Raw genomic sequence first — 112,936 nt, 5'->3', positions numbered from 1 at the left:
CCCACCCGGCTGGTTGCCGTAACCGGGCTGTTGCGGCGGGACGGACATCACGTACTCCTAGAACTTCCCAGGCCAGAGAGGGACACTCCGCGGAACGGACAACGATGACGAGGTACTGGACGCACGGTAGTGGGTAGGAGGTTCCACTAGACACCGAAATGGAGCATCGCGTCCCGCCGAGGTGGGTTCCCGTTCTTACACCTCCGTCTCGACGGCCACGCCGATGGCCTCTTTTGTCGGTGATCGCCGGTACCGTGGAGGTACGAAGCACGGGAGGAGGGTGCCGACATGCAGCACGACCGTCCCGGCAGCCAGCCCTCGGAGGGCGGCGAGCGGAACAGCGGTGCGAGTGCCGAGGAGTGGGCAGCTCACGTCCAGGCACTCGAAGACGAGATCACGTTGCTACGCCGGAAGCTGACGGATTCACCCCGGCACGTTCGTCTGCTGGAGCAGCGCCTTGCCGAGGCGTCCGAACGTGTCAACCAACTCAGCGAACGCAATGCCAAACTGATCGAGACCCTTCGCGAGGCGCGTAGCCAACTGCTCGCGCTGCGGGAAGAGGTGGACCGCCTGGCTCAGCCGCCAAGCGGATACGGCGTGTTCCTGGCACGCCACGAGGACAACACGGTCGACGTGTTCACCGCGGGGCGTCGGATGCGGGTCACCGTGTCTCCCGCCGTCGAGGTGGACGAGCTGCGTCTCGGCCAGTCGGTGCGGCTGAACGAGGCGCTCACCGTGGTGGAGGCCGGCGGTTTCGAGCAGACCGGCGAAGTGTGCACGCTGCGCGAACTGCTCGCCTCCGATGGTGACGGGAAGCCGACGCGTGCCCTCGTCGTCGGGCATGCGGACGAGGAGCGGGTGGTCTGGCTGGCCGACTCGCTCGACCCGTCGCCGCTGAAGCCGGGCGACTCCCTGCTTGTCGACAACAAGGCCGGGTACGCCTACGACCGGGTGCCCAAGGCCGAGGTCGAGGACTTGGTCCTGGAGGAGGTCCCGGACGTCGACTACTCCGACATCGGTGGCCTGTTCCGGCAGATCGAGCAGATCCGCGACGCCGTGGAGCTGCCGTTCCTGCACGCGGAGTTGTTCCGGGAGTACCAGCTTCGGCCGCCCAAGGGCGTGCTGCTGTACGGTCCACCCGGCTGCGGCAAGACCCTGATCGCCAAGGCGGTGGCCAACTCGCTGGCCAAGCAGGTCGCCGCGGCGCGCGGGGACGACGACGGTCAGGCCAAGTCGTACTTCCTCAACATCAAGGGTCCGGAGCTGCTCAACAAGTTCGTCGGTGAGACCGAGCGACACATCCGGCTGATCTTCCAACGGGCGCGGGAGAAGGCGTCCGAGGGCACCCCGGTGATCGTGTTCTTCGACGAGATGGACTCGATCTTCCGGACCCGAGGCAGCGGCGTGTCCTCCGACGTGGAGACCACGATCGTGCCGCAGCTCCTCAGCGAGATCGACGGCGTCGAGGGGCTGGAGAACGTGATCGTGATCGGCGCGTCCAACCGGGAGGACATGATCGACCCGGCCATCCTGCGGCCGGGCCGGCTGGACGTGAAGATCAAGATTGAGCGGCCGGACGCGGAGGCGGCCAAGGACATCTTCTCCAAGTACCTCACCGCGGATCTGCCCATCCACGCCGACGACCTCGCCGAGTTCGGCGGCGACCGGGCGCTCTGCGTGGAGGCGATGATCCAGCACACCGTCGAGCGGATGTACGCCGAGACGGAGGAGAACCGCTTCCTCGAGGTCACCTACGCCAACGGCGACAAGGAGGTCCTGTACTTCAAGGACTTCAACTCCGGCGCGATGATCCAGAACATCGTGGACCGGGCGAAGAAGGCCGCGATCAAGTCCGTGCTCGAGACCGGCCAGCCGGGGCTGCGGGTGCAGCACCTGCTGGATGCGATCGTGGACGAGTTCGCCGAGAACGAGGACCTGCCCAACACCACCAACCCGGACGACTGGGCACGCATCTCGGGCAAGAAGGGCGAGCGGATCGTCTACATCCGCACCCTGGTCACCGGGAAGAACCAGGAGTCCGGCCGGGCGATCGACACCGCCACCAACACGGGCCAGTACCTGTAGGCGGCGGTCGGCGACGCGACGAGTTCGGGGCTGTCATCCCTGCCGGGGTGGCGGCCCCGAACCATGCCCTGCCCAGGCGTGCCCTGATGGCGCGTCCAGCCGCGAGAGCGGCGGCGCGCCGTGGCTCGGATGCCCGGTGGCCGGGCCAGGCGGGGTGGCCGCGTAGGCGCCAGCGGCCGCCGCGGTTAGCGTGCGGTCATGCCACCGCCGACCGCCGCCCGCCTCGGGCTCGGCCTGGCCGCCCTGGGCCGGCCCGCGTACATCAACCTCGGCCGGCAGGACGCCTTGCCGGCAGACCGCAGCGTGGCCGCCATGCGCGAGGCCACCTGGCGGGTGCTCGACGCCGCCCACGAGGCCGGAATCCGGTGGGTGGACGCGGCCCGCTCCTACGGCCGCGCCGAGGAGTTCCTCGCCGGATGGCTGGCCGACCGCGGCCACCGCGACGTCACCGTGTCCAGCAAGTGGGGCTACGCCTACGTCGGCGGCTGGCGGCTGGACGCCCCGGTGCACGAGGTCAAGGAACACTCGCTGGCCCGGTTCCGCGCGCAGTGGGCGGAGACCCGGGCGCTGCTGGGCGACCGGGTGGCCGTCTACCAGGTGCACTCTCTCACCGCGGACAGCCCGCTGTTCACCGACCGTGCCCTGCTGGACGCCCTCGCCACGCTGGCCGACCGCGGCGTGCGGCTCGGCTTCTCCACCTCCGGCCCCCACCAGGCCGACACGGTGCGCAGGGCGCTGGAGGTGTCGGTGTCGGGCCGGCGACTGTTCGCCGCCGTCCAGTCCACCTGGAACGTGCTGGAGCCCTCGGTCGGCCCGGCCCTGGCCGAGGCGCACCGGGAAGGGCTGCACGTGCTGGTCAAGGAGGCCCTGGCCAACGGCCGCCTGGCGGTCGACCCGCCGGCCGAGGTGGTCGCGCTCGGCCGGCGGTGGGAGGCCGGGCCGGATGCGGTGGCGCTGGCCGCCGCGCTCGCCCAGCCGTGGGCGGACACCGTGCTGCTCGGCCCGGCCAGTGTGCCGCAGCTACGCGCCAACCTCGCCGCCGTGCGGGTGCCTCTCGCCGCGGACGAGTTGGCCGGCCTGGCCGTGTACCCGGCGCGGTACTGGGCCGACCGCGGGGCGCTGACCTGGGCCTGACCCGCGTCCGCAGGGTCGGCGCCGTCGGTGACGGGGACGCCCTTCGATCACCCGGACGGCCGTGCATTAGGTTGCGAGTGCTGCTCCCGCGCCTCGCGGAACCCATCACACCCGACACCGGAGGAAACGCGTTGCGTCGCGCGCACATCGTGGCCGCCCTCGGCGTCGCCGTGGTGATCACCGGCTGCTCCGGCAAGCCGAACGACCTGCGGCACTACGGTCAGCGCGCCGACCTCAGCCCCACCACCGGTCCGAGCCACCCGGTCGCGACGACGACCACCGGCACCGGGGCACCCGGCACCGTGGCGCCGGTACCGCTGACCGGCAGCCAGGCGCTGGCCACCACGCTGCAGCGCGGTCTGCTCAACCAGGCCGACCTGGCGGCCGAGGGGGTGCACCCGGCCGGCCCGCCGGCGCCCGCCGTGCTGCCCGCGCTGGCCACCTGCCACGCCCCGCTGGACCTCGCCGGGCGCCCCGCCGCGGCCGGCTACCAGGCGCGTTGGCTGTACGCCAGCGGGTCGTCGCTGCAGCAGTACCTGGCGGGCTATCCGGGCGCCAGGGCGGCCGGTGTGGTGGACGCGGTGCGCAGGGCGGTCAGCTGCCCCAGCTATCCCGCGCCGGACGGCGTGCACCGGCTCGCCGGGCCAGTGGAACTGCCGCCCCAGACCGGTGTCGACGCCCAGCTGGCCTGGTGCGAGCACGGCGCGGCGCAGTCCGGGAGCTGCACCCTGCTGCTGGCCCGCGGCCCGCTGCTGACCGTGGTCACCATCGACGCCACCGTGGAGGCCAGGGCCCGCGCCGCGATCATCCGGGTCGCTCCGGTCGCGGCCGCCGCGCTGCGACGCGGCTGAGCGGACCGGCCAGGTCAACGCGGCCGGCGGCGGAACCACTCCTCGATGCACCGCCGGCCGTCCGGCACGAACGGCCATGCGGGATTGGCCAACCGGTCCCGCAGCTCGTCCAGCGGCATCCACCCGCCGTCGGCGATCTCCTCGGGCTGGTGGACCACCGGGCCGTCCCAGCGCGCCTCGTAGGTGTGCACGTGGCAGCGCACCGGCGGCGCGTCGTAGCGCAGCGTGAACAGCGGCCGCAGCGGCACGCCGGCGATGCCGAGTTCCTCGCCCAGCTCCCGGGTGGCCGCGTCCACGGGGTCCTCGCCGGCTGCGACCACGCCACCGGCCCAGCAGTCGTGCATGCCGGCGAAGATGTCCTTGTCCGGGCTGCGCCGGTGCACGTACACCCGGTCGCCGGCGGTCGAGCGCACCAGCACGGCGGTGCTCGCATGCCACAGTCCCTCGGCGCGCATCACGGACCGCGGCGCACTGCCCCGCACGGCACCGTCCCGGTCGTAGACCGCGACCAGCTCATCGGCATCGCTCACCGGCTGATGCTCGCACGCCCGCCGAGGCGGCATCGGGCACCGCCGAGGCACTTTCTTCCCCCGAGGCGGAAACAGGGGACTCACACCATCGTGTGAGTTTGGCTGCGGATGGCGGCCGCGCAGGCGACGGAGGTGGCGAGAACGGCGCAGCCGCCGCACCGTCGTGCGGCGGACCGGTGAGCGAACCGGGACTCCAGTGGCCCGGGTCGCACACCTTCCCTAGGCAGAGGCCGTAGGCTGCCAGTATGCGGCGGATCATGGGAACCGAGGTCGAGTATGGGATCGCCGTGCCCGGCGACCCCACGGCCAACCCGGTGCTGACGTCCACCCAGGTCGTCCTCGCCTATGCCGCGGCGGCCGACATCCCGCGTGCCCGGCGGGCGCGCTGGGACTACGAGGTCGAGTCGCCGCTGCGGGACGCGCGCGGCTTCGACCTGGGCACCCCGGGCGCGCCCTCGTCCGACCCCGAGGTCGAGGATCTCGGCGCGGCCAACGTGATCCTCACCAACGGCGCCCGGCTCTACGTCGACCACGCCCATCCGGAGTACTCCGGCCCGGAGGTGACCAACGCCCGGGACGCGGTGATCTGGGACAAGGCCGGCGAGCGCGTGATGGAGGAGGCCGCGCTGAAGGCCGCCACCGTGCCCGGCCAGCCGCAACTGCAGCTCTACAAGAACAACGTGGACGGCAAGGGCGCCAGCTACGGAACGCACGAGAACTACCTGATGGCCCGCAGCACGCCGTTCACCGCGGTGATCGCCGGGTTGACCCCGTTCTTCGTCTCCCGCCAGGTGGTCTGCGGCTCCGGCCGGGTGGGGCTGGGCGCCACCGGGGAGGAGCCGGGCTTCCAGCTCTCCCAGCGCGCCGACTACATCGAGGTCGAGGTCGGCCTGGAGACCACGCTCAAGCGCGGCATCATCAACACCCGGGACGAGCCGCACGCCGACGCGGACAAATATCGCCGGCTGCACGTGATCATCGGCGACGCCAACCTCGCCGAGACGTCCACCTACCTCAAGCTGGGTAGCACCGCCCTGGTGCTGGACATGATCGAGGCCGGCCGCCGGTTCGACGACCTGCGGCTGGCTGACCCGGTCCGCGCGGTGCACACCATCAGCCACGACCCGAGTCTCAAGGCCACCGTGGAGCTGGCCAACGGGCGCAAGTTCACCGGGTTGGACCTGCAGTTCGCCTACCATGAGCGGGCCGCGGAGCACGCCGACCGGTACGGCACCGACCGGATGTCGCTGAACGTGCTGAACACCTGGGGTGAGGTGCTGGACGCGCTGGCCCGTGACCCGCTGGAGTGCGCCGACCGGTTGGACTGGCCGGCCAAGCTGCGGCTGCTGGAGGGGTACCGGTCCCGGGACGGGCTGTCCTGGGGCTCGCCTCGGCTGCACCTGGTCGATCTGCAGTACTCCGACGTCCGCCTGGGGAAGGGCCTGTACAACCGGCTGGTCGCCCGCGGCTCGATGAAACGCCTGGTCAGCGAGGAGGAGGTGCGCACGGCGATCATCTCCCCGCCGGAGGACACCCGAGCCTACTTCCGCGGTCGCTGCCTGGAGAAGTACCCGATGTCGGTGGCCGCCGCCTCGTGGGACTCGGTGATCTTCGACCTGGGGCGGGAGTCGCTGGTCCGGATCCCCACCCTGGAACCGCTGCGCGGCACCAAGGCGCACGTCGGGGCGCTGCTGGAGGCGGCGGACACGGCCGAGGAACTGGTCGATGCCCTCACCCGTGGCTGATCTCGGGTTGTGATCAATCGCGCCGCAACCGGCGACGGATGTCGGTCCCGCTGGGTAATGTTCGTATAGGCCTAACCACAGGGGAGGCGAGATGTCCCAGGAGCAGGTTCAGCGGCACGGTGGCGGCGACGGCGACGACGAGGTCGAGGCCACCGCCGCGGCCGGTCAGGAACGCCGGGAGAAGATGAACGAGGACGTGGACGCGATCCTCGACGAGATCGACGACGTGCTCGAGGAGAACGCCGAGGACTTCGTCCGCGCCTACGTGCAGAAGGGCGGCGAGTAGGGGGTCGGCGCGCCCGCGCCGCCGGTCCCCCGCTGCCGACCAGCCACCGCGACAGGAGACGATGCTGCGCATGGACCACATGTCGTCCCGGGGCATCCCGGGTGCGGCCCTGCCCCCTGCTTACCTGACGCCCGGGTCGTCGTCGTTCGTCGACTTCCTCCGCGACCACGCACCCGAGTTGCTGCCGGGCCACCGGCGGCTGCCCGAGGGTGTCGTGGAGGCCCCGCACGGCACCACGGTCGTGGCGGTGGCCTTCCGCGGCGGCGTGGCGATCGGCGGCGACCGCAGGGCCACGATGGGCAACCTCATCGCCCAGCGTGACATGGACAAGGTGTTCATCACCGATGACTACTCCGCGGTGGGGATCGCGGGTACCGCCGGCATCGCCATCGAACTGGTCCGGCTCTACACGGTGGAACTGCAGCACTACGAGAAGATCGAGGGCATGCCGTTGTCGCTGGACGGCAAGGCCAACCGGCTGGCGCAGATGATCCGCGGCAACCTCGACGTCGCCATGACCGGCCTGGCCGTGCTCCCGCTGTTCGTCGGATTCGACACGGAGGCGGCCGACCCGGACCGCGCCGGCCGGATCGTCTCCTACGACGTCACCGGTGGCCGCTACGACGAGAAGCTGGGCTACCACGCCGTCGGTTCGGGCTCTCTGTTCGCCAAGTCCTCCCTGAAGAAGCTCTACGACCCCGACGCGGACCAGGAGACCGCGGTGCGCGCGCTCGTGGAGGCCCTCTACGACGCGGCCGACGACGACTCGGCCACCGGAGGTCCCGACATGGTGCGCCGCATCTACCCGACGATCGCCACCGTGACCGCGGCCGAGGGCGCCGTGAAGCTGCCCGAGGAGCGGGCCGCCGAGGTGGCGCAGGCGGTCGTCACCGACCGCAGCCAACGCCCGGCGGGCTGACTCCCGCACGCCCCGCATCCACTCCCGACCTTCTCAGGAGCCCAGCCTTGACCATGCCGCTGTATGCGTCCGCCGAGCAGGTGATGCGCGACCGCTCGGAGTACGCGAGAAAGGGCATCGCCCGCGGTCGCAGCGTTGTCGTGCTGGCGTACGCGGGGGGCGTGCTGTTCGTGGCCGAGAACCCGTCGACCTCGCTGCACAAGGTCTCCGAGATCTACGACCGCATCGCCTTCGCCGCCGTCGGCCGCTACAGCGAGTTCGAGACGCTGCGGCGCGCCGGGATCCGGTTCGCCGACCTGCGCGGCTATTCCTTCGACCGGCGCGACGTCACCGGCCGCACCCTGGTCAATACCTACGCGCAGACTTTGGGCACGATCTTCACGGAGCAGCTTAAGCCGTTCGAGGTGGAGATCTGCGTGGCGGAGGTCGGCGACGCGCCCGGCCAGGACCAGATGTACCGGCTCACCTTCGACGGCTCCATCTTCGACGAGCCTCACTACGTGGTGATGGGCGGGCAGGTGGACTCCATCGCCACCGCGCTGAAGGACAGCTACCGCGAGGGCATGGAGTTGGCCGACGCGATCGGCGTCGCGGTGCACACGCTGAGCAGCGCCCCCGCGTCCGCAGGAGCGGGCAACGGCGGCGCGCGCACGCTGGGGGTCGACAACCTCGAGGTGGCGGTGCTGGAGCGGCACCGCCCACACCGGGCCTTCCGGCGGATCTCCGGGGCGGCGCTGCGGGCACTGCTGCCCTCGGACGGCTCCGGCGCCGCGGGCAAACCACCGGCCTCGGGCGGCGAGTCCTCCGGCGACGACGGCGAATCGGGGAACGGCAGCGGCTCCGGGGAGAGTTGAGGTTCCCGACGCCCGGTCGCGGGTGCCTGTTGCCGTTGTCACAGCGAGTGGTGGCCGGGCGCTCCGCCGTGGTCGGCGCCGGGACGTGTGCCGCCGGTGTGTCGGTTCGCCCGGCCCTCGCAACGCGGGCCGGATGTCACGAGACGTTAACGCCGGACCGGTGAACCCCCGAACGGGTCACCAGCGAAACTCGCCGCACGGCCTACTGTGGAGGAATGCAGCGGCGGATCTTCGGCATCGAGACCGAGTTCGGGGTGACATGCACCTTCCACGGGCAGCGTCGCCTGTCGCCCGATGAGGTGGCGCGGTACCTGTTTCGCCGTGTCGTCTCCTGGGGGCGGTCGTCCAACGTGTTCCTGCGCAACGGCTCGAGGCTGTACCTGGACGTCGGTTCGCACCCGGAGTACGCCACCGCGGAGTGCGACGACCTGACCCAACTGGTGACGCACGACAAGGCCGGCGAGCGCATCCTCGAGGACCTGCTCGTCGACGCCGAGCGTCGGCTGGCCGACGAGGGCATCGGCGGCGACATCTTCCTGTTCAAGAACAACACCGACTCGGCGGGCAACTCCTACGGCTGCCACGAGAACTACCTCGTCGCGCGGGCGGGGGAGTTCGCCCGCATCGCCGACGTGCTCCTGCCGTTCCTGGTGACCCGGCAACTCATCTGCGGCGCCGGCAAGGTGCTGCAGACCCCGCGCGGTGCCGTCTACTGCCTGTCCCAGCGCGCCGAGCACATCTGGGAGGGCGTGTCCAGCGCGACCACCCGGTCGCGGCCGATTATCAACACCCGGGACGAGCCGCACGCCGATGCCGAGCGGTACCGCCGGCTGCACGTCATCGTCGGCGACTCGAACATGTCCGAGGTGACCACGCTGCTCAAGGTGGGCAGCGCCAACCTGGTCCTGGAGATGATCGAGCAGGGCGTGCAGTTCCGCGACTTCAGCCTGGACAACCCGATCCGGGCGATCCGGGAGATCAGCCACGACCTGACCGGGCGGCGGCCGGTGCGGCTGGCCGGTGGCCGGGAGGCCTCCGCCCTGGACATCCAGCGCGAGTACTACGCGCGCGCCGTCGAGCACGTCGCGCGCCGCTCGCCGGACCCGCTCACCCAGCGAGTGGTCGAGTTGTGGGGCCGCACGCTGGAGGCCATCGAGCAGGAGGACCTGTCCAAGATCGACCGCGAGATCGACTGGGCGATCAAGTACCGGCTGGTCGAGCGGTACCGGGCCAAGGCCGGCCTGGAGCTGTCCAGCCCGCGCATCGCCCAGCTCGACCTCTCCTACCACGACATCCGACGCGGTCGGGGCGTCTTCGACCTGCTGCAGCGCAAGGGCATGGTGGAGCGGGTCACCGACGACGGCGAGATCGAGGCGGCCAAGGACACCCCGCCGCAGACCACCCGGGCCAAGCTGCGCGGCGACTTCATCGCCGCCGCCCAGGCCGCCGGGCGGGACTTCACCGTCGACTGGGTCCACCTCAAGCTGAACGACCAGGCGCAGCGCACGGTGCTGTGCAAGGACCCGTTCCGCGCGGTGGACGAGCGGGTGGAACGCCTCATCGCCTCGCTGTAGCCCGGGCCGCGCGGCAGCCGATCTCGGTAGCTCGACCCGGCCGAGCTACCGCCGCACCAGGGTGGGGCCGGCGGCGAGCAGCAGCAGCACGTCGACCCCGGCCGCGACCATGACCGCGCGGAACGCCGCCCGGGACCCCGGACCGCGACCGAGCACCTGCCCCACCGCCAGCGCCGCCACCGCCACCGGCAGGGCGGCCACCGCGAACGGCGTCGGGCCGCCGCCGGGTCCGAGCGCCAGCACCAGCGAGGCCGCGAGCAGCAGCCCGGACGCGGCGACCCGGCTGCCCGCCGGCCCCAGCCGGTGCGGCAGCCCGCGCACCCCGGCGGCCAGGTCGTCGCCGAGGTCGGGCAGCACGTTGGCGAAGTGGGCCGCACAGCCGAGCAGCGCGCCGCCGACCACCAGCCACCACGGCGGCGCCGGATGCCCGGGCAACCCGAGCACCACGAACGCCGGTAGCGCCCCGAACGCGACCGCGTACGGCAGCGCGGATGCCGCCGTGGCCTTCACACCCACGTCGTAGGCCAGTGCGGCCGCCACACCGACCAGATGCACCAGGCCGGCCGTCACCCCGGAGAGCAGCGATAGCGGCACGCAGGCGAGCCCGGCCAGCACCGCGGCATCCCGCACCACCCGGCGGGGCACCGTGCCCGCGGCCACCGGCTTGTCCGCCCGCCCCACCGCGATGTCCCGCTCGGCATCCAGGAAGTCGTTGAGCCAACCCACCGCGAGCTGCCCGGACAGCACCGCGGCGGAGACGGCGGCCACCCCGGCGGCGGGCCGACCGGTGGCCACCGCCAGTGCCGTGGCGACCAGCGTCACCGCGATCCCGGGTTCCGGGTGCCACGCCCGGGCCAGGCCCGCGACGGGGGCGAACCGCGACGGGGACACGCCGGGAAGTGTGCCAGCCCGACTGTCACCCCGGGCCGGCGCGCCGTGCCCGGCGGGCGAGCGAAAGGGACCATTCACCCCGGCAGCGCCACCGAATGTGCCGTTCGCTCCGTGTCATCCCGGGTTTCCCGAACGGGCGACGGGGCTGCGGAGTTAGGGTGCCCGCGTGTCCACCGCACGCGCCGAGCGCCTCGTCAACCTGGTGCTGTGCCTGCTGTCCACGCGCCAGTACCTGACCGCGGAGCGCATCCGGTCGATCGTGCCCGGCTACGCCGACGCGCCCAGCGATGACGCGTTCTTCCGGATGTTCGAGCGGGATAAGGCCGAACTGCGTGATCTGGGCATCCCGCTGGAAACCGGGCGGAACTCGGTGTTCGACCCGGTCGAGGGCTACCGGATCGCGCGCCGCGACTACGAGCTCGGCGAGATCGACCTGGAACCGGACGAGGCCGCCGCGGTCGCCCTCGCGGTGCGGCTGTGGGAGTCACCCGAACTGACCGGGGCGGCGCACGGTGCGCTGCTGAAGCTGCGCGCCGCCGGTGTGGACGTCGACCAGACCGCCCCGGCGGCCGTGGAGCCCAAGGTGCGCACCCCGGAGCCGGCGTTCGGCCCGCTGCTGGCCGCGGTGCAGCGTGGCCGGGTGGTGACCTTCGACTACCGCCGGCCCAGCCCGGCCGAGTTGCGCACCCGCACCGTGGAGCCGTGGGGCGTGGTGTCCTGGCAGGGCCGCTGGTACCTGGTCGGCCATGACCGGGACCGGCGCGGCACGCGGTGCTTCCGGCTGTCCCGGATCGTCGGCGAGGTCCGCGCCGCCAGCCAGGACGGGGCCGTGCAGCGGCCCAGGGACGTCGACCTGCTGGAGATCGTCACCCGCACCGGCGACGAGCCACCGCCGCCGGCCAGGGCACGGCTGTGGGTCGCGGACGGCCGCGCCCAGGGCCTGCGGCGGCGGGCCCGGGTGGTCAGCCGGCAGGCGATGGCCGGCGAGCCGGGGGACGTCGTGGAGATCGAACTGCGCTACCCGGACTCGGCGGCCAGCTGGATCGCCGGGTTCGGTCCGGACGTGCTGGTCCTGGAACCGGACGTGCTCGCCAAGATGGTGCGCGAGCGGCTGCTGGGCGCGGTCACCGCCGCCGAACGGCTCGGCCGGCCGGCACCCGCCGACGGCCCGGCGGACGATCGGGGCGGGGAGGCTCCCTGATGCGTGCGTCAAGCCGCGTGAGCCAACTCGACCACGGGGGCGCCCTGTTTCCGCAGGCGCCCGCGTCATGCGGCCAGCCCGTGCGGGACGTGACCCGGGCGCATCTGGTGCGGCCTGGCGACGCGATCGTGGTCGCGCGCGAACTCGCGGAAAGGGAGGCTCGGTGATCGTGGTCGCGCAGACTCGCGGACAGGGAGAGCGGCGATGAGCCGGCCCACGGACCGGTTGCCCCGGCTGCTGGCGCTGGTGCCGTACCTGCTGGCCCGCCCGGGCATCCCGATCGAGGAGGCGGCGGCCGACTTCGGTGTCAGCCCCGCGCAGCTGCGCAAGGACCTGGAACTGCTGTGGATGTGCGGCCTGCCGGGGTACGGGCCGGGCGACCTGATCGACCTTTCCTTCGAGGGCGACACGGTCACCGTCACCTTTGACGCCGGCATGCGCCGCCCGCTGCGGCTGACCGCCGCCGAGGCGACCGCCCTGCTGGTCGCGCTGCGCGCACTGGCGGACACCCCGGGCGTGACCGACACCGCCGCGGTGCAGCGGGCGCTGGCCAAGGTGGAGGCCGCCGTCGGGCAGGCTCAGCCCGCCGGCGTCGTGGTCGGCCTGTCCGTGCGGGACAGCGAGGCCACCGCGCGGGTCCGGGAGGCCGCACGGGACGCGCTGGCCCACGGCCGGGCGCTGCACATCCGCTACTACACCGCCTCCCGGGACGAGATCACCGACCGCACCGTCGACCCGATGCGGCTGCTGCTGGTCGAGGGCCGCAGCTACCTCGAGGCGTGGTGCCGCAGCGCCGAGGGTGTGCGGCTGTTCCGCCTGGACCGGGTGGACGACGTGCGGGTGCTCGACGAGCCCGCCGCGCCACCGCCGGGGGCGGAGCCCACCGACGTCTCCGAGGGCCTGTTCCGACCCGCGCCCGGCCAGCGGACCGCCCAACTGGTGCTCGCCCCGGACGTGCGGTGGGTCGCCGAGTACTACCCGGTCGAGGAGGCCACCGAGCTACCCGGCGGCCGGCTGCGGATCCGCATGCGCTACGCGGACAGCTCCTGGATGGTGCGGCTGCTGCTCGGCCTGGGCGGTGAGGTGGTCGTCGAGGAACCCGCCGAGCTGGCGGAGCAGGTGCACGCCCAGGCGGTGGAGGCGCTGCGCCGGGCGGATCATCTGGCCGCCCGGTGATCGGGTTACCGTGTCCGGCGTGCCGTACCTGCCGAGCCTGCTGCTGGCCGTTCTCGCGGTGGTCGTGTCGGGCCTGCTCGCCCTCCGGGTGTCCCGGGCGGCGCGGCGGTTCGCCGCGGCCAGGAAGCGGTTCCGCGGCCACCTCGATCACGGAGTGGGGTTGCTGCGGGCCCGCCGTGCCGCGCTGCGAGTGGCCGTCCGCGAGCGGTGGCCCGGCGGTGCCCACCGTGCCCTCCTCCCGCGTACCATCACGGAGCAGGACAGGGCGGAGGAGCGTCGTGGCCAGTAGCGCCGCAACCGGGCTGCCGGTTCCCGTCGTCCATTCCCCGGTGGGCGGGCTCGCCCACCAGGCCGAGCACTGAGAAGGGCGGTTCGCGCGGTGGCGGAAGAACAGTTCCGCGGCGAGGCGAACGGCCGTCGGGGCCGCCGTCGCCGCTGGCGCCGTTGGGACCGCCGGAACAATCCCGACGGCACCATGACGCTCATCGAGCACATCTACGAGCTGCGCCACCGGCTGGCCATGGCACTCGTCGCGCTCGGCGTCGGTGCGCTGCTCGGCTTCCTGTGGTTCGGCAGGGGCGTCGGTCCGATCCCGTCGCTCGGCGACATCGTCACCGGCCCGTACTGCCGGCTGCCGGCCAGTGTCAGGCTGGATACCGGGCACGGCTGCCGGTTGCTGCAGACCCAGCCGTTCGAGGCGTTCCTGACCCAGCTCAAGGTGGGCGCCGCGGTGGGAGCGGTGTTCACCAGTCCGGCATGGCTGTACCAGATCTGGGCGTTCATCACCCCCGGCCTGTACGCGAGGGAGCGCAAGTACGCGCTGTCCTTCGTCAGCTGCGCGGTGGTGCTGTTCGCCGCCGGCGCGGTGCTTGCGTTCTTCGTGGTGCCGGAGGGCCTGCGGGTGCTGGTCAGCTTCGGCGGCAACCAGTTCATCACCGCGCTGGCCGCGGACAAGTACATCTCCTTCGTGCTGGCCATGCTGATCATCTTCGGGGTGAGCTTCGAGCTGCCCCTGCTGGTGGTCATGCTCAACCTGGCCGGCGTGCTGTCCTACGACAAGCTGCGCCGGTGGCGCCGGGGCCTGATCTTCGGGCTGTTCGTGTTCGCCGCCATCGCCACTCCCGGCCAGGACCCGATCTCCATGCTGGCCCTGGCCGGCGCGTTGACCCTGCTGTTCGAGATCGCTGTCCAGATCACCCGGCTGCACGACCGCAGGGTGGCTCGGCGGCGGGTCGAGGAGGGCTGGGACGGCATCAGCGACGACGAGGCCTCCCCCCTTGATCTGCGTCCGGAACCGGTCGCGCCCGGTTCGCCGGACGAGCCGTCCCAGGTCCGTTACGACGACGCCACGTGACCACGTCCTGCGCACGCGCCGCGCTGCTGGTGTGCCCGGCCTCGGGGCTCGGCCGGGCCGCTCGTATGGCCGGCACCGCCGCCGAGGCGTTGCGTGGCGCGGTCGGCAAGCTCGATCCGCTGGTGGCGGACAGTGCGAAGGGCACCGCGGAACTGGCCGCGGCCGCGGTGCGGGACGGCGTGGACGTGCTGGTCGTGCTCGGCGGTGACGGCGGCGTGCACCACGCCCTGCAGGCGTGCGCGGGCAGCGACACCGCCCTCGCCGTGGTGCCCGCCGGCACCGGCAACGACTTCGCCGCCGCGCTCGGCCTGCCCGCCGACCCGATGGCCGCCCTGTCCAGCGTGGTCGGCGCGCTGCGCGACGGCCGGCGCCGCCGCGTGGACCTCGGCAGGATCTCCCGGGCGACCTGGTTCGGCACGGTGCTGTGCGCGGGCTTCGACTCGGCGGTCAACGAGCGGGCGAACGCGATGTCCTGGCCGCGCGGGCCGCGCCGCTACGACATCGCGATCGTGCGCGAGCTTGCCCGGCTGCGGCCGCAGCCGCTGGTGCTCGGCACCGACGAGGGGAAGGCAGAGCTGGAGGCCACCCTGGTCGCGGTGGGCAACACGACCAGCTACGGCGGGGGCATCCCAATCTGCCCGGACGCCGAGACCGCCGACGGGTACCTGGACGTGACCGTGGTGCGGGAGATGAGCCGCCGGGAGCTGGTGCGCATGCTGCCCACGCTGCGCACCGGCCGGCATGTGGAGCACCCCGCGGTGACCACGCTGCGCGCCCGGCGGGTGCTGCTGGGCGGCGACAACGACTGGATCGCCTACGCCGACGGGGAGCGGCAGACGGTGCTGCCGATCACCGTGGAGTGCGTGCCCGCCGCGTTGACCGTGGTCACCCCCGCCTAGTTCGAGCGCGCCACTCGCCGCGGCCCGCCGCCATCCTCCTTCCCGAAATTTTCTATAGTTTCAGTGTAAATTGAAAATTCCTCGACCCACGACCCACCTGGCACCACCGGGAAAGAAACCAGGGCCACGAAGATCACGCCGGTCTCCGCCACACGATCGCCGGTGATGTGAAAACCTGGACGCGTGGCTGCCAGCCCTTCGCGGTCCCCTGCCGAGGCGTACGCCGCTGCGCGCAGGCGCGCCTCGTGGCCGAAACTGGCCGGGTTCACCTCGATGCTCTCCTTCGAACTCGACCCGTTCCAGCGCACCGCGTGCGAGGCGGTGGAGGATGGTCACGGGGTGCTGGTGTGCGCGCCGACCGGGGCCGGCAAGACGGTGGTCGGGGAGTTCGCCGTGCACCTGGCCCTCGCCGAGGGGCAGAAGTGCTTCTACACGACGCCGATCAAGGCGCTGTCCAACCAGAAGTACGCGGATCTCGTCGCCCGCTACGACGAGGACACCGTCGGCCTGCTGACCGGGGACACCTCGGTGAACGGGGACGCACCCGTCGTGGTGATGACCACCGAGGTGCTGCGCAACATGCTGTACGCCGGATCGTCCACTCTGGACGGTCTCGGCTACGTGGTGATGGACGAGATCCACTACCTGGCCGACCGGTTCCGCGGGGCGGTGTGGGAGGAGGTGATCCTCCACCTGCCCGACGACGTCCGGTTGATCGGGCTGTCCGCGACGGTCAGCAACGCCGAGGAGTTCGGCGACTGGCTGGTCGAGGTGCGCGGGGACACCACGGTCGTCGTAGACGAGCACCGGCCAGTGCCGCTGTGGCAACACATGATGGTCGACCGCCGGCTGATGGACCTGTTCGCCGGTGAGGCGAAGGACGGGCAACTCCGCATCAACCCGCAGCTTCTGCGCCGCACCGAGGAGCTGAGCCGGCACCACGTGCCGTTCGGCCGGGCCCGCACCGGAGGCCGCAGGTCACCGGGCGTGCCGCGCGGCGTGCGGTTCCGGCCGCCGTCGCGGCCCGACGTGGTGGAGCGGCTGGACCGGTCCGGGCTGCTGCCCGGCATCGTGTTCGTGTTCAGCCGGGCAGGCTGTGACGCCGCGGTTGACCAGTGCATGCGGGCCGGGCTGCGGCTGAACGGCCCTGCGGAGATCGACGAGGCGCGGCGGATCATCGACCTGCGCACCGCCGACCTGCCCGAGGCGGACCTCGCCGTGCTCGGTTACTGGGAGTGGCGGGACGCCCTGGAGCGGGGCGTGGCCAGCCACCACGCCGGCCTGCTGCCGGCGTTCAAGGAGACCGTGGAGGAGTTGTTCGTGCGCGGCCTGGTGAAGGTGGTGTTCGCCACCGAGACCCTGGCCCTGGGCATCAACATGCCGGCCCGCACGGTGGTACTGGAGCGCCTGGTCAAGTTCAACGGCGAGGCCCACGTCGACCTGACGCCGGGGGAGTACACGCAGCTCACCGGGCGCGCCGGCCGGCGGGGCATCGATGTCGAGGGGCACGCGGTGGTGCTCTGGCAGCCGGGCGTCGACCCGAAGCAGGTCGCCGGCCTGGCGTCCACCCGCACCTACCCGCTGCGCTCCTCGTTCCGGCCCGGCTACAACATGGCCGTCAACCTCGTGCAGCGGCTCGGCGCGGCGGACGCCAGGGAACTGCTGGAACAGTCCTTCGCCCAGTTCCAGGCCGACCGCTCGGTGGTCGGCCTGGCCCGGCGGATCGAACGCAACCGGGAGGCCCTCGCCGGCTACGCCGAGTCGATGACCTGCCACCTCGGGAACTTCGCCGAGTACGCGGCCCTGCGCCGCAGGATCAACGACCGGGAGAAGGCGCTGGCCAGGCAGAACACCGCCGCGCGGCGGGCGCGGGCGGCGGCCTCTCTGGAGCGGCTGCGCCGCGGCGACGTGATCGCCGTGCCCGCCGGCCGCCGGTCCGGGCTGGCCGTGGTGCTCGACCCCGGGCTGGACTCGCTGGGGGAGCCCCGGCCGTTCGTGCTCACCGAGGACCGCTGGGCCGGGTCGCTGTCGGTGACCGACTTTCCCACGCCGGTGGAGACGCTGGGCCGGATGCGGCTGCCCAAGCACGTCGACCACCGCTCGCCCCGGGTGCGCCGTGACCTGGCGTCCAGCCTGCGCAACACCGGCATCAGCGCCCCGCCGCGCGGCCGGCGCCGGTCCGCCCCGGAGGAGGACACCGAACTGGCGTCGCTGCGCCGTGCGCTCCGTGCCCACCCCTGCCACGGCTGCTCCGACCGCGAGGTGCACGCCCGCTGGGCGGAGCGGTACTACCGGCTGGAGGCGGAGAACGAGCAGCTGGAGCGGCGGGTCGCGGGCACGACGCACTCGCTGGCCCGCGCCTTCGACCGGATCCGCTGGCTGCTGCGGGAACGCGGCTACCTGGAGGCGGACGCGGCGGGGGAGGAGCGGGTCACCGCGCACGGCCGCCGGCTGGCGCGGCTGTACAGCGAGTCCGACCTGCTGGCCGCGGAGTGCCTGCGCCGCGACGTGTGGCGCGGCCTCGGGCCGGCCGAGCTGGCCGCGGTGGTGTCCGCGCTGGTGTACGAGTCACGGCGGGACACGCCGGGGGACACCCGCATCCCGTCCGGCCCGATCAGCGAGGCGCTGATGACCATGGCCCAACTGTGGGCGGAGCTGGAGGACGACGAGCGGCGGCACCGCCTGGACCGCACCCGCGAGCCGGACCCCGGGTTCGCCTGGCCGGTGTATCGCTGGGCGCGGGGCGAGTCGCTGGAGCAGGTGCTCACCGCCGCTGAGGCGGCCGGCCAGGAGCTGTCCGCCGGCGACTTCGTCCGCTGGTGCCGCCAGGTGATCGACCTGCTCGACCAGTTGCACGACGTGGTCGGCGGCGCCGACCCGGTGGGGGAGACGGCACGGCGGGCCGCCCGGTCGCTGCGCCGCGGCGTGGTGGCGATGGGCACCGCATGACCGCCGAACCGCACATCGGCGCCGGAACACGTTCTGGCAAAGAGTTCCCGGCGGATTGGGTTTCCTGCGGCCGCCTGTGGTTTGATCGCGCCGGATGGTTGATGCGTGCGGGTGTCCACCGCGCGGAGTGGATCTCGACCGGCCCCGGAGGAAGACGATGACCAGCCCGTACGGAGGGAACGACCCGCAGCAGTGGGGTCAGCAGCCCTACGGCTCCGGGTATCCCGGTACTCCGTCCGGCGGTTTCCCGGCGCAGGATGGCACGGGGCAGCCCGGTTACGGGCAACCCGGCTACCCGCAGCCCGGCCAACCCGGCTACGGGCAGGGCTACGGCCAGCCGGACCCGTCCCAGGGTTACGGCGGCTATCCCGGCCAGCAGGTCCCATACGGGTATGGCCAGCAGCCGGGCTACCCGCCGGCCGGCCAGCCGTACCCCGGCTACGGCCAGCAGCCGGGTTATCCGGGGACGCCGCCGCAGGCCGACCGGAAGCGCTCGCCGCTGCCGTGGATCCTGCTGGGCGTGCTCGTCGTCGTGCTCGCGGTGGTCGGCGTGCTCGGCTTCGTGACCCCGGGTTTCTTCCTCAAGCGGGTGTTCGACAACGTGGCCGTGCAGGATGGTGTCAAGCGCATCCTGACCAGCGGGACGAACGGCTACGGGATCACCGGTGTCGGCGCGGTGACCTGCCCGTCCGACCAGGAGGTGAAGCAGGGCGCCACGTTCACCTGCACCGTGGAGGTCAACGGCAAGCCGCAGAAGGTCACCATCACGGTGAAAACCGACGCCGGCGAGTACGAGGTCGGCCGGCCACAGGGCTGATCCGCCGCCGTCACGTTCGCTCGGTCCCGCCGCGGTGGTGCTGCGGCGGCCGCTACGCCTGGGCCGGCCGCTCGGCGCTCGCCAGCGCGGCGAGCAGCCGGTCCACCGGCCCGCCGAGGGCCCACCGGTCGCGTAGCCCGGCGACCCGCTCCGGGTCGGTGGGCACGGCCGGCACCGCGTCGGCGCGGTCCACGCTGACCGGCGCGTCGGTGACCACGCGGACCACGGCCGGCGCCGCCGCCAGGTAGTCCGCTGCCGCGGTCAGCCGGGCACGAACCCGGGCGGGCAGCCGAGTGTCCTCCGGGTTGGTGGCCGCGGCGAGCAGCGCGGTCAGCGACCCGAACTCGGTGATCAGTTTCGCCGCGGTCTTCTCGCCGATGCCGGGCACGCCCGGCAGGCCGTCGGACGGGTCACCGCGCAGCACGGCCATGTCGGCGTAGGCGGGGCCGGCGCCCTCCGGCGGCAGCGCGTAGCGGGCGGCGACCTCGGCCGGCCCGACCACCTCGGCCTTGGCCCAGCCCCGCCCCACGTACACCACCCGTACCGGGGTGGGTTCGTCCCGGACCACCTGGAATAGGTCGCGGTCGCCGGTGACCACCTCCACTGGGTCGGTGCTCTCGCGGGCGACCAGCGCGCCGATCACGTCGTCGGCCTCGTAGCCCGGTGCCTCGGCGGTGGCCAGGCCGACCGCGTCCAGCAGGTCCAGGATGACCGGGAGCTGCGGGGTGAGCGTGTCGGGCACCTCCTCGGCGCCCTCGACCTCGTCGGCCACCCGGTGCGCCTTGTAGGAGGGCAGCGCGGCCACCCGGAAGGCCGGCCGCCAGTCGGCGTCCAGGCAGGCGACCAGCCGGCCGGGGCGTCGCTCGGTGAGCACCCGGGCCAACGTGTCGGCGAACCCGCGTACCGCGTTGACCGGCACGCCGTCCCGGGAGGTGAGCGATTCGGGCACGGCGTAGAAGGCGCGGAACCACAGGCTGGCCGCGTCGAGCAGGACGAGAGGCGCACGCACCGGCTCAGCCTGTCAGGAGGGCGCCCCGGGCGGCGAGCCGGGGCCGGCTCGGTGGGCCGGGCGGCGCGGCCGGCGCGGGCCGCCGACTAGGCTCGGCGGCATGTCGACGACCACCGCATGGGACGTGCCTGCCCTCCGTGCCCGGCTGGCGCGGGCCGCCTCCGCCGCCACGGCGGCCGAGGTGGACGCGTTGCTGGTCACGCCTGGCTCGGACCTGCGCTACCTGCTGGGCGTGCCCGGCGAGTCGTTCGAGCGGTTGACCTGCCTGGTGCTGCCCGCCGAAGGCACGCCGGTGCTGGTGGTACCCAAGCTGGAGCAGCCCGGCTACGCCGCCGTGCCCACCGCCGACCTCGGCGTGGAGGTGGCCGCGTGGGTCGACGGGGAGGACCCGTATCGGCTGGTCACCAACCTGCTGGGGAACGCACGCAGGCGGGTCGCGGTGGCGGACGTGATGCCCGCGTTGCACGCGCTGCGGCTGCGGGACGCGCGGCCGGAGGTGGAGCAGGTGCTCGCCGGGCCGGTGCTGCGCGAGCTGCGCATGCTCAAGGACGCCACCGAGATCGACGCGCTGGCCAGGGCGGGCGCGGCCATCGACCGCGTGCACGCGCGGATGGGGGAGTGGCTGCGGGTCGGCCGCACCGAGGCCGAGGTCGGCGCGGACATCGCGGCGGCCATCGTGGCGGAGGGCCACACCGAGGCGGCGTTCGTGATCGTCGGCTCGGGCCCGAACGGGGCGAGCCCGCACCACGCGCTGGGCGACCGGGTGATCGAGCCCGGCGACGTGGTGGTGGTGGACATCGGCGGCCCGGTCGCGGAGGGCTACAACTCCGACTGCACCCGCACCTACGTGCTGGGTCAGCCGGCGCAGCCGGACGTGGCCGACACATACGCGGTGCTGCAGGAGGCGCAGCGCGCCGCGGTGGAAGCGGTTCGCCCCGGGGTGACCGCGGGGGAGGTGGACGCGGCTGCCCGGGATCGGATCACCGCGGCCGGCTTCGGCGATTACTTCATCCACCGCACCGGGCACGGCATCGGCTTGGACGTGCACGAGGAGCCCTACATCGGCGGCGGCAGCGACCTCGAGCTGCGGCCGGGTATGGCGTTCAGCGTGGAGCCGGGGATCTACCTGCCGGGCCGGTGGGGGGCACGGATCGAGGACATCGTGGTGGTCACCGAGGACGGGGTGCGGCGGCTGAACAACCGCCCGCACGAGCTGGCGGTACTGCCGGCGTGAGACGCCGGACCTGGGGCGGGAACAAGGTGGCAGGGTGAGCGATCTGGAACCGATCGACCGCGCGATCGTGCGGGAGTTGGCCGGGGACGGCCGCCTGAGCTTCACCGATCTGGCCGAGCGGGTGGGGCTGAGCGTCTCCGCGGTGCACCAGCGGGTGCGGCGGCTGGAGCAGCGCGGCGTGGTCCGCGGGTACGCGGCACGCCTGGACGGCGACCAGATCGGGCTGCCGCTCACCGCGTTCATCTCGCTGACGCCGATCGACCCGGCCGCTCCGGACGACTACCCCCGGCGGTTGGAGCACATCCCGCAGATCGAGGCGTGTTACTCGGTGGCCGGCGACGAGTCGTACATCCTGCGGGTCCGGGTGGCGTCTCCGGCCGCGCTGGAGGAACTGTTGCGCCAGGTGCGCGAGGCGGCGAACGTGTCCACCCGGACCACGGTGGTGCTGTCCACGCCGTTCGAGGATCGCCCGCCCGCCGTGTGACGCCGCGCGGACGGCTGCGGGGCCGTTGAGCTTGCGCGGAAGGTCCGGCGGTAGGCGAGCGGTGCCACGCCCAGGGTGGCCCGCAGGTGCTGGCGCAGGGACGCGGCACTGCCCAGCCCGGCGCTCCGGGCGACCTGGTCGACCGGCAGGTCGGTGGTTTCCAGCAGGTGCCTGGCGTGGGTGAGCCGCTGCTGGATCAGCCAGGCGCCGGGGGTGAGCCCGGTCTCCGCTCGGACCCGCCGGCTGAAGGTCCGCACGCTCGCGAAGACTTCTTTATATTTTCGATTATTTCAGTTTAGACTGAAAACAAGCAAACCAAAGGCCAACTCGCCAACGCACAAGCAGCACACATACGCCACGAGAGGAGGCTCCGCTCAGGCAGGCGGGACGCGCGGCGTGATGGCGTCCAGGTCGACGCCGAGGCCGGCGAGGGCGTGGCCGCCGGCGTCGGTGAGTGCGAGGCCACCGCTGGTGTCGAACAGGCCGGTGGCGATCATGCCGTCACGGATGGCCACGCCGAGTGCTCCGGCGAGGTGGTCGTAGCAGGTTCGGGCGTAGGCGAGCCGGCGGGCGCGGATGGATGCGCGCAGCTGCGGGGCGTGCTCTTCTTCGCGTGCGCGGCGAGCCGCTCCACCAGTTCGGCGACGGTGTGGTCGGCGATGCGGGCGTAGTGGTGGCGTCCCTGCCGGACGAGTTCGACCAATCCGGCGTCGCGGAGTCGGGCGACGTGCTCGCTGGCGGTCGACGGTGCGATGCCGGCGGTGCGGGCGAGTTCGCCGACGGTCCAGGCGCGGCCGTCGATGAGGGCGAGGCACATCGTGGCGCGGCTCGGTTCGGCGACTACCGCGGCGACGTCGGCGAGTGGACGGTCTCCACGCGGTCGAGAGTAGGCGGCGGCCGTGTCGGTGGCGGGCTCAGGAGGCTGGGCTGACCAGGTGCAGGGTGCCGTCGGCACCGGGGAGGCAGGCTCCGACGGTGTCCCTGGCGGCGAGGAACTCGCTGAGGCAGTGGCCGATCTGGGCGTGGCCGCGGTCGTTGGGGTGGAAGGATTCCTGGGTGGAGTGGCCGTAGTTCTGGTTGTCCTGGAACAGCAACCAGTCGATGGTCAGCCGGGTGAACCATTCGGCGGCGAAGTTGTTGCCGCCGGAGCAGGCTTCGTGCCCGATGCCGGCGCGGGAGAGGTCCAGGAAGCGGGCGCCGGCCTGCTCGGCTGCCTGCCGCAGGCCGGCGTTGAGTTGCACGACGGCGGTGTTGCGCATCCAGACCAGGTCGGGGGTGCGGAACGGGCAGCCGGCCAGGCTCTGCAGTCCCGGGTACACGTCGGGCCCGACGGGGGTTGCGTAGCCCTGCAGGACCAGGGAGTAGCTGCCGTCCGGGTAGCCGGCCTTGTCCATGGTGGTGCGCACGTCGCGGAGGGCATGGACGACCTTGGGGATCATCCGGCTGACGCGCTGCGGCCAGTCGGCGACCAGTTGGGTGCTGCAGTCGGGGGCGTTGCTGTGCAGGGACGCCTGGAGGCACTGGTTCAGGGTGTCGGCGAAGCGCGGATCGTCGTTGGCGCCCACGGCCACCACCACGGCGCTGACGTGGTACTGCTTGGCGACGGCGGCGAGTTGGCGGGACTGGGATCCCTCGGTGTTGTGCAGCCTGCTGCCGAGGGCGACGTCCTCCGCGGTGGCCCCGGAGCAGGCGAGGTTGATGGTTCTGGTGATGCCGGGCAGCGCGGTCTCGTGGATCTCGGCCACCATGGACCGGTGGCACCAGTCCCCGTTCTCCCCGCGGGTGCCGGGTTCGTAGTTGCCGGCGCCCTCGCCGGACATCGTGCTGTCACCGAGCGCGACGATCACTCGCGGTGCCTCCGGTGCCGGTCCCGGTTGCGGCGGAAAGGGGTGGTCCGTCGTGACCAGGAACAGGATGAGCAGAGGCAGTGCCGCGAGGAGGATCAGGGTTCGTGGTCGGGGTGCCCGCATCGAGATCGAGTGTATGGCCGGTCCCGGGGCGTGGCTGGATGTCGGCCGGCCGGTGTGGTCCGGCCGACCCGAAGGTGGGGCGGGAGGTCAGCCGCGCCGCTCGGCCCACCAGCGTTGGCCGGATGCCGGGAGGGTGGCGATGGGGTCGTAGTAGGGGTAGCGGCGGGTGAGCGCGTCCGGGTCGTCCAGTTCGATGCCGGTGCGGTAGTTCTTGGTCCAGTAGGAGATTCCGCGTTCCTGGTCGTACTCGGCGACCTGGTGCACCCAGCGCTTGCCGACGTAGGGGACGTCGCAGACGATGCGCGGGGTGGCGTAGCCGGGCAGGTAGCCCATGATCGCGTGCTGCAGGTCCTGGGCTTCCCAGACGGCGACCCGCCAGTGCTCGGCGTTGGGGATCATGTCGCAGAGGTAGAAGTAGTAGGGCAGGATGTTCGCCTCGCCCTGCAGGGCGAAGCACAGGTCGAGCAGGTCGGTCGGGGTGGCGTTGACGCCGCGCAGCAGCACGCCCTGGTTGCGCACGTCGCGGACGCCGACCTCGAGTGCGGTGCGGGCGGCCTCGGCGACCAGCGGGGTGACTGAGCGGGCGTGGTTGATGTGGGTGTGGATGGCCAGGTTGACGCCGCGGCGTGCGGCGGTGCGGGCGACGCGTTCCAGGCCCTCGACGACGCGGGGTTGCAGCCAGTGCTGGGGGAGGCCGGCGAGCGCCTTGGTGGCCAGCCGCACGTCCCGCACGGTGTCGATGTCCAGTAGCCGCATGAGGAACGACTCGAGTTGGTGCCAGGGCACGTTGGCGACGTCGCCGCCGGAGACGACGACGTCCCGCACGGTGGGGGTACGCCGCAGGTAGTCGATCATTCGGTCCTGGCGGTCGACGGGTTTGAGGCCGAGCCGGAGCTTGTCGACCTGCGGGGTGGAGTTGCCGACCAGGTCCATGCGGGTGCAGTGGCCGCAGTACTGCGGGCAGGTGGACAGCAGTTCGGCGAGGACCTTGGTGGGGTAGCGGTGGGTGAGGCCCTCGACCACCCACATCTCCGCCTCGTGCAGCGAGTCCCGGGTGGCGTGCGGGTGGCTGGGCCATTCGGGATCGCGGTCGGAACGCACCGGGATCATGTAGCGGCGGACCGGGTTGGCGTAGAAGGCGTCGGTGAACGCCGCCGGGGGGACGCTGTCCTCCGCTGCCATGGTGTTCAGCATCTGGGGGGTGACCAGCATGGACATTGTGGCCAGGTGTTGCTGGTCGGCGTTGAGGTCGGCGTAGAACCGGTCGGTGAGCAGGTCGCCGAGCACGGCGCGGAGCTGGCCGGCGTTCTTCACGCAGTGCGCGCGCTGCCACTGGGCGTCGCGCCACTGGGCCTCGGTGACGTCGCGCCAGCCGGGAAGCCGGCGCCAGTCCGGTTCGACAAGCTCCCGCCGGCGGTAGGCGTACGGCTGGGGGGCCTGGTGGTCGGTGGTGTGGCGGCCGGATCCGGTGGGCTTGCTGGGGGCGGATTCGCCGATCACGGTCATCCCTACTCCTCGCCCTCGCGTTGGCGCAAAGATATGCTGTCAGAGCCATAGTATGACGTAAATATTCCGGAGGTTGGGTGTGACGTCGCGGTCGGAGTGTTCCCCGTACGGCCTCCACCGGGTGCTGGAGCCGCGCGGCGTGCTGCCCCAGCAGGCCGCGCGCCTGGACGCCACGCCCGTCTGCGGCCCGGACGAGGTGCTGGTGGACGTGGAGCGGCTCAACCTGGACGCCGCGTCGTTCCGCCAGCTCCGGCAGCAGCACCCGGGCGGCCCCGCCGTGCGTGACGCGGTGCTGGAGATCGTCCGGCGGCGCGGCAAGATGCAGAATCCGGTCACCGGGTCCGGCGGCATGCTGCTCGGCACCGTCCGCGAGGTCGGCCCGAAGTCGCCGCTCGGCCTGTGCCCCGGCGACCGGATCGCCACCCTGGTCTCCCTCACCCTGACCCCACTGGCCATCACCGACGGCTTGGCCGGCTGGGACGGCGCGAGCGAGCAGGTGCCGTGCCAGGGCACCGCGGTGCTGTTCGGCCGGTCGATCGCCGCGGTGCTTCCCGACGACCTGCCGGAACCGCTGGCGCTGTCCGCGCTCGACGTGTGCGGAGCGCCCGCGCTCACCCACCGCGTGGTGCGCCGCCACGCCCCGACACCGGCGGTGTGCGTGCTGGGTGGCGGGGGCAAGTCGGGGTCGCTGTCGCTGGCCGCCGCCCGCCGCGCCGGGGCCGGCCGGCTGGTCGCCCTGGTGCCCAGCCGCGCGGAGGCGGACGCGGTGCGCGTGGCCGGCCTGACCGACGAGGTGGTGGTCGCCGACGCCCGGGACCCGGTGGCGGTTGCGGAGGCCGTCGGCGACCCGGTGGACGTCACCGTGGTCTGCGTGGACGTGCCCGGCTGCGAGCACGGCGCGGTGCTGGCCACCGCGGACGGCGGCACGGTGGTCTTCTTCTCGATGGCCACCTCGTTCTCCGCCGCCGCGCTGGGTGCCGAGGGACTGGCCGCGGACGTGGACATGCTGATCGGCAACGGCTACGTGCCGGGGCATGCGGAGTTCGCGCTGGACCTGCTGCGCGCCGAGCCGGGGGTTCGTGCGCTGTTCGAGGCCAGGCACGGGCAGACTCCGCAACCGTGACGGACATGCCCACCACCACGCTGCTTGTGAACGGCCGGATCCACTCGCCGGCCGCCGCGGACGCGACGGCCATGGCGGTGACCGGCGACGTGGTGACCTGGATCGGCCAGGACACCCCGGCGCGCGCGCTGTACGGCGACGCGGACACCGTGATCGACCTGGACGGCGCCTTCGTCGCCCCAGCCTTCGTCGACGCACACGTGCACGCCACCGCCGCCGGGTTGCTGCTGGACGGTCTCGACCTCACCGGTTGCCGCTCGCTGACCGACTGCCTGGATGCCGTAGCCGGGTACGCGGCCCGCTACCCGGCGACGGTGCTGTGGGGGCACGGCTGGGACGAGACATGGTGGCCGGAGGGCCGGCCGCCGACGCTGGCGGAACTGGACGCCGCCGCGGGCGACGTACCCGTCTATCTTTCCCGCATCGACGTGCACTCGGCGCTGGCGTCCTCGGCGTTGCGGCAACGGACGCCGGGCCTTGCCGGTGCGGAAGGGTGGTCCGCCGAGGGGCCGCTCACCCGGGACGCCCACCACCGGGTGCGCGCGTCAGCGCGGGCGGCCGTCAGCCCGTCCCAGCGGCGCGCCGCCCAGCTCGCGTTCCTGCGGCACGCCGCCGCCGCCGGCGTGGCCTGCGTGCACGAATGCGGCGGCCCGGAGATCGCCGGCACCGACGACCTCGCCGACCTGCTCGCCCTGTCCACCGCCGGCGACCACCCCGAGGTGATCGCGTACTGGGGTGAGCTGGGCGGCGTCGACACCGCCCGCGAACTCGGCGCGCACGGCGTGGGCGGTGACCTGTTCGTTGACGGGGCGCTGGGCTCGCGCACCGCGGCGCTGCGCGAGCCATACGCCGACGACCCCGGTAACCACGGCGCGCTCTACCTGGACGCGGACACGATCGCCGAGCATCTCGTCGCCTGCACCCGGGCCCGGGTGCAGGCCGGTTTCCACGCGATCGGCGACGCCGCGCTGGCGGCCGTGCTGGACGGCCTGCGCCGGGCGGAGCGGCAGGTCGGCGGGTCCGCGCTGGCGTCCTGCCGGCACCGCGTCGAGCACGCCGAGATGGTGGACGCCGAGATGGTCGCCGAGCTGGGCCGGTTCGGCGTGGTGGCCTCGGTGCAGCCGCTGTTCGACGCGGCGTGGGGCGGCCGGGACGGCATGTACGCGCGGCGGTTGGGCGCCCAGCGCGGCGCGTCGCTGAACCCGTTCGCCGCGCTTGCCGCGGCAGGGGTGCCGCTGGCTTTCGGGTCGGACGCGCCGGTGACCCCGGTGGATCCGTGGGCCGCGGTCCGGGCCGCGGTGCACCACCGCACCGACGGTTTCGGCGTGTCGCCGCGGGCGGCGTTCACCGCGCACACCCGGGGCGGTTGGCGGGCCGGCGGGGTGGACGACGGGCTGACCGGCACGCTCGTCCCCGGCGCACCGGCCACCTACGCGGTGTGGGATGCGGCCGAACTGGTCACGGCGGCCCCGGACAGCAGGGCGCAGCGATGGTCCACCGATCCCCGCTCCCGGGTGCCTGGGCTGCCCCCGGTGGACCCGGGGATGGAACTGCCACGTTGCCGGCGCACCGTGCTGCGCGGCCGGGTGATCTTCGACGTCGCGGAGGAGTCGGCGTGAAGGTCTTCATCTCCTGGCCCGGCGCCGAGGCGCGGACCTTCGCGCTGTTCCTGCGAACCTGGCTGCGCCAGGTGGTCCAGGCGGTGAAGCCGTTCATGCCGGACGAGGACATCGCCAAGGGCACCCGCAACATGGTGGAGCTGGGACGGGAGCTGGAGCAGACCGAGTTCGGCATCGTCGTGCTCACCCGGCAGAACCTCGCGGCGGACCGCCTCGCCGACCGGCCGGCGCACGCAGTGCCCCGGCGGGGTTCGTTCGCCCCGGTGCCGCCGGCCGGGGTGGAGCACCCGCAGCCGCGGGTCCGTTGGCAGGACGAGCTGCGCGCGCTGGACGGTGAACGGACCGAGGGCCGCATTTCCGCCGATGACTATCGGCGGCGCCGGCACGACATCCTGTCCCGGGCGACTCGGGAAACGGACGACGAAAGGTAGATGCGGACATGAGCCTGCTGGGCCTGGACCCGGAGTTGGTGGCCAAGGCCAGGCGGTTGGCGGCGCGGGCGGCGGCGCCGGTGATCGACCTGGCCAGGGCGCACACCACGGTGTCGGTGGAGCGGGCCACGCTGCGGCTGGCCGGGATCACCGGCGCGGACACCGCACACCGCGCCGGGGACGTGCCGTGGGTGAACCGGGTGGTGGACACGGTGCGCGAGCACTGCGGCCTGGAGCACGGCGCGGCGCTGCCGGTGTTCCACGCGCTGGCCGAGCACAACCTCGGCTCGCTGACCGAGTTGGCCGAGGCCACCGCCGCCGGCCAAGTCCGCTACCGGCTGCCCACCGGAAGGGACCGGACCAGGGCTGCCCGCACCGCCCGCACCGCGATCGCGCGCGGCATCCGCACCCTGGACCGCAACCGGACCCAGCGCGACCGGTTGATCGCCAAGCTGGGTGATCCGCCGCAGCGGCCGTGGATCTACCTCATCGTGGCTACCGGCGACATCGACGAGGACGTGGTGCAGGCCGGCAACGCCGCCCGCGCCGGCGCCGACGTGATCGCGGTGATCCGCTCCACCGGCCAGTCCCTGCTGGACTACGTGCCGGAGGGCGCCACCCACCACGGTTTCGCCGGTACCTACGCCACCCAGGAGAACTTCCGGATCATGCGGGCGGCGCTGGACGAGGTGAGCCGGGAGGTCGGCCGGTACGTGCGGCTGACCAACTACGCGTCCGGGCTGTGCATGCCGGAGATCGCGGTGCTGGCCGGCCTGCAGCGGCTGGACATGATGCTCAACGACTCGATGTACGGGATCCTGTTCCGCGACATCAACCCGGTGCGCACGTTCGTCGACCAGCGGTTCTCCCGGCAGGTCCACGCCCGCGCCGGGATCATCATCAACACCGGTGAGGACAACTACCTCACCACCGCGGACGCGGTGGAGGCCGCGCACACGGTCACCGTGTCGCAACTGCTCAACGAGCATTTCGCCCACGAGGCCGGGCTGGCCGACTGGCAACTCGGGCTGGGCCATGCGTTCGAGATCAACCCGGACATCCCGGACTCGTTCCGGCTGGAGCTGGCGCACGCGCTGCTGGCCCGCGAGCTGTTCCCGGACGCGCCGCTGAAGTGGATGCCGCCGACGAAGCACATGACCGGCAATGTGTTCCGCGGCTACCTGCTGGACGGGTTCTTCAACCTGGCCGGCGCGCTGACCGGGCAGGGCATCCTGCTGGTCGGCATGATGACCGAGGCGGTGGTCACCCCGTTCCTGTCCGACCGCGACCTCGCCCTGGAGAACGTGCGCTACGTGCTCGGCGCGGCGGGCAACCTGCGCGAGGACTTCCGGCCGGCCCCGGACGGGTTGATCGTCAAGCGCGCCCACCAGGTACTCGGCGAGGCGGTGGACCTGCTGGAACGGATCGTCGACCGGGGGCTGCTGCGGGCGATCGCGGAGGGCACCTTCGGGTTGATGAGGCGGCCGGAGGACGGCGGCAAGGGCGCGGACGGTGTGGTGGCCAAGGCCGACGGCTACTGCAACCCGGCCATCGACCTGCTGGAGGCGGAATCATGACCGAGGCCGCGGCGCGGTACGTGCGCCCCTACGGTGACACCACCGGGGACGGCATGGTGCAGATGTCGTTCACCCTGCCGGTGCCGCACGGCCCCCGCGCCGACGGTGCCGCCCTGCGGTTGGCCGCGAAGATGGGCCTGGACCCGGCCATGGTGGTGCACTCCCATCCGATCGGCGGTGAGTTCACCTTCTTCGTGGTGTACGGGTCGGTGACGCACCTGGTCGACCTGGCCGAGGTCGAGGTGGTGGAGCGGGAGTTCCCGCTGCTCAGCCCCGCCGAGGTGAACGCCGAGGTGAAGCGGTTGCTGCGACGCAAGCTGGTGGTGGTGGGCGCGTGCATCGGCACCGACGCGCACACCGTCGGCATCGACGCGATCCTCAACATCAAGGGTTTTGCCGGGGAGAAGGGCCTGGAGTACTACCGCGAGCTGCGGGTGATCAACCTCGGCGCCCAGGTGACGGTGCCGGAGCTGGTCCGGCGGGCCCGGGCGGAGAAGGCGGACGCGGTGCTGGTGTCACAGGTGGTTACCCAGCGGGACGCGCACCTGTTGAACACTCGGGAGATGGCGGCGGCGTTCCGGGAGGCGATGGGGGAGCGGCGGCCGCTGCTGGTGGCCGGCGGGCCCCGGTTCGACCCGCGGATGGCCGAGGAACTGGGCGTGGACCGGGTCTTCGGCCGGGGCACCACCCCGGGCGAGGTGGCCAGCTACCTGGTGCACGCGCTCGCGCGACGCGGGGAGGTTTGCTGATGCGTGCGTCAAGCCGCGGCAGCCACCGTGGCCACGGCGCTGGGGAAACTCGCGGAAGGGGAGGGCTGGTGAGTTCCGCGCTGGTCGAGGGGTTCTCGGTGACCCACCGCCGGTACGTGCCGCACGCGCACGCCCACTACGGCGGCGGCCTGGTGGAGGGCGCCTACGGGCTGGGCCTGTTCGGGGACGTGGCCACGGAGCTGTGTATCCGCACAGACGGCGACGAGGGCCTGTTCGCCGGGTACTCGTCGGTGGATTTCCTGGCGCCGATCCGGGCCGGTGACGTGATCGAGGCGACCGCGACCCTGGTGCGCATCGGCAACCGGTCCCGGGAGATCGACTTCGAGGCGCGGGTGGTGTGCCGGGCGGCGGCCGAGCGGGGCCCGTCCGCGGCGGACGTGCTCGACCCGCCGCTGGTGGTCACCCGAGCCCGGGGCACGGTCGTGGTCCCCACCCGCCCCGACCCGATCGAGTGACCCTCCCTGCTGCCATGGAGTCCGTGCTGTCCCCGAGCACGTGGGGTGACGTGCCGGCCGGCACGGGAAGCTCGGCGCAGCCGTCCCGGCGGCGTTCGACCCGATCGAGCCGCTCGACCAGGAGTGATCCCGGGCCCGGTGCGCTGTTCGGCCGCCTGGCTGACCGGCGGCTGACTCCGCAGGCCGTACCCTAACCGGGTGGCTGCCCCCGTGGTGACGACGCCGGATGAGGCGTCGCCGGTCGAAACCCTCGGCACGCCGCGCCGCCGCTGGCGCGGCGTGCTCGCGCGCGTGGCGCTCGCGGCGGCGTCCGGCGCCGTGCTCTACCTGAGTTTCCCGCCGCGGCCGCTGTGGTGGCTGGCGCCGCTGGCGTTCACCGGGCTCGGGGTGGTGCTGCACGGCCGGCGGGCGCGTGCCGGATTCGGCTACGGGTTCGTCATGGGACTGGGGTTCTTCCTGCCCCTGCTGCACTGGACCGGCGAGTACGTGGGCGCGGTGGCGTGGTTGCCGCTGGCCGCGGCGGAGGCGGTGTTCGCCGGGGCGGCGGGCGCGGCGATCGCGGTGGTGTCCACGGTCGGGGGCGCGCCGCTGTGGGCGGCGCTGCTGTGGGTGGCCGGGGAGGCGTTGCGCGCGCGGCTGCCGTTCGGCGGGTTTCCGTGGGGCAAGGTGGCGTTCGGTCAGGCCGAGGGCGCTTACCTGCACCTGGCCGCGGTGGGTGGCACGCCGCTGGTGAGCTTCGCGGTGGCGTTGACCGGGTTCGGGGTGGCGGCGCTGGTGCTGCGGTGGCGCACCGGATGGCGGCCGCGGGCCGTGGTCGGCGCGGCGCTGGCGGTGCTGGTGCCGGTGCTGGCCGGGGTGGCGGCCGTCCCGGTGGTGGGCACCGACGCGAACGCGGGCATCGCGACGGTGGCGGTGATCCAGGGCAACGTGCCCCGGCTGGGCCTGGACTTCAACGCGCAGCGCCGCGCGGTGCTGGACAACCACGTGCGGCGCACCGAGCAGCTTGCCGCGGACATCCGCTCCGGCCGGGTACCCCGCCCGGATCTGGTGATCTGGCCGGAGAACTCCTCGGACATCGACCCGTACCGCAACCTCGACGCCTACACCGAGATCGACCGGGCCGTGGCGGACGTGGGGGCGCCGGTCTCGGTCGGCGCCGTGGTGTCCCCGCCGGACGGCACGCTGCGCAACGCCGCGGTGCTGTGGGATCCGCGGCGCGGCCCGGTCGACGAGTACGACAAGCGCAAGCTGCAGCCGTTCGGCGAGACCATGCCGCTGCGGTCGTTCGTCCGCGTGTTCAGCCCCGAGGTGGATCGGGTGACCTGGCAGTTCTCCCCGGGCACGGCGGCGAAGGTGTTCACCATGGGCCCGGCCCGGGTGGGCATCGCCACCTGTTACGAGGTGGCCTTCGACGGCGCCGTCCGTGACTCGGTTCGCTCGGGTGCCACGCTGCTGGCCATTCCCACCAACAACGCCACCTTCGGCCGTACCGAGATGACCTACCAGCAGCTGGCGATGTCCCGGGTGCGGGCGGTCGAGCACGGCCGTAGCGTGCTGGTGGCGGCCACCAGCGGGGTCAGCGCGATCGTCGCACCGGACGGCACCGTCACCCAGCAGACGGAGTTGTTCACCCCGGACGCACTGGTCGCGCGGGTGCCGCTGCGGGCGACGACTACGCTGGCCACTCGGCTCGGCGCCGGACCGGAGTGGGTGATGACCCTGCTCGGCCTGGCCGCACTGGGCTGGACCCTGGTCGCCTCGGTGCGGCGCCGGCGCGCCCGCCCGTCGCCGGCTACCACCGGTGGCGAGGGGTCGGGGAGGCCGCCGGACGGCCGGGGTGACCACTGACCATTCGAACGATCATGGCCGGCTGCGCGGCAGGCGCGCACCGGCGAGGAGGACACGCATGGCGGACCAGCGCGACAGCCACGGCGAGCTCGGCCCGGTGCTGGTGGCGATCCCGACCTACAACGAGCGGGACAACCTGGGGCCGATCGTGGAGCGGCTGCACGCTGCGCTTCCCGAGGCGCACGTGCTGGTGATCGACGACGGCAGCCCGGACGGCACCGGGCAGCTCGCCGACGAGATGGCCGCCGCGGAGTCCCGGGTGCACGTGCTGCACCGCAGCGAGAAGGCCGGGCTTGGCGCCGCGTACCTCGCCGGCTTCCGGTGGGCGTTGGACCGCGACTACGCGGTGATCGTGGAGATGGACGCGGACGGCTCGCACGCGCCCGAGGACCTGCCCAGACTGCTGGACGCGCTGCGGGACTCGGAGCTGGTCCTGGGCTCCCGGTACGTGCCGGGCGGGCGGGTGGTGAACTGGCCCAGGCGGCGGGAGTTCCTCTCCCGCGGCGCCAACCTCTACACGCAGATCGCGCTGGGCGCGGGCATCCGGGACATCACCGGAGGGTTCCGCGCCTACCGCAGGGAGGTGCTGGAGAAGGTCAATCTCGGCACGGTGGCCTCGCAGGGGTACTGCTTCCAGATCGACCTGGCGTGGCGCGCGCTGGAGGCGGGTTTCCGGGTGGCCGAGGTGCCGATCACGTTCACGGAGCGGCAGCACGGCGTGTCGAAGATGAGCGGTGACGTGGTGCGGGAGGCATTGGTGCGGGTGACCAAGTGGGGTCTGCGGCGGCGTGGCACCCAGTTGCGTGACCTGATCCGCGGCCGGGGGTGACGGTCGGCGGACGCAGAAGGGCCGCCCGCGGGATACGCGGGCGGCCGTTTCATGTCAGCGAGGGTATCAGGCCGAGCGGGAGCGGCGGCCGCGCAGCTCCTCCAGCCGCTCGTTGAGCAGTTCCTCTAGCTCGGGGATGGAGCGGCGTTCGAGCAGCATGTCCCAGTGCGTCCGTGGTGGCTTGGCCTTTTTCGGCTCGGGCTCGCTCCCGTCGATCATCTTCGATGTCGCGCCGTGCAGGCGACACTCCCAGACCGAGGGGACCTCGGCGTCGTCGGAGAACGGAACCTCGAAGTCGTGCCCCTTGGGGCAGGCGTATCGCACCTGCCGGCGCGGTGCGAGGTCATGGTTGCGGTCAGTCTCGTAGCTGATCGCTCCGAGCCGGCTACCACGCAAAACGCGGTCGGCCATGGCGGTGTCCTTTCGCTCGGCTCAGGGCAAGGGCCCCAGGGTAGTGCTTACCGAGTGCAACGATGGAACTAGGCCAATCGTTCCCGGGTTTGGGGGTCTGGTCGCCGTCGGTGACCTTCTTCACGTGTCAACGAAGGCTTCCGTTCATAAGGATGCAATCGGACGGCCTTCGTGACGCGTTATCCTCCGGCCGGGGACGACCAGCATCCGAATGGGTGAACCTACCGGACGTGTCGCCGGTCGGGCCAATGCGATGTGTCCGAAAGACGGCCCCCGGCGGCGAGGTGTTGGTCACACCAGGGCAGCACACGACGCCGAGCGGTTACCGAGCGTGTGCACCCCCGTGGGGGTGGCCCGGTACGCTACGTGGCGGCCGCACCCGCCGGCTAGCCACCGACGCCGCGGCCCGCCGGGTCCAGGTTCGCCGGCGGAACGTTGCCGGCCGCGCGGATCGCCCGACCCACGTTCACCACCAGCAGCAACGCCAGCCCGACCACGAAGAACACCACCAGCGACACGATCGCCGCCCGGTAGCTGCCGGTGTTCTGCAGCGTCAGGCCGAACAGCAGCGGGCCCAGCGCGCTCGTGCCCGAACTGGAGATCTCGTACAGGCTGAAGTACTCGGCCTCCTTGCCCCTCGGGATCATGCTCGAGAACAGCGACCGGGACAGCGCCTGCGTACCGCCGAGCACGATCGACAGCACCAGCGCCAGCGCGTAGAACTGCACCACGCTGCCGACCTGCAGGAAGTACGCGGCCACCACCACACCGACCCACAGCACCAGGCTGGCGGCCACCACCCGCTTCGCCCCCCACCGGCCGGCCAGCCGGCCCAGCAGCAACGCCCCACCGAACGCGGTGAACTGCACGATGAGGATCGCCGACAGCAGCGTCGAGTCGGACAACCGCAGTTCCTGCTGGCCGTAGTCGGCGGACAGCGTGGTCACCGTGGAGATGCCGTCGTAGTACACCAGGTAGGCCACCAGGAACAGCAGCGTCAACGGGAACGCCCGCAGGTGCCGCAGCGTGTCCCCCAGTTCCCGGAACCCGGAGGTGAGCACCGAACCGCGCACCGCGGCCCGCTCCGTCGCCGCCCGCGGCAGGTGCCGCAACACCCGCAGCGGCACCAGCGCGAACACCGCCCACCACACCCCAGCGCTGCCCAGCGACAGCCGCGCCAGCCACGCCGAGTCGTGGATGAAGAACGACCAGACGAAGTTGACCGCCAGCAGGATGCCGCCGCCCACATAGCCGGCCGCCCATCCCACCGAGGACACCCGGTCCCGCTCGTCCGGGCCGGCCAGGTCCGGCAGCAGCGAGTTGTACACCACCTTGGCGCTGCTGTAGGCGAGGAACGCGACCGCGAACAGCGCCGTCCCCAACTGCCAGTCGGTCGGCCCGACCAGCACCATCGCCGTGCACGCGGCCGCGCCGGTGTAGCCGAAACCCAGCAGCATGCCCCGCTTGCGCCCGGTCCGGTCGGCCACCGCGCCCACCACCGGCAGCACCACGAACAGCAGCACGCTGCACACCGACACCGTGTAGGCGAACAGCGAACCGGCCGCCACCGGAATCCCCAGCACGTTCAGCGTGCCGCTGCGGCCCACCGCGTTCTCCGCCACCGCCGGCAGGTAGCGGCTCATGAACACGGTGATCACCGTGGCCTCGAAGGTGTGGCTCGCCCAACCGTAGGTGTACCAACCGAACCGCTGCCGGCGCAGCGCCGGACCCGGCGCCGACTCCACCGACACCCCAGCCATCACGACCGACCGCCCTCCCTCGGCACACCCGGCCGCATCACCGTCGTCCACGACCAGGCACGCGGACTGTACTGGGCCGGGCGGCCGACGGCGGCGTCCCGGGTCGGACCGATACCGGGTCGTCGCCGTACCGCCACGGAAGCGGGCGGCGGCGGGGTCAGTTCACCTCCGGCCACGCACCCCGCGACCGCAGCACCTCCCGCAACACGTCCGGCCGGTCGGTGACCAGGCCGTCGACCCCGAGTTCCAGCAACGCCCGCATGTCCGGCTCCTCGTCCACCGTCCACACGTGCACCTCGAAACCGCGCCGCCGGGCCACCCGCACCAGCCGATGGTCCACCACCGTCAACCGGCCCTGCCGCACCGGCACCTGGGCCATCACCCCGCGCACCGCGGCGCCGAACGGCAGCAGCGGGAACCGGCCCACCGCCCACAGCGCGCCCACCGACCGGGGACCCATCGACGTGATCAACCGTGCCCCGGCCAGCCGCCGCAGCCGCGCCAACCGCCGGTCGGAGAACGACGCCAGGCACACCCGGTCCCAGGAGTTCGTCCGGCGCAGCACCTCCAGTACCGGGCCGACCGCCGAGTCCGCCTTGACGTCCACGTTGAGTAACGCCTCCGGCAGTTCCTCCAGCAGGTCCTCCAACCGGCACACTGGTTCCCGGCCGGCCACCCGCGCCCGCCGCACCTGCGACCACGGCAGCGCGGCCACCGCGCCCCGCCCGTCGGTGGTGCGGTCCAGCACCGCGTCGTGGTGCACCACCACCACGCCGTCCGCCGTGGCATGCACGTCGGTCTCCAGGTACCGGTAGCCCTCGGCCACGGCGCGGCGGAACGCCGCCAGCGAGTTCTCCATGCCGGCCAGTTCACCGACGTGCCACCCGCGGTGCGCGAACGCACGGGGATGGGGTCCGCTCAGGTACGGGTGGTCGACGATCATCGCGGCCAGCCTCCAGACGTGACGTTGTCGCCGCGGGCGCCCACGCCGGTCGCGGCGCCCGAACCGTCGAGTCTGCCCCGGCGGCGTGGCGAGCAGGTGACCGGGCGGTAGCCGGATACGGTCGGCGGCCATGGAGGTGGGGACCCAACCGGCGCCACATGCCCCGCGCCGCCAGGAACCCCGGCACTGCGCGTGGTGCGGGGCCAGACTGCCGGACGGCGGCAAGGTCGGCCGGCCACGCCGCTATTGTGGGCAGCCGTGCCGGCAACGCGCCTACGAGCGGCGCGCGGCGGTACAGCGCGGAGGGCTGCCGGACGACGCCGTCCTGCTGTCCACGGCCGAGATCGCGGACCTGCAGGACCGGTTGTTCCAGTTGCGGTGCGCGGCCGAGGACGTGGTCACCGCCGTCAACGACGGGGCGGAAGCCGGCGAGCTCCGGCGTCTCGCGGTGGGGATCGCGGAGGCCGCCAGGGGGCTCGAACGATTGCGCTGAGGGTGAAGGGTTGCCCACGGATCGCGATCGGACCACCATGGCGGCGGTGGCGAGGGAGGACGCGGTGACAGACGGCGACCCGGCGGACCGCCAGATACTGCAGCGCGCCAGCGTCGGCTACGGGGTGACCGACCCGCACGGCACGCTGTGCTGGGCCAACCCGGCGCTGGCGGAGTTGCTCGGCGTGCCGGTGAACCAGGTTGTCGGGCGGTCCCTGCTGGCGCTGCTGCCGGGCGTGCCGGACCGGCCGCGCAGCGGCCAGACGCTGCTCACCCCCTCCGGCGACCAGCACGGCCACCGCTGGCTGGAGGTCAGCTGCGAGGAACTACGCCCCGACCAACTCGTCTACCAGGTGGTCGACGTCACCGAGTGGCGCGACCGGGAACTGGAGGCTACCCACGAGGCCCAGGGGCTGCGCCGCGCCCAGGTGCTCAGCCGGATGGGCAACTGGGAGTGGCACGTCACCGAGGACCGCGTGGTGTGGTCGGACGCGCTGCTGGAGATGGTCGGCTTCCCGCTGGGCACCGAACTCGACTACGCCACCTACATCGGCCTGGTCCACCCGGACGACGTGCCGATGATCGAGAACACCCTGAACCGGTCGATGACCACCGGTGAGCCGTTCACCTATACGCACCGGATCATGCGCGCCGACCGGTCCGGGGAGCGGGTGTTCGAGTGCTTCGGCGAAGTGATCATGGACGGGGACGGCAAGGTCGTCCGCGTGCACGGCACCGCCCACGACATCACCCAGGCCAGCCGCATGCACCAGGAACTGCGGCGGATGGCCGAGGAGGACCCGCTCACCGGGCTGCACAACCGCCGCGCGCTCACCCGCGAACTGGAACGCCAACTCGCCACCGCCTCCTCCGGGTCCCTGCTGCTGCTCGACCTGGACAACTTCAAGGACGTCAACGACCTGCGCGGGCACGCCGTCGGCGACCGGGTCATGCGCACCGTTGCCGGCGTGCTGCGGGAACGGCTCGACGAGGGCCAGGTCATCGGCCGGCTCGGCGGCGACGAGTTCGCCGTGGTGCTGCCCCGCTGCGACCAGAAGAGCGCCACCGAGGTCGCCGACCGGCTGCGCAACGCCGTCGCCACCCTGCCGCTGGTCACCGCCGGGGCATCCACCCGGATCACGGTCAGCACCGGGGTCGCCGAGTTCGGCGCCGGCGACACCTGGCAGTCGGTGCTCGCCAACGCCGACCTCGCGCTGTACGCGTCCAAGGCCGCCGGCCGCAACCGGGTCACCGTCTACGACCCCGGCCACTACGCCGACACCGCCAAGCGGGTCTCGGTGCTGGACCGGCTGCGCATGGCCATCGAACACGGCGGGCTCGCCCTCTACGCCATGCCCATGGTCCGCCTCGGCAGCGGCCGCACCGTCGGCCACGAACTGCTGCTGCGCCTGGAGGACGGCCGCGAACCCGCGCTCGGCCCGGCCGAGTTCCTGCCCGCCGCCGAACGCGGCGACCTCGTGCTGGACATCGACCGCTGGGTGCTCGGCCAGGCCATCGACGCGCTGGTCGCCCACCCCGACCCCCGGCTGCGGTTCAACGTCAACGTCTCCGGACGCACCCTGGAGGACGAGGACTTCGGCGACTTCGTGCAGGACCGGCTCGCCGCCGCCGGTGTCGCCCCCGGCCGGCTCGGGTTCGAGATCACCGAAACCGCGGCGGTCACCAACCTCGACGCCGCCCGCAGCCTCGCCAACCGGCTGCGCGCCAACGGCTGCCGGATCACCCTGGACGACTTCGGCTCCGGGTTCGGCTCGTTCGTCCACCTCAAACACCTGCCGATCACCGGTCTGAAGATCGACGGTGAGTTCGTCCGCAGCATCGACTACTCGAGCAGGGACGCCGTGCTCATCGCCGGCATCGTGGACATCACCCGCGGGCTCGGCCTGTCCGCCGTGGCCGAATGGGTGGAACGCCCCACCCAGGTCGACGCCCTGGCCCGGCTGGGGGTCCGCGTCGCCCAGGGCTTCCACCTCGGCCGCCCCCGCCCCCTGGCGGAGGTACTGATACGGCCGAACGGAGCATTGTCCACTGGCCTGGCTCGCGCAGAGGATGGGGCACACTCCTGACCCGCCAGCCCTGCGCGAGGAGAAGCCCGTCCCGTGTCCCAGACCGAGGAGCCCGACAACGCCGCCGTGCGCGGGGTACGCCGGATCGAACTGCGCACCACCAACCCCACCGCGGCCGCCGAACACTACGAGGACCTGCTCGGCTGGAGCCTGCTGTTCTCCGGAGACGGCAGCGTCGGCGGCTGGGTCGGTGACCGGCTAGCCACCGTGCTCCGCCCCGCCGGCGACCAACCCACCGGGTGGCACGTCGTGTTCGGCGGCTCGGAGTCCCGCACGCTCACCGGTCCGGACGGCGTCACCGCGTCCGTCGACACCGGGCGCCCCCAGCACGGCCCGTGGGCGCCCCGCCCCCGGCACGGCGAACCCTGCTGGGTCGAGCTGAGCACCGGCAGCGACGACCACGACCAGTACTGGACCGGCCAGCTCGGCTGGCGGGTGCACCACCCGGAGGTGCCCGGGGAGCAGCGGTTCGCGCTGTTCGGCGCCGACCCCACCGGGGAGGACGTGCACCGGCCGGTCGCCGGCCGGATGCGCGAGGCCGACCCCGCGGGCGCGGCGTGGATCTGCTACTTCGCCGTCGCCGACGTCGCCGCCGCGGCCAAGCTGGCCACCGAACTCGGCGGCACCGTCGCGTTCGGACCGGCCGAGCTGCCTGCGGGGCTGGTCGCCACGGTGACCGACCCGCTGGGCGGGCGGTACGCGCTGCTGCAGGACCCCACCGGGTGGGGCGGCAACTGGTCGATCTGACAGCCTGTTCCGGGAACTGGGCCGGCTTGCGATGACGAATATGGGAACGCGCCAGGCGGAGCCCCCGCGATCGCGAGGGCGGGGCGCCTATCACGCACAACCAGAGTGCCATGTCCTCGTCGCGCCCCGGCGACGCGATCGCGGCGCGCGTTCGCAGAACGGGTACAGAGTCTCAGCGGGCACCGGCCCGTCGCCGCACCGGCAGCCGGTGGCGCTCCTCGCGCAGCCCGGCCATCAGGTCACCGTCGGTGTCCACCCGCGCCAGCACGTTGTCGGCGGTGAACAGCAGATCCTGCGGGTGCCGGCAGCGTTGGACCTCCGACCAGCGCAGCGGCGTGGACACCGTCGGCCGCGGCCGCGCCCGCAGCGAGTACGGCGCCACCGTGGTCTTCGCCGGGTTGTTCTGGCTCCAGTCGATCAGCACCTTCCCGGTGCGGCGGGCCTTGGTCATGGTCGCCACCACCCGCTCCGGCGTCTCGCCGGCCAACCGCTCCGCCACCGCCCTGGCGTACTCCGAGGTGCGCCCCGGCGCGGACACCCGCACCGGCACGTACACCTGCAGCCCCTTGGACCCGCTGGTCTTGACCCACGCCGGCAGACCGTCCTCGGCGAGCACCTCGCGGATCCGCTCGGCCACCCGGCAACAGTCCACCACCGTCGCCGGCTCGCCCGGGTCGAGGTCGAACACCAGCAGGTCCGGCACGCCCTGCCCGCCGCGCGGCCGCACCGTCCACTGCGGCACGTGCAGCTCCAGCGCGGCCAGGTTGGCCAGCCACACCAGCGACGCGCGGCCGTCCACCACCACGAAATCCGCGTAGGCCGCGTTCCTCCGGCTGCCCGGCGTGGGCAACCGTGCGGTGCGCACCCAGTTCGGGGCGTGCCGGGGCACGTTCTTCTCGTAGAACGACTCGCCCTCCACGCCGTCCGGGAACCGGCGCAGCGTGACCGGCCGGCCGGCCAGGTGCGGCAGCAGCACGGGGGAGACCCGCACGTAGTAGTCGATCACCTCGCCCTTGGTGAACCCGGTCTCCGGGTAGAGCACCTTGTCCAGATTGGACAGTTTCAACCGGTGCCCGTCCACGTCCACCAGCACGTCATCCGCCATCGCCAGCCACATCCTCGGGACGCTTGTCCACCCGCAACCCGCGCCAGGACGGCATGCGCAGCCGCCCGTCCCCGGTCCACTCGCGGAACACCACCTCGCCGACCAGCGCCGGCCGCACCCAGCGGGCACCCCGGGCGCGGTCCGCGGGCACCGGGGTGGCGAACGGGGAGGTGCGCCGGGCCAGCCCGGACAGCTGGCGGGTCAGCACCTCCAGGTCGGTGTCGGAGAACCCGGTTCCCACCGACCCCACGTACCGCAGCCCACCGTCACCGCCCGGCACGCCCAGCAGCAGCGAGCCCAGCACACCCTCCCGCCGGCCGGTGCCCGGCCGCCACCCGCCGATCACCACCTCCTGGGTGGTCACCTGGGCCACCTTGAGCCAGTCCCGGGAGCGGCGGCCCGGCTGGTAGGTCGAGTCCAGCCGCTTGGCCACCACGCCCTCCAAACCCTGCTCCCGGCTGGCCGCGAGCACCTCCGCGCCGCCGCCGGCGTAGTGCCGCGGCGTCTGCCAGTACCGGCCGCGCAGCTCCAATTCCTCCAGCAGCCGCCGCCGCTGCCGGTAGGGCAACCGCAGCAGGGACCGGCCGTCCAGGTGCAGCAGGTCGAACGCCAGGTAGGTGACCGGGGTGCGGGCGGACAGCCGGCGCGCCTGCGCGGCGTCCGCCACGTGCATCCGGCGCTGCAACGCGGTGAAACTGGGCCGGCCACCGGCCAGCGCGACGATCTCGCCGTCTAGCAACGCCTCCGTGCCGCCCAACTGCTCGCCCACCCCGCGCAGCTCCGGGTAGCTCGCGGTGACGTCCGCCCCGGTGCGGCTGGCCAGCCGGATCCGCCCGCCGGAGGACCACAGCAGGGTGCGCACCCCGTCCCACTTGAACTCGTACCCCCACTGCTCGTCCTCGGCCACCGGGGGCAGCGTGCCAGCGGTGGCCAGCATCGGCGCCAACTCCTCCGGCATCGGCTGCCAGTCCGGGCGGGGCGCCGGGTCGAGCCGGCGCACCAGCCAGTTCTCCTGCCGGCGCAGGAACACGTACCGGCCCTGCACCCGCTGGCCGTGCAGGGTGATCTCCACCTTGTCGTCAGTCCACAGCTTGGTCTCGTAGCGGCCGGCGTCCCAGATCCGCATCAACCCGGCGCCGTACTCGCCGCGCGGGATCTCCCCCTCGAAGGTGGCGTACTCCAGCGGGTGGTCCTCGGTGTGCACGGCCAGCCGCACCATGCCCGGCTGGGTGGGCAACCCCTTGGGCACCGCCCACGACACGAGCACGCCGCCGCGCTCCAACCGCACGTCCCAGTGCAGCCGGCGGGCGTGGTGCTCGTGCACCACGAACCGGTCGTCGTCGCCCACCGGCGGGGGCGGCCCCTCGGGCACCGGTTCCGGGGTGCGCCGCCGATCCCGGCGACGGCGGTACTCGCCCAGGTCCGGCATGGGTTTCCGGCCAGCTGGTCAGGAGGTCAGGCGCTGCGCGAGCGGCCGCGTGTCTTGCGCCGCTTGCCGTCGGCGCCTTCCTGTTCCGCGGTCTTGCCCTTGGACCGGGACGAGCCGCGGCCGCCGGCGGAACGCCGCGAGGTGGACGTGCCGCCCCGGCTGGCGCGGGCCTGCTCGACGCTGCGTTCCAGCGCGGTCATCAGGTCCACGACCTCACCGGGCCCCTTCTCCTCAGGCCGCTCCGGCACCTCCGCGCCCTCCGCCTTCGCCTCGATCAGCTGAGCCATGGCCTCCTGGTAGTCGTCGCTGAACTCGTCCGGCTTGAACGACGCCGCCATGCTGTCCACCAGGGAGGTGGCCATCTTCAGCTCCTGCGGGCGCACCTCCACGTCCTGGGTGAGAAACTCGAAGTCCGGCTGGCGGATCTCGTCCGGCCACAGCATGGTGTGCAGCACCAGCAGGTCCTCCCGGGCGCGCAGCAGCGCCAGCGACTCCCGCTGCCGGATGGCGATCTTCACCACCGCGAGCTGCCCGGTGTCCTGCAACGCCTCCCGCAGCAGCGCGTACGGCCGGGCAGCGTTCTTCTCCGGCTCCAGGTAGTAGCTGCGCTGGTAGTAGATCGGGTCGACATCCTCGATCGGCACGAACTCCAGCACCTGGATCGCGTGGTCGGTGGCCACCGGCAGCTTCTGGAAGTCCTCGGCGTCGAGCACGACCATCCGCCCGTCGTCGAGCTCGTAGCCCTTGACGATGTCCTCGTAGGGCACCTCCTGGCCGCACACCTCGCACACCCGCTTGTAGCGCACCCGGCCGCTGTCCTTCCGGTGTACCTGGTGGAACCGGAAGTCGTGCTCCTCGGTGGCGCTGTACAGGCGGACGCCGATCGTGACCAGGCCGAACGAAATCGCGCCCCGCCATACGGACCTCATGTCACCCTGAGTACCCGCAAAACGGGCACGGCACAACCCGTGACCCGCCCGGTCGCTACCCGGCCGGGGAGCGGTCGGGGAACGCGCGGTAGGTGCGGTTGCTGGCCACCGCCGCCCGCTGCTCACGCGCCGTGACTTGAATGTAGTTCTGCGTGGTGGCCAGGCTGGCGTGGCCGAGCAGCGCCATGATCTCCGAGGCGCTCGCGCCGTCCTCGGCCAACCGGGTGGCGAAGGTGTGCCGCAACGCGTGCAGGTTCGCCCCGGCCGGCACCCGGTCGTGCAGCCCGGCCCACCGGTAGCAGCAGCGCATCAGGTACTCCAGGCCGCCCCGGCCGATCGGCCGGCCGCGCCGGTCCAGCAGCAGGGCAGCGTCGTCAGACAGCCGCAACAGCGGAAACCGCCGCCGGCAGGAGGCCAGGTAGTCGTCGACCACCCGCTCCATCGCGGTCTCGATCGGCACCGACCGCTCCCGGCTGCCCTTGCCCCGCACGTGCACCCGACGCTCACCCGGCCGGCCCACGATCGACCCGACCCGCAGCGCCCGCATCTCCGCCGACCGCAGGCCCACCACCAGGCCCAGCGCCACGACCAGCAGGTCCCGCTCCGGCCACGGATCGCGGGCTCGCCGCGCCCCGGCGGCCACCGCGGACAGCAACCGCTCCGGGGTGTCCTCGCCGCGCAGCGGCTTCGGCGACAGCGGCGGGGTCTTCGGCCGCGCCACCGCGGCCATCGGGTTGCCCGGCAACAGCGCCTCGGACACGCAGAAGGTGAGGAACTGGTTCCACGTCGACCAGGCGCGCAGCACCGAACTCTTCGCGTGGGTGTCGGCGAACCGGCCGAACGCCGACCGCAACGCACCCGCGGTCAGCCGGTCGACCACCAACGCCTCCGGTTCCACACCGGCGTCCTCGGCCAGCAGCCGGTTGATGCCGTGCAGGTCGCGCCGGTACGCGGCGGTGGTGTGCGGCGAGTCCTTGCGGGGACGGCGGGCGAGGAAGAACGCCTCCTGGGCCTCCAACACGCGCATGCCGATCTTGATACCGCACCGCACCGACGGTGCGGTGCGACGCCGCGGGAGATCACCGGCGACGTCACACCGCACCGAGCGGGGATCAGCTCATTCCTGGAGGTAGGTGATGGAGAAACCACCACCGGAGAGCGGACCGGTGTGGTCCTCGAACCCGGAACTGTTGCTGGCGTCCAGCGCCACCGGGCCGTAGTTGCCGAGCGGACTGCCGTTGACCGTGGCGCCCGTGAACGTCACCTTCCCGAAGTTCGGGTACGCGGCCGTCGGCGACTCCATGATCACTTCCGCGGACACGTTGGCGGCCCGCATCGACCTGTTGACCGTGCGGGTCCAACCCTTGGAGGTGTCGCTGAGGGTGAGGGTGTAGGTGCTGCCGCTGCGGGTCACCGACGCGTGGATCACGTCACCCGCGCTAACCGGGTTGCTGTAGTACACCGGGCTGGCCGGGTACATCTCGTACCACGCCTGGTACACCGGACGCCCGCTGGAGCAGTCGGTGGCCACGCCGGTCTGCTCGACCGTGGAACTGCCGTAGCCGTCGATGCCGACCCACGGGGCGAACAGGTCGTCGGTGGAGTTGCAGGTCACCGCCGGCTCGGTCCACGTGGCGCTGACCGAGGAGAACCCGCTGCCGGTGGCCACGTACCCGGACCAGTTCCCGCCGTCCTGGTTGAACCCGAGGCGGTGCGGGTGGTTGCCGGCGGCGACGTGCTGCGGGGCGAAGGAACGGGTGGGTGCCGAGGCCGTGGCCGTGGCGGGGAAGGTGAGGAGACCGGTGACGCCCAGAACGACAGCCGCTAACGCGGCTCGTTGTGTCCGCATGGGGTACCTCCATCGCAGGGTACGGCCGTGGCCCTGCGGCCCCGGCCGGTAGCCCTACGGTGCGGCGGCCCCCAGGCGCCGGGCACCCTCCGGTCGTCGGTGGCCATTCAGTGAACATGCACAGCGGCAACGAGTTCCGGTGGTCGCGCCGTCTCCCCGCGACCCGGCACCGCTCAGCGCGGCACCAACCGCACCGGCAGCCCGTCCACCGGCACCGGCAGCGACGTGTGGTCCCACCGCACGCGGTAACGCTCCGCCACGCTCCACCGGTAACACCGCAGCATCTCGTGCAGGATCGCCTTGACCTCCAGCACGCCGAAGTGCATGCCGATGCATTTGTGCGCGCCACCGCCGAACGGCACCCAGGCGTAGCGGTGGTTGCGGTCCTCCCGGCGATGGTCGGCGAACCGCTCCGGGTCGAACGCGTCCGGCCGGGTCCAGCAGCCGGGATCGAAATGGTTGACCGAGGGCTGCGCGGCGACCAGCGTGCCCGCCGGAAGGTAGTACCCGAGCACGTCGGTCGCCTTCACCGTCTTGCGCATCACCGAAGGAACCGGCGCCACCAGCCGCAGCGACTCCCTGATCACCAGGTCCAGCGTGCGCAGCCGGTCCAGCGCGGCGATGTCCGGCACGTCCTCGCCCAGCGCGAGGGACTCCTCCCGGGCGCGTTCCTGCCACTCCGGGTACCTGGCCAGGTAGTAGGCGGCGGCGGTGCTGGCGATGGTCGAGGTGTCGTGCGCGGCCATCATCAAAAAGATCATGTGGTTGACCACGTCCCGACCGGTGAACCGCTCGCCCTCCGGGGTACTGGCGTGGCACAGCGCGGTGAACAGGTCATCCCCGTGCCCGGCCTGCCTGCCGGCCAGGCCGCCGGCGAAGTACGACTCAAGCAGCCGGCGGCCCCGCACCCCAGCACGCCAGCGGGTGCCCGGTAACGGGTGGCGGACCAGCGCGGTGGCCGCCCGCACGGTCGCCACGAAGGCCCGGTTGATCCGGTCCGCCTCCGGGGCACGGTCCAGGGCCATGAACACCTTGGTGGCCACGTCCAGGGTGAGACCCTTGAGCGCCCAGTACAGCCGCACCGGCCCGTCCACCCGCCAGGTGGGCACGGCCGAGCGCACCGTGGGGCCGAACTGCCGGACGTAGCCGGCGAGCCGGTCCCGGGTGAAGGCCTGCTGCATGATCAGCCGGTGGGTGTGGTGCTCGTCGAAGTCCAGCAGCATCAGCCCCCGGTGGAAGAACCGGTCGATCAGGAACGCCCAGCCCTCCTGGGAGAACGCCTTGTCCCGGTTGATGAAGACCACCTGGGTGGCCTCCGGCCCGGACACGTTGACGATGCGCGTGCCGAACGCGCCGATCCACGACACCGGCCCGATCCGGTCGTGCCGCTCCCGGGCGAAGTCCGTGCCGAACCGGCTGGAGTGCAGGACGTGCCCGACCAGGGGAGGGCCGTAGTCGCCCAGCACCGGCCGCAGACCACTGCCCGGCGGCGCGGCACACAGTTCCCGAACCGGCCACCGCCGGCTCAACGCCCGCAGCATATCGTCCACCCGGCCCGGCGCGGGCGCGGCCACCAGCGAGGACATCCGTTCCCTGGCCGCCCGAGCCGGCCGGCCGAGCAGACTCGCCATCACACGCTCCTCGGGTCGGCACCGGGAGGGCAGCCGAGCACGTCGAGCGGCTCGGCCATCGGCCACACGCGCTCGCGGATACGAAACCGCACCGGCAACACCGCCACCCAGGTGAGCGCGGCGGCGCCGGAAGCGATCAACCCTGCGCAACCAGACATCGCGGCCGAACGCAGCATGGGACCGCCAAGGTCAGCTGTCAAGGACGCGCACCCCGGGCCGGAAGACGGTCAGCGCGCGACTCGATGACACCGCGTCAGAACGGGCCGTAGCTGAGCAACCCGCGCGCATACACGTCCCACAATTTCCCGACGAACAGGGTGCCGAAGCGGACCACCGCCTCCGCGTGGTCCCGCACCGAGGAACCCGTGGTGCGGAACGTCGCGAGCTCGCGCGCGAACGCCAGCGGGTGAAGCCGCAGAACACCCGTGGCCACCACACCGTCGGTACCGGCTTCCCGGTGCCCCCGCACCACACTGGTGTGCAGGGTGGTGGTCTCCCGCCAGAGGTGCCGCAGGCTCTCGCCGCGGACGGTCTTCACCCCGGCCAGCGTGAGCGGGCGGCCCTCGCCGTCATGGAAATGCAGCCGGTACCGCATCTCCTTGCGGGTGGGATCGCCGTCGTCCACCAGCAGGTTGAACGCGCCGTCGTCGATGGGCAGCGACCCGCCGAGCGCCGGGCAGACCACCTCGCCGGAGACCCGGGCATGGTGATGGGGGTCGGTGACGAACCGGTCGATGTCCTCGGTGTCGATGGTGAGGCGGACAGCCAGCGGCTCCTCCGCCCCGGCATCGGCGCCGCGGCGCCGCCGACCGTCGACGAGCGCGACCGAGCCGGTCATCTCCTCACCGAACCGCAGCGCGGCCGACCCGGACCGGGCCGGCCGCGCCGCGGGCACCGCGGTGCGGATGCCGCGCTCCGCGCACCACCGGCGAGCCGCCTCGACCCCACGGTTGACGACCTCGTGCAACCGGTCGGATCCGATGTTGGTCAGGTAGTTGATGGGCACCTCGGCGCGGAGCACCTTCAGGTCGATGCGCCGACCGAACTCGCCGTCCCGGCCGGCGGCGATCGCGGCGTTGCTCTGCTCGATACGCCGCGCGATGCGCTTGAAGTGGCCGTTCGCGGAGGACTCGATGATCTGGAAGTAGTCCGCGACGAACCCGGTGTGCCATTCGCCGCGCTCGCTCACCGTCCAGATCGCCCAGATCTCGTCCGCACCGCGACGAATGGCCTCCTCGACGTTGGCATCGGTGACATAGACGGCGTCGATGTAGGTGTTGCCGTTGGTGCGGACCGGCGGGAACCACATGGGCAGCGAGACACACGCGATGAGGTAGTCCTCGGACATCCGCCGCGGCGTCACCACCTCCAGTTCCTGCCGGGTCACGTTGTAGACGTTGAACGTCGCGGCCAGCCGGGAGGCGCGGATGGTTTTCCAGTCCAGGCCCCAGCGCGGCAACACGTTCCGGCGGAAGCCGTCCAGCGTGAACAGCGACTCGGCATAGAACAGCTTCGGGTACTCCCGCAGATTGGGGGTGGCCATGGCCAGCGCCGACGTGTCGCGCCAGTTGTCCGCGATCCGCGTGCCGCTCATACCCTGGCACAGCATCGCCATGTTCAGGCATCCGCCGCTGGCGCCGTCCACATGGTCGAAGGTGACTCCGCACTCGTCCAGCCAGACCTGCAGCACACCGGCCTGAAAGGCAACCTTCAGGCCGCCGCCGGCGAGAATCAGTGAGCGTTTCCTCCGTTTTCTGGCGCTGGTCATCGGTTCCTCCAGGGCAGGCGCGGGTTGACGAAGGCATCCCAGAACGCCTCGGCATACACCTGGCCGAACCGGGCCAGGCTCTCCGCCCAGCGCAGCGGGCTGGTCGTGCCCGTGATCCGCACGCTGGCCAGTTGCCGGGGGATCTGGTCGACCGGGATATGCAGCTCGCCGGTTGCCACCACGGGGCCCTTTCCGGAATGCCCCGCGCGGACCTGGACCCGCAGCGGGCTGGTGGCCGGCCCGACCGACAGCGGCCGGTCTGCGCGCAGATCCAGGCATCCCTCCATCAGGTACGGCCGACCGTCCATCCCCAGGAACGGCAGCGTGTACAGCGTGCGGCGCACCCCCGGGTCGCCGGTGTCGGCCAGCAGGTTCACCACGCCGTGGCGCACCGGTGCGCCCTCGGCCGTGGTGAGCGTTTCCGCGCGCACGGTGCCCACGGCGGTCATGGGATGGCCCCGGTTCTCCAGGAACTCGTCAAGGAACGGGGCCGCGACCGTGAGCGTGGCGGACACGGCGAGGCGACGCCGCCCGGTGCCGTCGCCGGCTGGGGCATCGCCGTCGGTCTGGAGGTAGCCGCGCATCGGCTGGGTGAAGGCCAGGCCGATCGGCGAGGTGCGCGGCGGCCTGGTGCCCTTCTCCGGGATCACCAGCGTGGACAGCGGGTCGGTCACCCGGTGGACGTGCTTCCACTCGGGCGCACGGTGCCGCCGGCCGGTCATACCGGCGATCGCGGTCTCGATGTTGCGCTCCGCCACCGCGGCGATCGTGTGCGACGGGTTGACGCCCGTGGCGGCCGGTAGGCAGGCGCCGTCGAGCACGTACAGGCCCGGGTAGCCGTACACCTCGCCGTTGCCGTCCGTGACGCCCCGGCCCGGATCATCGGCCATCACGCAGCCACCGAGGTTGTGCACGGCCACCGGGACACGGAGGTACTGCCACAGCGGGTTGTCGGCCATGGCCGCGCCGAGGGTGTCCGCGATGTCCGCGCAGAGCCGCTCCTCGACATCGTAGAGCGCCTCGTTGCCGGCTAGGTCCCAGTCGATGCACAACTCGTGGGTGTGGGGATGCAGCGCCATCCTGCCGTTGGCCTTGTCCCGCCCCATGGCGAGGAAGACGGCGGTGTCGTGACCGACGTCGCCCGGCGCGCGCACGCGGTCCCGGGCGCCGCGGCGGACCAGACCGGTGACCTGCTCGGGATGGCGCAGCGGCCCCTGCCTGCGCCGGTGCTCGGGGCTGAGCACCTGCAGCAGCGCCGCGATCTGGCGAGGGAAACCGCCCTCCTCGAAGATGAACCAGTGCCGGTCGGCACCGGAGGAACGGTCGTAGACGATCCCGGTCGTGATCGTCGGCCCGACCCACGGATCGAACGATTCGTCGGCATGGAAGGCGAACCCGAGGAAATCCCCGTTCGCGGAATAGTCGCATCCCAGCCGCTCCGACAGCGCCGGCAGGGTGCGGTACTGGTCGCGGCAGCGCAACAGCAGTTCGGTGGAGTTGACCGCGCCCGCGCAGAGGAAAACCGCGCGCGCCCGCACGTCGCGGCGGGTTCCCGAGGCGTGGTCGCGGTAGTCGACCCGGTATCCATCTCGGACCGGGGTGATGGTGGTGACCTCGCAGCGTGTGCCGACGTCGGCGCCGTGCTGCTCGGCCACGGCCAGATAGTTGAGGTCGAGGGTGTTCTTGGCCTGGATGTTGCATCCGATATCGCATTCGCCGCAGTGCCGGCACCCGTACTGCTTCACGCCGAACTTGTTGGGCCGTGCCGTGGTCGGATCGCCGAAGTTGACCGCCAGGTTGGGGTAGCAGAACTGGTCGGAGCGGCCAAGCCGGGAAGCCACCTCCCGCATGAGTCGGGTCTTGGGCGGCAGGCCATAGGGCTGGTCGGCGGAGACGGGGGTGATGTCCAGCATGTAGGCGACGAGGTCGTAGTAGGGGTCGAGGGCTTCCCGGGTGTAGCCGCCCGGCCAACCCCGACGGAACGATTCGGGTGGCATGCGCAGCTGTACGTTGGCGTAGACATGCGATCCGCCCCCGTAGGCGGCGCTCTGCACCACCGTCATCTCCCGGCCGAACTCCCGGACGTCGAACAATCCTTGGTCGTGCCGCCACAACCAGCCGTCGAACGGGTTCTCCCAGTTCCGCGGGAACGTTCCCATGGGGTAGCGTCTGCCGCGTTCCAGAACGCCGACGCGAAGGCCCGCCTGGGCGAGTCGACAGGCGGAAACCGCGCCCCCGAAACCGGTGCCGACAACAATGGCATCGTACCGCCGCAACATTCGCTTTCCCCGGTCAGTGATGATTGAGTGTCCGCCACGCGTTGGCGAGCGTCTTACCCACGGGATCGATGACTCGCCGGTCGTTCCAGTACCATGGATGGGACAACGGGGTCCACGACAACCAGGGCGGCCCGACGGAAACCTCGCGGTCCTCGCTGACGTGCTCGGCGTATTCGTCGTTCAACGGTTTGAGCGGGGAGGAGACCAGGTCGTCCTTGTGGTAGAAGTTTATCCACTCCGATCGTCCGCGAAGCTCGGGATGATGGTCCGCGAGTTGCGGCGGGGGCACGTGCACGGGCCTGCCGAAGTTCCGGTAGCGCAGCGCCCACAGCGCGATCGGGCTGCCCAGGGTGTACAGGAAACTGAGCGTCTCTCCGCGTTCCAGGGGCGTTTTCTGGCTGGTCTTCCGCACCCGGTCGCTTATTCGCCGCACATCCTTGCGGCCATCCTTGCGGCCGGCTTCGACCTGCAGGTCGTACAGGTAGTTGGTCGCGATGACGCTGCCCAGGCTGTGCGCCAGCACGCACAGGGGCGCGTCCGCACCGGCCCTTCTGGCAAGCTCACGCAGCGTGCGGGCGAGGACGAGGTGCACCTGGTCGTAGATGGTGCGATCGCCGCTGGTGATCTGATAGGCGATCGCGTCGCCGATGTACTGGACGGTCAGCCATCGCAGGGTGGGGAAGTCGAGTTTGGCGGCGCCGGGCACCCAGCGCAGGAGTCCGCTGGCGGCGGCGAGGAGCACGGCCGTGGCGGAGCCCCGGTCCGCCCGGGTGCCCTGGCTGTTCAGCCACCGGAAGTACCCGCCGTCGGGGGAGCCGAGGACCCGGCGGAACAGGTTGTCCTCGTACGGCTGTATCACCGGAGCCCAGAAGGCCGGCTCGACGACCAGGGCGTCGTCGGCGTCCACCCCCGTGGCGCGCTGGAACGTGTGCTTGAGCCGAGCGATGGCGGTGTCGCCGAAGTGCTTGTCGTTGATTTCCACACCGTGAACCAGAACAACGGCCAGGCGGCGAGTCATGTGATGCCTCCGCACGTATCGGGACGGCCTGGCTGCCGGGCGCCAACGCACCACCTATACGACCGTTCTCGTCACCCGCCCGTCATCGGCACCATCGGTGCCCAGTGGTCGGTACGCCGGGGGGAGGGGACAGGTGTGGTGCGCGGCGATCCGCACCTGGCGAGGCCGACGGCGGCGGCGGACAGCGGGGACGTGGCCGCCGGCGGTCCACGTGGTGAGCACCCGGCCGCGCGGTGGGGGCGGAGCGCCGCTGATGTCGGCTGGAAACCGATATTTGCTGGATAATGAAAATTATCCATGAAACATGGTGCTGGCCGGGTGCTCGGCGGTCGGCAGCGGGGATCGCTCGCTCGGTCCCGACGACGGCGGCCAACGTCGTCCCGGCCGCCGGTCGAGTTCCGCATCCGTCATGTCGCACGCGTGGACCGCTCAGCGGCGGGCTCCGCGAACGCCACCGCATCATGATCGACATCTGCTCAAGTCTCCGCGGTTCGGCTCGCGGTGATCGCGAGCGCCGCGTCCTCCCACCCACAAAACGTCACCGTGACGAAAAATGGCAGTGGGACGGGGCCCGCCCCCGGCCGTCGTGCGTGGCGAAGCAGGTGCCCAGACCGAGCAGGAATCGAGAAGCGCCGGTCACCGAGCCGCCGCTAGCGTGACCGCCATGGATATCACCACCACGACATCAGGAGCGATCATGACCGGCGCTTCCACCCAGGGAATCAAGACCGTGCTGCATCCCGTGTCCGACCTGGCGACGGCCAAGGCGGTGTACGCCGCGCTGCTCGGCGTACCGCCGCAGGCCGACGAGTCCTACTACGTCGGCTTCGAGGCCGCGGGTCAGCACATCGGGCTGGTGCCGGGCGGTGGGCCGCAGGGCATGACCTCACCGGTGGCCTACTGGCATGTGCCGGACATCGAGGCGAAGCTCGCCGAGGTGACCGCCGCGGGTGCCACCGTGAAGGAGCCCGCGCACGACGTCGGTGGCGGCCGTCTGGTGGCCACCGTCACCGACCCCGATGGCAACGTCCTCGGACTGCTCCAGGATCGGTGAGTGCCGAACCCCTGCACCCGCCTGAGAAGCCGGTCAGATCGAGCGAGGCGACGCCGGCGGAGACCCGCGAAGGCCGGCCCCGCCCAACGGATGGAGGCACGATGAGCATGGCCACCAGGACGGACACGCAGTCGCCTGCACCGCACGTCGCCGACAGTCACGATGTGATCCGCGTGCATGGCGCGCGCGAGAACAACCTCAAGGACGTCAGCGTCGAGATCCCGAAGCGCCGGCTGACGGTGTTCACCGGCGTCTCCGGATCGGGCAAGAGCTCGCTGGTGTTCGGCACGATCGCCGCGGAGTCGCAGCGGCTGATCAACGAGACGTACAGCGCCTTCGTGCAGGGCTTCATGCCAACGCTGGCGCGGCCCGAGGTCGACGTGCTCGAAGGGCTGACGACCGCGATCATCGTTGACCAGCAGCGGATGGGTGCGGATCCCCGCTCCACGGTCGGCACCGCCACCGACGCCAACGCGATGCTGCGCATCCTCTTCAGCCGGCTGGGGCGGCCGCACATCGGCCCGCCCAACGCGTTCTCGTTCAACGTCCCCTCGGTTCGGGCGAGCGGTGCGATCACGGTCGAGCGCGGTGACCGCAAGGCCGAGAAGGTGACCTTCACCCGTGCCGGCGGCATGTGTCCGCGCTGCGAAGGCCGGGGCACGGTCACCGATCTCGACCTCACCCAGCTCTACGACGACTCGAAGTCGCTCGCCGAGGGCGCACTCACGATCCCCGGCTACAAGGCGGGCGGCTGGAACTATCGGCTCTACATCGAGTCCGGCTTCTTCGACCCGAACAAGCCGATCCGCGAGTACACCAAGAAGGAGCTGCACGACCTCCTCCACCGCGAGCCGACCAGGATGAAGATCGCGGGCATCAACATGACCTACGAGGGGCTGATCCCGAGGCTCAGGAAGTCGATGCTCGCCAAGGACCGCGAGGCGATGCAGCCGCACATCCGGGAGTTCGTCGACCGGGCTGTCACCTTCACCGCCTGTCCGGAGTGCGGCGGCACCCGGCTGTCCGAGGCGGCCCGGTCGTCGAAGATCAAGGGGATCAACATTGCTGACGCCTGCGCGATGCAGATCAGCGACCTGGCCGAATGGGTTCGCGGCCTCGACGAGCCGTCAGTGGCGCCGCTGGTCGGCGCGCTGCGGCATACCGTCGAGTCGTTCGTGGAGATCGGGCTGGGCTACCTCTCGCTGGACCGGCCGTCGGGCACGCTGTCCGGCGGCGAGGCGCAGCGCGTCAAGATGATCGGCCACCTCGGCTCCTCGCTCACCGACGTCACCTACGTCTTCGACGAGCCCACCACGGGCCTGCATCCCCATGACATCCAGCGGATGAACGACCTGCTGCTGCGGCTGCGGGACAAGGGCAACACGGTGCTCGTCGTGGAGCACGAGCCGGAGACGATCGCGATCGCCGACCACGTCGTCGACCTCGGGCCGGGCGCTGGTACGGCGGGCGGCTCGGTCTGCTTCGAGGGCACTGTCGAGGGGCTGCGGGCCAGCGGCACCATCACCGGCCGCCATCTCGACGACCGGGCCGCGCTCAAGGAGACCGTGCGGACGCCCACCGGGCGGCTTCCGATCCGCGGCGCCAACATCCACAACCTCCAGGACGTCGACGTCGACATCCCGCTGGGCGTCCTGTGCGTCGTCACGGGTGTCGCCGGGTCGGGGAAGAGCTCGCTGGTGCGCGGGTCGGTCCCCGCCGGCGCCGGCGTGGTGTCGGTCGACCAGGGCGCCATCCGCGGCTCGCGACGGAGCAATCCGGCGACGTACACCGGGCTGCTCGACCCGATCCGCAAGGCTTTCGCGAAGGCCAACGGTGTGAAACCGGCGCTGTTCAGCGCCAACTCCGAGGGTGCCTGCCCCACCTGCAACGGCGCCGGCGTCGTCTACACCGACCTGGCGATGATGGCCGGCGTCGCCACCACCTGCGAGGAGTGCGAGGGCAAGCGGTTCCAGGCGTCGGTGCTGGAATATCACCTCGGCGGCCGCGACATCAGCGAGGTGCTCGCCATGTCGGTGACCGAGGCCGCGGAGTTCTTCGGCGCCGGCGAGGCGCGCACGCCGGCCGCGCACGCCATCCTCGACCGGCTCGCCGACGTCGGGCTCGGCTACCTCATCCTCGGCCAGCCGCTCACCACGCTGTCCGGCGGTGAGCGGCAGCGGCTCAAGTTGGCCACGTACATGGCCGAGAAGGGCGGCGTCTACGTCCTCGACGAGCCGACCACCGGCCTCCACCTCGCCGACGTGGCGCAGTTGCTCGGTCTGCTCGACCGGCTCGTCGACTCCGGCAAGTCGGTCATCGTCATCGAGCACCACCAGGCGGTCATGGCGCACGCCGACTGGATCATCGACCTCGGTCCCGGCGCCGGCCACGACGGCGGCCGGGTGGTCTTCGAAGGCACACCCGCCGACCTCGTCGCCGCCCGCTGCACCCTCACCGGCGAGCACCTCGCGGCCTACGTCGGCACCTGACCGAGGCGCTCGCGAACACCGTCAGACAAGCGGTCTCACCAGCTTCGGCTCTAACGCCGATAATGGACATTATGTTAACTGGAGCCGTCCGCGGTCACCGATGGTGCTGCTCTGTCACGTCGTCACCGCGGGCCTCCCCAACCGTGGCCTCGTGGTCGTAGGTGCTGAACCGTAAGTACAGCCCGAGGTCGGCGGGACCACGGTCGATCGTGCGGTAGCTGAGGAGTTCCTGCAGGCCGGTGGTGTTCGCCAGCGGTGCCGGTGCCAGCAGGTCGAGACACCGCTGGTACGGGCCCGGATCGATGCCTTCGACACGCATGAGCCGGGTGACCCGGTCCCGGGCCTCGGCGTCGCTGCGCGTGTTGTCCGGCAGGCGGAGGTACAGGTTGGCCTCCTCGGGTGCCGGGGTGCCGTGCCGGAACGCGAGGCAGGTCATGGGTTCGTTGGTGATCGTGCGGGTGTCGCCGTAGACGATGCGGCGGGCGCGTTCGGCGCGGCCGCTGTCGTGCCGCCGTGCCAGCGCGGCCACCGTGTCCAGTTCCGCCGCGGGCATCTCGTCATGCCGGAAGTAGACCTTGACGCGCGGCTTGCTGGTGGCGTCGGCCAGATCTAACGCGAAGAATTCGATTTCGTGTCCGCGTTCGGCGAGTTCGCGAACGCGGCGGCCGACCGATCGCCACGGGACCGAAAGATCGAGTCTTCGCATGGCTTCGCCGATCACTTCCGGCGCGTGCTCGACGCCGTGCACCTGGGGGTTGAGGTAAACCTTGTATTCGAGGCGTTGGGGGTGGTTTCCTGGCCGCCACGCGAGAGCGTGCCACACCGTCGGCCGGTAGGTGGCCGGATTCGGTGTCACGAAAAGATCTTCAACGCGGAGGTAACGGCTGATGGACACCCCGGGTTTGTCGGCGAGGCGGCGGGTCAGCGCCTGGCCGGCCTCTTGGTTGCTCCGCGCGGTTGGTTCAGAGCCCAGTGACTCCCACAGCAGCCGAATTTCGGGGTTGATCCCTCGCCAGCTCAGTGACATTTCCGCGGGAAAGCCGTCCGCGGACACAAACGACGGGGCGGGACCGGCGGTCGTGCCGATGGGCCGCGATCCCCACGGGGACAGCACGTCCCGGATGTCGACGGCGACCCGCTCGACGTCGGGGCCGGCCACTCCTAAGCCGCGGCAGGCCGCCGCCCACTGCCGCAGCAGAAAATCGGTGTAGGACTGGTCGGCGACCCGGAAGACGCCGAATCTGATGGCCGGACGGATCTTGTCGAGTGTGGTGCCCAATGCGAACTTCCCTCCGTGTCGATCTCATCACCGCTGGCGGTGGTGGGCTTCGAGAGCGTCACACGCGGCCAGCCTCCCCCGACATATGACTGGAAGGTGGTGACACGATGTCCGAATTGATCGCCTCACAACGTGAACAGGTTGGGGATCTTTCTGCTGATCGTGATGTTTGTATCGTGGGCGCCGGATTCTCCGGCCTCGCCGCGGCCAGCGCCTTAAGACGTCGTGACGTGGCCTTCACCTGCGTGGAGTCGGCGGCAGGCGTGGGAGGTATTTGGCGTTACTCGGACGGCGGCGAGTCGATCTCCTCTCCGAGCTATCGAGGGCTGCATTTGAACACTTCGCGAGCGGTGACAGGGTACACTGGGTTCCCGATGCCGGACAGCTACCCGCGTTATCCTGATCTCCGGCAGGTTGCCGCGTACCTGGAAGGGTTCGCCGATCACATCGGCATCCGTGACGATCTCGAACTCAACACCGATGTGATCGCGATCGAACCGGCGCCCGACCGGTCCTGGAATGTGATCACACGGGACCGTGCCACGGGTACTGATCGCCGCCGGCGTTTCCGGCAGGTCATTGTTGCCGCAGGCTATCACCATACGCCCCAGTTACCGGCGATCCCGGGCGCCGCGTCGTTCCCCGGGCGACAACTCCATTCGATCGAATACGTTGACCCGCGTGATCTGGCCGGACATCGCGTTCTGGTTCTGGGATTCGGGAACTCGGCCTGCGACATCGCGGTGGAGACGTCCCACGTCGCCGACCGGACCGTGCTGGCGATCCGGCATGGCGCGCATGTCGTGCCGAAGCAGTTGATGGGGATTCCGATCGACGAGATCGCCGCGTCGCGGTGGTGGTCGTGGCTGCCGTTCCGGGTTCAGCGCCGGTTCGTCGAATGCCTCCTGTGGCTCATCCGTGGTTCGATCACGTCATACGGTCTCCCCCGGCCCAACCACCGGATCTTTTCCGCGCCGATCACCATCTCCGATGACCTGCTCTCCCGGATCACGCACGGCGCGATCAGCGTCAAACCGATGATCGAACGATTCCGCGGCAGCGAGGCGGAGTTCGTCGACGGCAGCCGCGAGGATTTCGACACGGTCATTTACTGCACCGGCTACGACTTCTCGTTCCCGTTCCTTCCCGGAGACTGCGTGGTCGGCGCGGACGGGCGCCTCGCGCTGTACCGGAGGGTGGTACCGCCCCGGTACCCGGGTGTGTATGTGGTGGGGCTCATCCGGCCGGTGGGGGCGATCACCCGGGTGGTCGAGGCGCAGGCCGAGTGGGTGGCCGACCTCATCGAGGGCGTGGCCGCACTGCCGCCGGAGCCGGAGATGTGGAGGGAGATCGATGGCTACCTGGCCGGGGCGGCGCGCCGGTACGGGACCGCTGTCCGGGATTCGATCCATGTTGACGTCGCGCGCTACTTGCGGTCGGTGCGGCGGGAGCGGGAGGAGGGACGGCGCCGCCGGCGGGAGGAGGTGCTCCGGTGAGCCGCGCGGTGGCCTGGGCCGGACACGGGACCGCCGGTGCGGTGTGGCCCCGGCGATGGCCGTGCGGTTCCGGCGGTCGTGGCCTGCCTGGCGCGGAGCCGACCGGGAGTCGTCGCGTGCGGCATTAACCGTCCCCGCGTGGCGGGCCGGTCCGCCCGGCGGGCGCCGGGCAGTGCGGGCATGCGCGCGTGCGGCGGGCGCAGGTTGGTGCCGTGCCGGAGGCGGGCGAGGCGGTCGGCGAGGTCGATGTCACCGGGGTCGGCGCGGCGCTGGCGCAGCCCGTCGACCACGATGTCCACGGTGCGTGCGGTGGTCTCGGCGAACGGTCCCAGGCCCTCCATGACCACTCCGGTGGCTTCCTGCGCGTTGTGGGTGCCGCAGAGCAGGTCGCCGGCGATCTTGTAGTTGCCGGTCTGGGCGTAGGCCCAGGCGACGGTCAGCGCGGCCCACAGGCTGCCCCACTGGTCCCCCTCGGCGGCCAGTGCGGTCAACGCGGACTCGAACAGGCGGGCGGCTACCCGGGGGTCCGCGGCCCAGCGCAACTCGGTGATCCCGGCGGGCAGCAGCGCCCACCACCGGCCCCAGGAGGTCTGGCGTAGCTCGGCGTGCCGGCGGCATTCGTCCGTGGCCTGCCTGGCGAGGGGCTCGTCGCCGAAGAAGGCGGCGGCGAAGGCGCCGAAGAGCAGCGCCATGTGCTCCCAGCCGTTCTCGCCGGCGTGGGCGTACTCGTCGCGTGCCCGGCCGAGCAGCGTGATGGCGTCGGTGTCGCCCTCGGCGAGCAGGGCGTAGACGCCGGCGACGAAGGCGGCGTCGGCCACGGCCAGGCCGTGGGCGCGCGGATGGCGGGCCAGGGTCCGGTACCGGCTCAGCCGTGTCCTGGCCGGTCCGGGGTGGCCCTGGCAGAGGGCGATCCACGCATGCAGGGCCACTGCCTGGTCTCGCAGCGGGCTCGGGCGGGGGTTCGCGTCGATGACGTCGCCGAGCATGCCGAGGGTCTCCCGCCAGCTGCCCTCGAAGAAGCAGACGCGGGTGCGGGCGAGATCGGTGGCCATGTGCAGCGCGGTGCCGGCGTGGCCGGCGCGCAGGGCGTCGTCGATGGCGGCCTGCAGGTTGCCGCGGTCGTCCTGGAGGTGGCGCATCCACCGCACCTCCTGCGGTCCGCACCAGGAGGCGCGGGCCTCGGACACGAGGCGGGTGTAGTAGTCGCGGTGCCGCCGGCGCAGCGCCGTGAGGCTCTCGCGGTGGTCGGGCAGGTGTGCGGCGCCGAAGTCGCGCAGGCTCTCGAGGAGGTAGTACCGCATGCGGTCGCTGCGCGGGTCGCGGGAGGTGGACACGACCGACTGGTTGATCAGCCCGGTGAGTACCTCCAGGATTTCGTCGCGTGCCAGCCCGGGCCCCGTGCAGACGTGTTCGGCGGCGTCCAGGTCGAAGCTGCCGACGAACACCGACAGCCGGCACCAGAGCAGCCGTTCCGCTGGGGAGCACAGCCGGTAGCTGAACTCGAGGACGCCCTGCAGGGTGGCGTGGTAGTCGGTGGCGCCGCCGGCGAGCAGGTCGAATCGGTGTCGTGGCAGGGAGGCCAGGATCTGCTGCACCGGCAGGGTCGCCACCCGCGCCGCGGCCAGCTCGATCGCCAGTGGCAGGCCGTCGAGCCGGGCGCACAGTTCCGCCACGGCGGCGCGGTTGCCGGCGGTCAGCCGGAAGCGGGGTTGGACCGCGCGGGCGCGCTCGACGAAGAGGGTGACCGCCTCGCGGCGTGACGCCGCGAGGCGTGCCAGTGGGATGGTCGGATCGGGCACGGTCAGCGGCGGGACCACCAGGACGTGCTCGCCGGTGCATTCCAGCCTCCTGCGGCTGGTGGCCAGCACGACGAGGTGGGGTGCGGCGCGCAGCAACTCCTCCAGCAGCTCGCCGAGTTCCTCGGCGATGCCGTCGCAGTTGTCCAGGACGAGTAGGAGGTCTCGGTCGATGACGTGCTCGATGAGGACGTCGCGGGCCGGGCGGCCGGGCTGGTCGTAGATGCCCACGGCCTCGATGAGGGCGCGTTCGAGGTGCTGTCGGGTGGTGACCGAGGCGAGGTCGCGGGTGCGCACGCCGTCGTCGAACTGGCGGCCGGGCTGGGTGGCCAGCCGCATCGCCAGCCGGGTCTTGCCGACTCCGCCGGGGCCGGTGAGGGTGACCAGGCGGGCGGTGCGGAGCAGGCGGCGGGCCTGCCGGAGTTCGCGGTGACGGCCGATGAAGCTCGTCATCAGGGCGGGAACACCATGGCCGGTGGACATGTCGCTGGTTACTCCGCGGCTCGGGTGGGGCCGGCGCGGGTCGACCGGTCACGCGGCCTGGGAAGAGCATGAGGCGGGCCGCCCCGGCCGGCGGTGGCGGGTGGGGCGGGGAGTCCGTCCGTCGGGTGGGACGGGCGCCGTGGGGCCACACCTCACGGTAGGACGGGGCGGGCGCCACCCGCCACCGGGGCGCCTCGCCACGCTCGCGGATGGGCTGCTCAGCCCCGGTGCGCGGGCCGTGGACCGCCGGCGGTCAGGTCGGCGTCGCCGGTGTCGGTGAGCGCGGTGACGGTCAGGTCGGGGTCGGGCCACGCCGGCAGTGGCCGGCGGCCGTCGCGGGTGACGAAGACGGTGCGCATGCCCACCGCGTGGGCGCCGGCGATGTCCCAGTCGTGCGCGGCCACCATCACGGCCTGGTCGGGTTCGGTCCGTTCCGCGGAGAGCACCATGCGGTACGGCGCGGCGGCCGGTTTGAGCGCCCCGGCCTGTTCGGCGGAGTAGCTGCCGTCCAGCAGCGGGGTCAGGCCGGCGTTCTCGAGTTGGGCGCGGACCACCGCCTCGGGCGAGTTGCCCAGTGCTACCAGCCGGTGTCCGCGTTCGCGGAGGGTTGCCAGCCCTTCGGGCACGTCTGGGTGTGCCGGCAGCGAGCGCATCGTGTCGGCGAGGGCTGCCGCGGCCGTGTCGGTGAACGTGTGCCCGTGGGCGTCGGCCACGGCGGCGGCGCATGCCGCGCCGAGCTTGGCGAAGTCGCGGTAGTCGCCGGTGGCGGCGACGACCAGGGCGTCGCGGATCATCAGGTCGAACCATTCGGTGCGGGCGGTCGCGGTGCCGACGTGCTCGGCGAATACGGCGTCCAGCGCCGCGAGGTCGAGCAGTGTCTCGTTGATGTCGAAAACCCAGAGCATGGCCACTCCCCTGGTGCGATGGACTTCGCCGCCGAAGGTACTAGTTCGGTCGTACCTATGTCAGGGGGTGGCCTGCGCTCCCCCGGCCGCCTGGTCCGATACTGCCGCCGGCGTAGCCTGGCGGCGCGCCACGCCGTCACGTTTCCCGGCCCTCAGCATTCCCGGGATCGTGGGCGCGCGGACTCGCGGCCGAGAGAGGAACCGTGGACCAACCGATTCTGGTGACCGGGGGTACCGGAGCGCTGGGCCGCGTCGTGGTCGACCGGCTGCTCGGCGGCGGGCACGAGGTGCGGGTGATGAGCCGGGGCGCGGCGCCGGCGGAGCAGCCGCCCGGACGCGGTTGGGCCACCGCGGACCTCCTGACCGGTGCCGGCGTGGACGCCGCGCTGCGGGGTGTGGGCGTGGTGGTGCACTGCGCGACCTCGGCCAGCGGACCGAAGGAGATCCGGGCCATGCGGACGCTGGTGGACGCGGCGCGAGGCGCGGGCTGTGCGCACCTGGTGTACGTCTCGATCGTCGGCGTGGACCGCGTTCCGCTGGCCTACTACCGGGGCAAGCTCGCCGCCGAGGGGATCCTCGACGGCTGCGGGGTGCCGTCCACCGTGTTGCGCGCGACCCAGTTCCACGACCTGCTCCGGGTGCTGTTCGCGATGGCGGCCAGGCTGCCCGTGATGCCCGTGCCGGACCTGCCCTTCCAGCCGGTGGACGCCGGCGAGGTGGCCGCCAGGCTGGTCGAGTTGGCCGCCGGTGAACCGGCCGGCCGGGTGCCGGACATGGGCGGGCCCGAGGTTCGGGACGCCGTCGAATTGGCGCGGGCGTACCTGGCGGCGACCGGCCGGCGCCGGCCGGTGGTGCCGGTGCGGCTGCCGGGGCGAACCTTCCGCGCCTACCGGCGGGGCGGGCACCTGGCGCCCGACCATGCGGTCGGCAGGCGGACGTTCGAGCAGTACCTGGCCGAGCACCCCGACCCGGCCGGCACCTCCTACCGCGGCCGGTGACGCCCGGCCGTGGTGGAGAACCCGGCGGACACGTCACCGAGGACGACGGCTGTAGTGACAGGTATTGAAATCTGTCAGCCAATCCATGACACTGGTGGCATGTCGAACCAGGGATCCACGTCGATCCCCTCGCGCCGGCTCGGAGCCACCGGGCCGGGGGTGTCCGCCCTGGGCCTCGGCTGCATGAGCATGTCGCGGATGTACGGGCCGGCCGACGAGGCGGAGAGCATCGCCACCATCCACGCCGCGCTGGACGCCGGCGTGACCCTGCTGGACACCGGCGACTTCTACGGCTCCGGCCACAACGAGATGCTGATCCGCGAGGCGCTCCGGGACCGCGACCGCGACCAGGTGACGATCAGCGTCAAGTTCGGCGCGCTGCGCGACCCGGACGGCGGCTGGTGGGGCAACGACTGCCGGCCGGCCGCCGTGCGGAACTCCCTCGCCTACACGTTGCGCCGCCTGGGCACCGACCACGTGGACGTCTACCGGCCGGCCCGGCTGGACCCGGCGGTGCCGATCGAGGACACCATTGGCGCGATCGCCGAGCTGGTGCAGGCCGGATACGTGCGGCACATCGGGCTCTCCGAGGTGGGTGCGGAGACGATCCGGCGGGCGCACGCCGTGCACCCGATCGTCGACCTGCAGATCGAGTACTCGCTGCTGACCCGCGAGATCGAGGACGACATCCTGCCGGCCTGCCGGGAGTTGGGCATCGCGGTGACCGCGTACGGCGTGCTCAGCCGCGGCCTGCTGTCCGGGCGCTGGTCGGGCGAGGACGCGGCGGCGCGCGGCGACTTCCGCGCCCACTTCCCCCGCTTCCAGGGCGACAACCTGGTGCACAACCTGCGGCTGGTGCAGGCGTTGCGGCAGGTCGCCGAGGCCAGGGGCGTGACGGTGACACAGCTGGCCATCGCGTGGGTGGCCCACCAGGGCGAGGACATCGTGCCGCTGATCGGCGCCCGCCGCCGCGAGCAACTGGCCGAGGCGCTCGGCGCGGCGAACCTGGAACTCACCGCCGAGGACCTGGCGCGCATCCAGGACGCGGTACCCGCCGGGGCGGCCGCCGGCGACCGCTACCCGGAGCCGCAGATGGCCCAGCTCGACAGCGAGCGGTGAACGCCGGCGGGACGGCCGAGGGTCCGCTGACCGCGGAGCGGATTCTGCAGGCCACCGAGGACGTGCTGCGCCGGTACGGGCCAGCGAAGGCGACTGTGGTGGACGTGGCCAGGGCGCTGGGCGTCAGCCACGGCAGTGTCTACCGCCACTTCCCCTCCAAGGCCGCGTTGCGGGAGGCCGTCACCCAGCGGTGGCTGTTCCGGGCACATATCGGGCTCGCCGAGATCGCCGCGGAGCCCGGTCCGGCCCCGGAGCGGCTGCGCCGGTGGTTGGCCGCGTTGTTCGCGGCCAAGCGGCGCAAGGCGCTGGACGATCCGGAGCTGTTCGCGACGTACTCGGTGCTGGTCGCGGAGACCAGCACGGTGATCGCCGAGCACATCCAGGGCCTGGTCGACCAGGTGGCCCGGATCGTCGCCGACGGGGCGGCGGCCGGTGAGTTCACCGTGGCGGATGCCGCGGTGGCGGCGCGGGCGGTGTTCGACGCGACCGCCCGCTTCCACGACCCGGTGCACGCGGCCGAGTGGTCGCGGCCGGGCATCGACGCGTCCTTCGACGCGGTGTGCTGGCTGGTCCTCGCCGGCCTGGGCGCCGGAGGATGACCGGGCCTCGGCACCGCGCCCACTCCCGGCGCCCGGGTTGCGGGGTGGGCGGCGCCCCGGATACTGGCGGTGACCGCAGTGGGTGACGCCCGCGCCGGGTTCCGGTACACCTCGTTCTCTTGTCGATGTTCTGTTGTCGATGCGGCGCCGGGCGGCGAACCCACCTCGGACGAGCGCGATGACTGTGGCAACCGCCCAACGGCGCGGCAACCTGCCCGCCGATCTGACCAGCTTCGTGGGTCGCCGGCAGCAGACCACGCAGGCGCGGCGGCTGCTGTCGAGGTCCCGGCTGGTCACGTTGACCGGCGTGGGCGGGGTGGGTAAGACCCGGCTGGCGCTGCGGGTGGCCGACGAGGTGCGGCGCGCGTTCCCGGACGGGGTGTGGCTGGTCGACCTCTCCGCCGTCGCGGACCCGGGCCTGCTGTGCCGGGCGGTGGCCACCGCGGTGGGCATGGTGGACCGCTCCACGCAGCCGCCCGAGCAGTGGTTGCGCGAGTACCTGGCCGACCGGCGGATGCTGCTCGTGATGGACAACTGCGAGCACCTGGTGGACGGGTGCGCGGCGCTGGTGTCCACCCTGCTGGCGGAGTCGCCGGGACTGCGGGTGCTGGCGACGAGCCGGGCACCGTTGGACATCGCCGGCGAGCATGTGCTGGCCGTGCCGCCGTTGACGGTGCCGCGCCAGGCGCTGCCCACCGACGAGCTGCGCCAGTACGAGGCGGTGGAACTGTTCGAGCGGCGGGCCGCCGCCGCGGTACCGGGCTTCGGGCTCGACGAGGGCAACTGCCGGGACGTGACGGTGCTCTGCCAGCGGCTGGACGGGCTGCCCCTGGCCATCGAACTGGCCGCGGTGCGGATACGGGCGCTGTCGGTGGAGCAGATCACCCGGCGGCTGGACGACCGGTTCCGGGTGCTGGCCCTGGGCGGTACCCAGCTGCCGAGGCAGCAGACCCTGCGGGCCACCATGGACTGGAGCTTCGAGCTGTGCTCGCCGCCGGAGCGCACGCTGTGGGCGCGGCTGTCGGTGTTCGCCGGCGGGTTCTCCCTGGAGGACGCCGAGCAGGTCTGCTCGGGCCCGGGCATCCCCGACGACGAGGTGTTCCCGCTGGTGTCCGGGCTGGTGGAGAAGTCGATCGTGGTGCGCGAGGACTGCGACGGCCGCGCCTGGTTCCGGCTGCTGGAGACCATCCGCCAGTACGGCCGGGGCCGGTTGGTCGACGCGGGCGAGGAGGACGCGGTGCGCCGCCGGCACCGCGACCACTTCCAGCGGCTGTGCGCCCGCGCGGAGGCGGAGATGCTCGCCGCCGCCCCGCCGCGCGGCGCGGACCCGATCCGGGGCGCGCTGCCCAACCTGCGGGCGGCCCTGGAGTTCTGCCTGAGCGAACCGGGTGAGGCGGACACCGGGCTGGCGATGGCGGCCGCGCTGTGGAGCCACCGGCTGAACTGGGTGTCGCTGGGCGAGGGCCGCCGCTGGCTGGAACGCGGCCTGGCGCTCGCGGCCCGGTCGAGCCCGGCGCGGGCGAAGGCGCTGTGGGTGGCCGCGTGGCTGGCGGTGTTGCAGGGCGACGACGAGGCGGCGGTGCGGCTGCTGGACGAGGCGGACACCGCGGCCCGCCGGGTGGGCGATGCCACGGCGGCGGCGCGGGTGGTGCAGATCCGCGGCGTCGACGCCCTCCTCCACGGCGAGTTCCGGCGGTCGTTGACGCTGCTGGAGGATGCGCTGCGACGGTTGCGGGCCGCGGCGGACGGCAACGGCGAGTGGTTCGCGCTGTACCAGCTCACCCAGGCGGCGTCGGTGCTTGGCGACGGCGAGCGGGCCGCCCGCTACGGCGCGGAGTGCCTGCGGCGGGCCGAGGCCACCGGGGCCTCGCCGTGTCACGCGGCCGCGTTGTGGGCGCTGGGCCTGGAACAGCAGCGGCTGGGGGCGACCGACCGGGCGGGTTCGCTGGTGCGGGAGGCGCTGCGGCTGCACGTGGACTGCGACAACCGGTGGGGCGTGGCGCAGTGCGTGGAGACGCTGGCCTGGATCGCCGCCGCCGAGGGCATCCCGGAGCGGGCCGCGTCGTTGCTCGGCGCGGCCGCCTCGCTGTGGCGGTCGCTCGGCGTGGCGCTGTCCCGGCTCGGCCACCTCCGCGGTGGGCACGCGGCGTGCGACGCGGCCGTCCGCGAGGAACTCGGCGAGCCGGCGTTCGTCGCCGCGTTCCGCCGGGGCGGCGAGCTTAGCGAGGAGAACGGCGTGCGGGAGGCGCTGGGTGAACTCCCGGACCGTGTCGAGGCGGGTGGCGAACCGGCCGCCCCCGGCGGGTCGGGCGTGCCGTTGACCGAGCGGGAGTGGCAGGTGGCCCGGCTGATCGCGCAGGGGCGCAGCAACCGGCAGATCGCGGAACTGCTGGTGGTGGCGCGGCGGACCGCGGAGGCCCACGTCGAGCACATTCTCAGCAAGCTCGGGTTCGCTTCGCGGGCGCAGGTCGCGGCCTGGGTGGCCGAGGTGGACCAGGCGCCGCCGCGGAGGCTGCCGTGACAAGGGCGGTCCTTCGGTCAAGCGACGCGCTGGCCGCGCACGGCGAGGACCGGCTCACCCGCAACCAGCGACTACTGGTGGCAGCCGCGCTGGTGGGCAACACGATCGAGTTCTACGACTACTTCGTCATCGGGTTCGTGGTCACCCTCATCGTCACGCCGTGGCGGCTGACCTTCGGGCAGACCAGCGTGGTGCTGCTCGCCAGCGGTATCGGTGTGGTGCTGGGCGCCGCGGTGTGGGGGCATGTCGCGGACCGGATCGGTCGCCGGGCGTGCGTGGTGGTCACCATGCTCACGTTCTCGCTGGCCACCGGCGCGATGGCGGCCGTTCCGGAGCGGGCCTGGGCGCTGCTGGCGGCGCTGCGGGTGGTGGTCGGATTCGGCGTGGGCGGACTGCCGGTGGTCAACATTCCGCTGGTGCAGGAGTTCGTGCCGGCCCGGCGGCGGGCTGTGGTGACCGGGCTGACGGTGGTGTTCATCCCGGTCGGTCTGCTGCTGGGCGCGGTGCTGTCCGCGTGGCTGGGACCCGTGATCGGCTGGCGGGGCCTGCTGCTGATCGGTCTGGCGCCGGCGCTGCCCGCGCTGCTGATCGGCCCGGTGATTCCCGAGTCGCCGCGGTGGCTGGCGCAGCGGGGCCGGGCCGAGGAAGCGCGCCGCTCCCTGGCGTGGGCGCTGCAGGTGCCGGTGGCGCGGGTGCGGTTGCCGGACGGCTGGCTGACCCGGTCGCCGGTCGGGTGGCGAGCCCTGCTGCGGCATCCTCGGGCACTGGCCGTGGCCGGGGTGGGCACGTTCTGCTTCCTCACCGCGGCCAGTTCGGTGCAGTCCTGGGGGCCGACGCTGCTGTCCCAGGTGCTTGGGGTCAGCCCGGCGAGCGCGGCGGCACTGTTCGCCTGGCTGGGCCTGGTGTCGGTGGCCGGGCGGCTGGCGTGGAGCCGGCTGGCCGAGGTGCTGGGCCGGCGGGCGGTGGTGTCGCTGTGCGGCTTCGCCGGCGCCGGCCTGGTCGCCGCGACCGCGGTGCGCACGGGCGCGTTCCTGGGCCCAGTGTCGGTGTTCCTGCTCGGGTTCGCGGTGGCGTACTTCTTCCTCGACGGCGTGTTCGGCGTGATCAACACCTACACCGCGGAGATGTTCCGGACCGGCTCCCGTGCCGGCGGGCTGGGGCTGTGCTACGGGTTCGGCAGCCTCGGCAAGATCGTCGGCCCGTTGCTGCTCGGGCTGGTCTCCGGCGGCGGCAACTACGTCACTCCCCGGTTGACCCAGGCGGCGGTCACCCCCACCTTCCTCATCCTCGCCGGGCTGCTCCTGCTGGCCGGGGTGGGCTACCTGTTCGGGCGGGAGACCCGGGGCCGGGCGCTGGACGAACCGGTTCGGCCGGCGGAAAACGGTTAGCCGGGCGCGGCCGACACGGCGAGAGTGGTCACCGTGAACCACATGGTCGTGTTCGGTTTCCTGGCCGCGGCAACGGTGATCAGCCTGGTGCCCGCCCGGACATCGCTGACCTTCGGATCCGCCGTGGCCGCGTGCAACGCGAGCCGGGGGTCGCGGGCCAGGTCCGCGGCCTTGCGGGAGCCGGGCATCATGCCCAGCCACACCTCGCCGCCGAGGAACTCGACCTCGATGCCGCTGATCTGGGGGAAACCGTCACGGCGGAGGGTGGCCCGAAACGCCAGGCCGGTGGCGGCGAACCGGTGGTGCACGGCCGTGGCCAGTTCGGGTGCCGCGGTGTGGAAGTCGCTCCAGGAAGACATGCGGCCAGTGTCGACGCCTGTCCCTGACAGTTCCGGTCAGGGATTGCGGCTAGCGTGACGCGGGTGCGGGCGGGACGACTGGTGGCGCTGCTGCTGACCCTCCAGCAGCGGCGCCGTACCACCGCCGCGGAGTTGGCCGCGGCGCTGGAGGTGTCGGAGCGCACCATCTACCGGGACGTGGCGGCGTTGCAGGCGGCTGGCGTGCCGCTGTGGGCGGAGCCGGGACCCTCGGGCGGGTTCCGGTTGGTCGAGGGTTGGCGGACCCGGTTGGACGGGTTGACCGGCCAGGAAGCTGCCGCGCTGTTCCTGGGCGGTGCGCCGGAGGCGTTGGCCGAGTTGGGGTTGGGCACGGTGCTGGCGGCCGCGCAGGCGAAGGTGCTGGCCACCCTGCCGCCGGAGCTGCGCGGCTGGGCGGTGCGCATCCGGGAGCGGTTCCACCTGGACGCGCCCGGCTGGTTTCACCGCCCCGAGGACCTGCCGCACCTGGCGACCGTGGCCGACGCGGTGTGGCAGCAGCGGCGGCTGGACGTGCGGTACCGGCGCGGCGGCGGTGAGGTGACGCGGCTGCTGGAACCGCTCGGCCTCGTGCTGAAGGCCGGGGTGTGGTACGTGGTGGCCGGCGCGGTGCAGCCGGACGGGTCGGCCGTGCGCACCTTTCGTGTGTCCCGGATCTCCGCCGCGGCCGCCCGCGACGAGCGCTTCACCCGGCCGGAGAACTTCGACCTGGCCGCGTGGTGGGCGCGGGCGTCCACCGAGTTCGACCGGTCCATCCTGCGGGACCGGGTGCGCCTGCGGCTGGGCCCGCTCGGCCTGCGGCTGCTGCCCCACCTCACCGGCACGGCCGCCGCGCTGGAGGCGATCGCCGCCGCCGGTCGGCCGGACACCGCGGGATGGCGGGAGCTGGAGCTGGCCGTGGAAAGCGAGGAGGTGGCGCTCTCCCAGCTCACCGGGCTGGGCGCGGAGGTCGAGGTGCTCGCCCCGGTCACGCTGCGCGCCGCGCTGGCCGCGGTCGGCGCCGCGATGGCCCACCGCAACGCACCGGTGCCGAGCGGCGACGTCTGAGGCGGCCGTGCACCGTTCGGGCGGACGTCCGGTCCCGAACAGGTGACCGGTCGGGTAGGAAATCGAGCGGTTTCCCGGCGGGCCGCTACAACCGAAGAGGCCGTGCTGTTGCATCGGGGCGGCGGCGCGCCAGCGTCGGTCACGCTCCGCCCAACCGCGCGGGGCGCATGGGGGAACACGGGGGGATTGCCGATGTCAGGCAGATCAGTGTTCCGGCGCGTCGTGATACGGGTCGCCGCGCTGGTATTGACGCTGTGCGTGGCGCCGATGGCGGCGTGGGCGGCGGCACCCGAGAGCGGCGACGTCTCGCCACAGGCCAGAGCGTTGAGCGCCAACAACTGCGACGGGGGCGGTTCCTTCCGCGGCTCCGGCGACAACCACCTCAGCAACGGCACCCTGACCGCCGGGTTCTGCCGCTACCCGGCCGGCGGCGTCGGCACGGTCAACATCCAGTACCACAAGACCCGCGGTGCCGCGCTCACCGTGCAGTTCGCCTGGGAGTGGGTAGACACCCGCGGCGCCAACCCGACCGGGCGGCAGTACGACAACGGGTCGTTCAGCATCGGCGGCGGGCAGACCCGCACCTTCCAGTGGCGCTACGCGTCCCCGGGCAACCAGTCCCCCTCGGGTAACGCGCCGTGCACCCGGGGCGTGTTGATCTCCGGCAGTGACACGTTCAGCACCCGGATCGTGTGTTGACCACGCCGGCCCGCGGGAACCGGTGGAGATGGCCCGGGAATCGCCTCCGCCGAGCGCGGCGCCGGAGGCGGCGCTGAAGGGGGCCGATGGACGTCCTAGAGTACGCGCGTGCGCTCGGGGAGGCGACACCCTGGCTGTGGCCGGGTGTCGCGGTCACCGTGCCGGCCGTCGCGCTGCTGGCCCGCCCCGCCGGCCGGGTGCTGGGCGCCCGGGCGTGGCACGCCGGACTGCTGCTGCTCGCCCTGGCCGGCATCGCGCTGGTCACCCTGACGCCCAGCGGCACCGGCAGCCTGGTCACCGGGTACGCCGGCAGCGCGCCAGCGTTCTGCATCCTGCACGCCGACCCGCCGACGCTGCTGCCACACGCGGACGAGCGCACGCTGAACGTGGCCCTGTTCGTGCCCGCCGGTCTCGCCGTGGCACTGCTGCGCCGCCGCCGCGTGCGCGCCTGGGCGCTGGTCACGCTTGCCGCGCTCCCGGTGCTCATCGAGGCCTGCCAGTTCCTCGGCTCCACCGAGTTGGGTCGCAGCTGCCAGGTGCGGGACGTGGTGCAGAACCTCACCGGCGCGGCCGCCGGCGCCGGCCTCGGGTTGCTGCTGCGACCGCCGCTGCGCCGCCGGGTGGACCCGGCCGACCGCGGGCCGGGTCGGCGGCGGCACCGGGACACCACGCCGGCTCCGGCCTCCGACCGCCCCGCATCGGCCGCCAGGGACCGGGTCCACTGGTAAGAAGCTCACCGCGCCGGGATTCCGCTCGATATCCTTTGACGCGGGTCTTTCTCGCGGGCGGCGACGGTGGCGCCCGGCCGGGGTGGGAACCCCTGGTGAAGCCAGGGCAACTCGAAAGCACCAGCGCAACGGAAAGCCCAAAAAATCAGCCATATGGACGTTGCTGACCCGATTAGCTCAATCAGGATGGGGAACGATGATACGCAGCGTACCCGCCCGCGGTGATCAGGGTTCGCTGCGGCGGCGTCCACTGTGCCGGTCGGGTCGCTAGACTCTGTTGGTTCAAGAGGACTTCACGTGATAGTCGGTCGGTCGGGCATCGGGCGTCGCTGGATCGTCCAAGGAGTGAGTCGCACGATGGGAACAGTCCCCACGTTTCCCTCCGGTAGACCACTGACGTGGGCGGACCTGGAGTCGATGCCTGATGACGGGCACCGTTTCGAGCTGGTGGACGGGGTGCTGCTGATGAGCCCGTCGCCCCGCCCGCTGCACCAGCGCGTCGTCGCCAGGCTGCTCGCGGCGCTCACCGCCGGCTGCCCCCGCGACCTCGAGGTGCTGCCCGCGCCGGTGGATGTGGTGCTGGCCGACGACACGGTGCTCATCCCCGACATCGTGGTGGGCCGCCGCGCGGAGTTCACCGAGCGCGGCCTGATGGGGCCGCCCGTGCTGGCCGTCGAGGTGTTCTCGCCGAGCACCCGGCTGATCGACGCCGAACTCAAGCGGGCCCGGCTGCAGGAGGCGGGCTGCCCGCACTACTGGCTGGTCGACCCCGGCGTGCCGGCGATGCGCTGCCTGGCGCTGGTCGGATCGGGCTACGCGGAGGTGGCGTCCGCCCAGGACACCGAATTCGTCAAGGTGGACCAACCGTATCCGGTCAGTATCAACCCCGCGTCACTGGTGGCCCCCTACCCGGAAGGCTGAGCTCCGCCCGGCCGCCCTTTCCGCCCGCATGCCCCGCCGCCGGCACCGCGGGCGCCCCGGCGTCCACTCGGGCCGCCGCCGGTGACCCCGCGTCACTCCACGACGAACGGACGGATCCTGGGCAGCGATTCCGGCACCCCGGCGGAGTTCGCCGCGTCCACCGCGATCCCGCCAAACTTCCGGACATCCATCCCGCTGCGCGCCGCCTCGTCCGCCACTTCCCGAAGGATTCGCGTGGCGATGTCGAACAGTGCGGCCGCGGCGACGAGCCTTTCCACCATCTCCGGTTCACCGGCCATACAGGCGCTGTTGGTGATGACGTCGCCCCCGAGTACCGTGACGACATCAACCAGCACGGAGGTGCTCGGTGTGTCCTCCTCGCGCATGCTGCGAGGATCGCACAGGCCCGGCCAAACCACCGTGCACCGAGTGAGTGAAAACATTCGTGTCGAAATGCGCGGGGCAATCACCTCGGGGCGGCGCGGCCGCGCGGTATCCCGGTGCCGGCCGGTGCGCGCCTCGGATCGCGGCACCCGCGTTACGCGAAATCGCTGTTCAGAAGCCCTCGCCGGAGGCGATGTCCCGGCACTGGGGATAGTCGTTTCGCTGCGGCACCGCAGCCGCGAACAGTTCCCGGCCCACCGATTCCGGATCCTCCAGACCGACCAGACGGCGAGCCTCGGTGGGCAGCGCCAGCATCGAAATCGCGGCGCCCAGGAAGTACGCGTCGAGCAGCCCCGCGTCGCGCTCCCCCGTGGGCAGCCCGGCGCTCCGGTGCAATTCCGCCGCCGCCCGGGCATTGGCCGCGGCCATCTCACCCAGCGCCGCGCGCACACCCGGCCGCCGGACCGCCTCCAAATACAGCTCGAACATCGCGAGAATCTGCGTCGGATCCGTCTCCACCGCGCGACGCAACAACGCCGGATACAGCGCCGCCACATCCTCGGCGGCCACCGTCTTCGGGGTGGTCTCCCGCAGCCTGCGCACCGCCGCCCGATGCTGGTCGGCCATCCGTCCCGCCGCCGCCTCCAGCAACGCCTCCCGGGTCGGGAAGTAGTTCTTCGCGGTGCCCTCGGGCACCCCGGCCTCCCGGTCCACCGACCGATGCGTCAGTCCCCGCCCGCCCTCGCGGGCCAGCACGGCGATCGCCGCGTCCGCCAGCGCCACCCGCCGCGACACCCCGGGCATGCCACCCGGCACACCACGAGCACGGCGATCGTTCCCGGCGCTGACCACAGTTGGCCGACCCTAGCCGCGGCCCGCTTGCCCACGCCGCCCGGGGGGCGATCTTGCCCGGTACCGGTCAGCGCGGCGTCGGCGGACCACCATTCCGGGCGTCCACCTCGGCGAACACCGCGCCCGGGTACCTGCATCCGTAACGTGATCGACGTAAGGTCGGGGAGTCTAGGCTCGCGAGAACCAGGTCCACACCGGAAGTGGGTGAACGGTGTCCGAGTCGGTACGGGTAGCGGTGATCGGGTCCGGCCCAGCGGGGCTGTACGCCGCCGACGAGCTGTGCAAACACGGCGGCGTGACGGTGGACATCCTCGACCGGCTGCCCTGCCCGTACGGGCTGCTCCGCTACGGGGTGGCACCCGACCACCTGAAGATGAAGTCGATGGAACTCACCCTGCGGAAGGTGTTCGAACGTCCCGAGGTGCGTTTCCTCGGCGGCGTCGAACTCGGCGGCGAGCTCGGCGTGGCCGACCTGACCCAGTTCTACGACGCCATCGTCTACGCCACCGGATCCGCCGCCGACCGCCGGCTGAACATTCCCGGTGAGGACCTGGAGGGCAGCCTGCCCGCGACCGAGTTCGTCGCCTGGTACTGCGGCCATCCCGACGCCGCGGTCGACCGAATCAGGCTGGACGTGCGCACCGCGGTGGTGGTCGGTGTCGGCAACGTCGCCGTCGACGTCACCCGCATCCTCGCCAAGACCGCCGACGAGCTGCGCGAGAAGACCGACATTCCCGACCACGTGCTGGACGTGCTCGCGGCCAGCACGATCACCGACATCCACATGGTGGGCCGCCGTGGCCCCGCCCAGGCCAAGTTCACCACCAAGGAACTGCGGGAACTCGGCGAACTGGCCAACGCCGACGTCATCGTCGACCCCGACGAACTCGTCCTCGACGAGGCCGCGCAGGCCGCCGTCGACGCCGACAAGGTGGTCCGCCGCAACCTCGACGTGCTGCGCGAGTGGGCACAGCGCCCGCTCTCCGGCCGGCCGCGACGCATCTACCTGCGGTTCCTCCGCTCTCCCGTGGCCGTGCTGGGCACCGGACGGGTCGAGGGTGTGGTGCTGGAACGCAACACCCTCGACCCGTCCGGCCGGGTGGTGGGCACCGGGGAGACCGAGACGCTGCCCGCACAACTCATCGTGCGGTCGGTCGGCTATCGGGGCGTGCCGCTGCCCGGGGTGCCGTTCGACGAGCGGGCCGGCGTGATCCCGCACGACGGCGGGCGGGTCCTCCGCGACGGCACGCCGGCCGTGGGCGAGTACGTGGTCGGCTGGATCAAGCGCGGACCCACCGGCGTGATCGGCACCAACAAGAGCGACGCCAAGGAAACCGTGGCCACCCTGCTCGGCGACCTCGACGCGCTGCCCCGCGCGCCGCACCGCGACCCCGATGGGATCGTCGACCTGCTGGAACGTCGCGGCGCCCGGGTGGTCACCTGGGAAGGCTGGCAGGCGATCGAGGCGGCGGAACGAGCACTCGGCGCCGCCGCTGGCCGGAACCGGGTGAAGATCACCGAGCGGGAGGCGCTGCTGGTCGCCGCGAAGGCCCGCGCTGAGGACTCGTGACCGCGGCGGTCTGATCCGCGTGGCGGCACCCCGCCGGCCGGAATGCCCCTAGGCTGCGGGCGCATGGACATCACCGACGTGTGCTTCGCGGGCGCGGCCGAGCAGGCCCACCTGCTGCGCTCCGGCGAGCTCTCGGCCCGCGAACTCATCGAGGCGTGCCTGCGGCGCATCGAAACCCACGACCGCACGCTCAACGCCTTCCGCGAGGTCTTCGCCGAGGCGGCCCGCGCGGCGGCGGCCGAGGCCGACGAGCGGCGCGCCCGCGGCGAGGACGCCCCGCTGCTGGGCGTGCCGGTGGCGGTCAAGGAGGACCAGCCGATCGCCGGCCGGCCCACCACGCTCGGCACCACCGCCGTGCGCCAATCCCAACCCGCCGACGGGGAACTCGTGCGCCGGCTGCGTGCCGCGGGCGCCATCGTCGTCGGCCGCACCCGCGAACCCGAACTGGGCCTGTGGCCGTTCACCGAGACCGCGCACGCCGGCGTCACCCGCAGCCCCTGGGCGCCCGAGCACAGCTCCGGCGGATCCAGCGGCGGCTCCGCGGCCGCCGTCGCCGCCGGCCTGGTCGGCGCGGCGATCGGCACCGACGGCGCCGGGTCCATCCGCATCCCGTCCGCCTGCACCGGAGTCTTCGGGCTCAAACCGCAGCGCGGCCGGTTCTCCCTGCACCCCGCCGGCGAGCAGTGGACCGGGCTGGTGGTGGCCGGGCCGATCACCCGCCACGTGCGGGACTGGGCCCTGGTCGCCGACCACACGCACGGCTCGCTGCCCACCGACGCCGCGCACGCCGCGCCGCCGGCCACCAGCTTCACCGAGGCCGCCGCCACCGACCCGGCGCCACTGCGGATCGGCCTGTCGCTGCGCCCGTGGGGCGTGGGGGTGCCCATCGACCCCGAGGTCCGCAACGCCGTATTGGACACCGCGGCGCTGCTCGCCGACCTCGGCCACCAGGTGGACCGCCGCGACCCCGACTACCTCGACCCCACCAGCCTGTACGGGTTGGCGCCGCGCTACCTGCGCAGCGCCGCGGAGGGCGCGGCCGCGGTGGACCGGCCCGACCTGCTGGAAACCCGTACCCGGCGGGTCGCCGCCCTGGGCCGGCTGATCCCGTCCGCGCTGGTGGACCGCTCGATCCGGTTCGGAGCCCGGCTCGCCGAGCAGGCCAACCGGGTCTTCGACGACGTCGATGTGCTGCTCACCCCGGCGCTGACCCGGCCGCCGCTGCGCGCCGGCGAATGGGAGGGCCACAGCGCGCTGCGCGTGCTGCTCGCCGCCAACCGCTACGTCGCGTTCCTGCCGCTGTGGAACATCGCCGGCAACCCCGCGGCCGCGGTCCCGGCCGGGCACACCCCCGAAGGAGCGCCGCTGGCCGTGCAACTCGTCGGCCGGCCGCACGACGAGTGCACCCTGCTGTCGCTGGCCGGCCAGCTGGAACGGGCCCGCCCCTGGGCCGACCGCTACCCACCCGGATTCGCCTGAACCGACCCGCCCGCCTCGCAGCGACCCGGAACGCGTTCGCGGCACCGCGGCGACCCGGCGCGGCGCCGCGGCGGAAAGTGTCGGACCCACCCGGTAGCGTCGTCATCGATCAACTCGCGAGGGGATTGCCATGACGACGAGGCAGGCGTTGGTGCTGGGCGGTGGTGGCGTCGCGGGCATCGCCTGGGAAACGGGTGTGCTGGCCGGGCTCGCGGACGCCGGTGTCGACGTGTCCGGCGCCGACACGATTCTCGGCACCTCGGCCGGTGCCACGGTCGCGGCGCAGCTCACCAGCGGGCTGCCGGTCGGCGAACTGCTGCGCCGGCAGGTCGAGCCGGGCCTGCAGGCCCAGGAGATCGTGCCGACGGTCTCGCTGGACGAAGTCATGGACGAGGTCATGCGCCTGTACCAGGACGCGGCGGACCTGGGCGAGCTGCGCCGCCGGATCGGCGCGTTCGCGCTCGCCGCCGACACCGTCCCGGAGGAGACGCGTCGCGCGGTGATCGCCTCCCGGCTGCCCGCACACACCTGGCCGAAGCGGCCGATCGCGGTCACGGCCGTGGACGCGCACAGCGGCGAGCCACGCGTGTTCGACCGGGACTCCGGGGTCGACCTGGTGGACGCGGTCGCCGCGAGCTGCGCGGTGCCCGGGGTCTGGCCGCCGGTGACCATCGACGGCTCCCGCTACGTCGACGGTGGCGTTCGTTCCATGACCAACGCCGACCTGGTCGCCGGATACGAGCGGGTGCTCGTCCTGGCCGCGATGGCCGGTCAGGCCGACCCGGCCCTACCGGAGCAACTGACCCTGCTGGAACAGACCGGCCGGGTCGAGATGATCGCCCCGGACGACGCCTCCACCGCCGCCATGGGTGCCGACCCGCTCGACCCGGAGGTGCGAACACCCAGCGCGCAGGCCGGCTACGCGCAGGGCAAGCAGGTCGCCGCCACGGTCGCGAAGCTGTGGGATCGCGCCGCGTAGCCGCCCGTCGAGGCGCGGCCGGCCCGGCGCGGGTTCGCGGACGCGGACCGACTCGCCGCCGCATACGATCAAGCCGTCACAGGCCGCGGCGGGCCAACTCGTCCAACAGTTCCCGATCCGTGGTGTGCCGGGACTTGATGCCGTCGAGGTAACGGGAGAACGCGTCCGGCTGGCCGGTGCGGGTGAACAGCAGCCGCAACTGTTCCAGCATGTCCGCGATCCTGGTGTCGTCCTCGCCGTCCTCCTCGAGCTCGTGCTCCACCAGGTCGCGGTAGACGGCGATCGCCTCGCCCGGGTGCCGCTCGGCGCGTTCCTCGGCCAACGCCTGCCAGGCGTCGTCGGTGCAGCCGTGCTGCTGCGCGGTGCGCCACGCCGCCTCCTGCTCGCCCTCCCACATCAGGATCCGTACCAGCGCGGTGCTCTGCCGCACGTCCCGCGCCGCGTTCTCGTGCAGCGGGCGCAGCAGGTCCTCCCGGCGTTGCGGCCACCGCTCGTCTTCCGCGGCCAGCCCGCGTAGCCGCAGGTAGGTGGACAGGTCGGGACTCTCCCGGAAGGCTCGCTCGCGCAACTCCATCGCCCGGTCGAACCAACCCACCCGCAGACATTCGTCCACCGCCACGTCGATCAGCCGAAGCCGGGCCGGTCCCTTGCCGGTGACCTGCAGGCCGCGCTGCACCCACTCCAGGGCCTCGGCCACCCGGCCCGCCTCCTGCAGCACACCCGCCACCCGCAGGTAGTGCCACCCCGACGACAGGTCCGTGGCCAGCAGCCGCACCCGCAGATCGACGTCACCGGTGTGCCGGGCCAACTCGTCCACCACGGCCAGCACCGCCCACCGGCGCCGGTCGTAACGGGGGGCCTCGCCGTAGCCGACCACGGGCAGCGCCGCGCACAGCGCCTCCGCCCCCTCCCGGTACGCGGCCAGGCCCGTCTCGCCGAGGGCCGCCAGGTAGTCCGCGAGGCGCACCTGCGGCGGGTCCGGGTGCTCCACCCGCAGGCGCAGCAACCACTTCGCCAGCCGCGTCGGGTCGGCGGTGCCTGAGCGGCAGGCGATGGCGTGCGCGGCGAGCAGCCGCCCGGCCAGCCCGTGGCGCCGCTGCCGGTCGCCATCGTCGCCGGTCAGCGCGGCGACGCCGTACTCGGCCAGGGCGATCAGCTGCGGGTCGGGCCGGGTCCGCGCCGCCTGCTCCACCGCGCCTACCGCGCGGTCCAGCGCCGCCCAGTCGGACTCGCCGCCGCGTAACGCCTCGTCCAGCGCGTCACGTAACTCCGGCACGCTGGGCCCGCTGTCGCTGCCACTGGCCACCGCAAAATCAAACCCCACGGTCGGCGTCGTGGCGCCGGACTGCCCTCGAACGGAGCAGCGCCCGGGTTACTCGGTCTGCTCCGGCTCGGAGCGGCCCGGCTGACCTTCCGCGCCGTGGCCGAGCACCGGCGGGATGCCGGGCAGGCCAGTGACCGGGCTGGGCACCTCCTGGCGGGCCACCGCCTCGGCCGCCGCCACGGCCTCGGCCACCTTGGGGTCGGTCGAGGTGTCGAACCAGTGGGCGACCGCCTCGTCCTCCTCCTCCGGCCGGGACACCGGCACCTCCTCCGGCGGCTCGTAGCGGAACACCCCGTCCTCGCCGGGCGCGCCCAGCATCCGGGCGAACCCCTCCAGCGCCTTGCCGTAGTCGGAGGGCACCAGCCACACCTTGTTCGCCTCGCCCTGCGCCATCTGCGGCAGGGTCTGCAGGTACTGGTAGGCGAGCACCTCCGGGGTGGGCTTGCCGGCCTTGATCGCGGCGAACACCTTCTCGATCGCCTTCGCCTGGCCCTGCGCCTGCAGGTAACGCGCGGCGCGCTCGCCCTGCGCGCGCAGGATGCGGGACTGCCGCTCGCCCTCGGCCGCCAGGATCGCCGCCTGCTTGGCGCCCTCCGCGGCCAGGATCTGCGACTGCTTCTGCCCCTCCGCCGTCTTGATCGCCGACTCGCGCTGGCCCTCCGCGGTGAGAATCATCGCGCGCTTCTCCCGGTCCGCGCGCATCTGCTTCTCCATGGAGTCCTGAATGGACGGTGGCGGGTCGATCGCCTTCAACTCCACCCGGGCCACCCGGATGCCCCACCGGCCGGTGGCCTCGTCCAGCACCCCGCGGAGCTGGCTGTTGATCTGGTCGCGGGAGGTCAGCGTGTCCTCCAGGCTCATCCCACCGACCAGGTTGCGCAGCGTGGTAGTGGTGAGCTGCTCGACGCCGATGATGTAGTTGGAGATCTCGTACACCGCCGCCCGCGGGTCGGTGACCTGGAAGTACACCACGGTGTCGATGGACACCGTGAGGTTGTCCTGCGTGATCACCGGCTGCGGCGGGAACGACACCACCTGCTCGCGCAGGTCGATGCGGGCCCGCACCCGGTCGAAGAACGGGACGAGCACGTTCAGTCCCGGCGGGGCCACCGTGCGGAACCGGCCCAGCCGCTCGATGACCGCCGCGGTGGCCTGCGGGATGACCAGCACCGACTTCAACGCGGTGATCAGTACCAGCAGGATGACAACACCAAGAACTATTGCGGTGACCACACCAGCCTCCTCCGGATTGCTTCGTCGATCACGGTGAATCCGGGTGTCGTCGTCCGGCCCAGACGATGGCGGTGGCCCCGGAGATGTCCATGACGGTGACGCTGCGCCCGGGCTCGAAGACCTCGTCCTCGTCGAAGGCCCGGGCGGACCACAGATCGCCGCCGATCTTCACCTGGCCGCCGTGCGCGTCCACCCGGGACACCACGGTGGCCGGCATGCCGATGAGGCCCTCGACGTTGGTCCTGTGGTGCGGAATGTTGCTCAGCATGTGCCGCTTGAGCGCCGGGCGGACCAGCAGCATCAACGCGACCGATCCGATGGCGAACACCGCTCCGCTGGCCGGCACACCGAAACCCAGCAGCGCGGTGCCGGCGGCCGCGAGACCGGCGATGCCGAGCATGAGCAGCACGAAGTTGCCCGAGACAACCTCGGCCAGCATGAGCAGCACACCGACCACCAGCCACAGCAGAGCGGCCATACGACCATCGTGGCAGAAAGTCACGGAGCGTACCGAGACTTGACGAAGAATTGATCGGCGACGCGACCGTCACGATTCCGGCGCAGCCGTGACGAAATCGATCAGCCGCTCCACCGCGCCGACCAGCGACGTTTCCACGTCCCAGAAACTGCGCACCCCGGCGAGCACGCGGCGCCACCCGTCGGCGGGCTCACCCCAGCCCAGCGCCGCGCACACCCCCTCCTTCCACGGCACGCCCCTGGGCACCTCCGGCCAGGCCCGGATGCCCACCGACGCCGGTTTCACCGCCTGCCACACGTCCACGTAGGGATGCCCGGTGACCAGGACGTGGTCGTCCCGGACCGCGTCGACCAGGCGGGACTCCTTGCTGCCCGGCACGAGATGGTCGACCAGCACGCCCAGCCGTCGGGTCGGCCCGGTGCCGAACGCGGCGATCCGCTCGGCCAGCACGTCCACCCCGTCCAGCGGCTCCACCACCACGCCCTCCACCCGCAGGTCGTGCCCCCAGATCCGCTCCACCAGCTCGGCGTCGTGCAGGCCCTCAACCCAGATCCGGCTGTCCCGCGCGGTGCGGGCGCGCCGCGCGTCCACCCGGACGGATCCGGACGCCGAGCGGCGGGGCGCCGGTCGGGCCGCCGGCGTCTGCGGCCGGACCAGGGTCACCGGCCGGCCCTCCAGCAGGAACGCGGCCGGGCGTAGCGGGAACAGCCGCTGCCGGCCGTGCCGGTCCTCCAGCACCACGCTGTCCCGCTCCACGCGCAGCACGGCACCGCAGAAACCGGACTGCGGATCCTCCACCACCAGGCCCGCCTCCGCCGGCACCTCCGGAACCGTCCGCCGCCGCTTCGGGCCGGCGAGCACGTCCCGGCCGTAGTCATGGGCACGCACGGCCAGCGAAGGTAGCCGCCACCGCGGTGGGTGACCCGGAGGCACGCCGTGCCGCCCCCGACGTCCCGAGCCGCCCACTGTACATTCGTTGACGCGTATATATGCCATTACCAATAATTGCGGGATGGATGTCTTCACGGCGGTGGCCGAGCCCAGCCGGCGGACCCTGCTCGACCTGCTCGCCGACGGCGAACGCTCCGCCGGTGAACTCGTCGCCAGCCTGCCCGCGCTCACCCAGCCGGCCGTCTCGCGGCACCTGCGCATCCTCCGGGAGGCCGGCCTGGTCGAGGTGCGGCCGGACGGGCAGCGGCGCATCTACACGCTCCGCCCGGAAGGCCTCGCCGAGTTGGACGACTGGCTGGCCCGCTACCGCCGCTACTGGACCCGCCACCTCGACTCGCTGGAGCGGCACCTCGCCGACACCCGAACACCCACAGCCGAGAGGACCGACCAATCGTGACCACGCCGACGCCCAAGGGCACCGTCACCATCGACGGCGACCGCGCCACGCTGAGCTTCACCCGGCGCCTGCCGCACCCGATCGACGCCGTCTGGGCGGCCATCACCGAGCCCGAGCAGCGCGCCGCATGGTTCGGCCGCACCACCATCGACCCGCGCGAGGGCGGCACGATCGAGATGGATCCGGACGACCCGCCCGCCGCGCCGGCCCGCAAGCACATGACCGGGCGCATCCTCGCCTGGGACCCGCCGCACGTCTTCGAACACGAGTGGCGGCAGCCGATCGTCGAGGACAGCGTGGTGCGCTACGAGTTGGTCGCCGACGGCGACGAGACCATCCTGACCTTCACCCACCGTGGACTCGGCATGCGCAACGCGGGCGGCTTCGTCCCCGGCACGCATGCCTACCTGGACCGGCTGCAGGCGCACCTGGCCGGGGGCGCCCTCCCCGACTGGTCGCGGCGCTACGCCGAGGTGCAGCCCGCCTACACCTGATCGCCGCCGGCGGCATCAGTCGCCGAGCACGTTGGGCTGGTCGATGATCCACAGCCAGGTGCCGTCCGGCTGACGGCGGGCCACCTCGGTCGTCGCCCCGCCCGGGATGCGGGTCGAGGTCAGCGCCAGGTCGCCATGGCACAGCGCCGGCCGCTGCGCCACCGGTGTGAACGTGGGCCGGTCCGCGAGAAGCCTCCGGTACACCTCGCGGATCGCCTCCGTGCCGGTCGCCACCGCACCGTCGGGCAGGGCCAGCACCGCGTCCGACTCGTACAGCGCGACCAGGCCCTCCACATCGCCGGCGTTGGCCCGCGCCACGAAGAACCGGCCCAGGTCCTCCGGCTGGGCCGCCCGCTCCCGCCACCGCTCGCCGCTCATACCGCCTCCTTCTCTGCGCGGGTTCGCGCGCCCGCGATCCCGCCGGCACGGTCCGGCCCCGCCACCCCCGGTCGCGGGCCTGACGGCAGGGCGCGGCGTGACACGCCCCGGGTGGCCTCCCCTGCCGGCCCACCGCGCAGGGCCCGTACCGGAGTCCCGCAGAGCATCGCGCACACCCCCGACAGTCCCGGCGCCCGCGACACAGCCCGAGCCGCCGGCGCCGTGCCCGGTGGCCCGGAGATGCCGACCTGACGGTTTCCGTTCGCTGACCCCGACCCGCCCGCCGCGCCCGAGCGGGACGCGGTGGCCTGCGGGTTGAACGGCGACAACCGAGGACGGGCCGCCGCGCGGCACGGCACGTCGGGCCGGTGTGGAATCCTCGGAACAAGGTCAACTTGGTCGACGAGGGGAAGTGCCCGGGCGGTGTCGTGAACGCGGACAGGAACGGACCCACCATGTCGCGCCGGCGGTTCCGGGTCGTCGCCAGCGCGAGCTCCGCGCTCCTGGTCACCGAGATCGCCGTCGCCTCCGGCGGGACGCTGGACTGGCCCGCCGCCATCGAACTGGACAAGGAATGGGAGATGGCCGCCGCGGTCGCTGCGGTGGCCGCGTGGGTGTGGTCGGCGCGCCGCAGCCGCGGTGTCGAACGTCGCTGGCGGTGGTGGATGGCCGCCGCGGCCACCAGCTTCGCCGTGGGGCTCGCCGCGTGGAGCTGGGGACAGGTCGTCGCCGGGGTACCGCTGCCCACGTCCACCCTGGGACCGGCCGGGTTCCTGCTCACGCCGCTGCTGGCCGCGCTCGCGGTGTCGCTGCGGGCGCTGGCGCGGGACGGCGAGCACCCACGCCCCGACGCCGGGCGCCGCGACCGGCTGGCCCGCGCGCTCGACCTGGTGATCGTCGTCGGCTCCCTGGTGATCTTCGCCTCGGTCACCACCGGCGAGCAGATCGCGCGCGGCTGGGCCCGATCGGAGTCGGTCATCGCGATCCTGCTCGCCCACCCCCTGCTGTACCTGCTGCTCCTGGCCGTTGTCGTGGCGTTGACCCGGGCACGCCAGGCGATGCAGCAGTGGTCGACGCTGCTGCTCGCCCTCGCCTGCGTCGCCTACATCGCCTCGAGCACGCTGTTCGCGCACTTCGTCGACCAGGGAACGGTGCGCTTCCCGCCCTGGATCGAAGCCGGCTTCATGGCGTTTCCGGTGCTGTTCGGCCTCGCCGCACTCGCCCCCGTCCGGGACGTGGCGCGGACGCCGGACGACGGCGCGTTCGGTGCGGGCGACGTCATCCACTTCGCCGTCCCCTACATCCCCATGGTCGCCACCGGGCTGTTCCTCGGGGTGGGCGTCGCGACCGGGCTGCGCCTGCAACGCACGATCGCCGGCATTTCGGTCACCCTGGTGCTGCTGGTGATCGTCCGGCAGGTCACCGCGCTGGTCGACAACGGCCGGCTGCTCCGCGAGGTCCAGCACCGCGCCCTGCACGATCCGCTGACCGGTCTGGCCAACCGCACCCTGTTCCTGGATCGGCTGCGGCGGGCCCTGTCGCGACGCGAGCCCGGCAGCCCGCCGCTGCTGCTGCTGTTCTGCGACGTCGACGACTTCAAGAGGGTCAACGACACGCTGGGGCACGCGGCCGGGGACGCGCTGCTGCGCGCGCTGGCCGGCCGGCTGCGCGGCTGCGTCGGTACCGGCGGCACGATCGCCCGGCTGGGCGGCGACGAGTTCGCCGTGCTGCTGCCGCACGGCGACGACCCGCCGCGGGAACTCGGCCAGCGGCTGCTCGAGGCGCTGCGGGCGCCCTACGCCCTCAACGGCCAGACCTGCGTGGTCACCGTGAGCGTCGGCGTGTCCTCGCTCGAGCCGGGAGAACCGGAGGTCAGTCTTGACGAGCTGCTCACCCAGGCCGACCGCGCCATGTACGCGGCCAAGAACAGCGGCAAGAACACCGTCAGCTACCACGTCGGCAGCCCGCTCGGATGAGAGGAACACGATGCCCAACCAGGCCACCGTGCAGGACATCATCGACGACCTCCGGCTGGAGCCACTGGCCGTGTGCAACGGGTACTTCCGGGAAACCTGGCGGGACGAGCACGCCACGGTGATCTACTGGCTGCTGCCCGAGTCGCACCGTGCCGCCCTGCACGCCGCGGCGCACCCCGAGGTGTTCACCTACCACTCCGGCTCGCCGCTGCGGATCACGCTGCTGCACCCCGAGGGCCGGGTGGAGGAGGTGTTCCTCGGTCCCGACCTGGAGGCCGGGCACCGGCCGCACATCGTCGTGCCCGCCGGTGTCTGGCAGGCCGCGCACACCACCGGCGACCACACGCTGAGCAGTGTGATCGTCGCGCCCCCCTTCACCCCGGACATCGTCACCCTCGCCGACGCCGATGCGCTGAGCGCGCGCTACCCGGAGCACGCCGACACGATCCGGGCGCTGTGCTGACCGCTGACCCCCCGCGGTGGTCTCGCCGCGCGTGTGCCGGTGGGCCCGCGCTCGCCGCCGCGGCCGGCGTGACCGACCGGGTCAGAGCGGGAATCCGGCCTCCATCCGCGCGAGGGCGGCATCGACCAACCCGACGAGATCGGCGTCCGGGTCCTCCAGCGCGGGGAGCAGAGCGGCCAGCATGGCGCCGATCAGAGCGCCGCTGAAGGTGCGCACGGCGAAGTCGTCCGGGTCGCGGCCCAGCCGCTCGGCGAGCGCGCCGGTGAGCATCGCGGTCGTGCGGGTCACCTCGTCCAGCATCGCGGAACGCAACTCGGGCACGGAGATCACCAGCCGGTAGCGCTCCCGCTCCTGCTCCCACTGGTCGCTGGCCAACTGCTCGAAGGTGGTCCGGACGGCCACCCGGATGGCCTGGATCGGCGCGAGGTCGGCGGGCTGGTCCCGCAGGGCGGCCAGCAGGATCGGGTCGACGTCGTCGGCCAGGACCACGTCCTCCTTGGTCGGGAAATAGCGGAAGAACGTGCTGGGCGAGACCTCCGCCGCCTCGGCGATCTGCTCCACGGTGGTCGCCGCGTAGCCCTGCTCGCGAAACAGCCGCATGGCGTGTTCCCGGATCGCCGCGCGCGTTTTGGCCTTCTTCCGCTCCCTCAGGCCAACCGCCGGCCGACCAGCCTCAGCCAACCGCGTCACACTCCGATTCCGTTCGCCCCGCTCCGCTCGTGCCCGCGGGGACGCCGCATCTGACGGTCGTCATTCGACGGCAGGTCTCAGGAGATGCTATCGGCCGCGGCGGCGCACCCGCGGTATCCGCTACGAGGTGACCAGTCGTGGCTGGACGCGCCTCCCGTGGCCGGTCAGCCAAGCCGCTCGGCGTAGCGGCGGCGCAACCGCTCGGTCCGCTCCGCCGGCCACGGGCTCGCCGGACTCGGTGAGCGCGGCCCAGACCCGCTGCGGCGGCTGCACCAGGTCGCGTTCGAACCACAGCAGAAAGCCCTCGGGATCCTCGCGCGCCTCGCCCTCGCCGAGGCCGAACGCCTCGACGTAGCGCTCGGCCGTGGCCAGGAACCACGCGGGCGGCATCGGCTGCTTCTCCCGGCCGTCCAGGCGCGTGGCCAGCCAGCCGAGGCAGGCGTCCCAGCCGGTGGCCTGCCGCGCCGCCGAGGGCAGGTCACCCCAGGTGCCGGCGTCGCTGAGGGTGTGGGTGAAGACCAGCAGGCAGCCCGAGCCGTCCGGGACGAGTTGGGCAAGGGTCACCGCTCCTGCCGTCGCGGTGCGCGGTGGCAGCCGGGATCGGGTTGGGTACGGCGGCCGCCGCTGGGAGGATCGGGCGGTGGCCGATGCGCTGCTCGCCTTACGCGAGAACCTGGTGGCCCAGGTGCGCGCCCGCGGCGGCGTGCGCGACGACCGCGTGGCCGACGCGCTGCTCGCGGTGCCACGGCACCACTTCCTGCCCGATCTGCCGCCCGAGGCGGCCTACCGGGACGAGGCGATCGTGACCAAGCGCGACGCCGCCGGAGCGCCGATCAGCTCCTCCTCGCAGCCCACCATGATGGCGATCATGCTCGAGCAACTCGGCCTGGAAGCGGGCCAGCGGGTGCTCGAGATCGGCGCGGGCACCGGCTACAACGCCGCGCTCATCGCCCACCTTGTCGGCACCGGCGGCGCCGTGGTCAGCGTGGACATCGACGAGGACCTGGTCGACACGGCGCGGGCGAACCTGGCCCGCGCCGGCCGCCCCGAGGTTCGGGTGGTCCGCGCGGACGGCGCCGCCGGCTTCCCCAGTGCCGCGCCATACGACCGGGTGATCGCCACGGTCGGCGTGTGGGACCTCGCCCCGGCCTGGCGGCACCAGCTCGCGCGGACCGGGCGCATCGTGGTGCCGCTCGACCTCGGCGGTCCGGACCGCTCGGTGGCCTTCGAGCGGGCCGGCGGGCACTGGGTCAGCCGGTCGGTGCTGCCGTGCGGGTTCATGAGCATGCGCGGCGCCCTGGCCGGGCCGCAACGGACCCTGGCGATCGGCGGCGACCTGTCGATCACGGTCGCGGACGGGCGGGAGCTGCCCGCCGCACCGCTGGCGGCCGCGTTGCGCGGCGCCGCGGCGGCACATCCCACCGGCGTGGTGGCCGGCGCTCAGGAACTCTTCGAGGGGCTGGGCCTGTGGCTGGCCGTGCACGAACCCCGCCGGTGCGCGCTGTCGGAGGCCGCGTCCGCGACGGCACCGCGCCTGGCCGGGGCGCCGCTGGCGATCCAGGACCGGCGGGTCACCGCGGGCGTCGTCGACGGCGGCAGCATCGCCGCGCTCCTCGGCCGCGCCGAGCGGGGCGGATCGTCCGTGCTGGCGGCGTGCGGCTACGGGCCGCGCGGCGGCGAACTCGCCGCCGACCTGGCCGGCCACGTGCGCGACTGGCATGCCGCCGGCCGGCCCGGCGGCGGGCCCATGCGCATCGACGCCTATCCCGGCTCCGCCGGCGACCGCGCGGCCGGCGGCGGAGGATTGATCATCGACCGGCCACACACCCGTTTCGTGCTGTCCTGGCCGGGCGGCTGACCGTGCTACCCGCACCACCACGGGAACCCGTTGCCGCCGATCGGAGATAGCTTTGCGCCCATGCACCCCTACGTGGTCGTGGACGTCTTCACCGGCACCCCGCTGCGGGGCAACCAGCTCGCCGTGTTCACCGCCGCCGAGCGGCTACCCGGCGACCGCCGCGCTGCCCGTGATCGGCTACCGCAACGGCCCGCGGCACGTCTACGTGGCGCGGGCGGACGAGGCCGCGGTCGCCGCGCTCGACCCGGACCTCGCCGCGCTGGCCAGGCACCCCGGCGTCGGGGTCAACTGCTTCGCCGGTTCCGGGACCCGCTGGAAGACGCGGGGCAGCCGTGATCGTCGCCCGCGGCGAGCTACTGCGGACCTGACCGGCGTTCTGGCCCCCCGGCGCGTTCTACCGCCGGGACGAGGACGCGATCGCGGCGCTCGCTCGCCGGATCGCCAGAGGAGCTGAGATCGAGCCGCGGCCGGCGCCGGCACGGCTCGGCGACGCCATGGTGGAGATCACCGCCGTGGCCGGCCGGTCGGAGCGGTGACGGGGCTAGGCGGCGCCCGGCTCCAGCGTCCTGGTCTCCCCCACGGCCAGGTCCCACAGGTCGGCCCGGTCCCGCCCGGCCTTGGCCCACGCCTTGCGGACCCGCTCCAGCGGTTCGATCACCGGTTCCCGGGTGAGCACGAACGTGCCCCAGTGCATGGTGGCCAGCCGGCGCGCGCCGAGATCCGCACACGCCTGCACTGCCTCGTCCGGGTCCATGTGCACCGGTTTCATGAACCAGCGGGGCGCGTAGGCGCCGATCGGCAGCATGGCCACGTCGATGCCCGGGTAGCGCTCGCCGATCCCGCCGAACCAGTGCCCGTAGCCGGTGTCCCCGGCGTGATAAAGGCGGGTGCCGTCGCCAGCGGTGATCACCCAGCCGCCCCACAGGCTGCGGCAGGTGTCGAACAGGGTGCGCCGGCTCCAGTGGTGCGCGGGCACGAAGTCGAACCGCAGCCCGGCCACCTCGACACCTTCCCACCAGTCCAGCTCGGTGACCGCGGTGAACCCGCGGCGGGTGAACCAGGCGCCCAACCCGGCCGGCACCAGCATCGGCGTACCGCGCGGCAGCCGGCGGATCGTCGGCGCGTCCAGATGGTCGTAATGGTTGTGGCTGATCAGCACGGCATCCACGGTGGGCAGCTCGGACCAGGCCACCCCGGGCGGGGTGAGCCGGCCCGGCACACCCGGGATCTTCGCCGACCACACCGGATCGGTGAGCACGCAGGTACCGCCGACGCGCAGCACGTAGCTGGCGTGCCCGGCCCAGGTCAGCGCCGTCACCCCGGTCGGAACCGGGGCCAGGCCGGTACGCAGCACCGGGATCCGGTCGGCCTCGGCGGTGGAGCCGCGGAACCCGCCCTCGCGGAGGATCCGGACGATCTCGGGCAGCCCCGGCAGCGGCGCGGTGAGCCGGTCGGCGAACGAACGGGGCCACTGCCGCGCGCCGGGCGCCCCGGAGGCGATGCTGGTCATGGGACCCAGCCTGCCACGCCCAAGCTGAGAACCCGTTCCGTCGCGGCGGTTCGGCGGCGGGCCGGCCTACAGCGCCGGCCAGGGGATGGCCGGCCAGTCGCCGTTCGGCTCGGGGTACACCCCGGCAGCCAGCAGCCGGTCGATGCGATCGGCCAGCGCCCGCAACTCCCGGCGGGTCAGGTGCTCGGACAGCCGCTTGCCGTCCGCGCCGTCGAGCCTCTCGCGTAGCCGGCGCAGCCCGGCGACGGCGTCCTCCGGCAGCGGCTCACCCAGCCAGCCCCACAGCACGGTGCGCAGCTTGTCCTCGGCGTGCAGGCAGATGCCGTGGTCGACGCCGTACACGCCGCCGTCGGTGGCGTGCAACACGTGGCCGCCCTTGCGGTCGGCGTTGTTGACCACCGCGTCGAACGCGGCGAGCAGCCGCATCCTCGGGTGGTCGGCGTGCACCAGCAGCGCCGGGGAGCCGAACCGGTCGTGTGCCCGCAGCACCTGCCGCCACCCGTCCGGCACCTCCTCCGGCGCGCGCACGTCGACGAGTTCGTCGCCCTCCTTGGCGTCCACCCAGATCTGCACCATGCCCGGTCCGAACGGCCCGGGGCGCAGCACGGTCGCCGGAACCAGATGGAAACCCGCCGCCTCGGAGATCAGGTAGGTGGCCACCTCGCGTCCGGCCAGGGTGCCGTCCGGAAAGTCCCACAGCGGCCGCTCGCCGCGCACCGGTTTGTAGACGCACTCCGCCGCCACGCCGTCCAGGGTGATGTCACAGAACAGCGTGGTGTTCGACGCGTCCACCAACCGGCCACGCACCTCGATCCGGCCGCGGGTGAGCAGGTCGCGCGTGGCCGCGTCGGCGGGCCCCATGTCGCCGTCGTTCACCCTTCGATGGTGCGCCGATACCCGTTCTGCCGGGGGCAGATATGGCCATCGGGATCGAGTGGCTCGCCGCACAGCGGGCAGAGCTTGCGGCCGGCGCGGACGACACGTTCGGCCCGCTCGGCGAAGGCGCGCGCCTCCAACGGGGAGAGGAACACCCGCACCGCGTCCGGCCCCTCCTCGGTGTCGTCGAGGACGACGGCCTCGTCGACCTCCTCCTCGGTGACCGCGAGCAACTCGATCACGACGGCCCGGCTTTCGGCGTCCCAGCCCAGGCCCATCGTGCCGACCCGGAATTCCTCGTCGACCGGGGTCTCCAGCGGTCCGGTGTCGATGAGATCGTCCGGCACCGTGTCGGGCACCTCGGCCCCGAACCGGCGCTGGACCTCCTCCAGCAGCGTTCCTATCCGTTCCGACAGCACCGAGACCTGCTGCTTCTCCAGCAGCACGCTGATGGTCCTGCTGTCGTCGGTGGCCTGGAGGTAGAAGGTGCGTTCGCCCGGGTCCCCGACCGTGCCGGCAACGAAGCGGTCGGGGTGGCGGAAGACGTGGATGACACGAGCCATGACACCACCGACCCTAGGCCACGACCTTGGGCAGAGCAGCCCGGTCCCCCCGTTTCGCCGCCCGCGAACGCTGGCCAGCGATGATCGTCCGCGAGACCGGTTCGATCACCGTCGAGTCCACCGTGGACAAGGGCAGGCCGGCGGTCGTGGCGCGCAGCGCCGGTGGATAGGGTCGTGGCGTGGGGAGGAGCGCGCCACCTGAGGATGCGGGGGTGCCGGCGAGCCCGGTGGAGCGGCTCCGGCCGCGCCGGCTGCGCCGCGGCGACCGGGTCGCGGTGGTCGCCCCGGCCGGGCCGGTGCCCCGGGATCAGCTTGCCCAGGGGGTGGCGGTGCTGCGGTCCTGGGGGCTGCAGGTGGACGTCGCGCCGCACGTCCTGGACGGCCACCCAGACCTCCCCTACCTCGCCGCCCCCGACCTGGACCGGGCTCGCGACCTGCAGCACGCCTGGTGCGATCCGGACGTGCACGCCGTGCTGTGCGCCCGCGGCGGCTACGGCTGCCTGCGCCTGCTGGACCTGCTGGACTGGCCGGCCATGGCCGCGGCACGGCCGAAGATCTTCGCCGGGTCCAGCGACGTCACCGCGCTGCACGAGGCCATGGGCCGCCATCTGGGCGTCGTCACGCTGTTCTCCCCGATGATCGCCGGCCCGTCCTTCGCCGACCCGCATGCCAGGGAACATCTTCGGCGCACGCTGTTCGAACCCGAGTCGGTGCGGGTGCTCACCCGGCCGGGTGCCGGACCGCTGGTCGCCGGGCGGGCACGCGGTGTGACCACGGGCGGCAACGCCAGCCTGCTCGTGGCCGGGTTGGGCGCCTGGGACGCGGCCGCGCCGCCGCCGGGAGCGGTCGTGCTGCTGGAGGACGTGGCCGAGGCGCCGTACCGGCTGGACCGGATGCTCACCCAACTGCGCCGCGCCGGCTGGTTCGCCGACGCCGCCGGGATCGCGCTCGGCTCCTGGACCGGCTGCGGCGAGTCCGAGGCGGTGCGCGCCGTGCTCGCCGACCGGCTCGGCGACCTCGGCGTCCCGGTGATCTGGGAACTCGGGTTCGGTCACCGTGACGCGCCGTTGACCGTGCCGTTGGGCGTGCTCACCGAACTGGACGCCGACGCGGGCACACTCACCGTGCTGGACCCCGCACTGTGTTAGCCGCTGCGTGAGCCACCGGCACGGCGTTCACCTGTTCCGGGCATTCACACGCCCAAACGGGGGTGTCACGTTAGGTGTGGGTACTGCCAGGGGACCCGGGCGGCTGAACCTGTGGCGCTACTGGGTGGGGAGGCGGCCATGCGGATGCTGGCTAGCGCGCTCCGCTGGCAGCACCGAGCGCCGCGACCACGGCCACCGAGGACCCCGAGTTCCATCGTCGTCTTGCCCGGGGGGCCACGGTATGCGTGATTGCGAACCACGAAACTTCCTCCAGGCGTGCCTGCTGCTGCTGCTGCAGGAACGCCCGGACCACGGTTACGAACTGACCGAACGACTCAAGTCGGTCTCCGACGCCGACAGCGACTCCAGCGGGGTGTACCGCGCGCTGCGCGGCCTCGAACAGCGCGGCATGGTGCGCTCGTCCTGGTCGACTTCCTCCGCCGGGCCCGCCCGGCGTACCTACGAACTCACCCCGGCGGGTGCCGCCGCGCTCGGCCGGCACGCGCGGTCGCTGAAGGCCACCAGAGATGTCCTGGACGGCTTCCTCGTCCGCTATGAGCGTTCGTCCGACTCGATGGAGTCGGCATCGTCGGCACCACCAGGTGCCGTCGACGGGCGCGGGGAGCGGGAGCGCCCCGGACAGGTCGGTGCGCTCGACTCGGCCGGGTTGTCCGCATGGCCCGTGCCGGGCAACGGGCTTCGATCGCCCGGAGAGCGATGAGCGGGGGCCACCCGAGGCTCCGGCCGGCCGCGCCCCGCGGGACGCGGCCGGCGCCGGCCACGCGTGGCCGGCGCGGATGACGCGATGACCGTGCCGGCTCGGTGAGCTGCCGGGCCGGTCCACCGGTGACCAGCCGATACCGCCATGACCGACTACTCGTTGGACCCGCCCAAGCCCTACCCGCCCGACCACGAGATCGCCCCGGGCTACCGGGTGGTCGCCCACCTGCGCCGTGGCGCCGACCTGGACGCCTACGACGCGTGGAGCGAGCAGCGGTATGCCCGGTGCTTCGTCAAGACGCCCCGGCCCGACCGGGTCGGTGTCGACGAAGTGTGCCGGCGCCTGCTGCTGGAGGGCCGGCTGCTGCGCGAACTGACCCACCCGCACCTCGTCCGCGGCTACGACCTCGTCCAGCCCGCACCGGGCCAGCCACCCGTCCTTGTCCTGGAGGCGCTGACCGGCACGCACCTCGGTGCCCTGCTGCGGGACCGCCACCGCCGGCTGTCCACATCGGACATCGCGCACCTCGGCCGGCAACTCTGTTCGGCCATCCGGTACCTGCACGACCACGGCTACCTGCATCTGGACCTCAAGCCGAGCAACATCATCGCCGAGGCCGGCCGCGCCAAGGTGATCGATCTCAGCCTGGCCCGCCCGCCGGGCACCTGCCATCCCGGCGTCGGCACCCGCGCTTACCTGGCACCCGAGCAGGCTGAGGGCGACTTCCTGGACACCCCGGCCGACGTGTGGGGCATCGGCCTGGTGCTGTACGAGGCGGCCACCCTCACCCGCCCGTTCGCGGCACCCCGCGGCGCCGGCCCGGAATGGTCCTACTCCGGCGACCCCACGCGCTACCTGCAGCTGTGCCGGGTCGCGCCGTCCGTGCGCGCTCTGCGACGGCTGCCGCGCCCGCTCGCCGAGGCGATCGACGGATGCCTGCAACCGAAACCCGCCGACCGGCCCACCGTGCCGGAGCTGTGGCAGGCATGCACCGCCATCACCGGCGAGGAGGGACCCCGCCCCGGACCACCGGCGTTGCCGGCCCGGTAGAACCGCAGCCGACGCTCAGCACCGGGGGAACCGTGCCGGACCAGGCGCTCGGCACCGTTCTCGGCGCGCTGAACCGGACAGCCGCGCGGAGAAGTCCCGCGGGTCCTGCCGGGCCACCCGCATCAGCCGGAACGCCCGGTCGGCCAGGGCCTGCGCGTTGGCGGGAGCGGTGGCCAGGACGCGTAACGCGGCGAGTACCCCGGCGGACAGCTGCGGGTCGAAGTACGCGGCGTTCCCCTGCTCCACGATGTCGGACATGGGCGGCCTCCAATCACGTTCCGCTGGGCGCCGGCAGCAGATGGCAGGCCGCGCCGCTGGCGCGGCCGCCGGGCAGGACGGCGGGGTCCATCGTGCGGCACCTGTCGGCCACGGCGGCGGCGCGGCCGGTGGCCAGCGCGGGGCAGCGTGGATGGAACCGGCACCCGAGCGGCATCCTGGCCGGGTCGGGCGGCTCGCCGGCCAGCACCGTCGCCGGCCGGTCGGACTCGGGCAGCACGGAAAGCAACGCCTGGGTGTAGGGGTGCCGGGGCGCGGTGAGCACCGCGCCCGCCGGTCCAACCTCGACGATCCGCCCCAGGTACATGACCGCGACCCGGTCGGCGACGTTCCAGGCCAGGCCGAGATCGTGGGTGATCACCAGCGCGGCCAACCCGAGGTGGTCGCGCAGCCGCAGCAGCAGGCCCAGGATCTCGCCGCGTGCGGACGCGTCCAGCGAGGCCACCGGCTCGTCGGCGAGCAGCACGACCGGGCGCAGCGCCACGGCCGCCGCGATCAGTACCCGCTGCCGCTGCCCGCCGGACAGCTCGTGCGGGAGCGCGGCGAGGAACCGCTCCGGCGGCCGTAGGCCCGCCGTGGCCAGCGCCTCGGCCACCAGCACACGCTCGTCACCGGGCACGCGGTGAATGCGCAGGCCCTCGGCGACCGCCTCGTACACGCTGTACCGGGGATTCAGCGCCCCGGCCGGATCCTGCGGCACGAGTTGTACACGGCGCCGGTAGGCGCGCAGGCCCCGGGCGGAGACCGGCAGCGGGTCGCCGTCGAAGAGCACCCGCCCCCGGCTGGGTTGCCGCGCCCCGAGCAGCGCCCCGGCCAGCGTGCTCTTGCCGCACCCCGACTCGCCGACCAGGGCGAGGATCTCGCCGGCGTGCAGGTCAAGGTGCACCCCGTCCACGGCACGCACCACCCCGCCCCGCACCCGGTAGTCGACGGTGAGCCCCTCGGAGCGCAACAGTCCGCTCACCCGTCGGCCCCCGCGAAGTCCCCGGCCATCCGCACGCACGCCACCTCGTGCCCGGGAGCGGCCGGCCGCAGCGCGATGGCGACCTCCGGGCATTCCGGGCCGGCCACCGGGCACCGCGGGTGGAACGGGCAACCCGTGGGCAGCCGGGCCGGGTCCGGAGGATCGCCAGGAAGCCCACGCGGCGCCCGCCGCGACCCCGGGTCACCGACGATCGGGAACGCCGCGGCCAGTGCCACGGTGTAGGGATGCGCGGGCGCCCGGAAGACCCGCTGCGCGGGCCCCTCCTCGACGATCCGCCCCGCGTACATCACGGCCAGCCGGCGGCAGGCGGCGGCCAGCGCGGCCAGCTCGTGGCTGATCATCAGCAGGCCGATACCGCGCTCGGCGACCAGCGCCGACAGCAGCGCCAGCACCTGCGCCCGCACCATCACGTCCAGCGCGGTGGTTGGCTCATCCGCGATCACCAGTCGCGGCTCGCAGGCCAGCGCCATCGCGATCATCACCCGCTGCCGCTGGCCGCCGGACAGCTCGTGCGGGTAGGCCCGCGCCCGCCACGCCGGCAGCCCCACCGCCGCGAGCAACTCGGCCACCCGATCCCGGACCGCGCGGCGCGGCACCGTGCCGTGTAGCCGGATTGGCTCGGCGATCTGCTCGCCCACCCGGCGCACCGGGTTGAGCGCGTGCTGCGCGCCCTGGAACACCATCGACGCCCCGGCCCAGCGCACCGCGCGGAGTCGGCCGAAGGACATCGCCCGCACGTCCTCGCCGTCCAGCAGCACCCGTCCACCGATCTCGGCGGACTTCGGCAGCAGCCGCAACACCGCCAGCGCCAGGGTGGACTTGCCGCAGCCCGACTCCCCGGCCAGCCCGAGGGTCTGCCCGGCCGCCAGGCGCAGGTCCACGCCGCGCACCGCCGGCACGGCACCCCGGGCACTCCGGTAGCGCACCGTGAGATCGCGCAGTTCCAGCAGCGGATCGCCCATCACGGCTCCCGCAGTCGCGGGTTGAGCACGGCCTCCAGCGCTCGGCCGCACAGGGTGAAGGCGAGCACCACCGTGACGATCCCGAGGCCCGGCGGCAACAGGTACCACCACGCGCCCGCGGTGACCGCGCCAGTGTCCAGGGCCGCCTTGAGCATCGACCCCCAGGACACCGCGCCGGGATCACCGAGGCCGAGAAAGGCCAGGGTGGACTCGGCGATCACCGCGCCCGCCACCGCCAGGGTGGTGTTGGCCAGCACCAGCGGCGCGACCGCGGGCAGCACATGCCGGCCGAGCACGTGGCCGTGGCCGCCGCCGAGCAGCCGGGCCCGCTCCACGTAGGGGCGGGCCTCCACGGCCAGGGTCTGCGCGCGCACCAGCCGCGCGGTGGTGGGCCACGAGGTCACCGCGATCGCCACCACGATCGAGGCCAGGCCGCGGCCGAGCACCGTGGCCAGCGCGATGGCCAGCACCAGCGACGGCAGCACCAGGAAGAAGTCGGTCACCCGCAGCAGCACCGCCGCGGTCCAGCCGCCGAAGTGCCCGGCCAGCAGCCCGACGACCGTGCCGATCGCGACCGAGAGCACCGTCGCGGCCAGCCCCGCCAGCAGCGACAGGCGGGTGCCCCACCAGGCCAGCAGCAGCACCGAGCGGCCGCTCTCGTCGGTGCCCAGCCAGAACCGCCAGCTCGGCGGCGCCAACCGGGGACCACCGGCCCGGGTCACGTCCAGCCCGGCCGGGTCGGTGAGCACCGGAGCGAGCGCTGCGAGACCCACCACGACCGCGATGATCACCAACCCGGCCAGGCCGGCGCGGTCGGCGCGGAACGCCGCCCACGCCCGCCCGGCCGCCGCTCGGCGCCGCTGCCACGCGATCGAGCGTGGCGCGGTCACGGCGTGCGCACCCGGGGATCGAGCGCCCGGTACAGCAGCTCGGCGACGAGGTTCATCGCTACGACCGCGCCGGCCAGCACGAGGAAGGTGCCCTGCAGCAGCGGCAGGTCGGGCACCTGCAACGCCTCGTAGGTGAGCAGGCCGAGACCCGGCCAGGAGAACACCGTCTCCACGGTGACCGCCCCGGACACCACCAGCCCCAGGTGCAGGAACACCAGGGTCACCGTGGGCAGCAGCGCGTTGGGCACCGCGTGCCGGCGGCGCACCAGGTCCTCGCGCAGCCCCTTGGCCCGCGCCGTGGTCAGGTAGTCGGCGTGCATCTCCTCGACCAGTGAGGACCGCATCACCAGCAGGTACTGGGCATAGATGACGGCGACCAGGGTCAGGCACGGCAGCACCAGGTGGTGGGCGACGTCCGCGGCGTGCGCCAGCGCGCCCGGCGGCGTGTCCGGTGAGGTCATCCCGCCGGTGGGGAACAGTCCGGGGATCGGGCCGGCGCCGACCGCGAACACCATGAGCACGATCAGGCCCAGCCAGAACGTGGGCACCGACCACAGGGTCACCGCGATCCCGGTGACCGCCCGGTCGAAGCCACTTCCCCGACGCCACGCCGCGCGGGCACCCAACCACAGGCCCAGCACCACGGCGATCACGGTGGCCGTGCCGACCAGCAGCACCGTCGGGCCGAGACGCTCCACGACCAGTGCCGCCACCGGCCGGCTGTACTGGTAGGAGACGCCCAGGTCGCCGTGTGCCAGCCGGCCGAGGTAGGACACGAACTGCTCGAGTAGTGGGCGGTCCAGGCCGAGCCGGGCGCGGAGCTCGGCGAGTTGCTCCGGGCTGACCGGCCGGCCCCGGGTCATGGTCCGCACCGGGTCACCGGGGATCACCCGGAACAGCAGGAAGCCCAGCACCACGACGAGCAGCAGGCTGGCCGCCGCGCCGCCGAGGCGGGCGGCCACGAACCGCATCGTCCCGCCGGCGCGCCGCTCCGCGGCCTCGGCGCGCGGCTCGATCGGGGTGATCGCGTCGGTCATGGCCGGCTCACTCACGGTCGTCCTCGCGCGAGCGGCGCCGCCGGTACCCATACAGCGCCACCCCACCGACCACGACCAGCGGCACACCGAAGCGCAGCAGCACCGCCCACAGGTCACGGGAGCCGCCGCTGTCCGCGCCGGCCACCGGTTGCGCGCCGTAGTAGCCCCAGTAGCCGTTCTGCTCGCGGATCACCCCGCCCGGATCGGGCTGCACCGGGAAGCCGCTGAACCGGTCGGCCCGGTACGCCTCCAGCGCGTCCTGGTAGAACAGGATCACCGCGGGCACCTGGTCGTAGAACCGCTGCTGCATCTGGCGCACCAGGTCGGCCCGCTTCACCGGATCGAACTCGGCGAGCTGCCTGCGGTAGAGGTCGTCGTAGACCGGGTCGCAGAAGAACGAGTCGGTGGTGCCGCCCTTGCCGTCCGGGCCGGGCCGCTGCCCGCAGGTCTGCAGGCCCAGCACGGCGTCCGGGTCCGGGTTGACGCCCCACCCGCTGAACGCCATGTCGTAGTCGCCGGCGGCGGTGACCTCGTTGAGCCGGTTACCGGAGAGCATCTGCACGTCGACGGCGATGCCGATGTCGGCCAGCCACCGCTTGAGGTAGTCGGCGACCTGCGCGTCGGAGCTGACGTTGTTGTGCCCGACCAGCCGGAGGGCCAGCGGGCGGCCGTCCGCGCCGCGGCGGATGCCGTCCGGGCCGCGTGGGTAGCCGGCCTCGTCCAGGGCGCGGCCCGCCGCGGCGAGATCGAACCGGCGCGCGGTGCCCGCCGGCGGCTCCCAGTGGTAGCTCTGGAACACTGATGGGATGTAGCCGCTGCCGGGCTCGGCGTAGCCGGCGAACACCTTGTCGACCAGGGTTCGCACGTCGATGGCCTGCGCGATGGCCCGGCGCACCCGCACGTCCCGGAGCGCCGGGTGGCCGTCGCCGATGGGTTCCCCGGTGCGGGTGGCCGCGCCGGGGTTGAGCAGCAGTTCGGTGAACCGGCGGCCCTGCGCCTTGTGCACCGCGATGTTGGTCTGCCCGCGCAGCCCGTCGAACTGGTCCGGGGTGAGCCGGTTGACCAGGTCGACCTCGCCCTTGCGCAGAGCCTGCACCGCCGCGTCGGCGTTCTTGTAGGAGACGAAGTCCAGCTCGTCGATCTTGGCCGGGCCGCGCCAGTACTTCTTGTTCGCGGTGAGCTTGATGTACTGGTTCGGCTTGTAGTCGGCGAGCACGAACGGGCCGCTGCCCACCACGGGTGTGGTGTCGTTGGCGTAGCCGGCCAGATCGGTCACCTTGGACCAGACGTGCTCCGGGACGATCGGCACGTCCAGCGCCAGCATGGTGGCCTGCGGCGTCTTCGTTCTGATCAGCACGGTGCGGTCGTCCGGGGCGCTCACCGAATCGAAGTTCGCCACGAAGTTGCCGTTGGCGGTGCGGGCGACCGGGTTGGTCAGCATCAGGTTGAACGTGTAGGCCACGTCCCGCGCGGTGATCGGCACGCCGTCGGACCACACCGCGCCGGAGCGGATGGTGAACGTCCAGGTCAGATTGTCCGGTGCGGTGGTCCAGCGCTCGGCCAGCGCGGGCACCGGGGACTGGTCCTTCGCGCTGTAGGTGGTGAGGAACTCGTACATCAGCCGGCCGAGTTCGGTGCTGGCCGCGAGCGTGGCGAGAAACGGGTTGAGCGAGTCGACGTCGGTGGTCAGCGCCACGCGAAGCGCCGCGCCCTGCTCGGCGTGCGCCGGCGGCTGCCCGGTCGGCGCGGTGACCGCGGCCAGGGCCACCGCCACCGCGCCGACCATGCCCGCGAATGTCCCCCACGGCCGCACACCCACCACCCCTTCGCCTGCCGTTAGCCAGTAACTATGAATTATCGTAAGTAGTCAATAGTTACCGGCTGATCTTGCCAAGTCGTAACGTGGAACCCGTGCGGATCATGATTTCGGCTGACATGGAGGGCGCCACGGGCGTCACCTGGACGGACGACGTGGTGCCCGGAACCGAGCAGTGGCAGCGCTTTCGCCGGCTGTTCACCGGTGACGTGAACGCCTGCGTGGCTGGCCTGCACGCCGGTGGCGCCACCGACGTCCTGGTCAACGAGGCGCACTCGAGCCAGCGCAACCTGCTGCTGGAGGACCTCGACCCGCGGGCCAGGATGCTCACCGGCCGGCACAAGCCGCTGTCGATGATGCAGGGCATCGACTCCGGCGTGGACGGCGTGATCTTTCTCGGCTACCACGCCGGCGCCGGCCAGGACGGCGTGCTCGCCCACACCTACCTGGAGAACTCGATCACCGGGGTCTGGCTGGACGGCGAGCCGGCCAGCGAGGGCCGGCTCAACGCGGCGCTGGCCGCCGAGCACGGCGTGCCGGTGTTGCTGGTCACCGGGGACGACAAGGCCTGTGCGGACGCCGAGGGCTACGCGCCGCGGGCGCGGCGGGTGGCGGTGAAGGAGTGCGTCAGCCGGTACGCGGCGATCTGCCTGCCACCGGAGCGCACCGCGGAGCGGATCCGCACCGCCGCCCAGGCCGCCATGGTCCACGCCGGCCGTGGCCAGCCACGGCCGGGCGGGCACCGCGTCGAGGTGGAGTTCGACGCCACCCACCTGGCGCTGGCCGCCTCGGCGGTGCCCACCGTCGAGCAGATCGGGCCGCGCCGGGTCGGCTTCGACGCGCCCACCATGACCGAGGCGATGAAGGCGTTCAAGGTGGTCACCGCCGTGGCCGCGGCCGCCATCGAGGGCAGCTACGGGTAGCGGGTCAGCCCGGTGTCGGGGGCGGCGGGACGGCGCAGCGGGGCCAGCAGGCCGCGGGCGGCGGCCACCTCGCTGCGCCCGGCCTCCAGATCGTCGACGGCGAGATGGCCGAACGCGCGACGCAGGTGGGCGAGCGCACCGGCCAGCGCGCCGCCCTCGGCCGCGGCGAGTTCCGCCAGCGGCTGCTGGATGGGTTGGGCGCGGCGGGTGAAACCGACCAGCGCGTCGTTGACCTCCTCGCGCCCCTGCCGCCCGTGGTCGGCCACGGAGAGCACGTGCAGCAGGTCATCGACGGCGCGCCGCAACACGCCAACCGGATCCTGCGGCGACGGTGTGGTCACGGCCGGCCAGCCTATGCCTCTTGTGGTCGCCGCGGTGGGCGGCGCCCGGGAAGGACCTGCCGCGCCGGCTGCGCAACGCTCAGCGGCCGGAGCCACCGAGCCGGGCGTGCAGGGCCGCCGCGGCCTCGGCGACCCGGGGATGTGGTGCCGGCTGGCGCGTCAGGCCGGCGAGATGCGCGGCGATGTCGCGGGCCCGCTCCGGGTGCCGTTCGGCCACCCGCTCGAGCTGCTGCAACGCCACCAGCTGTTCCACCGGGTCCTCGGCGGCCAACGCGTCCAGCGCGGCCCGGTACCGCTCGTCGGGCTCACCGTCGTGCCGGGAGCGGGCGGCAAGGATCGCGCTCGCCACGAGGTCGACCGCGGACCGGTCGGGGTGGCGGGCGGCCTGGTTGTAGACGCGGTTGGTGGTGTCCACCGAGGCGTGCCCCACGTCGGCCTGCACGTGGGTCATGTCGGCGCCCGCCTCGGCGGCCGCGGTGACATAGAAGTGCCGCAGCACGTGCGGCCCCATCCGGTCGGCGACATCCGCCAGTGCGGGCCCGGCTGCCCTGGCGACGCGGCGGATCAGCGCCCAGATGTCCCTCGGGTCCATGTGCCCGCCGTCTCGCGTGGCGATCAGCGGGCTGTGCCGGGGGCCGACCGCGCCGGGGTTGGCGAGTACCGCGCCGCGTGTCCAGCGGTCACGTTCGGCCAGGTAGGCGTCGATGGCATCGGCGGCCAGCCCGGAGAGGTAGACGATCCGCGACTTGTCCCCCTTGCCGGTCACCCGCAGGGCGCGGCGGCCGCGGGTCTGGTGCAGGTCGCTCCGGCGCAGGCCGGCGAGTTCGGCCACCCGCAGGCCCAGGGTGAAGATCGCGACGACGGCCACCGCGCGCCGGGCCATCAGCGGGTGCAGCCCGCGCCGGGGGCGGCCCGCGGCGAGCAGGAGCTGGTCCACCTGCTCGGCGGTGAGCACGACGGTCGCGGCGGTGTCCGCCCGGCTGGCCAGGCCCAGCCCGCCGCGGTCGAAGGCGGCCGGGTTCGCCGGCACGGCGCCCGCGTCCACCAGGTACCGGTACAGCTCGCCGACCACGGCCAGCCGGTGCGCGCGGGTGGTCTTGCGCACCCCCGCGGCGACCATGTCGGCCTGCCAGCGTTTGACGTCGGTGCTGGTGGCGGCCAGCGGGTGGAGCGCATGCCGGTCGCACCACCGGAACCACGCCAGGTCCCGGTGCCGGCCCGTCCGGCGCGGCGGCGTCGCGCGGCGCCGGGAGGTGGACGGGGCCGGCGACGCGGCGGGCTGGCCGCCGAGGTCGCGGACCCAGTCACGGTTCAGGCCCAGCGCGTCCCCGTAGGAAAGCCGGGTGCGCGGATTGCTGTAGCCCAGCAGCCAGTCGCCGAGCAGCGCGTCGAAGGCGGCCGCGCCACCCGACCCCAGTGGATCGTCCGGCACGAACTCGGCGTCCACCACGGTGGGCCGCTCCGCCGCGCCGGGCGCGTGCCGCTCCCGCACGGCGGGCACCACCCGGCGGCGGTTCCCGAGGCTGGCGGGCTCGAGATCGGCGGACATCGTGATCACCGTATACCTCACCGTATACCGGAGCCGGGCACGGTGCCCGCGACACAGCGCCACGCCGAGGGCGGCGGCCGGCACCCGCGGTAGGCGCCGATGCCCCGTACGGGGCGGGTCGCGCGGCCCCGCGTGTGCCGGGCGGCCGGCGCGGGTAGGCGACAGGAGCGTGCGTCGTCCCGGCCGTCGGTTCCCGGGGCGGGGCACGTGCCGGGCGGAACGATCGACGTGGCGGGCGAACGAGTCAGGAGGTGGCCACCATGGCACGGTTCGACGTCGAAGCGGTGGCGGAACACGAGTACCTCGTGCGCGCTGCCAGCGGCGCGGACAGTGCGGAATCCCGGTTCTCCGTCGACCCCGGGGTGCTCGACGAGCTTGGTGTCACCGGGGTCGAGGAGCGGACCGTGGTCGAGCACACCGCGGCGTTCCTCGCCGAGCGGCAGCCGGTCGAGGACTTTCCGCCCATCATCGACCTCGACGACGTCATCGCCAGCTATGACGACTATCCCGACCAGCTGCGGCGCCGGGTCCGGGGCTGACCGAAGGCCCGCCGGCACCTTGGTGGTGACGCGATGAGCGCGGTCCCCGTGGTGATCGTCGGCGCCGGCCCGACCGGCCTCACCGCCGCCACGCTGCTCGCCCAGTACGGCGTGGAGTGTCTGGTGCTCGACCGGTGGGAGTCGATCTACCCGCAGCCCCGCGCGGTCTCCCTCGACGACGAGGTGCACCGGATCGTCGCGCGCCTCGGTGTCGCCGACCAGTTCGCCGCGATGTCCAGGCCGTGCCGGGGACTGCGGCTCCTCGACCGCGGCGTGCGTGTGCTGGCGGAGTTCCACCGCGACGCCACGCGGGGCAGGCACGGCTATCCCCAGGCGAGCCTATTCGACCAGCCCGAGTTGGAGGCGATCCTGCGCGGGAACCTCAAGCGGTGCGGCACCGCCACCGTGCGCGGCGGCACCGAGGTCACCGCGCTCACCCCCGACGGCGACGGCGTGCGGGTCGACGTCACCGACCTGGCCACCGGCCGGCGCGGCGCGGTCCACGCGGCATACGTCCTCGGCTGCGACGGCGCCAACAGCCTCACCAGGACGTCCATCGGCGCCACCATGCGCGACCTGGGGTTCACGCAACGCTGGCTCGTCGTGGACGTCACCACCGACGCCGATCTCGGCCAGTGGGAGGGCGTGCACCAGGTCTGCGACCCCGTCCGCGCCGGCACGTACATGCGGGTCGGCAGGACCCGGCACCGCTGGGAGTTCCGGCTGGCGCCCGGGGAGACCGCGGACGGCTACCGCGAGATCGGGCGGCTGCATCCGCTGATCGCGCCGTGGACCGGCGACGTCCCCGCCGACGAGTTGGAGATCGTCCGCGTGGCCGACTACACCTTCCGCGCCCAGATCGCCGACCGCTGGCGCGTTGGCCGGGTGTTCCTGCTCGGCGACGCCGCCCACCTCACCCCGCCATTCATCGGCCAGGGCCTGGGAACCGGCCTGCGCGACGCGATGAACCTGGCCTGGAAACTCGCCGGTGTGCTCGGCGGGACCCTGCCGGAGACCGTGCTCGACACCTACGAGGTGGAACGCGAGTCCCACGCCCGCACGCTGATCCGGTTGGCCAAGCTGGTCGGCGCCGCGATGACGCGGGGCGGCAGGCTCGGCAACCTCCTCCGCCGGGTGGTGGCTCCGCGGCTGCATCTGCTGCCCGGTCTGCGGCGGCGGGCGCTGGACAGCGAGACGCCAGCGCTGCGCCGATCCGCGCTGGTGATGCGGCCACGGCTGCGGCGCGGTCTGGCGGGCCGGCTGTGCCCCAACGCGGTCCTGGACGGGCAGCGGCGTTTCGACGACGTGGCCGCGGGCCGGTTCGCGATCGTCACGGCGGTCGCAGCGTCCGCCGCGCAACGGGCCGACATCGAGCGGCGCGGCGCGGCTCTCGTCACCGCCGAACCGGGCAGCGACCTGCACCGGTGGCTGCGGCGGGGCCGGGCGCACGCCGCGGTCGTCCGCCCGGACGGCGCGGTGCTGCGCGCCGGGCGCAACCTGCCGGAACTCTGCGCGGCCCTGCCCCGCTTCGACGCCCACCGCCGCCGCTGAGGACGGGCAGCCGGACCCCGGTATCCGTCCGAAGAGGACGATTCTGTGCGGTCTGCCCAGCCGACCGCGACCGCTGTGCCAGATGCCCATGGGCCGCAGCGTGGTCGACCGATTACTGTGTGGGCCTCTCGCCGTGGTGAACCGAGCGGAAAGGGACGTCGATGGCGGCCTCAGTCGGGCACGACGACTATGCGCTGGCGCGGGTGCCGGATGATCGACGCACATCGTGGCTGACCGTGGCCGCCCAGCGGTTCGGCCAACTCTCGGTGGTGCCCAACTTCCTGCTGGGTGCGACGCTCGGCTTCGGCATGTCCTTCTGGCAGGCGTTTCTCGCCTTCACGCTCGGCGCCGTGGTGCTGGAACTGGTCTCGATCGCCGTGGGCGTCGTCGGCCAGCGGGAGGGGCTGTCGACGTCGCTGCTGGCGCGGTGGACCGGTTTCGGGCAGGGCGGTTCGGCCGTGGCCGGCCTGGCCATCGGGCTCAGCGCGGTCGGCTGGTTCGGTGTGCAGACCCAGATCGCCGGGAGCGGCCTGGCGCACCTCGGGGTGTTACCGGTCTGGGCATGGTCGCTGCTGTTCGGCGTGGCGGTGACCGTCATCGTGACGTTCGGATTCCGGTGGATGGCGTGGACCGCCTACGTCACCGTGCCGCTGTTCCTGGTGCTCGCCGGGGTGTCGATCGTGACCGAACTCAGCCGGCACGACCTCGCCACCCTGCTCAGCGAGGCACCGCCCGGACCGCACCTCGGGCTCGTGCCGGCGGCCACGCTGGTGGCTGGGTCGTTCATGGTGGGCGCGATCAGCACGCCGGACATGACGCGGTTCAACCGGTCAGCCGGTGACGTGGTCAGGCAGACGGTGGTGGGAATCACCCTGGGCGAGTGGCTGGTCGGCTCGGCGGGCGTGCTGCTCGCCCATGCCGTACGGACCAGCAACATCATTTCCATCGTCACCTCCTCCACCGGCTGGCTCGGCGCCCTGGTGATCGTCACGGCCACATTGAAGATCAACGACTGGAATCTCTATTCCTGCTCGCTCGGGTTGGCGAACTTCATCGACACGGTGTTCGGCCGCCGGGTCAACCGGGCGCATCTGACGATCGTGATGGGTGTGCTGGGCAGCCTGCTGGCCGCGGCGGGCATCCTGTCGCAGTTCACCGACTTCCTGAAGCTGTTGAGCGTGGTGTTTCCGCCGATACCGGGAATCATCGTGGCCGAGTACTTCCTGGTCCGGCGGTGGCGGTCGGAACTGCACTCGGCCGGTCGGGAACTGCCCTCGACCGCCCCGGCGTGGGTGCCGGTCAGTCTGGTGGTGTGGTTGGTCGCCGCGCTGGTGGGCGCCTTCGTGACGGTCGGCCTGCCGAGTGTCAACGCTCTCGTGGTGGCGGCGGTGCTGTATGCGGGCGCCGGCCGCATCGGGCTGGTGCGCGGCCTCGGCAGGGCGCCGACCGGTCTGCGACCGGACCGTCCGGCCGCCTCCCCGGCCGCATGAGCCTTCGGCGCCACGTCGCGGTTTCCTCGGTGTTGTCGCCGGGCGGCGACCTGCTGCCGGTGGGAGGGTGAGCCGGATTTGGCACGGGAGTTGCACGTCGAGGACCTGACCGACCTGGCCCGCGGGGCGGCGCTGCTGGGCACGGGCGGCGGCGGAGATCCCTACCTCGGCAGGCTGATGGTCGAGCAGGAATACCTGCGCGGCCGCACCGTCACGGTGATCGGTCTCGACGAGCTGGCGGACGACGCCCTGGTGATTCCGACCGCCGGCATGGGCGCGCCGACCGTGCGGGTGGAGAAACTGCCCACCGGCCGGGAGGCGAGTCTGGCGCTGCGCACGCTGGAGGAGCACCTGGGCCGGCGGGCCGACGCCACCGTTCCGGTCGAGTGCGGCGGGTCCAACTCGATGGTGCCGCTGCTGGTGGGTGCGCAACTCGGACTGCCCGTCGTGGACGCCGACGGCATGGGCCGCGCGTTCCCCGAACTGCAGATGGTGACGTTCGGCGTGTACGGGATGAGCGGCTCACCGTTCGCGCTCACCGGCGTGCACGGCGAGCGGGGCGTCCTGGACACCGGCCCGGACAACCGCCGGCTCGAGTGGTTGGCCCGCGGACTGACCGTGCGGATGGGCGGCACCGCGAGTACCGCGGGCTTCGCCATGAGCGGAGCCGAGGTGCGGCGCACCGCCGTGCCGGGCACCCTCACCCTGGCCTTCCGCCTGGGTCGGTGCATCCGGGAGGCGCGCGAGCGGCACCGCGACCCGTTCCAGGCGTTGACCGCGCTGTTCGCGGACACCATGTACGAGCGGGCGGAGACGATCTTCCGGGGCCGGATCGTGGACGTGGAGCGTCGCACCACCGGCGGTTTCGCCCGCGGCCGAGCCGTGATCCAGTCCTCGAGTGACGACTCCGTTCTGGAACTGGAGTTCCAGAACGAGCACCTGCTCGCCCGCATCGACGGCAAGATCAGGGTCGTCGTCCCGGACCTCATCGCCGTGGTCAACGCGGAGACCGCGGAACCGATCACGACCGAGGGGTTGCGCTACGGGCAGCGCGTCGGTGTGCTGGCCATCGGCGCACCCGCGATCATGCGGACCCCCGAGGCGCTTTCGGTGTTCGGACCCCGGGCGTTCGGCCTGGACGTCGACTTCCTGCCGATGAACGACCTGACCTGACAAGACTGGTGGTACGGGTGCCGCCTGCTCGGCTGCTCAGCCTCGACGACGTGGAAGCGCTGCACTGGGGGGCCAACCTGCTCGGCTCGGGCGGCGGCGGCCCACGCCTGGGTGCGCTGCTGGTCAGTACGGCGTTGACCAACGGCGCGGCCGCGCGACTGGTCACCGTCGACGCGCTGTCCGGCGGCTGGGTGCTGCCGGTCGCCGTGGTCGGTTCGTCGGCGTCGGTGGGTGCGGAGAAACTGCCGGCCGGAGACGAATGGCGGCGCGCGGTACAGGTCGCGGAACGCCACCTCGGTGCCACCGTCGACGCCATCGCCGTTCCGCTCATCGGCGGGGCAACGACGCTGTACCCGTTCCTCGCCGCGACGCAGACCGGCAAGCCGGTCGTGGACGCCGACCTCAGCGGCAGGGCCTGCAGCCGGCTCGACCAGACGGTCGTCGGCGCGGAACTCCGCGGCACCTGGGTGTTCGCCGACGCGCACGGCACCGCGGTGATCCTGCACGGCGCCGACGCCAGACTCGCCGAGCGGGTGATCCGCGGCGCGGTCGCCGGCCTCGGCGGCTGGGCGGCCGTCGCCTGCCCTCCCCTGCGCGCGGAGACGTTCCGGACGCAGGCGTTGACCGGCTCGGTCAGCCAGGCCATCACCCTCGGCGGGCGGTACCTGGCGGGCATCGCCGCGAGAGACGACGGCAAGGCTCTGGCCGCGCGGCTGGGCGGTCACCATCTGGGCCAGGGCACCGTGCTGGAGGTGCGCCGGTTCGCCGGACCGACCTTCGCCCGAGGCAGCGTGGGCATCCGCGCCACCGACCAGCGGCGGGTGCTGCGGGTGGAGATGCAGAACGAGTTCGCGATGGTGATGTGCGACGGCGAGGTCGTCGCCACCGCCCCGGACGTGATCTGCCTGCTCGACGTGCACAGCCGCCAGGTGATCCAGACCGGACAAGTGCGACGCGGCCATGAGGTCGACGTCTTCGTGCTGCCCGTACCCGACCGGCTGTGGCAACCGGACGTCCTCGACCGCGTCGCACCGCGCGCCTACGGGCTCGAGACGCATCCCGTCCGAAAGGGCGCTCCGTCACCCTGACCGTCTGTCGCTCCCCGACACCTCCGGGCCCGTCCGTGCTGTGGTGCGCCGCTCAGGTGCGCTCGCCTCCGGCAACCAGCAGGTCGCCGAGTCAGGTGCGCTGGTAGCGCACGCTGCGCCCGTCGCGCCGGGAGGACACGATGCCGGCCTGGTGGAGTGCTTTGAGGTGCACCCTGACCGTTGGTGCGGCCAGCTCGAGCTGGCAGGCCAGGTAGGTGGTGGACATCGGCAGGTCGAGCTGGGCGAGGATCGCGGCCCGACTGGCGCCGAGCACGCCGATCAGCGGGGCCTGGCCGGTGGTCGCCGTTCCCTCGTGGTGGTCATCTCTGCAGGTCAGTGTGCCGCAGAGCCACCTCTGAACCGATCACTGACACTGTCGCTGCGCGACCACTGACACTGTCGCTGCGCGACCACTGACACTGTCGCTGCGCGACCACTGACACTGTCGCTGCGCGACCACTGACACTGTCGCTGCGCGACCACTGACACTTCCTTGCGCACGCGGTGACACTTCGCTGCGTTTCCCAGGACGAAAAGCCTGCGCCTCACACATCACAGCGGCACTCTCCGGCACGGTCCGCGCCCCTCCTGACCCCTCCTGCGTGTGCGTCTGCGAATCGAACCGAGATAACGCACATTACGTCGGCATCGAGCTATCCCAGCTTATCGGTTTACGAAAACGATAGCTTCTAGATGTTTCCGGTAATCGAGAACGTGTTAGGCTGATCAAGTGACCGTGGAGGTGAAGTCCCAGGAAAACGGCGGGCAGGCCAGGCGGAGCCGGCCGTGTGCGTACTGCGGTGAGACCGTGTACCCCCGCAAGCCCACCGGTCGCCCGCGGCGCTACTGCTGGACCGAAGGCAAGGACTGCCAGGCGCGGGCCAAGGCTGAGCGGTCGGCTGCCCGAGCCGCCGGCGTGAGCGGTGGGCTGACGGTCGTGCGGCAGGCCGCGGCCGAACTGGGCGAGCAACTCGATGAGGCCTGGGAACCGCTGCACGAGCTGATCGAGACGGTCCAGGACGCGCGCACCGGCCTGGCCGCGCTGGAGGAGCAACTGCTCGCCCGCGCGGAGCAGGCAGAGGCGGCCGCGGAGGCCGCGGAACGCGGCAGGCAGCACGCCGTCGAGGTCGCTGATGCCGCGGAACGCGCCCGCGACGAAGCCCTGCACCAGGCGGCTGCGGCCCGCGCGGACAGCGACGCCGCGCTCCGCGCCCGGGACGAGGCGCTGCAGGAGCGGCGCGCGGCCGAGCAGGCCCGCGACCGGATGCGGGTCGAGCGCGACCACGCCGACCAGCGCGCCACCGAGGCCACGGAGCGTGCTGCCGAGACCGCCCGCATCGCCGACGCCCGCGTCGCCGCGGCGAACGAGCGGGCCGCCACCGCGCGCGAGGAGGTTGCCCGGCTGAGGGCCGAACTGCGAGCCGCGCTACAGCAGCGCGACGACGAAAAGGCCCGTGCCGGCGACGCGGACGCCCGCGCCGAAGCCGCCGTCGCGGACGCCGCGCGGCGGATCGACGCGGCCACCGCCGAGATCGAGCACGTCCGCGGCGCGGCCCAGGAGGAGGCGCACCGCCTGCACCGGGAAACCGCCGAGCAGATCCGGCGGGTCCGGGCCGAGGCCGATGACCGGCTCGCCCGCCAGGCCGCGGCGCACGAGGCACGCCTCCAGCAACTCAGCGAGGAACGCGGGGCCCTGCGGCAGCGCGCGACCCAGCACCAAGCGGCCGCCGAGCGGTACGCCGCGGCCCTGCGTGACATCCGCGCCGCGTTGCTCGCCGCGGACGGCACGGGGAGCGGCACCGATACCGAGCAGCGGCTGACGGCGATCGCGGCGGTTCTCGACAACGTGCTCGTCGCCGACACCGGCGGAGACGGCCGGCGGCCCAAGTAGTATCCGGGTCAGCTTGCCGCGCCCCGGACCAGAGCACCATGTCGGAGACGCTCGACCAACGGCTGGACGCCATCGCCGCGCACCCGTTCCGCGCGAAGTTCCACCTGCGCGGCCGCGACCGCGCCACGGCGGAACTGCGGGGCCTGGCCACCATGCGCTGGCACGCCCGGGATCTGATCGCCCGGCGGCTCGCCCCGGCCGCGCCGCCCAAGGACGGCAGGCAGACGCCGTACCGCGGCCATCCGGTGTTCGTCGCCCAGCATGCGACCGCGACGTGCTGCCGGAACTGCCTGCAACGCTGGCACGGGATCGCCAAGGGCCACGAACTGAGCCCCGCCGAGCGGGCCTACGTGGTGGACGTCATCTGCCGGTGGATCGAGCGTGAGATGAGCGCACCGCCGGCCTCCGGCTGACGGGAGTCGCCGCCCGGCGCCCGGCGATCCGACCCACACTCCCGGTTCCGCGGCTCCCGGTCCGGGCAAGAGTGTCAGCAGGGACCGGCGAAGCATCGGCCAAAAGCCGCAACGGACGGCACCACGCGACCCGGCGCAACGGATCAGGTGGTCAGCGCGGCGGCCGCCGCGCGGAGGGCGGCCGCCGCGTCGCCGACGATCGCGTCACCGTGACCGAAGCAGGCGACGTCCACGTCCAGCCCGGCGAGCCGGCGGAACGACTCCATCGTGGCGGCGCGGTCGACGTTGAACACCCCGAGTATCGGCCGGCCCGCCGTACTGGCCACCGTGTCGCCGGTGAACAGCACACGCGGCCCGGGCAGGTGGACCGCGATGCTGCCGGGGGTGTGCCCGGGAATGGCGAGAACTCGCGCGCCGCCGCCGAACTCCGGCGCGTCGCCGTCGTCGAGTTCCCGGTCCACCGGTGCCGGTGCGGCCACCAGGTCGTCCCGCCCGCGCACGATGCGCTCGTACAGCGGCCGGTCGAAGTCGGTGAGCACGGGCGGTGGGCCCGCCGCCTCGCCGCGGACGAACGGTGCGTCCAGCCGGTGCGCCGCGATCGTCACCTCTCCCCAGCCGGCGACCTCCGCCGCCGAGCCGACGTGGTCGCCGTGGAAGTGGGTGAGCACCACTTGGCGCACCTCGTCGGTGCGCCGGCCCAGATCGCGGATCGCGCCCGCGATGGCCGCCGCCGACCCGGGCGGGCCGGTGTCCACCAGGGTCAGCCCGTCCGGGTCCTGCCAGAGATACGCCTGGCCCACCTCGAACCTGAGCAGGTGCAACTGCGGAAGCAACTCGACGATCTCCACACCGCCACGCTATGCCGGCTCCGTGGCACCGGCCCGCGATTTCATCGACGGCGCAGCGGCGGTTCAGCCGCGCACCCGGTGCTTGCGGCACCGGACCAGGACGGCGTGCCGACCACCGGCGGGGTGAAGGTCACTGCTCGGCCAGCTCCGGTGGGAACCCGCCGGTGGCGATCGGTCCCCACCGCTCGATGGTGACGCGGATCAGGGACTTGCCCTGCCGGCGCATCGCGTCCCGGTACTCGTCCCAGTCCGGGTGCTCGCCGGAGATGCTGCGGAAGTACTCCACCAGCGGTTCCAGCGCATCGGGCAGGTCCAGCACCTCGGCGTGCCCGTCGACCTGCACGTACGGGCCGTCGAAGTCGTCGGACAGCACACAGACCGACACCCGGGGGTCGCGCCTGGCGTTGCGGGCCTTGGCGCGCCGCGGATATGTCGACACCACGATCCGGCCCTCGCCGTCGACGCCGCAGGTCACCGGGGAGAGTTGGGGCCGCCCGTCGGCGCGGGTGGTGACCAGGATCGCGTGGTGCCTCGGGCGGAGGAAGTCGAGGAGTTGCGGCCGGTCCACCCGGTCCGCCGTGGCGATCCTGCGGGCCATGGGGATGACCTCCTGCGGCGACGACATGCGGCTGGGGCCGGCGGCCACCCTACCCGGCGTTTGATCAGTCTCCCCTGCCGGCGGCTCGGCCGCCGGCCCCGCCCGGTGCGGGGTTACCGGCCGCACCCGCGGAGTTGCCGGTGGAGCCGCCGACCACGGCGTCCGAGGACGACTCGCCGTCCTTGGGCTTCGGCGGCACCACGTCGGCCAGGTCGCCGCCGCGGTCGTTGATGCGCAGCACGAACGGCCGGGTCTCGGTGTAGCGGACGACGGACAGCGAGCACGGGTCGACCACGATCCGCTGGAAGCCGTCCAGGTGGGTGCCGAGCGCATCGGCGAGCACCGCCTTGATCACGTCGCCGTGGCTGCACGCCAGCCACACCGACTCGGCGCCGTGCTCGGCACCGATCCGCGCGTCGTGCTCGCGGATCGCGGCCACCGCCCGCGCCTGCACGGTCGCCAAGCCCTCGCCGTCCGGGAACACCGCGGCCGACGGGTGCTGCTGCACCACCCGCCACAGCGGCTCCTTGACCAGGTCCTTCAGCTCCCGGCCGGTCCAACTGCCGTAGTCGACCTCGGCGAGCCGCTCGTCCACCGTCGCCGCCAGGCCGCGCTCGGCCAGCAGCGGGGCGAGCGTGTCCCGGCAGCGCTGCAACGGGGAGGTGAGCACCGCGGCCAGCGGCAACTTGGCCAGCCGACCGACCAGCGCGGCCGCCTGCTCGGTGCCG

General features: G+C 72.7%; 107 protein-coding genes and 2 pseudogenes (2 of these 109 only partly in view). 59 read left to right on the top strand and 50 right to left on the bottom strand.

Annotated features, from left to right (window positions below):
• Nucleotides 1-48 carry the beginning of an Rv0361 family membrane protein gene (locus FFT21_RS01085; RefSeq protein WP_137811796.1) on the bottom strand. 813 nt of this gene lie to the left of the window's left edge, so only the first 48 of its 861 coding nucleotides appear in the window; its start codon is at nucleotides 46-48; its stop codon lies beyond the left edge, outside the window.
• A gap of 240 nt (nucleotides 49-288) precedes the next feature.
• On the opposite strand from FFT21_RS01085, the gene arc reads away from it, so the two are divergent.
• The 3 genes from arc (at nucleotide 289) to FFT21_RS01070 (ending at nucleotide 4,070) form a co-directional block, all read left to right on the top strand.
• Nucleotides 289-2,085, top strand: coding sequence for a proteasome ATPase (gene arc / locus FFT21_RS01080; protein WP_137811795.1), 1,797 nt, complete (start codon nucleotides 289-291; stop codon nucleotides 2,083-2,085).
• 198 nt (nucleotides 2,086-2,283) lie between these two features.
• A complete protein-coding gene (locus FFT21_RS01075) occupies nucleotides 2,284-3,219 on the top strand; it encodes an aldo/keto reductase (protein ID WP_137811794.1) in 936 nt (311 codons plus the stop codon).
• Between the two features lie 131 nt (nucleotides 3,220-3,350).
• Nucleotides 3,351-4,070, top strand: a complete 720-nt coding sequence (locus FFT21_RS01070; RefSeq protein ID WP_137811793.1) for a hypothetical protein — start codon at nucleotides 3,351-3,353, stop codon at nucleotides 4,068-4,070.
• Between the two features lie 14 nt (nucleotides 4,071-4,084).
• On the opposite strand, the gene FFT21_RS01065 is transcribed toward FFT21_RS01070, so the two are convergent.
• Nucleotides 4,085-4,600, bottom strand: a complete 516-nt coding sequence (locus FFT21_RS01065; protein WP_225978006.1) for an NUDIX hydrolase — start codon at nucleotides 4,598-4,600, stop codon at nucleotides 4,085-4,087.
• 245 nt (nucleotides 4,601-4,845) lie between these two features.
• Between FFT21_RS01065 and dop the strand changes: the two genes are divergently transcribed.
• The 5 genes from dop (at nucleotide 4,846) to pafA (ending at nucleotide 9,978) form a co-directional block, all read left to right on the top strand.
• Nucleotides 4,846-6,345 (top strand): depupylase/deamidase Dop, encoded by a 1,500-nt coding sequence (dop, locus tag FFT21_RS01060; protein ID WP_137811791.1) that lies wholly within the window; start codon nucleotides 4,846-4,848, stop codon nucleotides 6,343-6,345.
• A 91-nt stretch (nucleotides 6,346-6,436) separates the two neighbouring features.
• On the top strand, nucleotides 6,437-6,631 hold the full coding sequence (locus tag FFT21_RS01055; RefSeq protein ID WP_137811790.1) for a ubiquitin-like protein Pup: 195 nt from the start codon (nucleotides 6,437-6,439) through the stop codon (nucleotides 6,629-6,631).
• A gap of 70 nt (nucleotides 6,632-6,701) precedes the next feature.
• A complete protein-coding gene (gene prcB, locus FFT21_RS01050) occupies nucleotides 6,702-7,550 on the top strand; it encodes a proteasome subunit beta (RefSeq protein WP_137811967.1) in 849 nt (282 codons plus the stop codon).
• 47 nt (nucleotides 7,551-7,597) lie between these two features.
• Entirely contained in the window at nucleotides 7,598-8,404 is an 807-nt protein-coding gene (gene prcA, locus FFT21_RS01045) for a proteasome subunit alpha (protein WP_137811789.1), read from the top strand.
• Nucleotides 8,405-8,619: 215 nt separating this feature from the next.
• On the top strand, nucleotides 8,620-9,978 hold the full coding sequence (gene pafA / locus FFT21_RS01040; RefSeq protein WP_137811788.1) for a Pup--protein ligase: 1,359 nt from the start codon (nucleotides 8,620-8,622) through the stop codon (nucleotides 9,976-9,978).
• Nucleotides 9,979-10,023: 45 nt separating this feature from the next.
• Here pafA and FFT21_RS01035 read toward each other — a convergent pair whose 3' ends face one another.
• Entirely contained in the window at nucleotides 10,024-10,869 is an 846-nt protein-coding gene (locus tag FFT21_RS01035) for a UbiA family prenyltransferase (protein WP_225978005.1), read from the bottom strand.
• A gap of 166 nt (nucleotides 10,870-11,035) precedes the next feature.
• Here FFT21_RS01035 and FFT21_RS01030 point away from each other — a divergent pair, with 166 nt between their 5' ends.
• The 5 genes from FFT21_RS01030 to FFT21_RS01010 all read left to right on the top strand — a co-directional run bounded on the left by FFT21_RS01030 (nucleotide 11,036) and on the right by FFT21_RS01010 (nucleotide 15,499).
• On the top strand, nucleotides 11,036-12,070 hold the full coding sequence (locus tag FFT21_RS01030) for a helix-turn-helix transcriptional regulator (protein WP_137811786.1): 1,035 nt from the start codon (nucleotides 11,036-11,038) through the stop codon (nucleotides 12,068-12,070).
• A gap of 204 nt (nucleotides 12,071-12,274) precedes the next feature.
• On the top strand, nucleotides 12,275-13,246 hold the full coding sequence (locus tag FFT21_RS01025) for a helix-turn-helix transcriptional regulator (RefSeq protein WP_137811785.1): 972 nt from the start codon (nucleotides 12,275-12,277) through the stop codon (nucleotides 13,244-13,246).
• 19 nt (nucleotides 13,247-13,265) lie between these two features.
• Nucleotides 13,266-13,535: a bacteriophage holin gene (locus FFT21_RS01020; protein ID WP_137811784.1), complete on the top strand. Its 270-nt coding sequence runs from the start codon at nucleotides 13,266-13,268 to the stop codon at nucleotides 13,533-13,535.
• Between the two features lie 186 nt (nucleotides 13,536-13,721).
• Nucleotides 13,722-14,600: a twin-arginine translocase subunit TatC gene (gene tatC, locus FFT21_RS01015; RefSeq protein ID WP_137811783.1), complete on the top strand. Its 879-nt coding sequence runs from the start codon at nucleotides 13,722-13,724 to the stop codon at nucleotides 14,598-14,600.
• Complete coding sequence (locus FFT21_RS01010) at nucleotides 14,597-15,499, top strand: diacylglycerol/lipid kinase family protein (protein ID WP_137811782.1); 903 nt, start codon at nucleotides 14,597-14,599, stop codon at nucleotides 15,497-15,499. Before tatC ends, FFT21_RS01010 begins: the two co-directional genes overlap by 4 nt.
• Here FFT21_RS01010 and FFT21_RS29050 read toward each other — a convergent pair.
• Complete coding sequence (locus FFT21_RS29050; protein WP_192909349.1) at nucleotides 15,496-15,768, bottom strand: hypothetical protein; 273 nt, start codon at nucleotides 15,766-15,768, stop codon at nucleotides 15,496-15,498. The genes FFT21_RS01010 and FFT21_RS29050 overlap by 4 nt on opposite strands.
• On the opposite strand from FFT21_RS29050, the gene FFT21_RS01005 reads away from it, so the two are divergent.
• Both FFT21_RS01005 and FFT21_RS01000 read left to right on the top strand, forming a co-directional pair.
• Complete coding sequence (locus FFT21_RS01005) at nucleotides 15,683-18,448, top strand: DEAD/DEAH box helicase (RefSeq protein WP_137811781.1); 2,766 nt, start codon at nucleotides 15,683-15,685, stop codon at nucleotides 18,446-18,448. The genes FFT21_RS29050 and FFT21_RS01005 overlap by 86 nt on opposite strands.
• Before the next feature lie 157 nt (nucleotides 18,449-18,605).
• Nucleotides 18,606-19,265 (top strand): DUF4333 domain-containing protein, encoded by a 660-nt coding sequence (locus tag FFT21_RS01000; RefSeq protein ID WP_137811780.1) that lies wholly within the window; start codon nucleotides 18,606-18,608, stop codon nucleotides 19,263-19,265.
• A gap of 52 nt (nucleotides 19,266-19,317) precedes the next feature.
• On the opposite strand, the gene FFT21_RS00995 is transcribed toward FFT21_RS01000, so the two are convergent.
• Nucleotides 19,318-20,274, bottom strand: coding sequence for a 5'-3' exonuclease (locus FFT21_RS00995; RefSeq protein WP_137811779.1), 957 nt, complete (start codon nucleotides 20,272-20,274; stop codon nucleotides 19,318-19,320).
• A gap of 100 nt (nucleotides 20,275-20,374) precedes the next feature.
• Here FFT21_RS00995 and FFT21_RS00990 point away from each other — a divergent pair, with 100 nt between their 5' ends.
• Both FFT21_RS00990 and FFT21_RS00985 read left to right on the top strand, forming a co-directional pair.
• Nucleotides 20,375-21,508 (top strand): M24 family metallopeptidase, encoded by a 1,134-nt coding sequence (locus FFT21_RS00990; RefSeq protein ID WP_137811778.1) that lies wholly within the window; start codon nucleotides 20,375-20,377, stop codon nucleotides 21,506-21,508.
• A gap of 34 nt (nucleotides 21,509-21,542) precedes the next feature.
• Nucleotides 21,543-21,992 (top strand): Lrp/AsnC family transcriptional regulator, encoded by a 450-nt coding sequence (locus FFT21_RS00985; RefSeq protein WP_192909325.1) that lies wholly within the window; start codon nucleotides 21,543-21,545, stop codon nucleotides 21,990-21,992.
• 29 nt (nucleotides 21,993-22,021) lie between these two features.
• On the opposite strand, the pseudogene FFT21_RS00980 reads toward FFT21_RS00985, so the two are convergent.
• From FFT21_RS00980 to FFT21_RS00965, 4 genes and pseudogenes are all read right to left on the bottom strand, one after another.
• Nucleotides 22,022-22,252 (bottom strand): annotated as a pseudogene (locus FFT21_RS00980) (helix-turn-helix domain-containing protein); the annotation flags it as partial.
• A 141-nt stretch (nucleotides 22,253-22,393) separates the two neighbouring features.
• Nucleotides 22,394-22,809, bottom strand: a pseudogene (locus FFT21_RS00975) (ArsR/SmtB family transcription factor); the annotation flags it as partial.
• Nucleotides 22,810-22,906: 97 nt separating this feature from the next.
• On the bottom strand, nucleotides 22,907-23,962 hold the full coding sequence (locus FFT21_RS00970) for a GDSL-type esterase/lipase family protein (protein ID WP_137811777.1): 1,056 nt from the start codon (nucleotides 23,960-23,962) through the stop codon (nucleotides 22,907-22,909).
• A gap of 87 nt (nucleotides 23,963-24,049) precedes the next feature.
• Nucleotides 24,050-25,468 carry a KamA family radical SAM protein gene (locus FFT21_RS00965; protein ID WP_192909324.1) on the bottom strand — a complete coding sequence of 473 codons (1,419 nt, stop codon included), beginning with the start codon at nucleotides 25,466-25,468 and terminating at the stop codon, nucleotides 24,050-24,052.
• 79 nt (nucleotides 25,469-25,547) lie between these two features.
• Here FFT21_RS00965 and kdd point away from each other — a divergent pair, with 79 nt between their 5' ends.
• From kdd to FFT21_RS00925, 8 genes are all read left to right on the top strand, one after another.
• Nucleotides 25,548-26,591 (top strand): L-erythro-3,5-diaminohexanoate dehydrogenase, encoded by a 1,044-nt coding sequence (gene kdd / locus FFT21_RS00960; protein ID WP_137811776.1) that lies wholly within the window; start codon nucleotides 25,548-25,550, stop codon nucleotides 26,589-26,591.
• A 5-nt stretch (nucleotides 26,592-26,596) separates the two neighbouring features.
• Entirely contained in the window at nucleotides 26,597-28,210 is a 1,614-nt protein-coding gene (locus FFT21_RS00955) for an amidohydrolase (protein ID WP_137811964.1), read from the top strand.
• Complete coding sequence (locus tag FFT21_RS00950; RefSeq protein ID WP_137811775.1) at nucleotides 28,207-28,641, top strand: TIR domain-containing protein; 435 nt, start codon at nucleotides 28,207-28,209, stop codon at nucleotides 28,639-28,641. The genes FFT21_RS00955 and FFT21_RS00950 overlap by 4 nt, the downstream gene beginning before the upstream one ends.
• Before the next feature lie 8 nt (nucleotides 28,642-28,649).
• Nucleotides 28,650-30,218, top strand: coding sequence for a lysine 5,6-aminomutase subunit alpha (gene kamD / locus FFT21_RS00945; protein WP_137811774.1), 1,569 nt, complete (start codon nucleotides 28,650-28,652; stop codon nucleotides 30,216-30,218).
• Entirely contained in the window at nucleotides 30,215-30,967 is a 753-nt protein-coding gene (kamE, locus tag FFT21_RS00940) for a lysine 5,6-aminomutase subunit beta (RefSeq protein WP_137811773.1), read from the top strand. The genes kamD and kamE overlap by 4 nt, the downstream gene beginning before the upstream one ends.
• A gap of 68 nt (nucleotides 30,968-31,035) precedes the next feature.
• Entirely contained in the window at nucleotides 31,036-31,443 is a 408-nt protein-coding gene (gene kal, locus FFT21_RS00935; protein WP_225978004.1) for a 3-aminobutyryl-CoA ammonia lyase, read from the top strand.
• Between the two features lie 198 nt (nucleotides 31,444-31,641).
• Nucleotides 31,642-33,291, top strand: coding sequence for an apolipoprotein N-acyltransferase (gene lnt, locus FFT21_RS00930; RefSeq protein WP_225978003.1), 1,650 nt, complete (start codon nucleotides 31,642-31,644; stop codon nucleotides 33,289-33,291).
• A 58-nt stretch (nucleotides 33,292-33,349) separates the two neighbouring features.
• A complete protein-coding gene (locus FFT21_RS00925; protein ID WP_137811771.1) occupies nucleotides 33,350-34,120 on the top strand; it encodes a polyprenol monophosphomannose synthase in 771 nt (256 codons plus the stop codon).
• A gap of 66 nt (nucleotides 34,121-34,186) precedes the next feature.
• On the opposite strand, the gene FFT21_RS00920 is transcribed toward FFT21_RS00925, so the two are convergent.
• The 3 genes from FFT21_RS00920 to FFT21_RS00910 all read right to left on the bottom strand — a co-directional run bounded on the left by FFT21_RS00920 (nucleotide 34,187) and on the right by FFT21_RS00910 (nucleotide 37,234).
• Nucleotides 34,187-34,531, bottom strand: a complete 345-nt coding sequence (locus FFT21_RS00920; RefSeq protein WP_137811770.1) for an RNA polymerase-binding protein RbpA — start codon at nucleotides 34,529-34,531, stop codon at nucleotides 34,187-34,189.
• A 386-nt stretch (nucleotides 34,532-34,917) separates the two neighbouring features.
• Complete coding sequence (locus FFT21_RS00915) at nucleotides 34,918-36,291, bottom strand: MFS transporter (RefSeq protein WP_137811769.1); 1,374 nt, start codon at nucleotides 36,289-36,291, stop codon at nucleotides 34,918-34,920.
• A gap of 157 nt (nucleotides 36,292-36,448) precedes the next feature.
• Entirely contained in the window at nucleotides 36,449-37,234 is a 786-nt protein-coding gene (locus FFT21_RS00910) for a glycerophosphodiester phosphodiesterase family protein (RefSeq protein ID WP_137811768.1), read from the bottom strand.
• A gap of 130 nt (nucleotides 37,235-37,364) precedes the next feature.
• On the opposite strand from FFT21_RS00910, the gene FFT21_RS00905 reads away from it, so the two are divergent.
• From FFT21_RS00905 to FFT21_RS00895, 3 genes are read left to right on the top strand one after another with little or no spacing between them, the layout of a single operon-like run.
• Entirely contained in the window at nucleotides 37,365-37,727 is a 363-nt protein-coding gene (locus FFT21_RS00905) for a hypothetical protein (protein WP_137811767.1), read from the top strand.
• A gap of 37 nt (nucleotides 37,728-37,764) precedes the next feature.
• On the top strand, nucleotides 37,765-39,813 hold the full coding sequence (locus FFT21_RS00900; protein ID WP_137811962.1) for a putative bifunctional diguanylate cyclase/phosphodiesterase: 2,049 nt from the start codon (nucleotides 37,765-37,767) through the stop codon (nucleotides 39,811-39,813).
• A 33-nt stretch (nucleotides 39,814-39,846) separates the two neighbouring features.
• Entirely contained in the window at nucleotides 39,847-40,560 is a 714-nt protein-coding gene (locus FFT21_RS00895) for a VOC family protein (RefSeq protein WP_137811766.1), read from the top strand.
• A gap of 172 nt (nucleotides 40,561-40,732) precedes the next feature.
• Here the strand turns inward: FFT21_RS00895 and ligD (FFT21_RS00890) are convergent, their stop codons facing one another.
• From ligD (FFT21_RS00890) to FFT21_RS00850, 10 genes are all read right to left on the bottom strand, one after another.
• Nucleotides 40,733-41,665 carry a non-homologous end-joining DNA ligase gene (gene ligD, locus FFT21_RS00890; protein WP_137811765.1) on the bottom strand — a complete coding sequence of 311 codons (933 nt, stop codon included), beginning with the start codon at nucleotides 41,663-41,665 and terminating at the stop codon, nucleotides 40,733-40,735.
• Nucleotides 41,655-43,094 (bottom strand): non-homologous end-joining DNA ligase, encoded by a 1,440-nt coding sequence (gene ligD / locus FFT21_RS00885; protein WP_137811764.1) that lies wholly within the window; start codon nucleotides 43,092-43,094, stop codon nucleotides 41,655-41,657. The genes ligD (FFT21_RS00890) and ligD (FFT21_RS00885) overlap by 11 nt, the downstream gene beginning before the upstream one ends.
• A gap of 26 nt (nucleotides 43,095-43,120) precedes the next feature.
• Nucleotides 43,121-44,023, bottom strand: a complete 903-nt coding sequence (ku, locus tag FFT21_RS00880; RefSeq protein WP_137811763.1) for a non-homologous end joining protein Ku — start codon at nucleotides 44,021-44,023, stop codon at nucleotides 43,121-43,123.
• A gap of 55 nt (nucleotides 44,024-44,078) precedes the next feature.
• Nucleotides 44,079-45,050, bottom strand: coding sequence for a tyrosine-type recombinase/integrase (locus FFT21_RS00875; protein ID WP_137811762.1), 972 nt, complete (start codon nucleotides 45,048-45,050; stop codon nucleotides 44,079-44,081).
• Nucleotides 45,051-45,140: 90 nt separating this feature from the next.
• On the bottom strand, nucleotides 45,141-45,872 hold the full coding sequence (locus tag FFT21_RS00870) for a G1 family glutamic endopeptidase (protein WP_137811761.1): 732 nt from the start codon (nucleotides 45,870-45,872) through the stop codon (nucleotides 45,141-45,143).
• A 173-nt stretch (nucleotides 45,873-46,045) separates the two neighbouring features.
• Nucleotides 46,046-47,503, bottom strand: a complete 1,458-nt coding sequence (locus tag FFT21_RS00865; protein ID WP_137811760.1) for a cytochrome P450 — start codon at nucleotides 47,501-47,503, stop codon at nucleotides 46,046-46,048.
• A complete protein-coding gene (locus FFT21_RS28700) occupies nucleotides 47,503-47,661 on the bottom strand; it encodes a hypothetical protein (RefSeq protein WP_153816523.1) in 159 nt (52 codons plus the stop codon). The genes FFT21_RS00865 and FFT21_RS28700 overlap by 1 nt, the downstream gene beginning before the upstream one ends.
• A gap of 95 nt (nucleotides 47,662-47,756) precedes the next feature.
• The gene (locus tag FFT21_RS00860; protein WP_137811759.1) at nucleotides 47,757-49,271 is read right to left on the bottom strand and encodes a patatin-like phospholipase family protein; all 1,515 of its coding nucleotides are present in this window, start codon (nucleotides 49,269-49,271) and stop codon (nucleotides 47,757-47,759) included.
• Nucleotides 49,268-51,550 (bottom strand): GMC oxidoreductase, encoded by a 2,283-nt coding sequence (locus FFT21_RS00855; RefSeq protein WP_137811758.1) that lies wholly within the window; start codon nucleotides 51,548-51,550, stop codon nucleotides 49,268-49,270. Before FFT21_RS00855 ends, FFT21_RS00860 begins: the two co-directional genes overlap by 4 nt.
• Nucleotides 51,551-51,563: 13 nt before the next feature.
• The gene (locus FFT21_RS00850; RefSeq protein ID WP_137811757.1) at nucleotides 51,564-52,532 is read right to left on the bottom strand and encodes a hypothetical protein; all 969 of its coding nucleotides are present in this window, start codon (nucleotides 52,530-52,532) and stop codon (nucleotides 51,564-51,566) included.
• Nucleotides 52,533-53,265: 733 nt separating this feature from the next.
• Here FFT21_RS00850 and FFT21_RS00840 point away from each other — a divergent pair.
• Together FFT21_RS00840 and FFT21_RS00835 are read left to right on the top strand one after the other, a co-directional pair.
• Nucleotides 53,266-53,622: a VOC family protein gene (locus FFT21_RS00840; protein ID WP_137811756.1), complete on the top strand. Its 357-nt coding sequence runs from the start codon at nucleotides 53,266-53,268 to the stop codon at nucleotides 53,620-53,622.
• A 101-nt stretch (nucleotides 53,623-53,723) separates the two neighbouring features.
• A complete protein-coding gene (locus FFT21_RS00835) occupies nucleotides 53,724-56,111 on the top strand; it encodes an ATP-binding cassette domain-containing protein (protein ID WP_137811755.1) in 2,388 nt (795 codons plus the stop codon).
• A gap of 94 nt (nucleotides 56,112-56,205) precedes the next feature.
• Here FFT21_RS00835 and FFT21_RS00830 read toward each other — a convergent pair whose 3' ends face one another.
• Nucleotides 56,206-57,270, bottom strand: a complete 1,065-nt coding sequence (locus tag FFT21_RS00830; RefSeq protein WP_137811961.1) for a tryptophan dimethylallyltransferase family protein — start codon at nucleotides 57,268-57,270, stop codon at nucleotides 56,206-56,208.
• A 227-nt stretch (nucleotides 57,271-57,497) separates the two neighbouring features.
• On the opposite strand from FFT21_RS00830, the gene FFT21_RS00825 reads away from it, so the two are divergent.
• Nucleotides 57,498-58,886, top strand: a complete 1,389-nt coding sequence (locus FFT21_RS00825) for a flavin-containing monooxygenase (RefSeq protein ID WP_137811754.1) — start codon at nucleotides 57,498-57,500, stop codon at nucleotides 58,884-58,886.
• Here FFT21_RS00825 and FFT21_RS00820 read toward each other — a convergent pair.
• Nucleotides 58,817-61,135, bottom strand: a complete 2,319-nt coding sequence (locus FFT21_RS00820; RefSeq protein ID WP_137811753.1) for an ATP-binding protein — start codon at nucleotides 61,133-61,135, stop codon at nucleotides 58,817-58,819. The genes FFT21_RS00825 and FFT21_RS00820 overlap by 70 nt on opposite strands.
• 248 nt (nucleotides 61,136-61,383) lie before the next feature.
• Complete coding sequence (locus tag FFT21_RS00815; RefSeq protein ID WP_137811752.1) at nucleotides 61,384-62,070, bottom strand: haloacid dehalogenase type II; 687 nt, start codon at nucleotides 62,068-62,070, stop codon at nucleotides 61,384-61,386.
• Between the two features lie 203 nt (nucleotides 62,071-62,273).
• Between FFT21_RS00815 and FFT21_RS00810 the strand changes: the two genes are divergently transcribed.
• From FFT21_RS00810 to FFT21_RS00790, 5 genes are all read left to right on the top strand, one after another.
• Entirely contained in the window at nucleotides 62,274-63,068 is a 795-nt protein-coding gene (locus tag FFT21_RS00810) for an SDR family oxidoreductase (RefSeq protein WP_137811751.1), read from the top strand.
• A 99-nt stretch (nucleotides 63,069-63,167) separates the two neighbouring features.
• Nucleotides 63,168-64,187, top strand: a complete 1,020-nt coding sequence (locus FFT21_RS00805; RefSeq protein WP_137811750.1) for an aldo/keto reductase — start codon at nucleotides 63,168-63,170, stop codon at nucleotides 64,185-64,187.
• Nucleotides 64,184-64,786: a TetR/AcrR family transcriptional regulator gene (locus FFT21_RS00800; protein WP_137811749.1), complete on the top strand. Its 603-nt coding sequence runs from the start codon at nucleotides 64,184-64,186 to the stop codon at nucleotides 64,784-64,786. The genes FFT21_RS00805 and FFT21_RS00800 overlap by 4 nt, the downstream gene beginning before the upstream one ends.
• 178 nt (nucleotides 64,787-64,964) lie before the next feature.
• On the top strand, nucleotides 64,965-67,307 hold the full coding sequence (locus FFT21_RS00795) for an ATP-binding protein (protein WP_192909323.1): 2,343 nt from the start codon (nucleotides 64,965-64,967) through the stop codon (nucleotides 67,305-67,307).
• On the top strand, nucleotides 67,304-68,695 hold the full coding sequence (locus tag FFT21_RS00790; RefSeq protein ID WP_192909322.1) for an MFS transporter: 1,392 nt from the start codon (nucleotides 67,304-67,306) through the stop codon (nucleotides 68,693-68,695). The genes FFT21_RS00795 and FFT21_RS00790 overlap by 4 nt, the downstream gene beginning before the upstream one ends.
• Here FFT21_RS00790 and FFT21_RS00785 read toward each other — a convergent pair.
• Complete coding sequence (locus tag FFT21_RS00785; protein ID WP_137811746.1) at nucleotides 68,692-69,054, bottom strand: pyridoxamine 5'-phosphate oxidase family protein; 363 nt, start codon at nucleotides 69,052-69,054, stop codon at nucleotides 68,692-68,694. The genes FFT21_RS00790 and FFT21_RS00785 overlap by 4 nt on opposite strands.
• 63 nt (nucleotides 69,055-69,117) lie before the next feature.
• On the opposite strand from FFT21_RS00785, the gene FFT21_RS00780 reads away from it, so the two are divergent.
• The 4 genes from FFT21_RS00780 to FFT21_RS00765 all read left to right on the top strand — a co-directional run bounded on the left by FFT21_RS00780 (nucleotide 69,118) and on the right by FFT21_RS00765 (nucleotide 72,464).
• Nucleotides 69,118-70,116, top strand: coding sequence for a helix-turn-helix transcriptional regulator (locus tag FFT21_RS00780; RefSeq protein ID WP_137811745.1), 999 nt, complete (start codon nucleotides 69,118-69,120; stop codon nucleotides 70,114-70,116).
• Between the two features lie 192 nt (nucleotides 70,117-70,308).
• Nucleotides 70,309-70,815: a hypothetical protein gene (locus FFT21_RS00775; RefSeq protein ID WP_137811744.1), complete on the top strand. Its 507-nt coding sequence runs from the start codon at nucleotides 70,309-70,311 to the stop codon at nucleotides 70,813-70,815.
• An 86-nt stretch (nucleotides 70,816-70,901) separates the two neighbouring features.
• The gene (locus FFT21_RS00770) at nucleotides 70,902-71,543 is read left to right on the top strand and encodes a VanZ family protein (protein WP_137811743.1); all 642 of its coding nucleotides are present in this window, start codon (nucleotides 70,902-70,904) and stop codon (nucleotides 71,541-71,543) included.
• A gap of 417 nt (nucleotides 71,544-71,960) precedes the next feature.
• Nucleotides 71,961-72,464 (top strand): Uma2 family endonuclease, encoded by a 504-nt coding sequence (locus FFT21_RS00765; protein ID WP_371856683.1) that lies wholly within the window; start codon nucleotides 71,961-71,963, stop codon nucleotides 72,462-72,464.
• Between the two features lie 92 nt (nucleotides 72,465-72,556).
• Here FFT21_RS00765 and FFT21_RS00760 read toward each other — a convergent pair whose 3' ends face one another.
• Nucleotides 72,557-72,850: a hypothetical protein gene (locus FFT21_RS00760; protein WP_137811741.1), complete on the bottom strand. Its 294-nt coding sequence runs from the start codon at nucleotides 72,848-72,850 to the stop codon at nucleotides 72,557-72,559.
• Between the two features lie 169 nt (nucleotides 72,851-73,019).
• Nucleotides 73,020-73,652 carry a TetR/AcrR family transcriptional regulator gene (locus tag FFT21_RS00755; protein WP_137811740.1) on the bottom strand — a complete coding sequence of 211 codons (633 nt, stop codon included), beginning with the start codon at nucleotides 73,650-73,652 and terminating at the stop codon, nucleotides 73,020-73,022.
• A gap of 259 nt (nucleotides 73,653-73,911) precedes the next feature.
• Here FFT21_RS00755 and FFT21_RS00750 point away from each other — a divergent pair, with 259 nt between their 5' ends.
• The 3 genes from FFT21_RS00750 to FFT21_RS00740 all read left to right on the top strand — a co-directional run bounded on the left by FFT21_RS00750 (nucleotide 73,912) and on the right by FFT21_RS00740 (nucleotide 77,728).
• The gene (locus FFT21_RS00750) at nucleotides 73,912-75,270 is read left to right on the top strand and encodes an FAD-dependent oxidoreductase (protein WP_137811739.1); all 1,359 of its coding nucleotides are present in this window, start codon (nucleotides 73,912-73,914) and stop codon (nucleotides 75,268-75,270) included.
• A gap of 63 nt (nucleotides 75,271-75,333) precedes the next feature.
• Nucleotides 75,334-76,749: an amidase gene (locus FFT21_RS00745; protein WP_137811738.1), complete on the top strand. Its 1,416-nt coding sequence runs from the start codon at nucleotides 75,334-75,336 to the stop codon at nucleotides 76,747-76,749.
• Nucleotides 76,750-76,879: 130 nt separating this feature from the next.
• Nucleotides 76,880-77,728 (top strand): patatin-like phospholipase family protein, encoded by an 849-nt coding sequence (locus tag FFT21_RS00740; RefSeq protein ID WP_137811737.1) that lies wholly within the window; start codon nucleotides 76,880-76,882, stop codon nucleotides 77,726-77,728.
• 76 nt (nucleotides 77,729-77,804) lie between these two features.
• On the opposite strand, the gene FFT21_RS00735 is transcribed toward FFT21_RS00740, so the two are convergent.
• From FFT21_RS00735 to FFT21_RS00720, 4 genes are all read right to left on the bottom strand, one after another.
• Entirely contained in the window at nucleotides 77,805-79,034 is a 1,230-nt protein-coding gene (locus tag FFT21_RS00735; RefSeq protein WP_137811736.1) for a hypothetical protein, read from the bottom strand.
• Nucleotides 79,035-79,100: 66 nt separating this feature from the next.
• Nucleotides 79,101-80,285, bottom strand: a complete 1,185-nt coding sequence (locus tag FFT21_RS00730) for an SPFH domain-containing protein (protein ID WP_137811735.1) — start codon at nucleotides 80,283-80,285, stop codon at nucleotides 79,101-79,103.
• A 28-nt stretch (nucleotides 80,286-80,313) separates the two neighbouring features.
• Nucleotides 80,314-80,763: an NfeD family protein gene (locus FFT21_RS00725; protein ID WP_137811734.1), complete on the bottom strand. Its 450-nt coding sequence runs from the start codon at nucleotides 80,761-80,763 to the stop codon at nucleotides 80,314-80,316.
• Nucleotides 80,764-80,832: 69 nt separating this feature from the next.
• The gene (locus FFT21_RS00720; RefSeq protein WP_225978001.1) at nucleotides 80,833-81,651 is read right to left on the bottom strand and encodes a DUF3097 domain-containing protein; all 819 of its coding nucleotides are present in this window, start codon (nucleotides 81,649-81,651) and stop codon (nucleotides 80,833-80,835) included.
• Between the two features lie 124 nt (nucleotides 81,652-81,775).
• Here FFT21_RS00720 and FFT21_RS00715 point away from each other — a divergent pair, with 124 nt between their 5' ends.
• Nucleotides 81,776-82,111, top strand: coding sequence for an ArsR/SmtB family transcription factor (locus FFT21_RS00715; protein ID WP_137811732.1), 336 nt, complete (start codon nucleotides 81,776-81,778; stop codon nucleotides 82,109-82,111).
• Nucleotides 82,108-82,605 (top strand): SRPBCC family protein, encoded by a 498-nt coding sequence (locus tag FFT21_RS00710; protein ID WP_137811731.1) that lies wholly within the window; start codon nucleotides 82,108-82,110, stop codon nucleotides 82,603-82,605. Before FFT21_RS00715 ends, FFT21_RS00710 begins: the two co-directional genes overlap by 4 nt.
• A gap of 15 nt (nucleotides 82,606-82,620) precedes the next feature.
• Here the strand turns inward: FFT21_RS00710 and FFT21_RS00705 are convergent, their stop codons facing one another.
• The gene (locus tag FFT21_RS00705) at nucleotides 82,621-82,983 is read right to left on the bottom strand and encodes a YybH family protein (RefSeq protein WP_137811730.1); all 363 of its coding nucleotides are present in this window, start codon (nucleotides 82,981-82,983) and stop codon (nucleotides 82,621-82,623) included.
• A 455-nt stretch (nucleotides 82,984-83,438) separates the two neighbouring features.
• Here FFT21_RS00705 and FFT21_RS30465 point away from each other — a divergent pair, with 455 nt between their 5' ends.
• Nucleotides 83,439-84,959 carry a GGDEF domain-containing protein gene (locus tag FFT21_RS30465; RefSeq protein WP_137811729.1) on the top strand — a complete coding sequence of 507 codons (1,521 nt, stop codon included), beginning with the start codon at nucleotides 83,439-83,441 and terminating at the stop codon, nucleotides 84,957-84,959.
• Between the two features lie 10 nt (nucleotides 84,960-84,969).
• Nucleotides 84,970-85,422: a cupin domain-containing protein gene (locus FFT21_RS00695; protein WP_137811728.1), complete on the top strand. Its 453-nt coding sequence runs from the start codon at nucleotides 84,970-84,972 to the stop codon at nucleotides 85,420-85,422.
• A gap of 81 nt (nucleotides 85,423-85,503) precedes the next feature.
• Here the strand turns inward: FFT21_RS00695 and FFT21_RS00690 are convergent, their stop codons facing one another.
• Nucleotides 85,504-86,022, bottom strand: a complete 519-nt coding sequence (locus tag FFT21_RS00690; RefSeq protein ID WP_137811727.1) for an acyl-CoA-like ligand-binding transcription factor — start codon at nucleotides 86,020-86,022, stop codon at nucleotides 85,504-85,506.
• A gap of 210 nt (nucleotides 86,023-86,232) precedes the next feature.
• A complete protein-coding gene (locus tag FFT21_RS00685) occupies nucleotides 86,233-86,676 on the bottom strand; it encodes an SRPBCC family protein (protein ID WP_137811726.1) in 444 nt (147 codons plus the stop codon).
• A gap of 76 nt (nucleotides 86,677-86,752) precedes the next feature.
• Here FFT21_RS00685 and fxlM point away from each other — a divergent pair, with 76 nt between their 5' ends.
• The gene (gene fxlM, locus FFT21_RS00680) at nucleotides 86,753-87,970 is read left to right on the top strand and encodes a methyltransferase, FxLD system (RefSeq protein WP_192909321.1); all 1,218 of its coding nucleotides are present in this window, start codon (nucleotides 86,753-86,755) and stop codon (nucleotides 87,968-87,970) included.
• Nucleotides 87,971-88,511: 541 nt separating this feature from the next.
• Here the strand turns inward: fxlM and FFT21_RS00675 are convergent.
• From FFT21_RS00675 to FFT21_RS00665, 3 genes are all read right to left on the bottom strand, one after another.
• On the bottom strand, nucleotides 88,512-89,480 hold the full coding sequence (locus tag FFT21_RS00675; RefSeq protein WP_137811724.1) for an MBL fold metallo-hydrolase: 969 nt from the start codon (nucleotides 89,478-89,480) through the stop codon (nucleotides 88,512-88,514).
• A 66-nt stretch (nucleotides 89,481-89,546) separates the two neighbouring features.
• Nucleotides 89,547-90,341: an SCO1664 family protein gene (locus FFT21_RS00670; RefSeq protein WP_137811960.1), complete on the bottom strand. Its 795-nt coding sequence runs from the start codon at nucleotides 90,339-90,341 to the stop codon at nucleotides 89,547-89,549.
• Nucleotides 90,342-90,352: 11 nt separating this feature from the next.
• Nucleotides 90,353-90,919 carry a DUF3090 domain-containing protein gene (locus tag FFT21_RS00665; RefSeq protein ID WP_137811723.1) on the bottom strand — a complete coding sequence of 189 codons (567 nt, stop codon included), beginning with the start codon at nucleotides 90,917-90,919 and terminating at the stop codon, nucleotides 90,353-90,355.
• A 212-nt stretch (nucleotides 90,920-91,131) separates the two neighbouring features.
• Here FFT21_RS00665 and FFT21_RS00660 point away from each other — a divergent pair, with 212 nt between their 5' ends.
• The 3 genes from FFT21_RS00660 (at nucleotide 91,132) to FFT21_RS00650 (ending at nucleotide 93,838) form a co-directional block, all read left to right on the top strand.
• Complete coding sequence (locus tag FFT21_RS00660) at nucleotides 91,132-92,067, top strand: S66 peptidase family protein (protein WP_225978000.1); 936 nt, start codon at nucleotides 91,132-91,134, stop codon at nucleotides 92,065-92,067.
• 241 nt (nucleotides 92,068-92,308) lie between these two features.
• Nucleotides 92,309-92,788, top strand: a complete 480-nt coding sequence (locus FFT21_RS00655; RefSeq protein WP_137811722.1) for a helix-turn-helix transcriptional regulator — start codon at nucleotides 92,309-92,311, stop codon at nucleotides 92,786-92,788.
• A 144-nt stretch (nucleotides 92,789-92,932) separates the two neighbouring features.
• Nucleotides 92,933-93,838, top strand: a complete 906-nt coding sequence (locus FFT21_RS00650) for a serine/threonine-protein kinase (protein ID WP_137811721.1) — start codon at nucleotides 92,933-92,935, stop codon at nucleotides 93,836-93,838.
• A gap of 15 nt (nucleotides 93,839-93,853) precedes the next feature.
• On the opposite strand, the gene FFT21_RS00645 is transcribed toward FFT21_RS00650, so the two are convergent.
• The 6 genes from FFT21_RS00645 to FFT21_RS00620 are packed head-to-tail and all read right to left on the bottom strand — an operon-like array spanning nucleotide 93,854 to nucleotide 99,774.
• Nucleotides 93,854-94,096 carry a hypothetical protein gene (locus FFT21_RS00645; RefSeq protein ID WP_137811720.1) on the bottom strand — a complete coding sequence of 81 codons (243 nt, stop codon included), beginning with the start codon at nucleotides 94,094-94,096 and terminating at the stop codon, nucleotides 93,854-93,856.
• Between the two features lie 13 nt (nucleotides 94,097-94,109).
• Nucleotides 94,110-95,078 carry an ABC transporter ATP-binding protein gene (locus FFT21_RS30890; protein WP_443093351.1) on the bottom strand — a complete coding sequence of 323 codons (969 nt, stop codon included), beginning with the start codon at nucleotides 95,076-95,078 and terminating at the stop codon, nucleotides 94,110-94,112.
• Nucleotides 95,075-96,061, bottom strand: coding sequence for an ABC transporter ATP-binding protein (locus tag FFT21_RS30885; RefSeq protein WP_137811718.1), 987 nt, complete (start codon nucleotides 96,059-96,061; stop codon nucleotides 95,075-95,077). The genes FFT21_RS30890 and FFT21_RS30885 overlap by 4 nt, the downstream gene beginning before the upstream one ends.
• Complete coding sequence (locus FFT21_RS00630; RefSeq protein ID WP_137811717.1) at nucleotides 96,061-96,951, bottom strand: ABC transporter permease; 891 nt, start codon at nucleotides 96,949-96,951, stop codon at nucleotides 96,061-96,063. The genes FFT21_RS30885 and FFT21_RS00630 overlap by 1 nt, the downstream gene beginning before the upstream one ends.
• On the bottom strand, nucleotides 96,948-97,988 hold the full coding sequence (locus FFT21_RS00625) for an ABC transporter permease (protein WP_137811958.1): 1,041 nt from the start codon (nucleotides 97,986-97,988) through the stop codon (nucleotides 96,948-96,950). The genes FFT21_RS00630 and FFT21_RS00625 overlap by 4 nt, the downstream gene beginning before the upstream one ends.
• Before the next feature lie 7 nt (nucleotides 97,989-97,995).
• On the bottom strand, nucleotides 97,996-99,774 hold the full coding sequence (locus FFT21_RS00620) for an ABC transporter substrate-binding protein (RefSeq protein ID WP_137811716.1): 1,779 nt from the start codon (nucleotides 99,772-99,774) through the stop codon (nucleotides 97,996-97,998).
• Between the two features lie 125 nt (nucleotides 99,775-99,899).
• Between FFT21_RS00620 and FFT21_RS00615 the strand changes: the two genes are divergently transcribed.
• On the top strand, nucleotides 99,900-100,727 hold the full coding sequence (locus FFT21_RS00615; protein WP_192909320.1) for a M55 family metallopeptidase: 828 nt from the start codon (nucleotides 99,900-99,902) through the stop codon (nucleotides 100,725-100,727).
• Here FFT21_RS00615 and FFT21_RS00610 read toward each other — a convergent pair.
• Complete coding sequence (locus tag FFT21_RS00610; RefSeq protein ID WP_137811715.1) at nucleotides 100,718-101,068, bottom strand: hypothetical protein; 351 nt, start codon at nucleotides 101,066-101,068, stop codon at nucleotides 100,718-100,720. The two genes, FFT21_RS00615 and FFT21_RS00610, sit on opposite strands and share 10 nt — an antisense overlap.
• Nucleotides 101,069-101,147: 79 nt before the next feature.
• Nucleotides 101,148-102,617 (bottom strand): tyrosine-type recombinase/integrase, encoded by a 1,470-nt coding sequence (locus FFT21_RS00605; protein WP_137811714.1) that lies wholly within the window; start codon nucleotides 102,615-102,617, stop codon nucleotides 101,148-101,150.
• Nucleotides 102,618-102,877: 260 nt separating this feature from the next.
• Between FFT21_RS00605 and FFT21_RS00600 the strand changes: the two genes are divergently transcribed.
• The 5 genes from FFT21_RS00600 (at nucleotide 102,878) to FFT21_RS00580 (ending at nucleotide 108,458) form a co-directional block, all read left to right on the top strand.
• Nucleotides 102,878-103,156 (top strand): hypothetical protein, encoded by a 279-nt coding sequence (locus FFT21_RS00600; RefSeq protein WP_137811713.1) that lies wholly within the window; start codon nucleotides 102,878-102,880, stop codon nucleotides 103,154-103,156.
• A gap of 33 nt (nucleotides 103,157-103,189) precedes the next feature.
• The gene (mhpA, locus tag FFT21_RS00595; protein ID WP_137811712.1) at nucleotides 103,190-104,707 is read left to right on the top strand and encodes a bifunctional 3-(3-hydroxy-phenyl)propionate/3-hydroxycinnamic acid hydroxylase MhpA; all 1,518 of its coding nucleotides are present in this window, start codon (nucleotides 103,190-103,192) and stop codon (nucleotides 104,705-104,707) included.
• A gap of 161 nt (nucleotides 104,708-104,868) precedes the next feature.
• Entirely contained in the window at nucleotides 104,869-106,197 is a 1,329-nt protein-coding gene (locus tag FFT21_RS00590; protein ID WP_137811711.1) for a purine-cytosine permease family protein, read from the top strand.
• 78 nt (nucleotides 106,198-106,275) lie between these two features.
• Entirely contained in the window at nucleotides 106,276-107,370 is a 1,095-nt protein-coding gene (locus tag FFT21_RS00585; protein WP_137811710.1) for an S-methyl thiohydantoin desulfurase family protein, read from the top strand.
• A 17-nt stretch (nucleotides 107,371-107,387) separates the two neighbouring features.
• Nucleotides 107,388-108,458, top strand: coding sequence for an S-methyl thiohydantoin desulfurase family protein (locus FFT21_RS00580; protein WP_192909319.1), 1,071 nt, complete (start codon nucleotides 107,388-107,390; stop codon nucleotides 108,456-108,458).
• Nucleotides 108,459-108,549: 91 nt separating this feature from the next.
• Here FFT21_RS00580 and FFT21_RS00575 read toward each other — a convergent pair whose 3' ends face one another.
• Nucleotides 108,550-108,732, bottom strand: a complete 183-nt coding sequence (locus FFT21_RS00575) for a helix-turn-helix domain-containing protein (protein WP_225977999.1) — start codon at nucleotides 108,730-108,732, stop codon at nucleotides 108,550-108,552.
• A gap of 456 nt (nucleotides 108,733-109,188) precedes the next feature.
• Between FFT21_RS00575 and FFT21_RS00570 the strand changes: the two genes are divergently transcribed.
• Complete coding sequence (locus FFT21_RS00570; protein WP_137811707.1) at nucleotides 109,189-110,349, top strand: coiled-coil domain-containing protein; 1,161 nt, start codon at nucleotides 109,189-109,191, stop codon at nucleotides 110,347-110,349.
• 38 nt (nucleotides 110,350-110,387) lie between these two features.
• Complete coding sequence (locus FFT21_RS00565) at nucleotides 110,388-110,762, top strand: DUF4186 domain-containing protein (protein WP_137811706.1); 375 nt, start codon at nucleotides 110,388-110,390, stop codon at nucleotides 110,760-110,762.
• Between the two features lie 143 nt (nucleotides 110,763-110,905).
• Here FFT21_RS00565 and FFT21_RS00560 read toward each other — a convergent pair whose 3' ends face one another.
• From FFT21_RS00560 to FFT21_RS00550, 3 genes are all read right to left on the bottom strand, one after another.
• Nucleotides 110,906-111,610, bottom strand: coding sequence for an MBL fold metallo-hydrolase (locus FFT21_RS00560; protein ID WP_137811705.1), 705 nt, complete (start codon nucleotides 111,608-111,610; stop codon nucleotides 110,906-110,908).
• Nucleotides 111,611-111,740: 130 nt separating this feature from the next.
• Nucleotides 111,741-112,208, bottom strand: a complete 468-nt coding sequence (locus FFT21_RS00555) for a PPOX class F420-dependent oxidoreductase (protein ID WP_137811704.1) — start codon at nucleotides 112,206-112,208, stop codon at nucleotides 111,741-111,743.
• 64 nt (nucleotides 112,209-112,272) lie between these two features.
• Nucleotides 112,273-112,936 carry the 3' portion of a histidine phosphatase family protein gene (locus tag FFT21_RS00550; protein ID WP_137811703.1) on the bottom strand. Its footprint extends 95 nt past the window's final position, so 664 of the gene's 759 nt are visible here — the last part of the coding sequence; its start codon lies beyond the right edge, outside the window; the stop codon is at nucleotides 112,273-112,275.

This window comes from Gandjariella thermophila, from assembly GCF_005405885.1.
Classification (GTDB): domain Bacteria; phylum Actinomycetota; class Actinomycetes; order Mycobacteriales; family Pseudonocardiaceae; genus Gandjariella; species Gandjariella thermophila.
The sequence above is the reverse complement of the archived record's forward strand: the minus strand, read 5'-3'. Positions and strand labels throughout refer to the sequence as shown.

Bases quoted from the DNA above. Each gene is read 5' to 3' on its own strand.
- arc (WP_137811795.1), top strand. From the start codon at position 289: ATGCAGCACGACCGTCCCGGCAGCCAGCCCTCGGAGGGCGGCGAGCGG.
- FFT21_RS01075 (WP_137811794.1), top strand. From the start codon at position 2,284: ATGCCACCGCCGACCGCCGCCCGCCTCGGGCTCGGCCTGGCCGCCCTG.
- dop (WP_137811791.1), top strand. From the start codon at position 4,846: ATGCGGCGGATCATGGGAACCGAGGTCGAGTATGGGATCGCCGTGCCC.
- FFT21_RS01055 (WP_137811790.1), top strand. From the start codon at position 6,437: ATGTCCCAGGAGCAGGTTCAGCGGCACGGTGGCGGCGACGGCGACGAC.
- prcB (WP_137811967.1), top strand. From the start codon at position 6,702: ATGGACCACATGTCGTCCCGGGGCATCCCGGGTGCGGCCCTGCCCCCT.
- pafA (WP_137811788.1), top strand. From the start codon at position 8,620: ATGCAGCGGCGGATCTTCGGCATCGAGACCGAGTTCGGGGTGACATGC.
- FFT21_RS01025 (WP_137811785.1), top strand. From the start codon at position 12,275: ATGAGCCGGCCCACGGACCGGTTGCCCCGGCTGCTGGCGCTGGTGCCG.
- tatC (WP_137811783.1), top strand. From the start codon at position 13,722: ATGACGCTCATCGAGCACATCTACGAGCTGCGCCACCGGCTGGCCATG.
- FFT21_RS01000 (WP_137811780.1), top strand. From the start codon at position 18,606: ATGACCAGCCCGTACGGAGGGAACGACCCGCAGCAGTGGGGTCAGCAG.
- FFT21_RS00990 (WP_137811778.1), top strand. From the start codon at position 20,375: ATGTCGACGACCACCGCATGGGACGTGCCTGCCCTCCGTGCCCGGCTG.
- FFT21_RS00970 (WP_137811777.1), bottom strand. From the start codon at position 23,962: ATGCGGGCACCCCGACCACGAACCCTGATCCTCCTCGCGGCACTGCCT.
- FFT21_RS00965 (WP_192909324.1), bottom strand. From the start codon at position 25,468: ATGACCGTGATCGGCGAATCCGCCCCCAGCAAGCCCACCGGATCCGGC.
- FFT21_RS00955 (WP_137811964.1), top strand. From the start codon at position 26,597: ATGCCCACCACCACGCTGCTTGTGAACGGCCGGATCCACTCGCCGGCC.
- kamD (WP_137811774.1), top strand. From the start codon at position 28,650: ATGAGCCTGCTGGGCCTGGACCCGGAGTTGGTGGCCAAGGCCAGGCGG.
- kamE (WP_137811773.1), top strand. From the start codon at position 30,215: ATGACCGAGGCCGCGGCGCGGTACGTGCGCCCCTACGGTGACACCACC.
- FFT21_RS00925 (WP_137811771.1), top strand. From the start codon at position 33,350: ATGGCGGACCAGCGCGACAGCCACGGCGAGCTCGGCCCGGTGCTGGTG.
- FFT21_RS00920 (WP_137811770.1), bottom strand. From the start codon at position 34,531: ATGGCCGACCGCGTTTTGCGTGGTAGCCGGCTCGGAGCGATCAGCTAC.
- FFT21_RS00915 (WP_137811769.1), bottom strand. From the start codon at position 36,291: ATGGCTGGGGTGTCGGTGGAGTCGGCGCCGGGTCCGGCGCTGCGCCGG.
- FFT21_RS00910 (WP_137811768.1), bottom strand. From the start codon at position 37,234: ATGATCGTCGACCACCCGTACCTGAGCGGACCCCATCCCCGTGCGTTC.
- FFT21_RS00905 (WP_137811767.1), top strand. From the start codon at position 37,365: ATGGAGGTGGGGACCCAACCGGCGCCACATGCCCCGCGCCGCCAGGAA.
- FFT21_RS00900 (WP_137811962.1), top strand. From the start codon at position 37,765: ATGGCGGCGGTGGCGAGGGAGGACGCGGTGACAGACGGCGACCCGGCG.
- ligD (WP_137811765.1), bottom strand. From the start codon at position 41,665: ATGGCGGATGACGTGCTGGTGGACGTGGACGGGCACCGGTTGAAACTG.
- ligD (WP_137811764.1), bottom strand. From the start codon at position 43,094: ATGCCGGACCTGGGCGAGTACCGCCGTCGCCGGGATCGGCGGCGCACC.
- ku (WP_137811763.1), bottom strand. From the start codon at position 44,023: ATGAGGTCCGTATGGCGGGGCGCGATTTCGTTCGGCCTGGTCACGATC.
- FFT21_RS00875 (WP_137811762.1), bottom strand. From the start codon at position 45,050: ATGCGCGTGTTGGAGGCCCAGGAGGCGTTCTTCCTCGCCCGCCGTCCC.
- FFT21_RS00870 (WP_137811761.1), bottom strand. From the start codon at position 45,872: ATGCGGACACAACGAGCCGCGTTAGCGGCTGTCGTTCTGGGCGTCACC.
- FFT21_RS00865 (WP_137811760.1), bottom strand. From the start codon at position 47,503: ATGGCGAGTCTGCTCGGCCGGCCGGCTCGGGCGGCCAGGGAACGGATG.
- FFT21_RS28700 (WP_153816523.1), bottom strand. From the start codon at position 47,661: ATGTCTGGTTGCGCAGGGTTGATCGCTTCCGGCGCCGCCGCGCTCACC.
- FFT21_RS00860 (WP_137811759.1), bottom strand. From the start codon at position 49,271: ATGACCAGCGCCAGAAAACGGAGGAAACGCTCACTGATTCTCGCCGGC.
- FFT21_RS00855 (WP_137811758.1), bottom strand. From the start codon at position 51,550: ATGTTGCGGCGGTACGATGCCATTGTTGTCGGCACCGGTTTCGGGGGC.
- FFT21_RS00840 (WP_137811756.1), top strand. From the start codon at position 53,266: ATGACCGGCGCTTCCACCCAGGGAATCAAGACCGTGCTGCATCCCGTG.
- FFT21_RS00835 (WP_137811755.1), top strand. From the start codon at position 53,724: ATGAGCATGGCCACCAGGACGGACACGCAGTCGCCTGCACCGCACGTC.
- FFT21_RS00825 (WP_137811754.1), top strand. From the start codon at position 57,498: ATGTCCGAATTGATCGCCTCACAACGTGAACAGGTTGGGGATCTTTCT.
- FFT21_RS00820 (WP_137811753.1), bottom strand. From the start codon at position 61,135: ATGACGAGCTTCATCGGCCGTCACCGCGAACTCCGGCAGGCCCGCCGC.
- FFT21_RS00815 (WP_137811752.1), bottom strand. From the start codon at position 62,070: ATGCTCTGGGTTTTCGACATCAACGAGACACTGCTCGACCTCGCGGCG.
- FFT21_RS00805 (WP_137811750.1), top strand. From the start codon at position 63,168: ATGTCGAACCAGGGATCCACGTCGATCCCCTCGCGCCGGCTCGGAGCC.
- FFT21_RS00795 (WP_192909323.1), top strand. From the start codon at position 64,965: ATGACTGTGGCAACCGCCCAACGGCGCGGCAACCTGCCCGCCGATCTG.
- FFT21_RS00785 (WP_137811746.1), bottom strand. From the start codon at position 69,054: ATGTCTTCCTGGAGCGACTTCCACACCGCGGCACCCGAACTGGCCACG.
- FFT21_RS00775 (WP_137811744.1), top strand. From the start codon at position 70,309: ATGTCAGGCAGATCAGTGTTCCGGCGCGTCGTGATACGGGTCGCCGCG.
- FFT21_RS00770 (WP_137811743.1), top strand. From the start codon at position 70,902: ATGGACGTCCTAGAGTACGCGCGTGCGCTCGGGGAGGCGACACCCTGG.
- FFT21_RS00765 (WP_371856683.1), top strand. From the start codon at position 71,961: ATGCCTGATGACGGGCACCGTTTCGAGCTGGTGGACGGGGTGCTGCTG.
- FFT21_RS00760 (WP_137811741.1), bottom strand. From the start codon at position 72,850: ATGCGCGAGGAGGACACACCGAGCACCTCCGTGCTGGTTGATGTCGTC.
- FFT21_RS00755 (WP_137811740.1), bottom strand. From the start codon at position 73,652: ATGCCCGGGGTGTCGCGGCGGGTGGCGCTGGCGGACGCGGCGATCGCC.
- FFT21_RS00745 (WP_137811738.1), top strand. From the start codon at position 75,334: ATGGACATCACCGACGTGTGCTTCGCGGGCGCGGCCGAGCAGGCCCAC.
- FFT21_RS00740 (WP_137811737.1), top strand. From the start codon at position 76,880: ATGACGACGAGGCAGGCGTTGGTGCTGGGCGGTGGTGGCGTCGCGGGC.
- FFT21_RS00725 (WP_137811734.1), bottom strand. From the start codon at position 80,763: ATGGCCGCTCTGCTGTGGCTGGTGGTCGGTGTGCTGCTCATGCTGGCC.
- FFT21_RS00715 (WP_137811732.1), top strand. From the start codon at position 81,776: ATGGATGTCTTCACGGCGGTGGCCGAGCCCAGCCGGCGGACCCTGCTC.
- FFT21_RS00705 (WP_137811730.1), bottom strand. From the start codon at position 82,983: ATGAGCGGCGAGCGGTGGCGGGAGCGGGCGGCCCAGCCGGAGGACCTG.
- FFT21_RS30465 (WP_137811729.1), top strand. From the start codon at position 83,439: ATGTCGCGCCGGCGGTTCCGGGTCGTCGCCAGCGCGAGCTCCGCGCTC.
- FFT21_RS00695 (WP_137811728.1), top strand. From the start codon at position 84,970: ATGCCCAACCAGGCCACCGTGCAGGACATCATCGACGACCTCCGGCTG.
- FFT21_RS00690 (WP_137811727.1), bottom strand. From the start codon at position 86,022: ATGCGGCTGTTTCGCGAGCAGGGCTACGCGGCGACCACCGTGGAGCAG.
- FFT21_RS00675 (WP_137811724.1), bottom strand. From the start codon at position 89,480: ATGACCAGCATCGCCTCCGGGGCGCCCGGCGCGCGGCAGTGGCCCCGT.
- FFT21_RS00670 (WP_137811960.1), bottom strand. From the start codon at position 90,341: ATGGGGCCCGCCGACGCGGCCACGCGCGACCTGCTCACCCGCGGCCGG.
- FFT21_RS00665 (WP_137811723.1), bottom strand. From the start codon at position 90,919: ATGGCTCGTGTCATCCACGTCTTCCGCCACCCCGACCGCTTCGTTGCC.
- FFT21_RS00655 (WP_137811722.1), top strand. From the start codon at position 92,309: ATGCGTGATTGCGAACCACGAAACTTCCTCCAGGCGTGCCTGCTGCTG.
- FFT21_RS00650 (WP_137811721.1), top strand. From the start codon at position 92,933: ATGACCGACTACTCGTTGGACCCGCCCAAGCCCTACCCGCCCGACCAC.
- FFT21_RS00645 (WP_137811720.1), bottom strand. From the start codon at position 94,096: ATGTCCGACATCGTGGAGCAGGGGAACGCCGCGTACTTCGACCCGCAG.
- FFT21_RS30885 (WP_137811718.1), bottom strand. From the start codon at position 96,061: ATGGGCGATCCGCTGCTGGAACTGCGCGATCTCACGGTGCGCTACCGG.
- FFT21_RS00625 (WP_137811958.1), bottom strand. From the start codon at position 97,988: ATGACCGACGCGATCACCCCGATCGAGCCGCGCGCCGAGGCCGCGGAG.
- FFT21_RS00620 (WP_137811716.1), bottom strand. From the start codon at position 99,774: ATGGTCGGCGCGGTGGCGGTGGCCCTGGCCGCGGTCACCGCGCCGACC.
- FFT21_RS00605 (WP_137811714.1), bottom strand. From the start codon at position 102,617: ATGTCCGCCGATCTCGAGCCCGCCAGCCTCGGGAACCGCCGCCGGGTG.
- FFT21_RS00600 (WP_137811713.1), top strand. From the start codon at position 102,878: ATGGCACGGTTCGACGTCGAAGCGGTGGCGGAACACGAGTACCTCGTG.
- mhpA (WP_137811712.1), top strand. From the start codon at position 103,190: ATGAGCGCGGTCCCCGTGGTGATCGTCGGCGCCGGCCCGACCGGCCTC.
- FFT21_RS00590 (WP_137811711.1), top strand. From the start codon at position 104,869: ATGGCGGCCTCAGTCGGGCACGACGACTATGCGCTGGCGCGGGTGCCG.
- FFT21_RS00565 (WP_137811706.1), top strand. From the start codon at position 110,388: ATGTCGGAGACGCTCGACCAACGGCTGGACGCCATCGCCGCGCACCCG.
- FFT21_RS00555 (WP_137811704.1), bottom strand. From the start codon at position 112,208: ATGGCCCGCAGGATCGCCACGGCGGACCGGGTGGACCGGCCGCAACTC.